A 115343-nucleotide genomic window follows, 5' to 3' on the forward strand; every position below is an offset into this window, starting at 1 on the left:
GCGACCGGGCGCGAGGCCTTCTCCGGGCCGACCCAGGCCTCCCGCATCGCCCGTGTGCTCTCGGGCCAGGCCGACCTGGACGGGATCCCCGAGAGCCTGGCCCCGGCCGTGCGCGCCTGCCTGACCGGCGACCCCGGAACCCGTCCGGACGCCCGGACCCTGCTCGACCACCTGGTCACCGGAACGGCCCTGGCCCCGCAGACACCCGCAGGGTCGGCCCCGCAGTCCGGCCCGACCCTGGTCGAAGGGGTGGACGACGGTGCCACACGTCAGCAGGATCCGGCCCGGCCGCACACCCCGTACGCGGAGGCCGTTTCCGGGGCCGGGCCGGAGCAGCAGGACCCCTCGGGCGCGCAGACCCCCGCGTCCTCCGGAACCGGGGACCAGGCGCCTCCCTACTACTTCGCCGGGCGGCGCCTGCGTACGGTGCAGGAACTCGCCGCCGCTCTGCAGGAGAACTGGTCCGACGCCGTCCGGGTCATGTCCGATGTACAGGAACGTGCCACCCTGGGCGCCTGGATCATCGACGACCTGAACGACACCCTGGTCGACCGGTCCCTGTTCCGCCGCAAGGTGACCGACGCCAACGCGGCCGTGGCCACCCTCATCGCCCAGGTGCGCCCCGACCTGCCGCCGGTCTTCCGCGGCCACGACTGCAGCATCACCGGGCTGAGCCGGCTGTTCGAGGACCCGCGTCCCCTCCTGTCCGGTGACCCGCGCAGCAACGAACTCGGCCTGCTGGCCAGACCCGAGGTCCTGCGCACCATGTCCCAGCACGAGGTTCCCGATGCGGGCGCGCTGCGCTCCCTGGCCGAGGACCTGGTCGAGGCCGAACGTATCGGTGCCCGTTTCCACCAGCAGCTCGCGCAGGGGCTCTCCGGATGGCGGGGCACGCAGAACCACGTCGACCCTGCGGTGATCCTGGTCTTCCTCCTGCACCCCGAGCGCGCCCGCAGGCCCGACCCCGGTGCCCGGCCCGGCGTCAGCGAGTGGATCGAGATCCTGTGGGCACGGGTGGAACGCTCGGAAGGGGCCGCGCGCGCCGGACACGCCGCCGCGGTCTACGGGGCACTGGAGACCGTGAGTGTCCTGGCCCACCAGCGTGAACAGTGGGTCTCCCAGCACCGGACGGTGGCCGAGCAGCAGCAGACGTTGGCCGTGCAGGGCGACTCCGACGAGGGGTTCCGCCGTGGCAAGATCCTCCTCTACTGGTCGACCGGGATCTGCTTCTTCCTGGCGATGGTGACCTCGGAGGTCGCCGGCATGATCTTCCTGACCGCGGCTCTGGCGAGCGGGATCGGCGCGATCATCGTGGCGAGCACCCACACACAGCGGTTCGGCTCCTCCCACGAACGCAAATGGCGCTCCCAACGCGCTGCCCAGTTGCCCCGGGTTAGGACCAGCCTGGACAGCGGGCTGCAGAACATCGAACGCGATCTGGCCGAGGCGCGGCGTATCTGCTCCAGCGGCTGACCTCAGCTGTTGTCGACCCACGCCCGGGCGCGGGCCTCCGGTCGGTGCAGGTCCAGGTGATGGTCCTCCTGAGCGGCCCACGCGGCACGGTGGGGTGCGTACAGCTGAGCGTCCCCGCGCTCGTCCAGGCGCCGGGCGCGCTCGGCCTCCGGGGCGTGCACCCACACCAGCAGGTCCACCAGGGCGGGCGCGCCCCCGGAGCCGGTGCCCTCCACGACGAGGACCCCGCACCGGGACACCGCCTCGGGCAGGTGTGAGGGGTCGGCCGAGCGCTGCCCGCGTTCCCAGTCCCAGCGGTGCCAGACCGGGGCCTCGCCGCGGGCCAGCGGGGCCAGCACGCGGGTGCGCAGGAGCCGGCTCCCCTCGGCGAGTCCGTCCCAGCCGGCGTAGAGGTCCTCCATGGTCAACACGTGCACCGCCTCGCCCCGCGCCGCCAAGGCCTCGCCCAGGTGTGCGGCGACGGTGCTCTTGCCCGCCCCGGACCGGCCCTCGACCGCCACGACGCGAGCCCCTCCACCGCCGGGCAGCGCTGTGACCACGGTCTCGGCCCACCCGGGCACACCGGTGCCCGTCCGTACTTCACTCATCTCCCGAAGGGTAAGGCAGGGGCCGTTTCTCACCTTCCTTCACGCCTTGTAACATTCTCGGGCGCAAGGCGTACAACACGAACGAGCGACCGGACGAGGGGCTGCGTGGTGACCGAGGCCGACACGACCCCGGGATCGCAATCGGCGCTGCGCCAGGCCAACGAACGCCGCGTCGTGGACACCCTGCGCAGCCGGGGCACCTGCACCCAGGCCGAACTCGCCCGGGCCACGGGCCTGTCCGCGGCCAGCGTGTCCAACATCGTGCGCGGTCTGCGCACCTCGGGCACGGTCGCGGTACGCGCCACCTCCTCCAACGGCCGCCGGGCCCGCGCCGTCACCCTGCTGCGTTCCCCCGGCACGGTCGTGGCCGTCGATTTCACCTCCGAGCGTCTGCGTGTGGCCGTGGCCGACCACGAGGGCGGCCTCCTCGAACGCGAGGCCATCGACTACGACGTGGCCGCGGATCCTGCACGCGCGGTGCGCCGGGCCGCCTGGCTCACCGAGACGGTGCTCTTCCGCGGCCGTGTCGACCTGGCATCGGTCTCCTCGGTGGTGGCCTCCGTGCCCGCTCCCCTCGACCCGGGGACCGGGACCGTCGGGGCGGTCTCGTGCATACCGCGTTGGACGGGCTTCCGCCCGGCCGAGGCCTTGCAGGAGCGTCTGGGGCGACCGGTGCGCGTCGAGAACGACGCCAATCTGGCGGCCGTGGCCGAACGTCGACGCGGGGCCGCGCGTGGTGCGGGCACCGTCATACACCTGCTCCTGGACGAAGGGGTCGGTGCCGGTCTCGTGCTGGACGGCCGGCTGCTGCGCGGAGCCGACGGCACGGCCGGGGAGATCGGGCACATCGGCCTGGACCCGCGCGGCCAGGTCTGCCGGTGCGGCAACCGAGGCTGCCTGGAGACCTTCGTGGGCATCTCCTATCTGTTGGCGATGGTGCCCCACGGCAGTGATCTGGCCCGGGACGGACAGGTCGAGCTGCCCCGGTTGGTGGCGGCCGCGCACGGGGGTGATCCCTCCAGCCGCCGTATCGTCTCCGAGGCCGGGACCGCGCTGGGGCAGGGCACGGCCGTCGTCGCGAACCTGTTCAACCCCGACCGTGTCGTGGTCGGCGGTCCACTGGCCGCCGCCGGGGACCTGCTCCTGGACCCCATGCTGAGGGCGATGGAGCTGGGCACCCTGGGCAGCGCTCTGGAGCGGGTGGACGTGGTGACCGGTGAACTGGGTGAGTTCGCGGCTCTGTACGGTGCACTCCTCGTGGCCGCCGAGAGCCCCGTCTGACCGAGGGGACGGCAACGGGGGGAGCGCCCTACGGCCTGACCAGCCCTCCTTTTCCTTCACTGCTTGAATGCAATATCTGTGATCTTTCAGTTATGCGTTCAGGAGTTGACGGCAAGCCCGAGGCGCGGTTTGACTGCACTGCACCGAACACGGTGCCGCAGATCACCCACCCCTCCGCACGAGAAGGGCTCCGTCGTTGAACACACGACGCTCATCCCACAGACGCATGCCAGGCAGCGGCCTCGCCGCCGTGACCGCCGCCCTCGCCCTGGTCACGGCCACCGGATGCCAAAGCATCACCTCCGGGGGAGGGGAGGAGGAGGGGGAGGTCCACTCCGTGGAGGAGGGTTTCCACGTCGGTCTCCTCCTGCCCGACCTGTTCACCGCCCGCTACGAGGCCTTCGACTACCCCTACTTCGAAGAAGCGCTCGGGGAACAGTGCCCGAACTGCGAGTTCTCCTACGCCAACGCCGACGGTGAGGTCGACGAACAGCAGACCCAGGCCCAGGCCATGCTCACGGACGGCATCGACGTCCTCGTCCTGGACGCGGTCGACGCCGAGGCCGCGGCCGGCACCGTCAACGAGGCCTCCTCCCAGGGGGTGCCCGTGCTGGCCTACGACCGCCTCGCCGAGGGCGGTGTCGACGCCTACGTCTCCTTCGACAACCACCGTGTCGGCCAGGTCCAGGGCGAGTCCCTCCTGGCCGCCATCGAGGAGGAAGGCACCACCGGCGAGGGCCAGATCGTCATGGTCAACGGCTCACCCACCGACCCCAACGCCGCGGATTTCAAGGCCGGCGCCCACGAGGTCCTCGACGGCCAGATCGAGATCGGTCAGGAGTACGACACCCCCGACTGGTCCCCCGAAGAGGCCACCACCCAGATGGAGGGCGCCATCACCTCCCTGGGCGCCGACGAGATCACCGGGGTCCTGGCCGCCAACGACGGAATGGCCTCCGGTGTCATCGCCGCCCTCCAGAGCGCCGGTGTGGCCACCGAGGACCTGCCGCCCGTCACCGGACAGGACGCCGAACTCGCCGGAATCCAGCGCATCGTCGCCGGCGAGCAGTACATGACCGTCTACAAGGAGATCCGTCCCCAGGCGGAACTGGCCGCCCAGGTCACCGTGGACCTGGCCACCGGCTCCGACATCGAGCCCGGTGAGCACTCCCTCGCCCAGCTCGAGGACGGCAGCGGTGAGGAGATCGACTCGGTGCTGCTCGAACCGGTCGCCCTGACCATCGACAACATCGACGACACCGTGGTCTCCGACGGCTTCTACACCGTCGAGGAGATCTGCGAGGGCGAGTACGCCGACACCGACTACTGCCAGGAAGCCCTCTGAGCCGGGCCCCGACGGCACCCTCCGCCCGGGCACCCGCCCCTGCACGCCCGCGGCGGGCGCCCGGGCCGGCGTGAGGACAAGGAAGAGACCACCCCATGAGCACACCCGTCCTGGAACTGTCCGGGATCTCCAAGACCTTCGGGGCCGTGCGCGCCCTCGACGAGGTCGACCTCCACGTCCAGCAGGGCGAGGTCGTCGCCCTGCTCGGCGACAACGGAGCGGGCAAATCCACCCTCGTCAAGGTCATCTCCGGCGCACACACCGCTGATACCGGCGGCGCCGTCGTCTGGGACGGCAGGACCGTCGAGATCACCACCCCCGCCGACGCCCAACGCCTCGGCATCGCCACGATCTACCAGGACCTCGCCCTGTGCGACAACCTCGACATCGTGGCCAACCTCTTCCTCGGTAACGAACACCTGCACTTTCCCGGCACCCTCGACGAGGTCGAGATGGAACGGCGTGCTTGGGAACTGCTGCGCTCGCTGTCGGTCGACATCCCCGACCTGCGTGTGCCCGTGGCCTCCCTGTCCGGTGGCCAGCGCCAGATCGTCGCCATCGCCCGAGCCCTGCTCGGAGAGCCGCGAGTGGTCATGCTCGACGAACCCACCGCCGCGCTCGGTGTCGCCCAGACCGCCCAGGTCCTCGACCTCATCGAGCAACTGCGCGACCAGGGCCTGGGCGTGATCCTCATCAGCCACAACATGGCCGACGTGCGGGCCGTGGCCGACCGGGCCGCCGTCCTGCGCCTGGGCCGCAACGCGGGCGACTTCCCCATCGCCGGGACCAGCTACGAGGAGATCGTCGCCGCCATCACCGGTGCGGCCGACAACCCCGTCACGCGCCGCGACGGCCGGCAGACCGCCGGGGCGGAGGAGAGCCGATGAGTCGAAACACCCCGGTCACCGACCCGCCCGCGCCCTCGGAAGGGGACACCGGCCGCCGCGACCCCCGCCTCCTGGACACAGCAGCCACGCCCGGCGGCTGGTGGAGGGCGGCCAAACGCAAGGTCCGCGCCGGCGAACTGGGTGCCGCCCCCGTGGTCATCGGGCTCCTGCTCATCGCACTCGTCTTCCAACTCCTCAACGACCGGTTCCTGTCTCCACAGAATCTGTCCAATCTCACCGTGCAGATCGCCGCCATCGGCCTCATGACCACCGGCGTCATCGTGGTGCTGCTGCTGGGCGAGATCGATCTGTCCATCGGATCGGTCGCCGGGCTCTCGGCGGCGGTCCTGGCCGTCACGGTCATGCGGCACGGATGGCCCGAGTGGGCCGGCATCGCCGCGGCCCTGGGAACGGGCCTGCTCGTGGGGCTCTTCCACGGTTTCGTCTTCGCCAAGATCGGGGTCCCGGCCTTCGTGGTCACCCTGGCCGGGCTCCTGGGGTGGCAAGGCCTCCACCTGTGGGCCATGAGCCCCGACGGAACCATCAACACCCGCTCCGAGGGGCTCATCGCGTCCCTGACCCAGACCTACTTCGTGCCGTGGATCGGCTGGGCCGTGGTCCTGCTCGTCCTGGCCCTGCACCTGGCCTCCACACTGACCAGTGAACACAGACGCCGCGCCGCGGGGCTGCCCCACCGTTCCCTGGCCGAGACCGTGCTGCGTACCGCACTGCTGGCCGTGCCCCTGGCCGCGGGTGCGTGGATCCTCAACCAGCACAACGGCTTGCCCCTGGCCTTCCTCGTCTTCGTCGGCGCCGTCGTCACCCTCGACCTCGTCCTGCGCAAGACCCGGTACGGGCGGATGATCTACGCGGTCGGCGGCAACGCCGAGGCCGCGCGCCGGGCCGGCATCAACACCGTCCTCATCCGGATCTCGGTCTTCGGTATCGCCTCGACCCTGGCCGCCCTGGGCGGGGTCATGCTCGTCTCACGCAACATCGCCGCCAGCACGACCACCGGAGGCGGTCAGGAACTGATGATGGCGATCGCCGCAGCGGTCATCGGGGGCACCAGCCTCTTCGGCGGACGCGGCAACGCCTACTCGGCGCTCCTGGGCGGGCTCGTCCTGGGCGCCATCACCTCCGGTCTGCTCCTGCTGCCCAACGTCGACACCTCGGTCCGGTTCATGATCACCGCCGCGGTCCTGCTCGTCGCCGTCATCATGGACGCCGCCTCGCGCCGGGGCCGCAAGACCCATGCCAGGGGAGGGGGCTGACCACCCCCCGCCCTCTCCCCCCCGGGGCCTGTTCGCTGGGCGAGGGTACCCGCCGAACAGGCCCTGGCCCCCGGTCGCGTCCTCCCGCGCGGCCGGGGGCCACCCGTGCCAGGACGTGGATGCCCGCCCGTGCGAGCCCGGGTCCCGCATCCAACGGTCCGGCCCCGTCCGTTCCGGCCGGACCCGGGCGGCGGGCCGAACGGGCCCCCGGGTAGGTTGGGCGTCCTCATGCTCTCCGACCTCCTCAGACCCGTCCCCGGAAGCCTGCTCGCCCCGGCCGACCCATGGGTGCTGCTGACCGTCGCCGGCGTGGCCGTCCTGACCGGGGCGGTCGTACAGAGCTCCGTCGGTCTCGGACTCGGCCTCGTCGCCGCCCCGGTCATCTCCTTCCTCGACCCCTCGCTCATGCCGGGGGCGATGCTCATCACCGTGGTGCTCCTGCCGGCGCTCACCCTGGTCCAGGAGTGGCGGCACGTGGACTGGCGCGGGATCGCCTGGGGCGTGCCCGCCCGCCTCCCGGGGACCGTGTTGGGCGTGCTGGTCGTGGCCGTGCTGGAACCGCGCACCCTGGCCGCCGTGGTCGGTGTGATGGTCCTGGCCGCGGTGGTGCTCACCGTGTGGTCCTTCCGGGTGCGCATCATCCCGGCCTCGATCGTGACCGCGGGTGTTCTCTCGGGGTTCGCCGGGACCGCCACCTCCATCGGCGGTCCACCCATGGCGCTGCTGTACCAGTACGAGGCCCCGCCGCGGGTACGTGCCACCCTGGCCGCGTTCTTCCTCGCCGGTTCGACCATCTCCCTGGGCGCGCTCACCCTCGGAGGGCAGATGGAGACCCGGGTCGTCGTGGCCGGGATCGCGGCGGTCCCGCTGGTCGCGGTCGGGTTCGTGCTGGGCAACGTCCTGCGCGGCCACGTGTCGCCCCGGGTGCTGCGCCTGGGCATGCTCGGCGTGGTGACCCTCTCGTCCGCGGGCCTGCTCGTTCAAGCCGCCCTCGGATAGCCTCTGCAAGTGCGTTCCAGAGGCGGCGCGGCCCCAGGAGCGAGTAATGTACGCGAAAACCCGTGAACGGGTGGCGGGTAACACCCGGGGGCTCACGCCCATAGGATCGGGTATGTATACCTGCTGGCAGCCATGTGCGGGCCACCTCCCGGGCCCCCGATGGCAAAGGCAACGGACACGCTGGACGAGGGGACTGACGAGACAGTGGCACTGTTCGAGTCGATACACAATCCGGATGCGCTCAAGAGGCTGCCCGCCGACCAGCTGCCCGAACTGGCTCGGGGCATCCGTGACTTCCTCGTGGATTCCTGCTCCCAGACCGGAGGCCACCTGGGCCCCAGCCTGGGCGTGGTCGAACTGACCGTCGCACTCCACCGGGTCTTCGACTCCCCCCGGGACCCCATCCTCTTCGACACGGGCCACCAGGCCTACGTGCACAAGATGCTCACCGGCCGGCACGACTTCTCCGCACTGAAGGCCGAGGGCGGGCTGTCGGGTTACCCCTCCCGTGAGGAGTCCGAGCACGACTTCATCGAGAACTCCCACGCCTCCACCGTCCTGTCCTACGCGGACGGCATGGCCAAGGCCAACGAGGTCCAGGGCGAGCGCGAGCGCACCGTGGTGGCCGTCATCGGCGACGGCGCGCTGACCGGCGGCATGGCCTGGGAGGCCCTCAACAACATCGCCGAGCGCAAGGACCGCCGCCTGGTCATCGTGGTCAACGACAACGGCCGCTCCTACTCGCCCACCCGCGGCGGCCTCGCCGAGCACCTGTCCTCACTGCGCATGGCCCCCGGCTACGAGCAGGCCCTCGGTCTGGCCAAGAGCACCCTCAACCGCACCCCGGTGGTCGGCCAGCCCCTCTACGAGGCCCTGCACGGCCTCAAGAAGGGCGTCAAGGACGCCATCCAGCCACAGATCATGTTCGAGGACCTGGGCCTGAAGTACCTGGGCCCCATCGACGGCCACGACGAGCCCTCCGTGGAGAAGGCGCTGCGCCAGGCCCGCGACTTCGGCGGACCGGTGATCGTGCACTGCCTCACCCAGAAGGGCAAGGGGTACGCACCCGCCGAGAACCACGACGAGGACCAGTTCCACGCGCCCGGCCCCTTCGACGTCACCACCGGGAAGGCCAAGCCCGGGCCCAAGGCCGAGAAGTGGACCGGGGTCTTCGCCGAGACCATGGTCGAGCTCGGCCGCGAGCGCGAGGACATCGTCGGCATGACCGCGGCGATGCTCCACCCCACCGGTCTCGACAAGTTCGCCGAGGCCTACCCCGACCGCATCTTCGACGTGGGTATCGCCGAGCAGCACGCGGCCACCTCCGCCACCGGTATGGCCATGAAGGGCCTGCACCCGGTCGTGGCCGTCTACGCCACCTTCCTCAACCGCTGTTTCGACCAGGTGCTCATGGACGCCGCCCTGCACCGCCAGGGCGTCACCTTCTGCCTGGACCGTGCCGGGATCACCGGCACCGACGGCGCCAGCCACAACGGCATGTGGGACATGTCGATCCTCCAGGTCGTGCCGGGCCTGCGCATGGCAGCGCCCCGTGACGCCGAGCGCCTGCGCACGCAGCTGCGCGAGGCCGTGCAGGTCGACGACGCCCCCACCGTCGTGCGCTACCCCAAGGGCGCGGTCGCCGAGGAACTGACCGCCGTGGGCGAGCTCGGTTCCATGGACCTTCTGCGCCGTGCCGAGGACTCCGGCCACGACAAGGACCTGCTCATCGTCGGAGTGGGAACCATGTCCCAGGTCGCCGTCGAGGTCGCCGACCGCATGGCCGACCAGGGCATCGGTGTCACCGTGGTCGATCCCCTGTGGGTCAAGCCCTTGGACGGGGCCCTGGCCGCCGGGGCCGCCGAGCACAGCCTCGTCGCGGTCGTGGAGGACAACGGCCGCACCGGTGCCGTCGGTGACGCCGTCTCCCGTCTGCTGCGCGACCACGAGGTGGACGTGCCGGTGCGCACCTTCGGTATCGAGCAGGAGTTCCTCACCCACGCCAAGCGCGAGCGGATCCTGGAACAGCAGGGGCTGACACCGCAGGAGCTGTCCCGCAAGCTCACCGAGACGGTCTCCCGCCTGGCCGAGGGCGAACCGGCCACCGAGCCCGCCTGACCTCCGGCTCGACATTCTCTTCGACGGCAGTGCCGGGGCCGGCCCCGGCACTGCCATCATGAGGAGATGAGCTATCTCATACCCGAGACCCAGAACACCGGCCCCGCACCGTTGAGAGTGGCCGTGGTCGGGTCGGGCCCGGCCGGCATCTACGCCGCCGACGCCCTGACCCGGCAACAGCGCGTTCCCGTGGCGGTCGATGTCCTGGACCGTCTGCCCACCCCCTACGGGCTCGTGCGCTACGGGGTCGCCCCGGACCACACCAAGATCAAGGGTGTGGCGCGTGCTCTGCGCGAGGTACTGGAACACCCCGACGTGCGTTTCGTCGGCGGTGTGGAGTTCGGCCGCGACATCACCCGCCAGGACCTGGAACGCTCCTACCACGCCGTGGTCTACGCGACCGGGGCGAGCGTGGACCGCCGGATGCACGTGCCCGGCGAGGAGCTTCCCGGCAGTGTCGCCGCCACCGATTTCGTCAACTGGTACTGCGGGCACCCCGACAGCGAGCTCGAGCGTTTCGTCCTGGACGCCGAGGAGGTCGCGATCGTGGGCGCGGGCAACGTCGCCCTGGACGTGGCCCGTGTCCTCGCCAAGACCGCCGACGAACTGAGCCACACCGACATCCCCCAGCCTGTGCTGGACGTGCTCGCCGCCAGCAAGGTGCGCACCGTGCACCTGTTGGCGCGCCGCGGGCCCCTGCAAGCCAAGTTCACCGCACCGGAACTGCGCGACCTGCTCGGCCTGCCCGGCGCCGACGTCGTCGTCGATCCCGCCCAGGTCGACATCGACCTCACCGCCGTGGGTGGGGGAGAGGCCGAGACGGCGCAGGTCTCCCGTGCCGCACGCACCAACCTCAAGCTCCTGCGGGAGCACTCCGGCCGACCGGTGGGGGAGGCGCCGCGGTCGGTCCGGCTGCACTTCTGGTCGCGCCCGGTGGAGGTGCTGGGGCAGGACGGCCGTGTGCGCGCGGTCCGTGTCGAACACACCCGCCTGGACGAGGAGGGCCGTGTGCGGGGCACCGGTGAGACCACCGAGCTGCCCGTCGGTATGGTCCTGCGCTCGGTCGGTTACGCCGGTACGCCCCTGCCTCAAGTGCCCTTCGACGAGCAAGCCATGACCGTGCCCGAGGAGGCCGGGCGGGTCCTGGACCCCGAGGGGCGGCCCGTGCCGGGCGCCTATGTGGCCGGATGGCTCAAGCGCGGGGCGACGGGGGTCATCGGCACCAACAAGTCCGACGCCGCCGCTACCGTGCGCACGCTGCTGGAGGACGCCCCGGCCCTCCGCGAGGCCGCTGGCGAGCTCGTTGCGCTGGAGAAGGTCCTGGACGAGCGCGGCCTGTCCTACAGCGGATACGAGGACTGGCTCCGTATCGACGCCGCCGAGGCCCGCCAAGGCGAGGAACTGGACCGGGGCGAGCGGGTGAAGCTGCACGGCTGGGAGGCCTACCGTAGGGTGCTCGGAGAGTAGCGCCATGGCGACGTTTGGTGGTTGTCCGTTTGCGCGGAGGTGTCCAAGCCTTCGCCGGTGGGACACCGGGCCTCCCTAACGTGGTGCCGCACGTCCAAGTATCCCCCGATCCTCCGAGGAGCAGTGTTGGCAGAGCACACTTGGGCACACCCTGTACCGATCACCGCCGCGGCCCTGGCCTTGGGCCTGGCCACCGCCACCGCGTCGCCCGCTCTGGCCGAAGGCCCCCAGGCGCAGGGGTTCGGCCCCGACAACGTCATCGTCCTCATCGGCGACGGTATGGGCTACGAACAGATCGACGCCGCCGGCCTCTACCGCGACGGGACCTCCTACAACCAGTTCGCCCTCGACCCGGAGACCGGTGAGGTGGAGCGCGAACCCGCCGAGGCCTCCAACGTCTACGAGGAGTTCGACGTCCAGCTCTCGGCGGCCACCTACCCCGAGGGCGGCAGCTATGATCCCGCGAGCGCCTGGTCCGACTTCGACTACGTCAACGACGGCTACACCGACTCCGCGGCTGCAGGCACCGCCCTGGCCACCGGGGTGCACACCGACAACGGGGTCATCGGCCTCGACCCCGACCTGATGCCGGTGCGCAACCTCACCGAACGCGCCCAGGAGACCGGGCGCGCCAGCGGTGTGGTCAGCAGTGTGCCGTTCAGCCACGCCACACCGGCCGCGTTCGTCGCCCACAACGAGGACCGCAACGCCTACGGCCAGATCGCGCGCGAGATGCTCACCGAACACGAGCTGGACGTCGTCATGGGGGCCGGCCATCCCCACTACGACGAGGACGGCCGTCTCCTGGACGAGCCCGCCTACGGCTACGTGGACGAGGGCACCTACGAGTCCGCTGCCGCGGGAGAGACCGGGTTCACCTTCGTCGAGGAGGCCGACGACTTCGCCGACCTCGCCGGGACCTCCACCCCGCCCGAGCGTGTTTTCGGGCTCGCCCAGGCCGCCGACACCCTGCAGTACGACCGCAGCGGACCCGACCTGGACGGGGACGGCGCACCGGTCGAGGGTGCCATGCCCTATGACGCCCCGCTCAACGGGAACGTGCCCACCCTGGCGGAGATGGCCTCCGGCGCACTCAACGTGCTCGGCGACGCTTCCGACGAGGGCCTGTTCCTCATGGTCGAGGGCGGCGCCATCGACTGGGCCGGCCACGACAACAGCATGAACCGGCTCATCGAGGAACAGATCGAGTTCGACGAGGCCGTCGACGCGGTCGTGGACTGGGTCGAGGCCGAGAGCAGCTGGCAGGAGACCCTCGTGGTGGTCACCGCCGACCACGAGACCGGATACCTGGCCGGTCCTGGAGCGGGCGAGGGCTGGACGCCCCTGACCGGTGAGGCCGGCGAGCTGCCCGACCACTCCTGGCACAGCGGCAATCACACCAACATGCTGGTTCCCGTCTACGCTCAGGGACCCGGTGCGAGCCGGATCCAGCACCACGCACACTTCGAGGACCCGGTCCAGGGCGCCTACCTGGAGCACACCGACATCGCCAACGCGGTCTTCGACTTCTGGGGCCGCGGCTGAGCGCCGGCCGACCGTGGAACCGGGCCCGGGAGCTGTTGCGGCGGTTCCCGGGCCCGGCTCGTGCGTGCTGCCGGATCAGGTCACGCGGCGCTGTTCGGCGTCGTAGGTGTTGCAGCCGGCCACGGTTTCCTCGCCCCAGCCCTGTTCGAGCCAGAAGGCACGGTTGGTGGCGCGCCCGTGGGTCTCCAGGTCACCGCCGCTGTTGAAGTGCTCGTTGACGGTCTGCAGGTCGGCGGGGCCCACCTCGGCGATGCTGTTCAGCGCCACCCCGGCCATGCATTCGGCCTGTAGTTCGGTGCGGCGCAGGGTGTCCAGCTCCTCGGTCTCGTCCTCGGCGTTGCGGCGCAGGTCGTGGCTGACGGGCAGGATCCCGGTCGCGTACTGCACGTGGTGGCCGTACTCGTGCCCCATCAGGGCCAGCCACACCATCTCCTGGTCGGAGTCGGGCACGTGCCGGCCCAGCTCGCGCACGTTGGGCAGCACCACGGTGACGCGGTTGTGGTCGATCTCGTAGAAGGCCAGAGTGGAGCCCTCGTCGTTGCCGCTGTCGGGGGACTCGGTGGAGACCTCGAACTCCACGGCCTCGGGGTGCAGTCCGAGTTCCTCCATGGTCGGTGCCCAGACCGTGTCCAGGCAGGCCCCGGCCTCTGCGGAGAACTCCAGCCACGAGGGGTCGGAGGAGATGTCCAGGGAGGGCAGGTCGCAGTCCACCACCGCGGGCATGGGGACCTCGTAGAGCGGGTGCTCGGCCGGGTCGACCTCCATGGGTGCGGGCCGGTCCAGGAGGCCGTCGTCGTAGTGGGTGGACAGATCGGTGCCCGGGGCAGGGGCGGGGTCCCCGCTCGGCTCGGAGACGACCATGATCACACTCGCGGCCAGGGCGGTCAGCGCGACGGCCCCGGCGGTGAAGGCGCCGACGAGTACCCCGGGGTTCTGCTTGCCCGGGGACTGCTGCGGCGGGGGCCGCAGCCATCCGTGGTCGTGGGGCACCTGCGGGTGCCATCCGGGGGGAAAGGAGCCCTCCGGCCCTGGGTGAGGCCCGCCGTGGGTCTGCCGGCCCCAGCCCTGGGCGGGCGGCGGGGGCCCCTGCGGTGGGGGAGAGGGGGCAGGTCCCTGAGGTTCTCCCGCGGGCGGGGGGAGATAGGGGCCCTGGATGCCGGGATCGGAGTAGGAGGCCGGTGGGACGTGGAAGGGCGGATGGCGGGGGTCGGGTCCGGGTCGATCGTCCACGGTCCGTCCTCGCCATCGTGCCAACGCGTTCCGGGGGCCCTGGTCCGCGGACGAAAACGTCAAGTGCCGCAGACCCCTACTATCCACCCCAACCGGGCATCACGATGGTAGCGGATCGACACGGTGCGATCCGCCGACGGTCGGCTCTACCTCTCGAACGGGCGGTACTCGACCCCGAGCCGGGACAGCAAGCTGCGCAGCTCCGACTCGAACAGCGGCTCCATGTCCGCCATGGCGAAGTTCAGGTGCTGGAAGATCTCCATGCACACCACCCCGTACAGCCGCACCCAGCACGAGCTCAGCACCATCACCGCGCCCAGTGACACGTGCGGGGTGGACAGCCCCACCGTGTCGGCGAAGGCGCGCAGTTCGCGGGCCAGGTCCGCGGGGACCTCCTCCTCGGAGGGCACCTCGAAACGTTCTTCGGACAGCAGCCGATCGAAGAGTGTGAAGAATGTGGCGCCGAACCTGCGCGCGGCCTCCAGGGCCTCGCCGATGTCGGTTCCGGGGTCGAGCTGGTTGCGCGGGCCGAACATGGTCGAGAACTCCGCGCGGTGCTCCAGTGCCCAGCCGCGGAAGGCGCGCAGCGAGGTGAGGATGCGCTGGTCGGTGTCGTGCTCGGGGACGCTGGCGTCGGCGGCGGCCACGGTGTCGGCGAGATCGTCGTACATCTGCGCGGTGATCAGGACCAGCAGCGCGTCGATGCCCGAGACGTAGCGGTACAGCCCCGGCGCGGTCATCCCCATCTCGCGGGCGATCGCACGCAGCGAGACCCCCTGGGGGCCGTACTCGACGAGGTGGCGCCGGGCGATCTCCTTGATCTCGAGGAGTGTGGCTTCGCGCACACGTTCGCGTCGGCTCAGTCCGGCCCCGGGGCGCTCGATCTGCGGTTTCGCCATGTGTGCAGGTCCATCTCGTCTCATGCGCCGGGGGCAGGGCGCTCTCGGTCGTTTCGTCGGCGTTGACATAGTAACGCCCAGAAGCTTTAGTGAACGCCGTTAGCAAACGCTGTTCACGGACATGACGACTGTTCGCTTAAGGGGCGACCCATGCCAGCACGAACCGGGCTGTTCGGCCGCATCGGACGCGGAGCCCACCGGGGCCGGCGGTGGGTCCTGGCACTGACCGGACTGTTCACCGCCTTCTCCCTCGTATGGGGACTCGGGGTGTTCTCCGACGTCAGCGACAGCGGTTTCGAGGACCCGGGGTCGGAGTCCTCCGAGGCCATGGACATCCTGCAGGAGGAGCTCGGCCACGCCGACATCGACGTCATCGCGGTCTTCCGCAGCGCCGAGATGGAGGTCGACAACCCCAGCTTCGCGGCGGCGATGGAGAGGGTGGCCGACGATCTTCCCGAGGACGTCGTCGCCGACTACGACATCTACCTCGACGAGGAACTGTCCGAACTCGAACGCGGCATGCTCGTGTCCGAGGACATGCAGGCCACCTACCTGCCCATCACCCTCAGCGGTGAGACGCACCAGGAGCGCCTGGACCAGTTCGAGGACGCCGAGGCCGCACTGGAGGCCGGCCCGCTGGAGACCGAGCTGGGCGGACCCGTCGCGGTCGAGCACGAGCTCTCCGACACCGCCGAGAGCGACATCGTCCGGGCCGAACTCATCACACTCCCGCTGTTGCTCCTCCTGCTGGTCCTCATCTTCGGCGGGCTCGTCGCCGGTCTGGTGCCCCTGGTGGTCGGCGGCCTGGCGATCCTGGGATCCCTGACCGTGCTACGTGCTCTGACCCACGTCACCGAGGTGTCGGTCTTCGCGATCAACGTGGCCACCCTCCTGGGACTGGGGCTGGCGATCGACTACGGCCTGTTCATGGTCAGCCGCTTCCGCGAGGAGCTCGGCAAGGGACGCGCGGTGCCCGTCGCGATCGGCCGCACCGTCGACACCGCCGGGCGCACCGTCGCCTTTTCCGGAGTCACGGTCGGCATCGCCTTCGCAGGGCTGTTGTTCTTTCCCCAACCGATCCTGCAGTCCATCGGGTGGGGCGGAATCGCCGTCGTCGTCTTCGACCTCGTCGCGGCCCTGGTGTTCCTGCCCGCGCTCATGTCGGTGGTGGGCCACCGCATCGACCGCCTCGGAATGCCCCTGCCCGGACGCACCGTCACCGGCAGGATCGACGAGAACAAAGGCACTTGGGCGCGGCTGGCCCGAACCGTCATGCGCGGGCCGGCCGTCTCCCTCGTCGCCGTGATCTGCGTGCTCATCACCTTCAGCTCCGGCCTGCTCTCGGCCGACCTGGGCTCGACCGACCAGCGTTACCTGCCGGCCGACGCCGAGTCGCGGGCGGGCACCGAGGCCATGGGTGAGGAGTTCCCCGCCGGACAGGTCGGCCGTATCCACGTGGCCGTGGCCGGCGAACCCTCCGAGGGGGCCGTCGAGGACTACGTCGACCGCCTGGACGAGCTCCCCGCGGCCATGCGTGCCACCGTGGAACGCACCGGCGAGGCCATCACCCACATCGAGGTCGCCTATCAGGGCCACACCGACGACCCGGAGGTCAGCGGGCTGGTCGACGACGTACGTGCCGAGCCCGGCCCCGAGGGGGCCGAGGAGGTCCTGGTCGGCGGTGTGGCAGCCCAACAGCTCGACAACCTCGACGCGATCGTCGACAGCGCCCCGATCACCGTCGCCTTCATCATCGGCGCCACCCTGGTACTGCTCTTCCTCGCCTTCGGCTCCGTCGTGCTGCCGGTCAAGGCGATCCTCATGGGCGCCCTTTCCCTGGGTGCGTCGCTGGGTGTGGTGATCTGGGGGTTCCAGGAAGGCAACTTCGCCGGTCTGCTCGGCTTCGACGCGGTGGGCACGATCGACCCGACCTACCTGGTCCTGATCATGATCGTCTCGTTCGGTCTGGCCATGGACTACGAGCTGTTCCTGCTCAGCAGGGTGCGCGAGGAGTATCTGCGCAGCGGCGACAACGCCCGTTCGGTCCAGCTCGGCCTGCAGCGCACCGGCAAGATCATCACCAGCGCGGCGATCCTGCTCGGCGTGGTGCTGCTGGCCATGGGCACCTCGAGCCTGCTCTTCCTCAAGATCATCGGTGTCGGTCTGGCCCTGGCCGTTCTGGTGGACGCCACCCTGGTGCGGGCGGTCATGGTCCCGGCGACCATGCGCCTGCTCGGCAACCTCAACTGGTGGCTGCCCCGCCCCCTGCGGTGGCTGCACGACCGGATCGGGATCTCCGAGGGCGGCGACGAGGACGAGGACGCCTCGGATCCCGTGGACCGGAAGGCGGGCCGGGAGAAGGCGCCGGCGAACGCCTGACGCCGCTCTCACGGACGTTGACGGGCCCCGGCGGGCATGTCCGCCGGGCCCTCACGTGCCCTCGGGGCGGTCAGCCCCTGAAGAGTTCCTCGGAGCTGTCGGGGACCAACGCCGCGTAGATCTGGTGTTTTGGTGTGATGGCCCCGGCGCGGCCGTACGGATCGTGCGCGACTGCTGCCGGAGCGTCGTCATTGCTGGTCCGGGCCGGTGGGTGTGTTCCGGTGAGGCGTACCGGTCACAGGGGTACCTCCCACCACATGAATACCTCTGTGACCAATAAGGGAGCCGGGTTCCTCCCGGTTTCGGGTTTCGTCGTGGCGCTGGCCGTGGCCGTGGCGGTCTCCGGGTGCGCCGGGGGCGAGGGCTCCGAGGACGGGACCTACCCCGGTACCGAACCGAACGTCCCTCCCGAGGAGGAGTACGAGCCGGAGGAGATCGCGCACATCCGGGCCGAGCTCGGCCAGGACCAGGAGGGCTCCGAGCTCTTCGACGAGAACGCCGTGGGCGAGGAACCGGTGGCCGAACTGTGGATCACGGACGAGGGCGCGGACGTGACCTCCTACGAACTGGAGGTCTCCGGGTTCGCCGAGAACGACTCCTACCTCGCCACCGTCCATGTCGATGCATGCGGTTCCGGCCCCGAGGCCTCCGGGGACCTGTACGAGGGCGAGGAGGACACCGAAGAGGCACCCGAGGGCGAGCTCGAGGAGGGCTCCGTGATGATCCGGACGGGCACCGACGCCGACGGCAGCGGGCGCGGGCAGATCCAGCTCGACGACGAGCCGGACGGGGAAGACCTCGGCTCGCTCCTGATCTCCACCGACCCCACCGCAGGGTCCGAGGAACCCGCCCCGCAGGACGGTGAACCCGTCGCCTGCTTGGACTTGGACCTCTGAGCGCACGGCCGCCGACAGGCCGCAACACACCGGAAGAGGGCCCGGCCCCCGAAGGGGTACCGGGCCCGTGGTGGTCTCAGGGGACCGCCGGAGCGGCTCCTAGAGCGCCTGGGGCGCGCCCTGGTGGAAGGGCTTGCCGTTGACGGCCTCGGACACGCCGACCTTGTCCAGGTACGGCGTGATGCCGCCGGTGTGGAAGGGCCAGCCGGCGCCCGTGAGCAGGCACAGGTCGATGTCGGCGGCCTCGGCGACCACACCCTCGTCGAGCATGATCCGGATCTCCTCGGCCAACGCACGCAGGGCGCGGTCCAGGATCTCCTGCTCCTCGGAGGGCTTGTCGCCGCCGCTGAGCAGCTCCTTGACCTCCGGGTCGATGGTCAGGTCCGGGGCGAAGATCTCGCCCTTGCCCGCCTCGACGATCTTGCCCAGCTCCGGGGAGACCGCGAAGCGCTCGGGGAAGGCCGCATTCAGCGTCTGGGACACGTGCAGGGCGACCGCGGGTCCCACGAGCTGCAGCAGCATCAGTGGGGACATCGGCAGCCCCAGCGGGGCCACCGCGCGGTCGGCCGCCTCCGGGGCGGGGGCCCCNAACAGCGTGAGCAGGCGGTTGACGACGAAGGCCGGGGCGTCCTTGCACAGCACCGCGGTCTTCTTGAGCTTCTTGGCTGCGGCGAAGGCCGTCGCCAGGGCTTCGTCGTCGGTCTTCTCGCCGCGCACGATCTCCAGCAGCGGCAGGACCGCGACCGGGTTGAAGAAGTGGAAGCCCACGACACGCTCGGGGTGCTTCAGCTTCGAGGCCATCTCGGTGACCGAAAGCGAGGAGGTGTTGGTCGCCAGGATCGCGTCGGGGGAGACCACGGCCTCGACCTCGGAGAAGACCTGCTGCTTGATCTCCATCTTCTCGAAGACGGCTTCGATGACGAAGTCGGCGTCGGAGAAGGCGTCCTTGCTCAGCGAACCGGTGACCAGGGCCTTGAGGTGGTTGGCCTTGTCCTGGTTGATGCGGCCCTTGCCCAGCAGCTTGTCGACCTCGCCGTGGACGTAGGACACGCCCTTGTCCAGGCTCTTCTGGTCCAGGTCGTTGAGCACGACCGGCACGTTCAGGCGGCGGGCGAACAGCAGCGCGAGCTGGCCGGCCATCAGGCCGGCGCCGACCACACCGACCTTGGTGATCTTGCGGGCCAGGGACTTGTCGGGGGCACCGGCCGGACGCTTGGCGCGCTTCTGCACCAGGTCGAAGGCGTACAGGCCTGCCTTGAGCTCCTCGCTCATGATGAGGTCGGCCAGGGCCTGGTCCTCGGCGGCGAAACCCTCGTCACGGCTGCGGGTCCTGGCCTCGGCGACCAGCTCGACCGCGCGGGCCGGGGCCGGGGCGGCGCCGTGGAGCTTGCCCTCGACGCTGAAACGGGCCATGTTGACCGCGTTGTCCCAGGCCTCGCCCTTGTCGACCTCGGGGCGCTCGACCGTGACGTCGCCCTTGAGGACCTTGGCCGCCCAGCGCAGCGACTCCTCGACGAAGTCGGCGGGCTCGAAGATCTCGTCGGCGATGCCCAGCTCGTGGACCTTGGGGCCCTTGATGACCTTGTTCTGGGCGAGCGGGTTCTCGATGATCAGCTCGAGGGCCTTCTCGGCGCCGATCAGGTTGGGCAGCAGGTAGGTGCCGCCCCAGCCGGGAACCAGACCCAGGAAGGCCTCGGGCAGGGACACGGCCGGCACACCGGAGGAGATGGTCCGGTAGGTGCAGTGCAGCGCCACCTCGAGGCCGCCGCCCATGGCAGCGCCGTTGACCAGTGCGAACGTGGGGACGTCCAGCTCGCCGAGTTTACGGAAGACGTCGTGGCCCAGCTTGCCGATGGCCATCGCCTGCTCGTGCGTTCGGATCCTGGGCACACCGGTCAGGTCCGCGCCCACGGCGAAGATGAACGGCTTGCCGGTGATCGCCACGGCGACGATGTCGGTGCGCGCCTTGGCCGCCTCGATGGCCTCGTCGAGGCTGAGGAGGCCGCCGGGGCCGAAGGTGTTCGGCTTGTTGTGGTCGTGCCCGTTGTCCAGCGTGATCAGGACGGCGGTGCCGGCGCCGTAGGGGAGCTGGATGTCACGGGAGTTCGCCTTGGTGACGACCTCGTCGCTGAAGAGCTCCTGTGCTTGCTCGATCGCGGTGCTCACTTGCCCCCCTCGTAGTTGGTGTTCTCCCACAGGATGGTCCCGCCCATGCCCATGCCGACGCACATCGTGGTCAGGCCGTAACGGACATCGGGGCGCTGCTCGAACTGGCGCGCGAGCTGCATCATCAGGCGCACACCGGAGGAGGCCAGCGGGTGGCCGAGGGCGATGGCTCCGCCCCAGGGGTTGACGCGTGCGTCGTCGTCGGCGATACCGAAGTGCTCCAGGAAGGCCAGGACCTGGACGGCGAAGGCCTCGTTGATCTCGATGAGGCCGACGTCGTCGATGGAGATGCCCTGGCGGGCGAAGAGCTTCTCGGTGGCGGGGACGGGGCCCACACCCATGACCTCGGGCTCCACACCGGCGAAGGAGAAGTCGACCAGGCGCATCCTGCCCTTCAGGCCCATCTCCTCGGCGACGTCCTCGGCGGCCATGATGGCGCCGGTGGCGCCGTCGTTGAGGCCGGCGGCGTTGCCGGGGGTCACGTTGCCGTGCGCGCGGAAGGGCGTCTTGAGGCCGGCGAGGGACTCCATGGTGGTGCCCGGCCGGGGCGGCTCGTCCTCGGTGGCCAGGCCGTAGCCCTCTTCGATGGAGCGGACCAGGACCTCGACCAGGTCGGGCTGGAGGTTGCCGTCGGCGTAGGCCTTGGCGACCTTCTCCTGGCTGCGCACCGCATAGGCGTCGGCGCGCTCCTTGGTGATGCTCGGGAACCGGTCGTGCAGGTTCTCGGCGGTGTTGCCCATGACCAGCGCGTCGGTGTCGACGAGCTTCTCCGAGAGGAAACGCGGGTTCGGGTCCACGCCCTCACCCATGGGGTGGCGGCCCATGTGCTCGACGCCGCCCGCGATCGCGACGTCGTAGGCACCGAAGGAGATGCCCGCGCCGGAAGTGGTCACGGCGGTGAGCGCGCCGGCGCACATGCGGTCGATCGCGTAGCCGGGCACGCTGCGCGGCAGGCCGGCGAGGATCGCCGCGGTGCGCCCGATGGTCAGGCCCTGGTCGCCGATCTGGGTGGTGGCGGCGATGGCGACCTCGTCGACGCGTTCCGGGGGCAGGCCCGGGTTGCGTCGCATCAATTCGCGGATGACGCGGACGATCAGGTCGTCGGCGCGCGTCTCTGCGTAGAGGCCCTTGCCGGACTTGCCGAACGGTGTACGGACCCCGTCGACAAAAACGACATCGCGAGCAGTTCGCGGCACGGTGGCCCCTCCTTCTTCCAAAGGGGTGGGTGGACTGTCGAAACCATGCTACTGGCCAGTAACAAAATGCGCGAGTACGAGTGTGTGGTCCCGCTCACAATATTGTCGCCGCTGGTACGTCCGCCTGCGGCACCCGCGGCCGGCGTTCGCGCGTCGGTTCGTCCCCGACCCGGCCCGGACACACAGAACGGGCACGCCCCGAGGGGGACGTGCCCGTCCGAACGCCGTGTGGGTCGGGGCCGCTCACAGGAGCGCGTCGGCCTCCCTGCGCCGCCCCGCGGCGCTGTAGGCACCGGCGAGATCGCGGCGCAGGCGCAGCATCAGCCGGCGCACTTCTGGGTCGCCCGAGGAGTTCAGCGCGGCGCGGTAGGCCCCGCTCAGCGTCTCCACGGCTTCGTTCGCGCGCCCGGCCTGCGTGTAGCAGCGGCCGAGCCGGTGGTGCACGGTCAGGGTCTCCAGGTGGCCCTTGCCCAGGCGGCGCCGCCGTCCGGCCAGGACCATCCGCAGCTGCGTGGTCGCTTCGTCGTAACGGCCCGACATGTTCAGCGCCGCGCTCAGGCCCAGTCGTAGTTCCTCGCGCGCGACGGTGCCGGCCACGTCCTCCACCGCACGCTCGTAGTGGGCCACGGCCGCGTCCAGGCGGCCGCTGCGGCGGTAGCACACGGCCAGGCGCGTGCGGGCCTCCACGGTGTCCTCGTCGGCGGAACCGAACTGGGACTCGCGCTCGCGCAGGAGCATCTCCCAGTGCTGGGCCGCATCGGCCGGGCGGCCCGCGTCCTCCAGCGCCCAGGCGAGGTTCTCGCGGATGATCTCGGCGCGGGGATGCTCGTCACCGTAGACCGAGACCGCCTCGTCCAAGGCCAGTTCGAACTGCTGCACCGCCGCCTGGCGCCGCCCCATCTGCGCGTACTTGGTCGCCAGGTTGTTGCGCGCGGTGATGGTGTCGGGGTGCTCGGTCCCGTGCAGCTCCACGAGCGAACGCAGGGTCCGCTCCAGTGCGGCCGCCCGCATCCCCGCCGTGGGCACCGAGGGGCCCCGGTCCTCGTCGGCCTCCGGGGCCGGGTCGACGGGCGCGGGGGGCCCGACAGGGGCCGGTACCGGCAGGCCGCTGGGCTTCTCGGCCCCACGTTCCTCGCGAGAGGGTTCGGCGGTATGGACCGACTGCTTCTCGGCTTCAGCCGTCAGGCCGGTCACGCGCAGCAGGGCACGCCAGAACGACAAGCAGACTCACCACATTTCCCTCATAGCGACGAGCGGCCCCGGGCCGCCCTCGTCCGTCCTCCAAGCCCGCCGATCAGGTTCAGGAGGCCTGATCGATGAGGGCACGTTTCTATAACTTAAACGGACACGCGGCTACGGACCAGACGTCACGGGGCTTTTGTGGGTGGTGAGTTCGGTCACTTCTGGGTTGGCTAGGACAAAACGGGGGTAACGGTCAACCTTTTCCGGCCTTCGCCAGCGCCGTCGCCAACGGTCGAGCGGTCAGCCCGATCTGCCACTCGCGGGCCCCGCGCGAACGCAGGAACTCCCCCACAGCCCCGGGTTCGACCTCCTCCGGAGGGGTCCACGACAAGCGGCGCACGGTGTCGGGCAGCAGCAGGTTCTCCGTCGGCATCACGACGTCCTCGGCGATCTGCGCGATCGTGGCGCGGGCCGACTCCAGACGGCGCGCCGCCTCGGGGGAGCGGTCCGCCCAGCGGTTGACCGGGGGCGGCCCGTCACCCGGGCCGTTGGGGCGGGGAAGCTCGGACTGCTCCATGTCGCGTGCCCGGTTGACCGCTTTGATCCACGTCGGGACGTACCGCCGCGCGAGCTTGATGCCGAACTGGCGGATCTTGGTCAGCTCGGCCGAGGTGCGCGGCATCGTCGAGGCCGCCTCCACGATCGCCGCGTCGGGCAGCACCCGTCCGGGGGAGATGTCGCGCTCCTGTGCGATCCGGTCCCGCTCGTACCAGAGCTCGCGCACCGCCGCCAGGGAACGCTGATTGCGCACCCGGTGGATGCCCGACGTCCGCCGCCACGGATCGCGGCGCGGCTCTTTGGGCGGGGCGTTCAGCACCGAGGCGAACTCCTCCAGGGCCCAGGAGAGCTTGCCGGACTCCTCCAGCTCCGCCTCCAGCCGGTCGCGCAGATCGACGAGGATCTCCACGTCCAGCGCGGCATAACGCAACCAGTCCTCGGGGAGTGGGCGTTGGGACCAGTCGACCGCGGAGTGCTCCTTGGCCAGCCGCACGTTCAGCAACCGCTCCACCATCGAGCCCAGACCGACCCGGTGATAACCCAGGAGACGGCCGGCCAGCTCGGTGTCGAAGAGGCGCTCTGGGTACAGGTGCACCTCGGTCAGGCAGGGAAGGTCCTGGTGCGCGGCGTGCAACACCATCTCGGTTCCCTCCAGGGCGGAGCTGAGTCCGCTCAGGTCGGCACAGGCGATCGGGTCGATCAGCACCGACCCCGACCCCTCGCGCCGCAGCTGGACCAGGTAGGCGCGCTGTCCGTACCTGTAACCCGAGGCCCGCTCGGCGTCCACGGCCACGGGACCGCTTCCCGAACTCAGCGCCGCGACCACGTCCGACAGGGCGTCGGGGTCGGCGGTGACCTCGGGCAGGCCCTCGCGTGGTTCCCGCAGGAGAGGCGCCCTCTCCTCGTCGTCACTTTCCGGTTCGCGGGATTCTGTCTTGGGGTTCAACGCGTTCGCCACACCTCTACGGTATGTGCTGTGGCCACCGGACGCTGATCCCGACCGCTCCCGTGGCCACAGCCTCAGGGCCGCGAACGCTGTCTGCTGATGTCTGCCACGTCCAGCGGGGGCAGACCCGCAGCCGAGGCCAACAACGCCAACCACGCGTTGACGTGACTCGTCAGATCGTCGGTCTCGGGGGTCCACGAGGCGCGCAACTCCACCTCGGTGGAGGCCCCCTCGTCGGCTTTGGTTCCGAACCCCTCTGTGGTGGCGCGGGTCACTGTCCCGCTCAGTGTGTGGTGAGTGGCGCCCTGGGCCTCCAGGGCGTCGGTCAGCCAGCTCCACGCGACCGGCCCCAACAGGGGATCGGTGGCGATCTCCGACTCCAGTTCGGAGTTGACCTGGCAGACCACACGGAAGGGTCCGGGCCAGTCCCGGGTGTTCTCGGGGTCGTACAGGAGGATCAGCCGGCCCCAGGCGACCTCCTCACCCCGAACCTCCACTGCGGCCGAGGACGCGGCGGGGGGNGGGCGGGTGAGGAGGGGTTCGCGGAGGGCCTCGACCGCTCGCCGGAACGTCTCAGGCGCGTTCTCGGCGCTACCGACATCGGGCATTGTGGAAACGTCTGCCTTCGTCTTGTGGTGATCACGGATCAACGGATGTGCACGGGACGTGCCCAGTCTCGCCGCCGTCGGCACGGTGTTGGACACGGCTCCGACCGTGGCACGAGTCACGGCCGCGGAAACGTAATCGGCCCGGCGTGTCGGTGTTTTGTGATGATCTCGGTACCGGGCCGCTGCCTGCCGTCCCACTGCTCCGGCGATCCGGGTGAGAGCGCCGGGAACGGCATGGCACGATCAGAGGATGACGCTCCAAGACTCTCCATTCCTTCGTGCTTGCCGGCGCCTCCCGGTGTCCCGTACACCGGTGTGGTTCATGCGCCAGGCCGGGCGTTCCCTGCCCGAGTACCGCCGTACCCGCGCCGACGTCCCCATGCTGGAAGCGTGCGCGCGCCCCGACATGATCACCGAGATCACGATGCAGCCGGTGCGCCGGTACGGTGTCGACGCCGCGATCTTCTTCAGCGACATCGTCGTCCCGCTCAAGGCCATCGGCATCGACCTCGACATCAAGCCCGGGGTCGGCCCCGTGGTCGCCGAACCGATCCGCGACGCCGACGGGATCAAGCGCCTGCGTGAGATCGAGCCCGACGACATCCCCTTCATCCGGGAGGCCGTGGGACAACTCACCGGTGAGCTCGGCGACACCCCGCTCATCGGGTTCGCCGGCGCTCCCTTCACGCTGGCCTCCTACCTCATCGAGGGCGGGCCGTCGAAGAACCACGAACACACCAAGGCGCTCATGTACGGCGAGCCCGAGCTCTGGGACGAGCTCATGCGCCGCCTGGCGAGCATCACGGTCGGGTTCCTGCGCACCCAGATCGAGGCCGGCGCCAGCGCCGTGCAGCTCTTCGACTCCTGGGTCGGCGCCCTGAGCGCCGAGGACTACCGGGCCTCCGTGCTGCCCTACTCCTCGTGGATCTTCAACCGGCTCAGCGAGTACGAGGTCCCGCGCATCCACTTCGGTGTGGGCACCGGCGAGCTCCTGGGCATGCTCGGCGAGGCCGGCGCAGACGTCGTGGGCGCCGACTGGAGGATCCCGGTGGACCAGGCCGCCGAGCGCGTGGGCCCGGGCAAGGCCGTCCAGGGCAACCTGGACCCGGCCACCGTGTTCGCGCCCTGGGAGGTCGTGGCCGAACGCACCCGCGACATCCTCGCGCGCGGGCGCGCCGCCGAGGGCCACATCTTCAACCTCGGCCACGGCGTGCTGCCCAGCACCGACCCGGACCAGCTCCAGCGGCTGACGGAGTTCGTGCACGAGCAGTCCGTTTCCTGAGCGGGCACCGAGCGTCGGGGCGCCGGGCTCTGTCCGGCACCCTCGACGCGTTCCCGGTGCCGCGGGCCCGACGGGCTCAGCAGGTTCCGGAGTTCCCGCCCCCGCCGGCCGAGGCCCCGCCCCCGTCACCGTGGTCACCGGGCTCGTCCACGGCGGACCGCTCCGCGCCGTGGCCCGAAGCCGGAGCCGGTGTGTCCGTGGCACCGTCGCCGGCGTCCCCGGAACGGCGCCGGGAGCGGCTCGCGGTCATCAGCTCGCGCCTGTCGCGGCGCCGTGCCCGCCACCGCATCCACGGCCACGCGCCGATCGCGGCCACGACGAGCACGAACGGCAGGAGCCAGCCCACGGCCGACGCCACGGCCCGGCCCACCGTGAGCAGGGCTTCCCCTCCTGAACGCAGGCTCTCCAGGAACCCGGGCAACTCCTCGCGCTCGATGTCCTCCTCGGGCGCGTTGGGCGGCAGCAGGGTCAGTTCCACCGCCGAGTAGGCGGTGTTGTTCTCCAGGGCCTCCAGCCGCGCCTGGAACGCCTCCAGGTCCTCCTGCCGCTCCTGGATCTGCGACTCCACCTCCAGCATCTCCTCCACGCTTTCGGCCTCGTCGAGGTAGCCGCGCAGGGTCTCCAGGGAACGCTCGGTCGACTCGGTACGGCCCTCCACATCGGCGACCTCCTCGGTGACGTCCTCCACCGAGCGCTCCAGACTGGACCTGTCACCCATGCCGGTCAGCTCCGCCAACGCCGCTTCGTACCCCTCGCTGGGCACGCGCAGGGTCATCGAGGCCCGCGCCGCCCCGCCGGTGGGGGCCTCATAGGACTCACGGGACACGTAACCGTCGGCCTCGGCGGTCAGCTCCTTGGCACGCTCACCCGCTTCGTCCAGGTCCTCCACCCGCAGTGTCAGCTCGGCGCGGTGCACCAGGTCGCGCTCGTCGACCTCGACGTCCCCGCCGACGGGTGAGCTCCCCTCCCCGCCGCCGGTCTCCCCGCCGGCTTCTTCCTCGGCCTCGCCGTCCCTGCTCTGCTCCGGTGCGGCCCCGTTCGCCGACGTGTCCTCCGGGGCCCCGCCGGAGTGGTCGGACTGGGTCGCTCCGCACGCGGTGAGCACCAGGGCCACCAGGAACACCGCGAGCAGACCGAGGGGGGTGCGCAGAGATGCTGAATCCATGCACGGTCGGACGGGCCTCCGGTCGCCTTCGTTCCGAGAATGTGGTAACGACCGCGCAACGGTCCTGTGCGGCATCTCGCGGACCGTCGAAGGACCGTACCCGGATGTGTCCGAGTACCCTTCCCGGTATGCACGGGGCCCGCGAGAATGGTGTTTGAACAGGGCCGCTGTGCTGCACCGGACGAGGCAGCCGGACCACTGTGACCCACGGCATCTGAGAAACTGGAGACATGGCTGAAGTACCGCACGTCGTCGTGGTCGGAGGAGGGGTCTCAGGACTCACGGCCGCGCACCGCCTCCGCGGCCACGGAGCCGCCGTCACCGTGCTCGAGGCCGCGCAACGCGCCGGGGGCAAACTCCATGCCTCACCTGTGGCCGGGGCCCGCGTCGACGCCGGTGCCGAGGCCGTCCTGGCCCGTCGGCCCGAGGCCGTCGACCTGTTCGAGGAGCTCGGTCTGGGCGACCGTGTCGTCCACCCCGGCCAGGGTTCGGCCTCCCTCTACAGCCGGGGTCGCCGCCGTCCCCTGCCCAAGGGACAGCTCATGGGGGTGCCCGGAGACCTGCGTGCCCTCGCCGCCGGCGGCGTGCTCTCCTGGGGCGGGGTCCTGCGCGCCGGGTTCGACCTGGTCCGCCCGCGCACCCCCGCGCACGGCGACGTCTCGGTGGCCGACCACATCGGTACCCGTATGGGGCACCAAGTCGTGGACCGCCTCGTCGAACCGCTCCTGGGCGGGGTCTACGCGGGCCGCGCCGATCAGCTCTCCCTGGACTCCACCCTCCCCCAGATCGCACCCATGGCCCGCACCGAACGCTCCCTGATGCTCGGTGTGCGCGCCAGCCTCGCCGGTCGTGGCAAGGCCCCCACCAAACCGGGCCCGGTCTTCGCGTCCCTGCGCGGCGGGGTCGCCGGACTCGTGGAGACGCTGGCCGAACGGCAGGGCGAGCACCTGCGCACCGGCACTCGCGCACATTCCCTGGAACGCCGCCCCCAGGGCTGGCGCGTGCACCTGGAGGGCGCTGCCCCCCTCGACTGCGACGCGGTCCTACTGGCCTGCCCTGCCCCCGAGGCGGCCCGGCTGCTGCAGGACCAGGTGCCCGGGGCCGCCTCCGACCTGGACGGCATCGATTACGCCTCCATGGCGCTGGTGACCTTCGCCCTGCCTGCGTCGGCCTTCCCCGAACCACCCACCGGGACCGGGTTCCTGGTCCCCTCCGGCGAGGGCCTGACCATCAAGGCCGCCACCTTCTCCTCCAACAAGTGGCCCTGGCTCGCCGAGGAGGTCGCCGAGGCCAACCCCGGCGAGGACCTCGTGGTGCTGCGCTGCTCCATCGGGCGGTTCGGTGAGCACACCGTCCTGGAGCGCTCCGACGACGAACTCGCCGCCGCCGCGCTGGCCGACCTGGCCCGCGTGACCGGTGTGTCCGGAACCCCGGTCCAGGTCCGTGTCACGCGCTGGGAGAACGGACTTCCCCAGTACTCGGTCGGCCACGCCGACCGCATCGACCGTGTCCGCGGAGCCGTGGGCCGCCATCCCGGTCTGGGTGTGTGCGGCGCCGCCTACGAAGGTGTGGGGGTGCCCGCCTGCATCGCCGACGCCGGACGCGAGGCCCGCCGCCTCGCCGAGGGCCTGACCGCCCTCCCGAACACCACCGACGCAACGAATCAGCAAGGAGCCAACCCGTGACGGGCCAGCAGAACGAAGCACTCGCCGACGACGGCACCGACCTCAACGCCCTCATCCGGTACACGATGTGGTCGGTCTTCAAGGTCGACCTGCCCGAGGGCACCGACCGCACCGCCGCCGCGGACGAACTCCAGGCCTTGCTCGACAAGGCTGCCGAGAGCGGTGTCACCACCCGCGGTACCTACGACGTCCAGGGTCTGCGCGCCGACGCCGACCTGATGTTCTGGTGGATCGGCGACGACCCGCGCCAGGTCCAGGACACCTACACCGCCTTCCGCCGCACCGAGGTCGGGCGTGCCTCGGCCCCGGTGTGGTCGGTCATGGGCCTGCACCGGCCCGCCGAGTTCAACCGCGGCCACGTGCCGGCCTTCATGTCCGGCGAGGAGCCCAGGGACACCATCTGCGTGTATCCGTTCGTGCGCTCCTACGAGTGGTACCTGCTGCCCGACGAGGAGCGCCGCGGGATGCTCGCCGAGCACGGCCGCATGGCCGTCGGCTACGCGGACGTGCGCGCCAACACCGTCTCCTCCTTCGGCCTCAACGACTACGAGTGGCTGCTGGCCTTCGAGGCCGACGAGCTGTACCGCACCGTCGACCTCATGCGGCACCTGCGCGGTGCCGAGGCCCGCCTGCACACCCGCGAGGAGGTCCCCTTCTACACCGGTTTCCGCAAGCCGGTCACCGAGATCGTGGAGTCCCTGGCCTGACCCCGGCCACGGCCTGCCCCCGGTTTCCGGTGCCCCTGCGTGCACCGGAGCCGCACGCGGAGAGCTCCCGCACGCGGACCGCGTGCGGGAGCTCTCCGGTGCGTTCGTGGGCGGTCAGCCGGCGTTGGCCCGCCGCACCGCCAGCACGTAGAAGGGGATGGTCACGATGAACAGCAGCACCAGGGCGCTCATGAGGTAGATGAGCACGTCGCCGGCGGGCACGCCCAGGGCCCAGGCCGCCAGCAGCGCCACGGCCGCCCCGATGGTGCCCAGGACCGCGTAGATGCGCTTGCCCCGCGGTTTGGGGTACTCCATGCGGCTCACCATGAGCCAGGAGATCAGCAGCACCGCGGCCAGCCCCCCGTAGACCGGAGGGTCCAGGAGCACCACCGTCACGATCGCCATCGCGCCGAAGGGCGAGGGCAGACCGGTGAAGTAGTCCGTGCCCGGAGCCTGGCAGGAGAAGCGCGCCAGACGCACGATCGCGGCGGCCAGGACCGCGCTGCCCGCCAGTACCGGGAGCACGTTCATGCCGCCGGAGAGCACGCCCCAGGTGACCACGAAGAAGGCCGGGGCGAACCCGAAACTGATGACGTCGGCGAGGTTGTCCAGCTCCGCGCCCATGCCGCTGCCCCCGAAACGGCGGGCGATACGGCCGTCGAGCACGTCCAGGGCGGAGGCGAAGAGCAGCAGCGCACCGGCGGTGGCCACGGCGGTGCGGGGCAGGGAGCCCTCGGCGCCGGCGGCCATGTGTCCGGCCTGGGCCATGGCCAGTGCCCACACGGCGAGGAACCCGCACAGGGCGTTGCCGAGCGTGAGATAGTCGGCCACCCCCAGACGCAACCGGGGCGCGTCATCGGCCTCGGAAGGGATGGGCGCCTCGGCCTCCAGCGTGTGCTCAGCCGGCGTCAAGGCGTGTTTCTCCGGCCCGGACCTTCTGGCCGACCTCCACCGCCGGGGTGAGACCGGACGGGAAGTAGATGTCGACCCGGGACCCGAACCGGATGAGGCCGATCCTCTCGCCTTGCTCGACCTTCTGCCCCGCAGCGAGATACGGGACGATACGCCGGACCATCGCGCCGGCGATTTGGACGACCGTGATCTCACCGATCTCGGTTTCAAGGGTCCAGATGACGCGTTCATTACGCTCGCTGTCCTTGTCGAATGCTGGACGGAAGCCCCCGGGGCGGTGTTCGACGCCGGTGATGACACCGGCCAGCGGCGCACGGTTGACGTGCACGTTGAGGGGGTTCATGAACACCGCGAGGCGGGGGCGGCCGTCGGGCTGGGGGNGAAGAACCAGGTCATCCCGGCGGCCAGGGCGATGACGGGTGTGGCCGCCAGCGCCCGTGCCCGGGAACCGCGGGCGGCCAGCCCGGCCGCGGTGGCCGCGCCCACGGCGGGCAGCAGCCAGGGGGCCGACCCCTGGGCCATGCCCAGGCGCGGTCGGGCCGGGGGCCGGTGGGCGGGGTCGGGTGAGTCGTCGGTCATCGAGCGCTTTCGTCGCGGGTGGGTCTGGTTGCCCGCACATCGGTTACCGCTGTGGGGGACGGGCCCCGGGGTCTCCGGGGCCTCTGGTGCGCGGACAACCCGGGTGGTCCACCCCATTCCGCGCGGCGCTCCTCGGTCCGGCGGGGGCCGGCCTCGGTGCACTGGTGGCGATTGTCCCTGATCCCGGGGGAACGGTCGGGCCCCGACGGGGCCGGCCTACCATCCCACTACGTGCGGGCAGGGCCGGGCTCAGGCTGGTAAGCCTACTGCCTCGGCTCCAGGGACAGTGCGACCGAGTTGATGCAGTACCGGGCGTCGGTGGGCGTGGCGTACCCCTCACCGTAGAAGACGTGGCCCAGGTGGGAGTCACAGGTGGCGCACCGGACCTCGGTGCGGACCATACCCATGGAACGGTCCTCGTGCAGGACGACCGCCTCGCTCTCGGCCGGGTCGAAGAAGCTGGGCCATCCGCAATGGGACTCGAACTTCTCGTCCGAGCGGAACAGCTCGGTGCCGCATCCCCGGCAGCGGTAGACGCCCTCGCTCTTGGTGTCGACGTAGGCGCCGCTCCAGGGGCGTTCGGTCGCCGACCTGCGCAGGACCTCGAACTCCTCCGGGGCGAGGTGCTCCCGCCACTCCTCGTCGGTCTTGGGCAGCCGTGGTCCCCCGTTGCCGTCGGCCGGGGTCCGATCCGCTGAATCAGCCATGGACCCGACGCTACCCGGGATCGTGCGCGAATGCTGCCACGACCTTCGATGGCGCAAATCGGAGTTAAGTACCACAGAGGAAGATAAAACGGCCTTAGATGCTACATAAACCTAACTTCACCCTTGACCACGTTCAGTCCCCAAAGCGACGGGTAGGTGCAAGGCAAGGGTCAGTGTTCAGTGGATCACTGAGGCAGGTGGCATGGCTGCAACAGTTCAACAATCACTAGGAGTGACAAAACAGCCGCTGCGCGTAGGAAGAGTCCGCTACGGACTGTGGCTGCTCGAAGAAGCTGCCGCGGGCGCGCGCAGCCGGGTCCGCGCCGTCGTCGACGGCACGGCCACCGCGGGACGGGAACTGCGATGGGCGGCAGAACTCAGTGCCCGGGCCACGACCGCCCATATCGACCATGTACGCCCCGAACCCCTCGGCGACCGCAGACTCCTCGGGCTGATGGCGGCCATCGCCGTCGCGGCCCTGGGCGTCTCGTTCGTCCTGGGTGTCGGGGTGGCCCAGTGGTTGATGACCGCGGAGAACAGCATGGTCTTCGCGGCGGCCGGATCCCTGGCGATCGGGCTCGCGGTCCTGTCGCTGGCGTTCCTGGTGTTCGCCTCCAGACGGAGACGGCGCCCGTGATCCCGGCGGTGTCCGTGAAGGCGGCGCCCGGGGGACGGGGAGTACCGACCGGTACTACCCGCCCCCGGGCGCCGCCGTGTCGCGGATGCCGGGCCACGGACGGCCGGGGCCGGCGGTTCGGGCCGTTCAGGCCTCGAAGTCGTACTGCAGGACGTAGGCCGAACCGTCCATCGTGATCTGATTGAACTCCACCGGACGGTTGCCGGCGGTCAACGCCGTGCGGGCCACCTCCAGGACCGGGGTCCCCGCCGCCAGGTGCAGTTGCCCGTTCTCCTCCGGGGTGGGCATCCGCACCCGGATCTCCTCGGTGAAGTGCGCCGGCGCCAGATCCAGCTCCGACAGGCGGGCGTAGATCCCGCCCGGACCACTGTCGTGCGAGCGGATGCTGCGCGCCGCGGGATGATCGGCGCGCTCGGTCAGCAAGGACAGGGAAAGGAAGGACACCGCCGTCTGCACCGGCCGATCCTCCACGAGGTAGCGCCGGGAACGCCGCAGGACACCCGCGCCCTCCTCCAGGTCCAGTACGCGCGCCACGTGCTCCCTGGCAGCGGCCTCCTCCACCCGCAGGCCGTCGACCCGGTAGGCCCGGTCGGCGCCGTCGGTCTGCCAGATCGCCCGACCTTTGCCCCACAGCTCCTTCGACAGGCGCCGGGACCCGTGTCTTCGCACGGGACGGAACAGGCGTACGTAGATGCCCGACCCGCGGACGGCCACGGCCAGGCCCTCGTTGGTCAGGACGGAGAGTGCTTGGCGCGCCGTGGCCCTGGCGACGCCGTGCCTCTCCATGATCGTGTTCTCCCCGGGGAGACGGTCGCCGTCGGAGTACTGTCCGGAGCGGATCAGGGCGCGCATCTCCTCGGCTATCTCACGGTAGACCGGAGGGGACCCGTTTTCGGACGTCGGCACTACGTTCATCCTCTCGGCCGGGGGGCCAAGCCGATAAGCCCCGTCAACACTGATGTGTGCAGTCGCGGTGTTGTCCATCAAGGCACACATCGGGTATGTCCGGTTGCGGGGCCGTTCATGCGTCGTTGTGGGGTGGCCGAAACCGACCGGTTACAGGGCCCTCACGCCCGTCCCGTCAATTCCGCAGGTAACGCGCGAAGAGGTTGCCGTCGGATTCCAGCAGGTGCGCCAGGCGAACGGGTGTGCTCCGCGCCGCTCCGTGCTCGGGCGCCCCCGGCGTCCCGGGGCCGCCGGCCACCACACGGGGCGGTCCCGACCCGAGGAGGAACGGGCTCGTCGTCAGGCACAGCTCGTCCAACAGCCCCGCCGCCACGAACTCGGCCAACAGGTGCGGTCCGCCCTCGGTCAGCACCCGGTACAGGCCCCGCTCGGCCAACGCCTCGACCACGTGGACCGGCGTCACCGACGCGCCCTCGACCACCACCACGTCGGCGTGCTCGGCCGCCCACGCGCGCCGGGCGGCCGGGGCCCGGTCCGTGGTCAGTACCAGCGTGCGCGCGTCCTCGGGCGCTTCCGTCAGCAGCGCCTCGGGCACGTCCATCGACCGTGAGACCACCGCCACCCGCGGGCTCGCGGGACGGCCCGCCCGCAGGTGCTCCCAGGCCGGTCGCGGCCGCACCGGACCGTAGTTCTCCACACGGGCGGTGTGCGCGCCCACCACCACGACGTCGCACAACCCCCGCAAGATGCCCAGCAGGCGCCGGTCGGCCGGGCAGGACAGGTCCCGGCTGCTGCCGGTGGTACCCACCGCTGCGCCGTCGGCACTGGCGACCATGTTCGCCCGGACCCACGGCCGGTCCAGCCCCACCGGATACGCATAGGCCCCGGCCGGGTCCACCCCCCTCGCCCCGGGCTCGGGCAGGAGTTCACGGAAGGAGATCGCTGCGGGCGCCGACGCGCCGGTGCTGTTGGCCATGGTCACCCAGGTTAGGCCCCGGGCCGGGTACGGCGGGGAGGGGGACGGGCGGTCCCCTCCCCGCCGTGGCCGGGTCAGCTGCCGCGGTGCGAGACCCGCCGCAGCAGCACCAGGGCCCGGTCGATGACCCGTACCGGGCCCGACGCCGACACGTGGGGGCGCCCCGCCACGTCCGGCTCGGCGGTGTCCAACACCGTCTCCCACGCTTCGCCGTACTCGTCGCCCGGCAGAGTGAAGTCGACCGCTTCCGCTCCGCTGTTGAACAGCATGAGGAACGAGTGGCCCCGGATACGCCGTCCGCGCCGGTCCGGTTCGGAGATCGCGTCGCCGTTGAGGAAGGCCCCCAGAGCCTGGCCCGCGTGGTCCCAGTCCCCGCCCGCCATCGGTTTGCCGTCCGGGCGCAGCCAGGCGATGTCGGGCAGGTCGTCCTCCCCGGTGGCACTTCCCTCCACCGGACTGCCCCGGAAGAAGCGGCGGCGGCGGAAGACCGGGTGCTCGCGCCGCAGTCGGGAGAGCTCACGCACGTACCCCAACAGGTCGTCGGCGGGCCCGCCCCCATCTGACCCGAGGCCCGACCAGTCCACCCACGCGATCTCGTTGTCCTGGCAGTAGGCGTTGTTGTTGCCGCCCTGGGTGCGGCCGATCTCGTCGCCGTGCGAGAGCATCACCACGCCCTGGGACAGGAAGAGTGTGGTCAGGTGGTTGCGGACCTGGCGCCTGCGCAGCGCCAGCACCGCCCGGTCGCGGGTGGGTCCCTCCACCCCGTGGTTCCAGGAACGGTTGTCGTCGGTGCCGTCCCTGTTCTCCTCCCCGTTGGCCTCGTTGTGTTTGTGGTCGTAGGAGACCAGGTCGGCCAGGGTGAACCCGTCGTGGCACGTGATGAAGTTGATCGAGGCCATCGGGCGGCGGCCGTCGTCCTGGTACAGGTCGCTGGAGCCGGCCAGGCGCGAGGCCATCTCCCCCACGACCGCGTGCCCCCGCCAGTAGTCGCGCACCGTGTCCCGGTACTTGCCGTTCCATTCGGTCCACAGCGGGGGGAAGTTGCCGACCTGGTACCCGCCCGGGCCCACGTCCCACGGTTCGGCGATGAGCTTGACCTGGGAGATGACCGGGTCCTGCTGGACGATGTCGAAGAAGGTGCTCAACCGGTCCACGTCGTGGAACTCCCGGGCCAGTGCCGAGGCCAGGTCGAAACGGAACCCGTCCACGTGCATCTCCAGGACCCAGTAGCGCAGGGAGTCCATGATGAGCTGCAACGAGTGCGGGTGGCGTACGTTCAGGCTGTTGCCGCACCCCGTGTAGTCCAGGTAGTAGCGCTGGTCCTCGTCGGCGACCCGGTAGTAGCTCAGGTTGTCGATGCCCCGCAGCGACAGGGTGGGACCCATGTGGTCGCCCTCGGCGGTGTGGTTGTAGACCACGTCCAGGAGGACCTCGATGCCGGCCTCGTGCAGTGACCGGACCATCGCCTTGAACTCCTGGACCTGCTGGCCTCGTGAACCCAGTGCCGCGTAACCGCTGTGCGGGGCCAGGAAGGACAGTGTGTTGTAACCCCAGTAATTGGTCAGGCCGCGCGCCACCATCGCGTGCTCGGGGACGAAATGGTGCACCGGCATCAGCTCCACTGCGGTGACCCCCAGGGAAGTGAGGTAGTCGATCACCGCCGGGTGGGCCAGACCCGAATAGGTGCCCCTCTGGTGTTCGGGAACGCTCGGATGTTGCATCGTCAGGCCGCGCAGGTGCGTCTCGTAGATCACCGTCTGGTGGTACGGGGTGCGCGGTCGGGACTCGTTGCCCCAATCGAAGAACGGGCTGACCACCACACATTTGGGAATGTACGGGGCGCTGTCGGCGGTGTTCTTGCGGTCGGGGTCGGAGAAATGGTAGCTGAAAAGTGATTCGTGCCAGGTCAGGTGGCCGTTCAGTGCTTTCGCGTAAGGGTCGGTCAGTAGTTTGTTCGGGTTGCAGCGCAGGCCGTGTTCGGGTGCGTAGGGGCCGTGCACCCGGTATCCGTACTGCTGCCCCGGGCCGACCCCCGGCAGGTACCCGTGCCAGACAAAACCGTCGTACTCGGTCAAGGGGACACGGGTCTCGCGCCCCGCGTCGTCGAACAGGCACAGATCCACCCGTTCGGCGGCCTCGGAGAAGAGTGAGAAATTGGTGCCGGTACCGTCATAGGTCGCACCCAGCGGATAGGAGTTGCCGGGCCAGACTTCCACCATAGGCGTCGTCAGTCTCTTGGGTCTCGGAGCCCTAGCGGGCATGGTCAAGTGGACGACTGGTTCCTTCCGCTCCCTAAGCCGAAGTATGCCGACCTGGCGCGATGATCATTTTTCGACCGCCCCGCAGCGGAGTTTTCCACGCTGATTGTCAGTATAAAGAACAAGCGGAGGGGCGTTGGCTCACAAGAGAAATAAACCAGGGCATCGGGTGCAAAAAGGCCGGGCGTCGGCCCCGGAACGGTCTCGACGGCCCGGCCCGAAATCAACGGACCGATCGCGGTATCAACCGCCCGGCCGCACCCGGTCCAGGATCAGCTCCGTGTCGACCTCCGTCGGCAGGGTGCCGAACACCCGGCCCGAGCCCCCGCCCAGACGCGAGACCGTGAAGGCCTCCGCCACCGGCGTCGGCGCGTACCGCAGCAGTACCGAGGCCTGCAGCGTCACCGCCATCAGCTCCACGATCGACCGCGCCCGGTACTCGGCTTCGGCCAGGTCGCCCAGGCCCCGCTCCAGCTGCTTGACCGCGGTGTCGTAGTGGTCGTCCACGCCCCGGGCCGTGGCCAGCTCACCCATGAACGCCTCCACGGACTCCGGGCTGCGCCCCATGGCCCGCAGAACGTCCAGGGCGGCCACATTGCCCGAACCCTCCCAGATGGAGTTGAGGGGCGAGTCCCGGAACAGCCGCGGCATCCCCGACTCCTCCACGTACCCGTTGCCACCCAGGCACTCCAACGCCTCGGCCGCGTGCGCCGGCTGGCGCTTGGTCACCCAGAACTTGCCCACGGCCACCCCCAGGCGCCGGAAGGCCGTCTCCGCCTCGTCGCCGCGTACCGAGCGGTCCACCGACCCGGCCAGACGGGTCATCAACGCCGTGGCCGCCTCCGACTCCAACGCCAGGTCGGCCAGTACGTTGCGCATCAACGGCTGCTCCACCAGGCGTTTGCCGAAGCTCTGCCGGTGCTCCGCGTGGTGCAGCGCGTACGTGACCGCCGCGCGCATCCCGCCCGCCGAACCGATCACACAGTCCAACCGGGTGCAGTTGACCATCTCGATGATGGTGCGCACCCCCCGGCCCGGCTCGCCCACCATGTGCCCGACCGCGCCGTCGTACTCCAGTTCCGCCGACGCGTTGGACCGGTTGCCGAGCTTGTCCTTCAACCGCTGGATGTGGAGCGTGTTGCGGCTGCCGTCGGGCAGCACCCGCGGCACCAGGAAACAGCTCAGCCCCTCCGGTGCCTGCGCCAACGTCAGGAAGACATCGCTCATCGGCGCCGACGTGAACCACTTGTGCCCGGTGAGGCGGTGGAAACCCTCCGACGTCGGTACCGCCCGTGTGGTGTTGGCGCGTACGTCCGAGCCGCCCTGCTTCTCCGTCATCGACATGCCCGCGATGAGCCCCCGCTTGCCATCGGGGGCCCGCAAGCCGAAGTCGTACTCGCGCGCACTCAACAGCGGCTCGTAGCGCGCGGCCAACTCGGGGGAGTGGCGCAGGGCCGGCACCGCCGCATAGGTCATCGAGATCGGGCACCCGTGGCCGGCCTCCGGCTGGGACCACAGGTAGAACTTGGCCGCACGCGCCACGTGCGCGCCCGGACGCCCGTCCGCCCACGGGGCCGCGTGCATCCCGTACCCGACGGCCTGATCCATGAGCACGTGGTAGGCGGGCTGGTACTCCACCTCGTCCACGCGGTGCCCGTAGCGGTCGTGGGTGTGCAGCACCGGCGTGTAGGTGTTGGCCGACTCGCCCCAGGAACGCACCCGCTCCGAGCCCGCGGCCTCGCCCACCTCCCGGACCTCGTTCTCGGCCCACCCGGCCCCTTCGCGGCGCAACCCTTCGACGAGCGCGGGGTCCTCGGCGGCCGAGTAGTCGCCGAGCGGTGCGGCCTGATTGAACACCTCGTGGGTCGGGGGCATCGCGGTTACCGCCCTTCTTGGTTCTGCATACGGACGTGCGGGGAGAAAGTGCCGGAATCCTATCCCCGTGGACCGGGCCGCGGGGAGAGCGGCCCGTAACGTCCGCGAAACGGTCCGTCGAGGTGGGGAGCGTTCCGCCGCCCCTCAAGGCCAGAGGAGTCCGCGTTCCCAGGCGCTGTCCGCGTCCGGGCGCTCGTACCGCAACCGCACGTGCCGCCGGTCCGGGTCGCCCTGCCAGAACTCGACCTCGTGCGGGACCACCGCGTACAGGCCCCAGTCGTCCGGGGCCAGGTCCGGGGCGTGTTCGAGGCGTTCACGCGAGGCGCCGGCCGCCCGGTCGATCTCGGCGAGCTCGTCCAACGGTTCGCTCTGGCGCCCGTGCAGCCCCGCCACCCGCGACTCCAGCGGGCGCCTGCGGAAGTCCTCCGCGCTCGCCTCGGCGCCCGCGTGCTCGGCCACACCACGCACGCGCACCTGGCGGCCCTGTTCCTTCCAGTGGAAGGTCAGCGCCGCCCCCTGGTTCCGCGCCAGTTCCCGGCCCTTGCGGGAGGTCGTCGTCGTGGCGAACCACCAGCCGCGGGCGGAGAGGTCCTTCATGATGACCACCCGCGCCGACGGGACCCCGCGCCCGTCCGCGGTGGCGACCACCATCGCGTGCGGCTCGGGGACCCCCGCTTCCACGGCGCCGGCGAACCAGGAACGGAAGAGGTCGAGCGGGTCCTCGGGCGCGGTGTCCGGGTCGAACGGGGGAGTCCCGGCGGCGAACACCGGAAGGCCCCGCAGGAGGTCGCGGATGCTGTCGTCGTTGGTCATAGGACCATTGTCCACCGCGTTCCCGAAGCACACGGGAACTCAGACCATGGAACAGCGGGCGGCTACGGCGCGCCTTAGCGCTCCATCGTCGGCCCAGCGAACCCGGGGCGACTCCGCTGCGCGGAGAACCGAATCACAAGTCGTCGTAGAAACCGCCGCGAGGAGCCACCTTGAGAACCAGGACGATGAGCACTCCGTCGTCGATCCTGTAGCGGATACGGTGATCGCCGACACGGATACGCCAAATCCCGGAGCATCCCTTGAGCTGGACGCACCCGCTCGGCCGAGGATCGTCTGCGAGCATCTCGATCGCTCGACGGATACGTTTTCTGTTCGAACCATCCAGGTTCTTGATGCCTTTGAGCGCTGTGCGGGTGTACTCGAGCTCGTATTTGCGGCTCACTCGTCGTTCTCCCACACTTCGTCGTGGGTGAAGACCGGCTCTCGCCCCGCCTTGACCTCATCCCAGATCCGCGCAGCCTCGGCGTCCTCATGTTCCTCGAGGAGACGTTCGTAATGTTCGACCCATCTCGCGGGCACCAGCACGTACCCACTGAGGTCGTGGCCGACTCCGGGACCGTTCTCGGGTTCGATGGGCATCGCGCTCATGATGTGTTCTCCCCATTGATCTCGGCCCGCCTCATGTGCGTGGGCATCACCCATTGCACTCTAAGCCAGGATCGTGCGGGACCGCGGGGTCATCAAGCCGTCGGTTCGGGGACGAGGCGGCTCAGATCACGGAACGACGGTCGACGGCGGTGACGTTGGCAACACACCGTGCAAAGCGGGACCGGAAATCCCTTCACGAGCGCTTCGTGAACACCCGTGGCAACGCGGTGGCCAACGGGCCTGTGGTGCGCCACGGGGGTGTTCTGGGGCTCTGGGGGCTCCAGGCCGCCCGCATCAGAGGGAACGTGCCACCCGGAACCCCAGGTCGTCGATGCGCAGTGTCGGGTGACTCTTGCGCCGCGAGGAAGCCCGGCAACCCCAGTGGTGGTCGTTCCACCCGCCGCCGCGGAAGACCCGGTACGGGCCGTACACGCGCGGGTCGTAGAGGTCCCAGCACCACTCCCACACGTTCCCGATCATGTCGTGCAGGCCCCACGCGTTCGGTTCCCGGCAACCCACCTGGTGGGGCCGACCGCCGGAGTTCTTCCGGCACCACGCGATCGTGTCCAGGTCGCCGTACCTGACGCCGGTGCTCCCGGCCCGGCAGGCGTGCTCCCACTCGGCCTCGGTGGGCAGCCGGTACCCGTCGGCACCAGGGTCGCCCCGTAGGTCGGCGCCGTCGGGATCCCCACCGCCGGGTGTGCCTGCAGGCCGACCGCGTGCCCGTTCGTCGCCCGGGCCGGCACCGGACGTGCCGTAGCAGGGGATCAGGCCGTGGGCCAGGGACAGCAGGTCGCAGAAGTGCAGGGCGTCGAACCACGACACCTCAGTCACCGGCTCTCTGCCCCCGGCACCCTGTGCCTCCACCCGCCGGCCCGTGACCGCCCGGTACAGGCCCTGTGTCACGGGCACGGCCGCCAGGACGAAGGCCTGGACCTCCACCTCCCGCGTGCTCCAACTCCCACGATCGTGCAGGACCACGTGTTCCGCGGGCACCTCCACCATCCGCGGAAAAGGCACCCGTTCCGCCCCGCTCGCCCGGCTCATGCTGTCGTGTACCGGGCGGCCACGGCGGCGTCGTAGCGGTCCAGAACCACCCGGGCGATCTCGGGGACGTCGCCGAGCGCGTCCGCGACGAACGATGCTCCGGCCTCGCTCGCCTGCCGCCGCACCCGGTCGGAGAAGAACCCGGGGGCGAGCAGGTATCCCGAGACCGCCACCCGCTCGGCACCCCGGCCGCGCACCGCGGCCACGGCCTCCGCTGGCGTGGGAGAGGCGGCGGAGGCGAAGGCCGGCACCACCTCGCGCCAGGGGCCGCGGGCGGCCAGATCCCGGGCCATCGCCTCGATGGTCGCGTTGGCCCCGGGGTCGCTGGAGCCCGCCGAGGCCAGCACCAGGGCCGTGTCGGGCGCCGGCGACGCCCCGGCCTCGGACAGGCGCCGCTCCACCGCCCCCAACAGCAAAGGGTCCGGTCCCAGGGTGTCGGCGTAGTGCACCCGGGCGCTCAGGCCCCGCTCGCGTGCCCCGGCCAGTACCCCGGGCAGGTCCACCTTGCTGTGGAAGGCCGCGGTCAGCAGTGTCGGCAGCACCACGGCCTCCCCGACACCTTCGGCGTCGAGCGCGGCCAGCGCGTCCTCGGTGCCGGGGGAGACGTGGTCCAGGTAGGAGACGCGTACGTCCAGACCGGGCCGCAGCGCCCGCACCCGGCCGAAGAGCGCGGCCACCGCCCGGGCCGAACGCGGGTCCCTGCTGCCGTGCGCGACGGCCAGCAGCGTCGGAGTGCTCATCGTCGTGTCGGGCGCCCCGACGGCCGGGGCGCCCTGCTCCTTCCTCGTCACCGCTGTCAACCCTGCGCCGGTCGCTGGTGCGACCGGCCGCTCAGACGTGGATGCCGCACTCGGTCTTGCCCGTGCCGGCCCACCGGCCGCTGCGCGGGTCCTCGCCGGGCGCCACCCGCCGCGTGCAGGGCTCGCACCCGATCGAGGGGAATCCGTCGTCCTGCAGCGGGTTGACCAGCACACCGTGCTCGGCCATGTAGGTGTCCACGTCCTCCTGCGTCCAGCGGGCGATCGGGTTGACCTTGGTCATCCGCCGCTTGGGGTCCCACTGCACGACCGGGGTGTCGCGGCGGGGCACCCNTCCAGCGCCCGTTGCAAGGGCTCGACCTTGCGCAGGTGGCAGCAGATCTCCGGGTTGCGCCCGAACAGGCGCGGGCCCAGGGCGGCGTCCTGCTCGGGCACCGTGCGCCGAGGCTCCACGGTCACCAGGTTGATGTCGTAGACGGAGTCCACGGCGTCGCGGGTGCCGATGGTCTCAGCGAAGTGGTACCCGGTGTCGAGGAAGATGACGTCGATGCCGGGTACCTGCCGGGAGGCCAGGTCCACCATGAGCGCGTCGGCCATGGAGGAGGTCATGCACAGGCTCTCGCCGAAGGTCTCCGCGGCCCAGGAGATGATCTCCTGGGCGGAGGCCTCCTCCAGCTCACGGGCGGCCCGTTCGGCGTGCTCGGAGCCGCCCACGGGGGTGTGCGTGTTCATGCGTCGCCTTCCGTCGCTCGGGAGGGGGAACCGTTGAACGAGGCCGAACGCAGGCCCACGTAGGTCACCCGGAACACCCGGGCGCAGGACAGGCAGGACCACGGGTAACCCTGGCCCTTGACGCCTGCTCCCTCCTCCGGGAGCAGGTCCTCGTCACCGCAGTAGGGGCAGTAGTGGGGCGCGGCCCTCTCGGCCATGGCGCACCTCATTCTTTCGGAGCGGTCGGTGCGGGCGGCGCCGCGCGGTGGCGCCGCCCGCTCGGTCGGCCTACTTGAGGTCCTCGTCCTCGGCGCGGGCGGCCCAGGCGGCGAAGGTCTCCCCTTCCTCCTTCTGGGCCCGGAACCGGCGCAGCACCCGCTCGATGTAGTCGGGCAGCTCGTCGGCGGTGCTCTTCAGTCCGCGGACCTTCTTGCCGAAACTGGGGCTCAACCCCATGCCGCCGCCCAGGTGGATCTGGTATCCCTCCACCTGTTCGCCGCGCTCGTCCATGACGAGCTGGCCCTTCAACCCGATGTCGGCGACCTGGATGCGGGCGCAGGAGTTCGGGCACCCGTTGAGGTTGATGCTCACCGGTTCGTCGAAGTCCGGCAGGCGCTTCTCGAGTTCGTCGATGAGGGCGGCGCCCCGGTCCTTGGTCTCGACGATGGCGAGCTTGCAGAACTCGATGCCGGTGCAGGCCATGGTCTGGCGGCGGAAGACACTGGGGTTGACCTCGTAGCCCTCCGCCTCCAGGTCGGCCGTGATCGCGTCGGTGCGGTCCCCGTCGATGTCGAGGATCACGAGCTTCTGATCAACCGTGGTGCGGATCCGGTCCGACCCGTGGGCCTCGGCGATCTCGGCCACGCGCACCAGCGAACTCCCGGTGACACGGCCGACCTTCGGGGCGAAACCGACGTAGTAGTTGCCGTCGCGCTGGGGATGCACACCGACGTGGTCGCGTCGTACGCCCTCGTCCAGCTCGGGGCCGGGCCCGTCCGGGAGGCCGTAGCCGAGGTATTCCTCCTCCAGCACCTCGCGGAACTTCTCCGGGCCCCACTCCTTGATGAGGAACTTGATGCGGGCGCGGGTGCGCAGGCGGCGGTAACCGTAGTCGCGGAAGACCGCGGCCACCCCGGCCCAGACCTCGCTGACCTGGTCGGGGCGCACGAACGTGCCCAGGCGCGCGGCGAACATGGGATTGGTGGAGAGCCCGCCGCCCACGAACAGGTCGTAGCCCGCCTCACCGTTCTCGTCACGCACCCCGACGAAGGCGACGTCGTTGATCTCGTGGTTGACGCAGTGCACGGAGCAGCCTGCGATGGAGGTCTTGAACTTGCGCGGCAGGTTCGAGTACAGGGGGCTGCCGATGTGGTCGTCGTGGACCTGCTGGACCTGCGGGCTCGCGTCGATGATCTCGTCCTCGGCCACACCGGCCAGAGGGCAGCCGAGGACCACACGGGGGGTGTCACCGCAGGCCTCGGTCGTGGACAGCCCGACCGACTCGAGCTTCTCCCAGATCGCGGGCACGTCCTCCACCCGGATCCAGTGGTACTGGACGTTCTGCCGGTCGGTGATGTCGGCGGTGTCGCGTGCGTAGTCGCGGGAGATCTCGGCGACGGCCCGCAGCTGGGCGGCGGAGAGCCGGCCGCCGTCGATGCGCACACGCATCATGAAGTAGCGGTCGTCGAGCTCCTCGGGTGAGAGGACGGCCGTCTTGCCGCCGTCGATGCCGGGGGCGCGCTGGGTGTAGAGGCCGAACCAGCGGAAGCGGCCACGCAGGTCGGCGGGGTCGATCGAGTCGAACCCGGCCTTGGAGTAGACGTTGATGATGCGATCGCGGACGTTGAGCCCGTCGTCGTTCTTCTTGTTCTCTTCGTTCTTGTTGAGCGGCTCGCGGTAACCGAGGGCCCACTGGCCATCGCCGCGGCGTCGCGTCTTGGCAGGGGCCGAACCGGTCTGCGCGGAAGAGGGAGGCATCGCGGGTGTCTCCGAATGCGGTCGCGGGGAGCTCACGGCCTGTGCGCCCGCACCACCGACCCGTATCTGTGAGCGCACGCCGTCGTGCGGGTCGATACGGGGGAGAACCACGGTGCGTGGGTGTTGAAGAAGAGCAGGCGCCGGGAGGCCGCGCGCACCCCTGTGTCATGGGTGCGTCACACAGTGCGGCGAAATCAACCGACGCTGCGACAGATGGCACTGCGGACCCGCAGGAAGTCCACGTGGCGGCGCACGCAGAGCATGGGGTCCAGAGCAGCGATCATGCTTGTGAGAATGGCACGGGGCCAGAGCCTTTGTCCAGACGCGGCGGTCGCTCTTCGTGGGTGAGCCACGTCACCGTGGCGTGCCGGGTGGCCGGACCCGCAGGTCCGCGGCGGGTTACCGTTTCTCTGTGGAGGGATTCTGGGAAGGCCTGTGGCGCTGGTGGTTCCGATGGCAACGCCGGCACCCGCGACCCTACGGCGCGGGGCTGCTCATTGTGCGCACGATCCGGTCGATGGCCCGAAACCGTTCCATCGGGCTGGCGGCCGAGTCGGCCTTCTTCACCCTGATCTCCTTGCCGGCCCTGATGCTGTGCCTGGTGGGTGCGATCGCCTCCCTGTCCACGGTCGTGGGCCGGGACACCGTCGAGGAGATCCGGGTGTGGATCCTGGACCTGACTGCGCGGGCCCTGCCCCCGGAAACGGTCAGTGAGGTCGTCGATCCCCTGGTCGAGGACTTCCTCGGCGGTTTCCAGGGCGGATTGCTGTCGGTGACCTTCCTGGTCTCGCTCTGGTCGGGCTCGCGTGCGATGAACGTCTTCATCCGCTCCATCACGATCTCCTACGGCCTCGACGAGCTCCGCGGCTGGCTGAGTCAGCGCCTGCTGGCGTTCGTGGCCTACCTGGGCGGGCTGTTCTTCGCACTGTTGGTGCTGCCGGCGCTGGTGGCCGGCCCCGACCTGATCCAGGAGCTTCTGCCCCTCACCGCCGGGCACCTGCGTCTGTTCTACTGGCCGACGGTGGCGCTGTTGGCCACGACGGCGGTCACCTTCCTGTACCTGCTCAGCGTCCCGGTGCGCACACCGCTGATCCGCCACCTGCCCGGGGCACTGCTGGCCACGTGTGTGCTCGTCCTCGGATCGGTGGCCCTGCGTGCCTACCTGGACGCCTCTTTCGGCCAGGTGAACATCTACGGGTCCTTGTCCGCGCCCATCGCGATCCTGGCATGGTTGTTCGTCATGGCGATCGCGATCCTGGCCGGTTCCAGCCTCAACGCCGAGATCGATGCGATGTGGCCCACGGTGCGCACCGCCGCGGCCCGGGCCGAAATCGCCAATCGGGGCTTCGAGCGGGCCGACCGCCTGGCCCGTCGCAGGGAGCAGGCGGTCATCGATGCTTTCGGAGAGCACCGGGAGTCCTGATCTCGAGGGGCCGGCGCGAGGCGAAGGGTCACCGGCAGGGCCACGGGGGCACTCGATGGCCGAAACCGGCCATTTTGGTTGCGAACCAATTGCGGTCCGTGAGTGTCCGCACCAGTGCCGGCGCCACCGGGAGACACCCCCTCCACTCGGAGGCACAGGCATCTCCCCTGGTCAAGCAAGAGGATGGCCGAAAACCGTGCGGACATTTCATGATCGCTGTCCGATTCCCGGGTTCGTGGAGTGCCTGAGAGCCTGGGCCCGACGTCAGTATGATCGCCTGCAGTGTCGCCTACGTGTGCCGTTCCGGGCCATCGCCGTGTGGTGGTCCCCTGCTTGCCGACCACGCAGTGACGCAGACCGACGATCCCCGTCACCCGCAACACGAACAGGTCCATGTTCCCCATGCCTTCGGAGGCACCATGAGCCGGGCGTCCCGTCCGGGGCAGCCCCGGCCCACCGCCGTCATCGTCATCGCACCCGACGAACGCAGCGCCGAGATCCACATCGACGGACACCGCCAGGTCGTCACCGGCCAGGTGCCCAAGGACACCCGGCGCGCGGCACTGGACACCGCAACCGAGTACGCGGCCAGGATCGGCCTGTCGGTGCTCATCGACGCGCGCGACGCGAACGGCTACTGGAGACTGGTGGCAGCCCCCGACGGTGTGGTGCAGTCCGCCGACACTCCCGAGGAGGAGCCGCCTCTGCCCCCGCCTCCCGGGACCGACCCGGCCGACGGGCGAGCCGGGCGCGGCATGGTCATCATCGGTGCCGCTGCGGTCGCCCTCGCCCTCGTGGCCGGCGTCGGGTTCGCCAGCTGGCGCCTGCTGCCCGAGGAGAGCACCGCCTCGACCGGGGGCTCCGACGACGCCGCGCTGGAACACCCCGCCCCTGCCGGGTTCGCCGACACCGTCGTCTTCGACCACGCGCTGGCCCCCGGCACTCGGCCCGGCGTGAGCCGCGACGGTGAGCAGATCGCGTTCGTGGACCCCGAGGAGCGGCTCAACCTCCTCTCGGCCGACGGCACCCGGGAGTGGGCCGCAGACCTGCCCGTGGGCGGGGCCGAGGCCATCGGAGCCCCCCGGTTCGTGCTCTACGACGGCGGCCCGGCGGTGGTCCTGGAGACCTCCGAGGAACTGCTGTTCTGGCCCACCGGCGGCGGGGCCCCCGACAGCGTGGAGCTGAGTTCGGAGTCCTCACCCCAGTACGTGGGCGGCTCGGTGCTGGTGCGTTCCGACGACGAACGCCATCTGGCCTCCGGCGGCGAACTCGTCGAGATCGAGATCCCCGAGGGCGGCGGCGCCATGCTCTCCGACGGCGACCGTGTCCTGGTCGCCGTGGCCAACGGGCCGTGGAGCTGGGTCGACCCGGCGGGTGGGACCGAGGAGGTCGACCCCCGGCGGCCGGACGAGGCCGGCGAGATGCTCGGTATCGTCACCGCCCTGCGCGAGTACGTCATCATCCGTTGGGAGTCCCTCCGCGGCGACGGCGAGTATTTGGCCTTCCACGACAGTGGGACCGGGGAGCCGGTCGGTGGAGCAGAGATCGCCGAGGACGGCCTCGAGGACGCCGAGCACCGTTCCGGTCCGATCGGTACCGAGGTACTGGCCTACGGTCCCGCCGTCGTCGACCCGGAGAACGGCGAGTCGACCGTCGTGGACGGGTTCGAGCCGACCGTCTCGGCCGGTTCCCGGGTCTACGGCGAACTGGACGGTTCCACCGTCGCGGTCGGTACCGACGGCGAACCGGCCGAACTCGACGAAGGCGCCCAGATCCCCTCGGGGCTGCTGGGCGAGAACGCCGTCGTGGTCCATGACGACCACCTCTATGCCATTCCCCCGCAATGATTCACCCCGATGAGAAAGAAAGGAGTGGGATGTCTCCGAAGAAGCGCGTGTTGACCGTGACGGCGGCAGGCCTGTTCATGGCGGGTTTCTCCGTCAGCCCGGCCTTCGCCGACGTGGTTGACGAGAACGCCCCCGAGGCCCCCGAGATCGCCCCCGAAACCCCCGTGGTGCCGGAGGAGTCCCAGGAGCCGCAGGAGAGCGTCCTGCCGGACATTCCGGTCTCCGAGGACCCCATTGCTCTCCCGGCCGTGGAGATCGATCCGCTCTTCCCGCAGGACAACGGTGGAGACGGTGACGACGGTGACGAGGGTGAGACCCCGCCGCCGGACGACGGTGACGAGGGTGAGACCCCGCCGCCGGACCCCGAGCCGGAGCCGGAGCCGGAGCCCGAGCCGGAGCCGGAGCCGGAGCCCGAGCCGGAGCCCGAGCCGGAGCCCGAGCCGGAGCCGGAGCCGGAGCCCGAGCCGGAGCCGGAGCCGGAGCCGGAGCCCGAGCCGGGGCCCGGTGACGGCGAAGAGCCGCCCGGTGACGACATCCAGGTCCCCAGTGCCCCCGGGGCGCCCGAGGCTCCGGCCGAGGGCACCACCGGCGGTGGGGACACCGGCGGTGGGAACACCGGCGGTGCCGACGACGAGGGCGGCGAGGAGCTCGCTGCCACCGGCGTCGACATGCAGGGCTTCGTTCTCGGCGGTGCGGTCGTGACGGGTATCGGTGCGCTGGCCCTGTGGGCCGGCTCCCGCCGCCCGGCGCCCGTGGAGTAACACCCCACGGTGTCCGTGTGCCTCTCGGCGCACGGCGCCACACGGGCCCCCGGCCGTTCGCGGCCGGGGGCCCGTCCCGTGTCCGGCCCCGAGCGGGCCGGGGTCAGCCGCGCGGTCGCAGGGCCCCCGCCAACAGGAACGCCCCGGCCCCGGCCGCCGAGATCAGCCAGAGAGCCTGGCCCAGGCTCGCTGCATCGGCGAACATCCCCACGGCGGGCGGGAAGGCGAGGAAACCCACGCGTCCCAACCAGCCCACGACGGTGACCCCGTCCCCGGCCCGCACCCCCGGCACGTTCCCGGCGGCCGCCAGGGTCAGGGGGAAGAGCGTCGCGACCCCCAGGCCCATCACTCCGAACCCCAGGACCGCGGCGACGGGGTGTGACAGCGTCAGGGCCAGGCCCATTCCGACCGCGGCCAACAGACCGCCGGCACGCCCCACGGCCACGGTCCCGAACCGGTCGGTGACCCGGTCGCCGAGCAGGCGTCCGACCGTCATCATCGCCTGGCAGGCCACGAACGGCAGCGCCGCGACGAATAGCGATGCCGACAGTTCCGAGGTCAGGTAGACCGCGCCCCAGGAGGCGGCCGAGTCCTCGATCCCGCTCGCGAACATCAGCAGCAGCCCCAGAGCGGCCAGCACGGCCAGGGTGCGCCCGCCCGGAAGTGCCCCGCGTCCGCCGTTGCCCTCGGTTCCCTCGGCCCGTTCGCTGTCCTCGGGGCCCGGCAGCAGCATCCGGCTCACCACCAGGCTGACCACGACCAGGACGGCGGCGACCCCGCCCAGGTGCATCAGGATCGGTGTCCCCGCACCCGCCATCGCCGCGCCCAGCAGCCCGCCACCGACCGCGGCCAGGCTCCACACGGCGTGGAAGGTGTTGATGATGCTGCGGCGGTACCGCAACTGCACGCGCAGCCCGTGGGCGTTCTGGGCCGAGTCGGTCCAGGCGTCGGCGCACCCGAGGAAGAACAGGGTGGCGGCCAGCATCCACCACTCCTGGGCCAGCGCCACCAACGGAAGCGCCCCCACCGAGAGCAGGCTCCCGCCCACCGCCGTGCGTCCGCTGCCGAACCAGTGGATCAACGGCCCGGCCAGCATCCCGGTCAGGATCGCCCCCGTGGGCATCGCGGCGATCGCCAGCCCCAGGTCCGTGTTGCTCAGCTCCAAGCGGTCCTTGAGCACGGGTAGCCAGGGGACGACGTTGGTGTAGGTGAAGCCGTTGACGAAGAAGAGGGAGGAGACCGCCAGGCGGGCCCGGCGCGCCTCCGGGGGAGCGGGTGTTCGGGTGGGCGAGAGGGACAAGCTGAGTCTCCAGTGGCGTGTGTCTGTGCGCGGGATCGTAGCCGGTCCCATGACCGGACGCCATGGGTTTGATCGATCGTCTTCGGGGGAGTTTCGGGGGGCCAGGCGGGGAAGGAAGTCACATCACACGCTCAGTGAGCCGACTGCCCAGCCCCACCACGGGCCCCCTGCCCCGGCCCGCCCGAGATCCAGCCGACCCCTGCGGCACACGCCCCTGCCCGCCGTCCCCTCGCCGGAACCGCCCCCGCGGTCTCCGGTCGCAACGGGAAGGTCCCATGATCAACACGAGCGCGCTGCGAGAGACCCCTACTCTCGTCGGCAAGAGCGTGCGCCTGGTCCCTCTCTCGCCCGAGCACGCCGAGGACTACTTCGCTTCCGGTCTCGACGCCGAGATCCGCCGCCTCACGGGGACCCACCGCCACCGCAGCTACGCCCAGGCCCAGACCTGGTGCGCGAGCCGGAGCCAGGACGAGGAGAGGCTCGACCTGGCCATCACCTCGGCCCTGGACGGCCGCTACATCGGTGACCTCTCCCTCTACGAGGTCGAACCCGAGAACGAGACCGCGGGGTACCGCATCGCGCTCTCGGCCCTGGAGTTCACCGGACGCGGTCTGGGGCGCGAGGCCACCGAACTGGTCCTGGAACACGCCTTCGAACGGATCGGGCTGCACCGCGTCTGGCTGCACGTGTACGCCTTCAACATGCGTGCGATCGCGGTCTACCGCTCCTGCGGTTTCGTCGTGGAGGGACGCCTGCGTGACGCACTGCTGTGGAAGGGACGCCGCCACGACTCCCTCCTCATGGGGGTCCTGCGCCATACCGTCTTGCTCGGGCGGGACCCCGGTTCTCTCTCCGAGCCGGGGTTGTGAACGCGCTTTGCGGGGGTATGCCCGTAGGACTTTTCCAGCGGCCATCGAGCGCCGACGCGAGGAGCGGCGCCCCGCCCGTGCGCAGGCGCCGGAGGTGGATATGAACCCGGTACCCGTCTCGCTGCCCTTCACCGATCGGACCGAGGCCGGCCGCCGTCTGGCCGAACGGGTGCGTCCCCTGGCCGTGGACGACCCCGTCGTGTTGGCCCTGCCCAGGGGCGGGGTCCCGGTCGGTGCCGAACTCGCACACGAACTCGGCCTCGACCTCGACGTGCTCATGGTGCGCAAGATCGGCCTGCCCGGTCGGCCCGAGGCCGGCGTGGGGGCCGTCGCCGAGGACGGACACGTCTTCTACGACGACCGCGCTCTGGCCCGTATGCACGTGCCCCGGCAGGCCCTGGAACGCACGGTCGAGGACGAACGAGCCGAGCTGGCCCGCCGGACCACCCTCTACCGGGGCGAGCGCCCCCTGCCCTCGGTGGCCGGTCGCGACTGTGTGGTCGTCGACGACGGTGTGGCCACCGGCGGAACGGCGCGCGCGGCCCTGCGCATGTTGCGGGCCCAGGCCCCGTCCCGATTGATCCTGGCCGTCCCGGTGGCCTCGCCCGAGGCCGTGGAGGTCCTGGGGCCGGAGGTCGACGAACTGGTCGTGCTGAGCGTTCCGGACAACTTCCGTGCGGTGGGGGACTGGTACCGCGAATTCGGTCAGCTCTCGGACGGCCATGTCACCGCGGTCCTGAGCGAGCACGTCCGTGTGCGCGGCGCTCAGGAATCGGTGCGCGGTGTGCGGGTGCGGGCCGGACAGGTCTACCTGGACGGTGAACTCACCGTGCCGACGCCGTTGCGCGGTGCGGTGGTCATGGCTCTGGGGGAGGAAGGAAGTACCGATCCGCGGTGGAAGGCGGTGGCGGTGCTCCTGCGCCGGGCCGGCTACGCGACGCTGTCCTTGGACCTGTCGACCGGCCAGGAGCGGACGGAGGGCGGGGCCGAGGAGGGGCCGATGAGTGAACGGCTCAGTGCCGCGGTGACCTGGTTGCGCCACTCCACCGACACTGCCGAGGGCCCCTTGGGGGTGCTGGGTTCGGGCACGGCCGCGCCGGTCGCGCTGTTCACCGCGGCCGAACGTGCCGGGGACGTGGGAGCGGTCGTGGTGCACGGCGGGCGCATCGACCGCGCCGAGGACAGCCTGGGCGGGGTGCGTGCTCCCGTGCTGGTGTTGTTGGAGAGCCGCGACTCCTTCGTGCGGGAGATCGGGGAGTGGGCGCGGGGCCGGTTGGGCGGTCCCAGCGACCTCACCGTTCTCGCGGGTACCGAAGAGCTGCTGCGCGGTGCGTGGGACTGGCGGCGGGTGGCCGCGGAGGCGGTGGCCTGGTTCGAGCGCCATCTGGCGTGAGGGATCCGGACGTGAAAGAACCCGCGGCGCCGCCGACGTAGGTTCGTCGGGGGCGCCGCGGGTTCATTCGGGGCCGGGGCCACCGGGGAGCTCTGTGTCTGCCGACGACGAGTCAGGCAGCGTTGGCGCGGCGCATGCGGCGGCGGCGCTCGGAAGCGCGCTCGTCCTCATTGAGGCCGCCCCAGGTTCCGTACTTCTCCGGACGCGAGATCGCATAGTCCAGGCAGTCGGTCCGAACCGGGCAGGCCGCGCAGATCTCCTTGGCCTTGCGCTCTCGGATCTCCCGCTCGGGCTGGCGTTCGCCGTCGGGTCCGAAGAAGAGCACAAGGTCCTCGCCCCGGCACGCGGCGGCATCCTGCCACCCCCAGCTCGGGCGGGGGCGCAGTGCGGCCTGCCGACGTACCTGAGACATGCTTGAACCACCTCTACTGAAATCACTAGTAAGCTGTCGAAAAAGCTTCAGTCACCAAAAAAGTTCGTCATGCGACGCGAGCTCACTCCGCACGACGCAAACGCCGAGCGATACGAACGATGTTCCCCGGTGTGGTTGAGACCACGAGAAGCACAGGCCTGACCGGCAGTGAATCCGAAGGGCGGAGTGCTCTCACGCGAAGGCGGCGGAGGCGGTGACAGGCCTCCGTCCGAGCCGGTACGTAATCATGCCATCCCCACTCCCGCTCGTGCACGGGGGGTAGGGAAATTACTCACACAACCGTTACCGAAACCTGACGCCTTGCAGTTGATCTCTGGCCGTTTGTCCGAGTTCGTCCTTTATCGCGGGAGTGAGTCCCTCACGAAGGACACCGCACATCGTATGGTGCGATGTCCCGGCTGCCTAGGGGCCCCTGCTGATGCGCCGATCACATTACGGTCCCAATGCTTGGTCAAGTTTGGGTATGGCCGTATGTCCTCACGCAGGGCAGCCGGTGTCGAGGGTGTGCTGGAGCGCTCGTGAGCCGCGGCCCCTAGGGGAAGGGCCAGGGGCGCGGCCCGGAACAGGTCGTGGCACCGTCGCGTCACAGACGGTAGAAACACACGAGTGCGGCATGCTCCGGATTCCCCTGCCGCACGCATCCACTCCCAGTGCGGGGACCCGAACAAGGAGACAAGACACCGTGGCCCTCTTGCGGCTCATCCTCAACATCATCTGGATCTTCGTCGCCGGCTTCTGGCTGGCGGTCGGATACGTCGTCGCCGGCCTCATCTGCTGCGTGCTCATCGTGACGATCCCTTTCGGCGTCGCGTCCTTCCGCATGGCCAGCTACGCCATCTGGCCCTTCGGACGCGACCTCGTCCGCCGGGAGAGCGCCGGCGGTGTCAGCACGGTCGGCAACATCATCTGGGTGATCGTCGCCGGCTGGTGGCTGACCATCGGCCACATCGCCACCGCCCTGGGGCTGGCGGTCACCATCATCGGCATCCCCATGGCCTGGGCCTCGCTCAAGATGATCCCGGTCGCCCTCGCTCCCTTCGGCAACGAGATCGTCAGTTCCGGCAGCCCCCGGGAACCCTGGCAGTTCTGAGGCCGTTGGCCCTGGGGCCGGATCGGGCAGAACCGGACCTGAACTCCACGCATCCCCCTCCACAACACACGTCGCCGTTCCCTCCGGCGGCCCCCGCGTGACAGAGCAGAGAATGGAGTCCATGTGCAAGCCCAGCGGCCGGGAGTGTGGGCGCTCCTGAAGAAGTGGTTGGAGGCTCGCCGGATCAGAGCTGAGCGCCGGAAGCAGTTGGATGCCGAGGAGGCCGCTTCCGCTCAGGAGGAGACCAAGACGGCGGCCGAGGCCGCGGAGGAAGGCGACGACGTCGGCGCGGAGGACCTGCTCCGGAGCATCAGCGACGCCTCCTGGCGTGTGCTGATCATCGGTGTGGTCATCGGTCTGCTGCTGTACGGGCTCGCCTACATCTGGGTCGTCACCCTTCCGGTGATCATCGCGGTCTTCATCACCGCACTGCTGATGCCTCTCGTGCTCTTCCTGCGCCGGAAGGGGCTCGGCCGCGGACCGTCGACGACCCTGGCCATGGTCACCGGACTGGTGGTCCTCAGCGGGGTCGTCTCTCTGATCGTCACCCCCGCCATGCAGGGCTTCGGCGGACTCGTCGCCAGTGTCTCCAGTGCCGTCAACGAACTCCGTGACCTCCAAGTACCGTTCGGCCTGGACCCGGGGCTGTTCACCGAACTGGTCGACCAGGCCTGGGAGCAGATCCAGAGCACGGTCAGCGAGAACCAGAGCCAGCTGGTGAGCGGGGCGCTCACGGCGGGCTCGGCCGTGGTCCAGGTGCTCATCGGTCTCATCCTGGCCATCGTGCTGACCGTCTACTTCCTGCACGCCGGCGACAAGTTGATGGACTGGTTCACCACGCTGCTGCCCCCCAAGTCCCGTCCGGGCCTGCGCCACGCGAGCAGGGTCGCCTACGACGTGATGGGCCGGTACGTGCGCGGTGTGGCGATGGTCGGCGTCTTCGACGCCTTCTTCATCGGCATCGTGTTGCTCATCGTCCTGGAGCCGAGCCTGGCCATCCCGCTGATCGTGCTGACCTTCATCGGTGCGTTCCTGCCGGTGATCGGTGCCTTCGCCACGGGCATCCTCGCCGCGCTGGTGACGTTCGTCGCCGAGGGGTGGATCGCCGCACTGGTCGTCACCATCGGTGTCATCGTGGTGCAGCAGTTGGAGAGCAACTTGTTCGCGCCCCGTATCTACGGGCAGGCGTTGGAACTGCCTTCCGCGGTCGTGCTGTTGGCCATCTCCATCGGTGCCATCGTCGGCAACATCCCCGGGATGTTCCTGGCGACCCCGATCGCGGCGGTCGTCGCGGCGCTCCTGAGGAACCGGCCCTCCAGCAGGACCGACCCACACGAGGAGGTCGAGGCCGCCGGGGAAAGCAGCCCCGGTGCGAGGGCCGCGGCCCGGACCGCCTCGGCCGAGCGCGGGCCGGAGGAGAACTGAAGCGGGCCCCGGCGCGACGTACGTAGGGAATGAGCCGGTCCCCGCACTCGTTGGCCGCAGGTGCGGGGGCCGGGCCATGGACGAAAACCCCAGGTCCTGTTCGGTGGACACCTTCCGCCGCGAGCGGCGCAGCAGGTGATCGGGTGCCTGCCGAGCAGACCCAGACAAGGCCTCGGCCTTCTGCGGTTAGGCTGGGCGGGTTGCCCAGATCCCGCCCTTTCCGGGGCCGCGCTCGGGCCACCGCACACGTATCCGTCACCCCACCGCCGAGGAAGCTCCACCCATGTTGATCGCCACCGACCTCGAACTGCGCGTCGGACCCCGCCTCCTCCTGGAGCCGACCTCTTTCCGGGTCGCTGCCGGGGACAAGATCGGGCTGGTGGGGCGCAACGGCGCGGGCAAGACCACCATGACCCGCATCCTGGCGGGGGAAGGACAGCCCACCGACGGCACCGTCACTTCTTCCGGAAGTATCGGCTACCTGCCCCAGGACCCGCGTACCGGTGACCTCGACGTGCTCGCCCGCGACCGCATCCTCTCCGCCCGCGGTATCGACGAGGCGTTCCGCGGTCTGCGCGAGGCCGAGAAGAAGATGGCCAGCGACCACGAGAAGACCCGTAACAAGGGCGTGCGCCAGTACGCCCGCTGGGACGAGCGCCTCCATGTGCTGGGCGGCTACGCCGCCGAGTCCGAGGCCGCCGCGATCGCTTCGAGCCTGGGGTTGCCCGACAAGGTCCTCGGCCAATCCTTGCGCACCCTCTCCGGCGGTCAGCGCCGCCGTATCGAGCTCGCCCGCATCCTGTTCAGCGACGCCGACACCCTGCTGCTGGACGAGCCCACCAACCACCTGGACGCCGACTCCATCGCTTGGCTGCGCGACTTCCTCAAGAGCCACCAGGGCGGCCTCATCGTCATCAGCCACGACGTCGAACTCGTCGAGGACGTGGTCAACCGCGTCTTCTACCTGGACGCGAACCGCTCCACCATCGACATCTACAACATGGGCTGGAGGCAGTACCAGACCCAGCGCGAGGCCGACGAGAAGCGCCGCCGCCGCGAGCTCTCCAACGCCGAGAAGCAGGCCGACACCCTGCGCAAACAGGCCGACAAGTTCCGGGCCAAGGCCAGCAAGGCCCGCGCAGCCCAGCAGATGATCAGCCGGGCCGACAAGCTCATGGACGGCGTCCAAGGCGTGCGCAAGGGCGACAAGGTCGCCAAACTGCGTTTCCCCGACCCCGCGCCCAGCGGACGCACGCCGCTCTCCGCCGAAGGGCTGTCCAAGTCCTACGGGTCCCTGGAGATCTTCACCGGCGTGGACCTGGCCATCGACCGGGGCAGCCGGGTGGTCATCCTCGGTCTCAACGGCGCGGGCAAGACGACCCTGCTGCGCCTGCTCGGCAGCATCGAGCAACCCGACACCGGCCAGATCCTGCCGGGCCACGGGCTCAAACTCGGCTACTACGCCCAGGAGCACGAGACCCTCGACGTCAACCTCAGCGTGCTCGAGAACATGATGAGCGCCGCGCCCGATCTGCCCGACGTGGAGGCCCGGCGCACACTCGGATCGTTCCTGTTCACCGGCGATGACGTCGACAAGCCCGCGGGGGTGCTCTCGGGCGGTGAGAAGACGCGTCTGGCCCTGGCCACGCTCGTGGTCTCCAGCGCCAACGTGCTGCTGCTCGACGAGCCCACCAACAACCTCGACCCGGCCAGCCGGGAGGAGATCCTCGGCGCGCTGCGCAGCTACAAGGGCGCGATCGTCCTGGTCACCCACGACGAGGGCGCGGTCGAGGCGCTCCAGCCGGAGCGGGTCATCATGCTGCCCGACGGCGTCGAGGACATGTGGACCTCCGAGTTCACCGATCTCATCGCCCTGGCCTGAGGCGTTCCCTGCACTAGGGTGGTGCTCTCCGGCAGAAGGGGTGAGGGTCCGTGGGTGAGGCTCCCAGAAGGGGTGCGCCGGTCTCGGCCGAGGGCGACGACGAACTGGCCGCCGAGCTCAGGCGCCGCTACGACGCGGGTGAGAGCATCCGTTCGCTGTGCGCCGCCACCGGCCGTTCCTACGGGTACGTGCGCCGGCGTCTGAAGGAGTCCGGGGCCGCGCTGCGCGGCCGCGGCGGCGACACCCGCACCGCCTGACCACAGGGCCGGGTGCGCCGCCCCGCTCCAAGTTACTGGGGAGTATTGTCGTGGCTCTCGACCGAAACGACGGAGGAACCATGGCACAGGACCCCAACGCGCACGAGACCCTGCCCACCGAGGAGGAACTCGGCCGGGCCGGGCTCGAACTCACCGTCGACGGGCGCGTGGCCCACCTGACCATCAGCCGCCCCGAGCGGCGCAACGCCATGACCGGGCGCACCTGGACCACGATGGCGCGCATCGGCAGCGCCCTGCCCGAGGACGTGCGTGTGGTGGTCCTGTCCGGTAGGGGCGACACCTTCTCCGCCGGGATCGACCTCAACATGTTCACCCCCGAGGGTGTGGACGGCGAGCGCTCGATCGTGGCCGGTCTGGCCGACGGCTCGGCCGACGAGGAGGACCTGGATTCCTACATCGCCGAACTGCAGGCCGGCTTCACCTGGCTGCGCCGCCCCGACCTCGTCACCGTCGCCGCCGTGCGCGGCCACGCCATCGGTGCCGGGTTCCAGCTCGCTCTCTCCTGCGACCTGCGCATCCTCGCCGACGACGCCAAGTTCTGCATGAAGGAGACCGCCTTGGGCTTGGTGCCCGACCTGACCGGCACCAAGCCGCTGGTCGACATCGTCGGCGTGCACCGTGCCACCGAGATCTGCCTGACCGCCCGCCGGGTCGAGGCCGAGGAGGCCGGCGAACTCGGCCTGGCCACCCTCGTCGTGCCCGCCGACGAGCTCGACGGGGCGGTCTCCGACGCCGTCACCGCGCTCCTGGAACTCGACCCCGGCGCAGCCGCCGCCACCAAGGGGCTCCTGCAGGCGGCCCCCGGGCACGGCCTCGAGGAGCAGGCGGCCGCCGAGCGCCGTGCCCAGATCGGCCGGCTCACCGTCCTCGCCCAGGGCATGGCCGACTGACCCCGAAAGGGCAGGGCCGACCGGCCCCGAAAAGGCTCGGGGCGGGCGAGGAGACCCGTATCACCGGGAAAGAGGCCCGTCCCGTCCCCGTTCCCGAGGGATCTCTAGTAAGCTGCCGAAGGCGGTCGATCGAAAGTCGTGCGCATCCGAGCGCGCCAGGCCGTCCAGACGCGGAAAGAGGCGTCGCCGATGATTTCGGCGCCGCGCTTGTCACCCGAGTGAGCGCAGAGCCCTGTGATGAACGGGGTCCGTTTCCGCGTTCGATTCAGGCGCGTTTGTGTGATTTCTTCGCTGAGGCCGTTCGGCCTGCGCGAAGCCTTCCTCGAAACGCCGCCACACTATGAGGAAGGTAAACGTCACTTGACGGACACTGCCGTAGAGCCTGCCTTCGACAACCTCGGTCTTCCTGACGAGATCGTCGGCGCGCTGGCCAAGAACGGTGTGACCACCCCGTTCCCGATCCAGGCCGCCACCATCCCCGATGCCATCGAGGGGACCGACGTCCTCGGCTGCGGCCGCACCGGATCGGGCAAGACCCTGGCCTTCGGCCTGCCGGTCCTGATGCGCACTGCCGAGCGCCGTGCCGCCAGCACCCGTCCCCGGGCGCTGATCCTGGTTCCCACCCGCGAGCTCGCCCACCAGGGCCGCGACGCCCTCCGTGAGTACGCCCGTGTGCTCGGCGTGCGTGTGGGCGACGTCGTCGGAGGCAGCTCCTACACCCGCCAGATCAACGAGCTGCGCCGTGGTGTCGAGGTCCTCGTCGCCACCCCCGGCCGCCTCACCGACCTCATCGAGCAGGGCGCCTGCGACCTGAGCGACGTGGAGATCTCGGTCCTGGACGAGGCCGACCAGATGTGCGACATGGGATTCATGCCGCAGGTCAGCGAGCTCTTGGACCAGGTCCGCCCCGACGGCCAGACGCTGCTGTTCTCCGCCACGCTCGACGGTGACGTCGACAAGCTGGTGCGCAAGTACATGAACAACCCGCGCACCCACTCGGTCGACCCGCCCGTCTCGCAGGTCACGACCATGGAGCACCACCTGCTCAAGGTCCTGCCGCGTGACAAGAACAAGATCGTCTCGCAGATCGCCGCGCGTGAGGGCCGCACCCTCCTGTTCGTGCGTTCCAAGCACCGTGCCGACAGCATCAGCGAGCAGCTCGTCCAGCTCGGTGTTCCGTGCGCCTCCCTGCACGGCGGCAAGACCCAGAGCGTGCGCACCCGCACCCTCGCCAAGTTCCGCGAGGGTCGCATCCAGACGTTGGTCGCCACCGACGTCGCCGCCCGCGGCATCCACGTCGACGGCATCGACATGGTCGTCAACGTCGACCTGCCCACCGGACACAAGGACTACCTGCACCGCGGCGGCCGCACCGCCCGCGCCGGTTCTTCCGGTTCGGTGGTCTCCCTGGTCCAGCCCAACCAGCGCCGTATGGCCCGCCGCCTCATCAACGATGCCGGCGTCGAGGCCAAGCAGCACCTGGTCAACCCGGGCGATGACCTGCTCAGCAGCGTGACCGGGGCCCAGGAGCCCTCCGGTGAGCCCTGGATCGAGCCGCCCGAGCCCGAGCGCCCCCGTCGCGGTCGCGGCCGTGGCGGTCCGCGCCGGAGCGGCGGCTACCGCGGTGGTGGCGGCGGCGGTGGCTACCGCGGCGGCAAGCGCGGTGGCCCCCGGGGCGACCGCGAGGGCGGCCCCCGGGGCGGTTATCGGGAAGACCGCCGTGAGGGCGGATACCGGGGCGACCGCGACGGCGGCCCCCGCAACGAGGGCGGCCCGCGTGGCGAGCGCCGCGGCGGATACCGGGGCGACCGCAGGAACGACCGTCGCGGGGACAACCGCGGTGGATACCGCGGTGACCGCCGCGACTCCGCACCGCAGCACTAGGCGGAGCTCAGAAGTAGCACCGAAGGGGCCCGTTCCCGGCAAAGAGCCGGGGGCGGGCCCCTTCGGCCTTTCCCAGTGGTGTTTTGCGCTCCTTTACCGCGCATTCGCGTGTTCGAGCCCGAGTCACGGGATCCGGGCGTGGACAGTTGCGGGAAACCCCGATTCCCGCATTCGGGACCGGCACGCCACCTGAAGGGGAAAGCGTGAACGTCCTCAGCGACCTGCTCGTGGGCCTGAACGACCTGTTCTGGAGCTTCCTGGTCATCCCGCTCCTGGTCGTTCTGGCCCTCTACTTCACTGTGCGCAGCGGTTTCGTCCAACTCCGGCTGCTTCCGGAGATGTTCCGTGTCCTGCGCGGCAGCCCGGGGGTGGCCCCCGACGGAGGGCGGGAGATCTCCTCCTTCCAGGCCTTCGCCATCTCGGCCGCCTCCCGTGTGGGTACCGGCAACATCGTCGGTGTCTCCCTGGCCATCATCCTGGGCGGGCCCGGCGCGGTGTTCTGGATGTGGCTCATGGCCGCAGTGCTGGGCGCCGCCGCGTTCGTGGAGTCCACCCTCGCCCAGCTCTACAAGGTGCGTACCCATACCGGTTTCCGCGGCGGCCCGGCCTACTACATCCTCTACGGATTCGGTCGTCGATGGGTGGGTGTGCTCTTCGCCGTCCTGATCACCCTCACCTTCGGCATCGTCTTCAGCTCCGTGCAGGCCAACAGTGTGGCCCGGGCGATCACCAGCTCCGTGGAGGAGAGCGGTGGTACCGGAGGCCTGTGGATCGACGCGCTCGTGGGACTCGTGCTGGCCCTGCTGACCGCCGCCGTCGTCTTCGGCGGCGTGCGCCGCATCGCCACGGTCGCCCAGGGGCTGGTACCCCTCATGGCGATCCTCTACCTCCTGCTCGGGTTGGCCGTGGTCGCCCTCAACATCGATCAGGTCCCGCGGGTGCTGGGCGACATCTTCGGCCACGCGTTCGGAGTCCGAGAGCTCGCCGCCGGCGGCGTGGGCACCGCGATCGTGCAGGGTATGCGCCGCGGCATGTTCTCCAACGAGGGAGGTCTGGGTTCGGCCCCCAACGCCGCCGCAACCGCCTCGGTCTCCCACCCGGCCAAGCAGGGCCTGGTGCAGTCCCTCGGGGTCTACTTCGACACCTGGCTGATCTGTTCGATCACCGCGTTCATCGTGCTCATCAACGGTTCGGTCTACGACCCGGGCGCCAACCAGGGCGTCGCGGTCGTACAGGAGGGGCTGGAGGACTCCTTGGGCGGTTGGTCCCTGCACGCGCTGACCGTGATCATGTTCCTGCTGGCATGGACCTCGGTCCTGGGCAACTACTACTACGGTGAGTCCAACCTGCAGTTCCTCGATTCCGAGCGCCGTCACATGAGCTATTTCAGGTACGCGGTCCTGGCCTCGGTCTTCATCGGCTGCGTGGCCCCGCTGACCGTGGTCTGGAGCATGGCCGACCTCTCCATGGGTGTGATGGCCGCCCTCAACCTGATCGCGCTGGCCCTGCTGTCGCCGATCGCCTTCCGGCTGCTGGCCGACTACAGCCGGCAACTGAGGTACGGGCTCGACCCGCAGTTCACCCTCGCCAAGATGCCGGACCTGGAGAACGTCACCGCATGGGGGCCGGCCCACGGCCACCTGCCCGAGGACGTCGACCGGACCGAGGGCCCGGCCCCCTCCGACCCGGCCTCCGAGACCGATGGGCGCACCTGGCGTGTCTCCGGTGTCGAGGTCGAGCGCGGGGAGGACGGTGCCGAGGGGTCCTCCGCCGGCGGCACCGAGGACGACCGGAGCCAGAGCCCCGACGACGGGGAGGGCGAGGCCCCCGGGAGCCGCTGACGGTGCCCACGGTCGGGGCCGTGCGGGGCGCAAGCGAAAACCGTTTTCGGTAAGATGCGTGGAGTTCCCGTACGATCCCCACGGAGACCCGCTGTGCCCGAACGGACGTCAGACGACGCCACCCCCAGTGCCGCCCTGGGCGACCGCATCGCCCAAGGCTGGAGCGACCGAGACGAACTGCCCCCGGCGGACTGGGGGCGCCGTACCAGCAGTCGCAGAACCGGCACCGTCTGGTTGTTCGCGCTCCTGATCACCGCGATGGCCGTGGCCCATGCCTGGCTCACCGACGAGCTCACCCACCAGGCCTTCCTCACGTGGGCCACCGTCTTCACCGCGATCGCCTTCCAGGCCCTACCGTTCCTGGTTTTCGGAGTGGCCCTGTCGGCCGCGCTCACCGCTTTCGTGCCGGCCTCGGCCTATCGCAGGTTCATCCCGCAGAACGCCACCCGGGCCGTCCCCGTCGCCGGCGCCTCCGGTGCCCTGCTGCCCGGATGCGAGTGCGCCTCCGTGCCCATCGCCGGCAGCCTCATCAAACGCGGCGTCGCCCCCGCGGCGGCGCTGACCTTCCTGCTGGCCGCGCCCTCCATCAACCCCATCGTCATGATCGCCACCGCCGTGGCCTTCGCGGGGCAACCCGAGATGGTGCTGGCCCGATTCGTGGCCGGGCTGGTGGCCTCGGTGGTCATCGGCTGGATCTGGGTGAAGTTCGGCCGCGCCGACTGGCTGCGCCTGCCCACCCCCACCCACGCACCCGGTACCTCCCGCGGCCGGGTCTTTCGCGAGTCGATGCTGCACGACATCATGCACGCCGGCGGTTACCTCGTCGTGGGGGCTCTGGCCGCGGCCACCCTCAACGTCATGGTGCCGCGCTCGTGGCTCCTGACCGTGGCCGAGGCGCCCGTCATCTCGGTACTGGTCCTGGCGGTACTGGCGATCCTGCTGTCGATCTGCTCGGAGGCCGATGCCTTCGTCGCGGTCAGCCTCACCGACTTCTCTCCCACGGCCAAGCTCGCCTTCATGGTCATCGGCCCCATCGTCGATCTCAAGCTCATCGCCATGCAGGCCGGTGTCTTCGGGTGGCGTTTCGTGGTCCGTTTCGCCCCGCTCTGCCTCGTCGTCGGCCTGGCAAGTACGTTCCTGGTCGGAGGTCTCCTGCTGTGAACCGCATCGCCCAAGGGCTCACCCTCGTCCTGCTCGGTACGGCCGCCCTCACCGCGACGGTGCCCACCGACCTCTACCTCAACTGGGTCAAGGCCGGTTTCGGCCCCTTCCTCATCGGCGCGGGCGCAGTCACCGTGTTCCTCGGTGTCCTGGTCGTCGTCGCCGAACTGCGCGGCGAGAGCCAGGCACCGGACCCCGGTGACGCCACCCGCGCCCACGTCGGCGACGGAGTCCAGGAGGGGACGGAACACCACACCAGCGCCCGCGACCACGACCGTGCGGTGGCCGCCGAGTACGGTGACGGCGGACACGGCCACGACCATTCCCGCGCGCCCAAGGTCGCCTGGCTCCTCCTGCTGCCGGTCATGGCCGTCTTCGTCATCGCCCCGCCCGCGCTGGGTTCCTACACCGTGGAGTCCACCGACGGTTCCTCCGGCCCTCCGCCCGAGGAAGCAGGCTCGGGGGGCTTCGAGGACGCATTGGCCGAGGCCGGCCCCGGAGAGACCGCGTCGATGGCGGTGCAGGCGTTCGTCATGCGGGCCTGGATCGACGAGGACCGGGAGATGGCCGACCGGGACATCGAGCTCACCGGGTTCGCCGTCCCCGAGGAGGAGGGCGAGGGCTGGTACCTGGCCCGCTTGCAGATGGCCTGCTGCGCCGCCGACGCCGTGGTCAACCGGGTCGAGGTCGTCGACGACGGGCCCGTCCCCGAGGCCGACACCTGGTGGACCGTACGCGGTACCTGGGACGAGCCCGAGGGCGAGCTCTCCGAGGTCGGCGAGCACCGGTTCCTGGCAGAGGAGCTCGAGGAGGTCGCCGACCCTCCTGACCCCTACGAGTGATCCCCGTGGCGGGCCGTCCGCCGTGCACGGCCCGCCACACCGCGGTACATTCGCCGCAACACCGTCGCTCTGAGTGACAATGGGCGAGTGTCACAGGGGAGCGAGCGTATCGGACGGGTACTGGAGCGGCTGCGCCCACGCTCGATCCGCGCGCGTGTCACCGCCGGCTCCGTGCTGACGTTCGCCCTGTTCACGCTGGTCCTTCTGGTGTTCGGTTCGGTGGTGATCCGCGACCTGGACCGGCTCCAGAGCACCGGACGTGTCGATGCCGCCGCCCGCGAGGCGGCCGAGCGTATCGCTACTCAGCGTTACTCTGGGGCGATTCCGGTCAGTGAGTCGACCGTGCGCCTGCAGATCGTGGAACGCAGCAGCGGTGAGGTGCTCGCCGCCAGCGACACCCTGCGCGGCCTGCCGCCGCTCACCGAGGACGCTCCCACCGAGGACTCCACCGGTGACTCCGAGGATCCCCGCCTCTCCGAGACCGTGTGCACCGAGACCGCCGGAGGGCGGGAGAGCGATTGTTTCCTCGTCGTCGGATACGCCGTCGACGACTCGGTCTACGGCGACGTCACCGTCCTGGCCGCCTCGCGCACCACCGGGTTCCTGTCCACCCACGTCCTCGAGTTCGTGCTCATCGGGGGCGCTCTCGTCCTGACCGTCGGTACCGGCGCCGTGCTCTGGTACGGGGTGGGCCGCGCCCTGCGCCCGGTGCGCAACATCAGTTCGGGGTTGGAACACATCAGCGCCGGCGACCTGTACCGCAGGCTCCCCGTGCCCGACAGCGACGACGAGATCGCCGAGCTGGCCCGCACCGCCAACGAGAGCCTGGAGCGGTTGGAGGCCTCCGTCACCCGCCAGCGCCGTTTCGTCTCCGACGCCTCCCACGAACTGCGCAGCCCCATCACCGGCATGCGTACCAAACTCGAGGTGGAGCTCTCCGACCCCGAACCCGATGCACGCGCCCGCGAACGCCTGCTCACCGGCCTGCTCTCGGACACCGAACGCCTCGAGAACATCGTCTTCGACCTGCTCGAACTGGCCAGGGTGGAGACCGGAGCACCAGCGGCGCGCAAGCGTGTGGACCTCACCGAGCTGGTCGCCACCGAGTTCTCCGACCACCGCCGGTACCCGGGGCTTCGTACCCATACCTCCGAGCCCGTCCACGTCGAGGCCAACCGCCTGCGCATCGTGCGGGTGCTCACCAACCTGGTCACCAACGCCGAACGCCACGCGCAGGGCCGTATCGATCTCTATGTCGGCCATGAGGGAGACAGCGCGGTGGTGGAGGTGCACGACGACGGATCCGGCGTGCCCGAGCAGGACCGCGAGCGTGTCTTCGAGCGTTTCGCCCGCTTGGCCGAGTCCAAGGAGCGCGACCCCGGCGGAAGCGGACTGGGGTTGCCCATCTCCCGAGAGATCGTGCAGGTCCACGGTGGCACCCTCACGGCCGGCCACAGCGACCTGCTGGGCGGTGCGCTCTTCACCGTCCGCCTGCCCCTGGCCCCGCCGGAGAGCGAAGGATGAGCGGTGCGGAACCGTCCCTCCACGGGCCGGTGCCGCCCTGGCCATCGGCCTGAAGAAGGCGGCCCTCTTCGGCCGGAACGCCGCTGAGAACCGCGGACTCGGTCCGGTGGGACGTCCGTGCTCCCGGTACGCACACGGCGTCCGGCGCGGATACCGCACCCGCCGGACGCCGTGTACGTGGCCTGGTCGGCCGGGTCAGTTGAACAGCTCGACGTCCTCGGGACCGGGGCGGTCCATCTCGAAGTCCTCGATCTCGCCGCCGTCGCTGTCGGTGATCATCGGTTCCTGGAGCACCTCGAGCTTCCCGCCCGCATTGTGCTGGGCGACCATGACACCGGCGTAACCGCTGTGGTCGTTCTCGGTGGCCATGAACGGCACCAGTCCCGGGCCCGTCCACTCCTGGGACTCCAGGGTCCGGACGAGCTCCTCGCGGCCCAGGTCGGGTCCGACCTCCATGAGTACCTGGGCGAACAGGACGGCCTGGACCATGCCGTAGACCGTGGTGTCGGCGAACAGGGTGCCGGAGTTGTACTCGTCGTGGATCTCCTGGAAGAACTCGATCCACGGGTCGTCGGTCTGGCCGGCCATCGGCAGGAACGAGGTGATGATGAGGTCGTCGAGGAAGGCCTCGGGCGGGACCTCCTCGGCCGGGGTGCCCTCGGCGTTCTCCTCGATGAGCTCGGTGATCACCTCGACGTCGCCACCCCACGACGGGGACACCCACTGGGGTTCGTACCCGATGGAGGCGGCCTCGGTGATGGCCAGCGCGAGGTAGGAGGGCATGCACGAGCACACCGCGACGTCGGCGCCGCTGCTCTCGAGCTCGGAGACCTGTCCGGCCAGCTCCGGGACGCCGGGGTCGTAGGACTCGTAGGCCACGATCTCGTCGATGAGGTACTGCTCCATGCCGGCGTGCGTGGAGGGGCCCACGTCGTCGTTCTGGTAGAGCAGCCCGACGTCGTCCCCGGAGTAGTTCTCCGCCAGGTACTGGGCCTGGATCTTGGACTCCCTGGTGTAGTCCACCTGGAAACCGTAGCTGTAGGGGTAGACCGAGGGCTGGTCCCATTGCAGGGTGCCGGAGGAGACGAACAGGTCGGGAACGCCCTGATTGTTGAGGTCGTCGATGACGGCCTCGTGCGTGGGGGTGCCCAGACCGCCGAGCATCGCGAAGATCTCGTGCTCCTCCAGGAGGGCGTCGGTGGCCTCCATGGTCTGGGCGGGATCGAAGGAGTCGTCCTGGACCTGGTAGTCGATGCGGCGGCCGTGGATGCCGCCGTTCTCGTTGATGTAGTCGAAGACGGCGCGTGCGCCGGTGGAAACGTTGCGGAACCCGGGAGAGGCCGGCCCGGTCAACGGCTGGTGGGTTCCGATGACCACGGCGTCGTCGGTGACGCCCTGGGTGTCGGTCTCGCTCTCCGCGCCCCCGTCGCCCAAGCCACAACCCGTGGCGACGAGTGCGACGGCCAGAGCGGGGGCGAAGAGTCTCAGTGGTCGCATGGTGTTGTCCTGAACTCGATCGTGCCTTCTCGATGGGGCGAGCGGGGCCCTGGTGAGGAGGAAGTTACATAGCTCGGGAGCGGACGACGGGGGGAAACTCCGACCCTCCACTATGCTACTGAAGAGTAAAGCACCGGGAACATCTCCGGCTCCACCACTGGTGGAAGTGGTGGTCACGGAACGTCACAGACGCAGGTCACCGGAGCTCCGGGGGCGTGAAATGGACCTTACTGTCCAGTAGGTAATGTCTGGGTCAAAGGGGGCCGGTTCTGTCCGCCGGCGCCTCGGCCGCCGGAGGGCCCCGACGGCGGATCGGCGGCCTCGGCCGGGAGCGGGTGCCCAGGATTTCGCCCGCGATCCGCCTCGTGTGCGCCCGGCCCGCGGTTCAGGGGAGGGGTGGGATAAGGTGCCGTCCGTCACCATAATGATTGGACGTCCTATTAAAAGGACGGGTACGGCGCGACGTTGGAGAGCACCATGGCGGTCGAACGCGAACTGCACACACCCGAGGCACGGCAACTGCTGGAACTGACCCGTGAACTCGTCGACAAGGAGCTCGCCCCGCGCGCCGCACACGACGAGGAACACGGCGCTTTCCCCCGCGAGGTCTTCACGACCCTGGGCGGGGCCGGGCTCCTCGGCCTGCCTTACCCTTCCGAGTACGGCGGGGGAGACCAGCCCTACGAGGTCTACCTGCAGGTCGTGGAGGAGCTCGCCCGCGGATGGCTCGCCGTGGGCCTGGGCGTGAGCGTGCACAGCCTCTCCGCCTACCCCGTCGCCGAGTTCGGCACCGACGAACAGCGCGCCGCCCTGCTGCCCGACATGCTCGAAGGGCACACCCTGGGTGCCTACTGCCTGTCGGAATCCACCTCCGGATCCGACGCCGCGGCCCTCACCACCCGTGCCGAACACACCGGTGACGGTTACCTCGTCAACGGCGCCAAGGCCTGGATCACCCACGGCGGCCGCGCCGACCACTACACCCTCTTCGCCCGCACCGGCGCCCCCGACTCCGGCGGAAAGGGCATCAGCTGCCTGCACGTGCCCGCGGACACCCCCGGGCTCGGCTCGGCTCCCCCCGAACGCAAGATGGGCATGAGCTCCTCACCGACCGCCGGGATGCTCTTCGACGACGTGCACCTGCCCGCCGACGCCTTGATCGGTGAGGAGGACAGCGGGTTCGGCATCGCCCTGTCCGCACTCGACTCCGGCCGCCTGGGTATCGCCGCCTGCGCCGTCGGCCTCGCCCAGGCCGCTCTGGACACCGCCGTGTCCTACTCCCGGGAGCGCCGCCAGTTCGGCCGGCCCATCGGCGACTTCCAGGGCCTGGGCTTCACCCTCGCCGACATGGCCACCCAGGTCGCCGCCTCCCGCGAGCTCTACCTGTCGGCCGCCCGGCTACGCGATGCCGGGCGCCCCTTCGGCGAGCGCGCCGCGATGGCCAAACTCATGGCCACCGACACCGCCATGCGCGTGGCCACCGACGCCGTCCAGGTCCTGGGCGGATACGGCTACACCCGCGACTTCCCGGTCGAGCGTTACATGCGCGAAGCCAAGGTCCTGCAGATCGTCGAAGGCACCAACCAGGTCCAGCGCATGGTCATCGGCCGCCACCTCGCCGAGCGCGCTTAGAGAGTTCTCAGGACCGCACGGCCAGGAGCTCGCTCACCGTCTCCTGCGCCGTGCGCACCCGCAGGTCCACGGGCCGGTCGGTCAGGACCGCCACCGCCGACCGGTAACCGGCCTCGGGCTCCAGGTCCGACAGCCACACCGGGCCCGGGGCGCCGTTACCCTCCCAGGCCAGGAACCGTGCCTCGCCGTCGGGCGGACTGACCGTCACCCGGCGCAGGCCTCCCGACAGGCCCAGCCCCGTGGCCTTGAGCAGGGCCTCCTTGCGCGCCCAGTACCCGTAGAACGCTCCCGTGCGCTGCGGTTCGTCCAGCACCGACCACACCCGGTGCTCGTCGTCGGCCAGGGTGTACCCCGCCAGCCCGTCCAGGTCGCGGGCCGGAGCCACCCGCTCCACGTCCACGCCCACCGGGGCGCCGTCGGTCACAGCCAGGGCCACCCATTCGCCCGAATGGCTCACCGAGAACTCCCACCCCTGCGCCGCGCCGATCGGATGGGGTTTGCCGTGCGGGCTCTTGTCGCGCGCGGCGCCCGCGCGCTCCTTCTCCTCACAAGAAGGGCAGTACAGGTCGAAAGCGATGAACTCGGGAGGACAACCCGAGAGTTGCGCCAGACTCAACCGTGCCATCGCACGGCCCAACAGGTGCCGGTCGCGGTCGGCCTGGAGCCGGAACCGTTCGTTGCGGGTGCGTTCGCCCTCGTCCAGCAGGCGCACCAACCGGCTGCTCGCCGCTGAGGTGTGCGCCCACCAGACCGTGGCCGTCAGTGGTGTGGGGGTGGCATCGGGGCTCATGCCTCAATTGTGCACCGGAGCCGGCCCGTGTACGGAGGCGTGGGCCCAGCGCGAACAGGGAATTCGGTCGTTGAACAGGCCGGCCCGCCCCTGGACGCGCCCGCGGGGGCCGCTGCGGCGCTGCGCAGGGCCCGTACTCTGGGAAGGGAGCGGGCTCGGGCACACAGGCCCCTGCCCGGCCACGACGAGAACGGGGAGCACGACACGTGGTCGAGGAGAACCGACCGGCCTTCGCCGCCGAGCGCCGTGACCGCATCCTCGAACTCGTCCGCGCCACCGGCACCATCTCCCTGCGCGGCCTGGCCGCCGAGGTGCACGCCTCCGAGGTCACCGTGCGCCGCGACGTGCGCGCCCTGGAGGCCGAAGGCCTCGTCGACCGGCGTCGCGGCGGTGTGGCCCTGCCCGGCCGCATGGGCCACGAACAGAGCTACTCCGGCAGGAGCACCCGGTGCGCCGCCGAGAAGGCCGCCATCGCCGCGGCGGCCGCCCGCCTGATCCGCCCGGGCGAGGCCCTCACCCTCGGCCCCGGAAGCACCACGGAGGCCCTGGCCCGCGAACTGTTCCAGCACACCGAACTCACCGTCGTCACCAACTCCCTGCGTGTGGCCGATGTCCTGGCCACCGCCTCCGGGGTCCGTGTGATCATGACCGGCGGCACCCTGCACGGCCCCATCCGCGCACTCGTGGGCGCCGAGGCCCAGACCACCCTCGCCGCCCTCCGGGTCAACAGGGCCTTCCTGTCCGGCAACGGCGTCAGCGCCGAACGCGGTCTGAGCACCCCCGACCCGGCCGTGGCCGCCGTCGACCGCGCCCTGTCGGACTGTGCCGAGGAGACCGTCGTGCTCGCCGACCACACCAAGATCGGCGCCGAGACCATGGTCCCCACCGTCGTTCCCGAGGAGATCGCCCACCTGGTCACCGACAACGGCGCCGACCCCGAGGTGCTCATGACCCTGGAGGACACCGGCGCCCTGGTCCACGTGGCCGTCGCGCTCGGAGAACGCGGCCATTGACCACTGCGGGATCCGTCGCGGGCCCGGCGGGGAAGGAACGCGTAACCTACAGGTCGCCCCACTTGTGCGGCGGACACCGCGCGCGTGATGCCGGCCCTCCCGTCCGGGTCCGCCGAACGCGCCCATGTGCCCCACCGACCACGTCGTCCACCAGGCAGGAGCCGCAGCGCATGCCCGCACAGCCGACGCCCCAGGAGCAGCCCCCGATGCATGTCACGCCCGAACCGGTGGCCCTCCCCGAACCCTGGTCCTCCTCCCGTGTCGCCGTCGTCGTGCCCACCTACGAGGAGGCCGAGAACCTGCCGCGCCTCGTCGCCCAGCTCACCGCCCTGGACCTTCCCCAGCTGATGATCGTCGTGGTCGACGACAACTCACCCGACGGCACCGGCGAGATCGCCGACAAACTCGCCGTCGACCACGGCGGCTCCGAACACGGGCGCATCTCGGTCGTGCACCGCACCCACAAGGACGGCCTGGGCCGCGCCTACGTCGAAGGCATGAGCCACGCCCTGGACCGCGGCGCCGAGTACGTCGTCCAGATGGACGCCGACCTGAGCCACCCCGTCGGTTACGTGCCCCAGCTCCTGGGCGCTCTGCACTCCACCAACGCCGACGTGGTCATCGGCAGCCGCTACGTGCCCGGCGGCAGCCTCTCCGAGCAGTGGGGCCTGCGCCGCCGCCTGCTCAGCGGATGGGCCAACACCTACGTCAAGTCCGTCCTGTCCATGCCGGTACGCGACGTCACCGCCGGGTTCAAGATCTGGCGGTCCTCGGCGCTGCGGGTGCTCGACCTGCCCAGCATCGAGAGCACCGGTTACGCCTTCCAGGTCGAGATGCACTACCGCGCCTACCGCCGCGGCCAGAAGCTCGTCGAGATCCCCATCCACTTCGAGGACCGCGTCGAGGGCCGGAGCAAACTCGACGCCGGGGTGGCCCTGGAGGCCGCGCTGCGTCCCCTGCGCCTGCGCCGCGCCGAGAACGCCCGCCACTGAGGTCCTGCCGCCGCGTCCTGTGTCCCGGGCGGCCGATCCGGGCACCGGACCTAGTGAGGGGAGGGGTGACAGTGACTGAAGAGCCCTATGACGTGGACACCGACATGGGTGATGATCCCGAACTGAGCAAGGCCGTGGCCAGGGAACGCAGACTCGAACCCGACCACGACATCCAGGAGTACGACTTCGAGGACCCCGAGACCCCGGGTACCGACAGCCCCGGACCCCGGGGGATCGACGAGGGGGTGCGGTCCGAACGCAGCGACCTCCTTCCGCGCGAGAGCTGGGGAGGAGAGACCCGCAGCGCGGAACAGGAGGCCCTGCACGAGGTCGACGACGGCTCCGCGTCCGAGGAGGACGAAGGGGCGGCCGTCCGTGAGGACCGCGCCGACCGGCCCTACGAACACCCGGCCGACACTCCGCACGGGCAACGGGGGGGCGAAGGCGACCGAACAGCCGGCATGTCCGATTACGTTCCGGACGCCGAGGACCCGAAGGACACAGGGGCCCCGGACACCTGAGGCCTTCGTCGGTGCCCTTCCACGTGCCGCCGGAACCGCTCGCGGGCCTTCGCGCGCGGCGGTCCCGGCGGCACGCCCCGTTCAACGGCGCTGGTCGCCGCCGCCCTCGACCCCGGCGCTCGACCCCGGGCACGAGCGCATCGGCGGCCCCGACACCCCGCAGAACCGAGACGGAGTCTCCCCGAGACGCGGCTCCGCCACGGGAGCCTCCTCCTCCGGGAACCCGCCGCGCTCGGCCGTCTCCCGCGCCTCGGGCATACGCCCGCGGGGCAGGACCACCGCACACAGCGAGGCCACCACCGCCAGGCCCGCCAGGATGAGCATCGCCGGACCGAACCCCTGCGCCAGCGCGTCCGTGCCCGCCTGACCGCCCGAACCGGCCCCGATCCCCGCCAGCGACGGCACCGCGGCCACGCCGATCATCTGCGCACCCCGCGCGAACGTGTTGTTGACGCCCGAGGCCAGCCCCGCGTGCCGCACGGGCGCCGCCGCCAGCACCGTGGCCGTCAACGGCGCCACCGTCGCCGACATGCCCAGTGCCACCAGCAGCACCCCGGGGAAGACGTCCACCAGGTAACCCGGGTCGGCCGGCATCCGGGACAGGTACACGAGCCCGGCCGCCAACAGCAGGGGACCGCCGATCAACTGGGGGCGCGGGCCGATCTTGGCGGCCAGGCCGCCCGAGCGCGCCGACAGCAGCAACATGAGGACCGTCAACGGCAACGAGGCCGCCCCGGCAGCGATCGGCGAGTACCCGCCGACCTCCTGCAGGTGGATCACGAGGAGGAACAACAGAGTGCCCAGCGCCGCGTAGATCATGACCGTGGCGGCGTTGGTGGCGCTGAAAGGCACCGAACGGAAAATGCCCAGCGGCAGCATCGGCGCACGCTTGCGGGCCTCCACCACCAGGAACACGATGAGGGCGAGCGCACCCGCGCCTGCGCCCACGAGCACTGCCGGGGTCGCGCCCACCGAACCCCATTGGATGAGGGCGTAGGTGATGCCGCCCAAGGCCAGCACACCCACCAGCGCCCCGCTGTAGTCCAGGCTGCGCGGCGCCGACGGGTCACGGGACTCGGGGACCTTGAACCAGGCGATCGCCAGCACCAGTACCGCCAGCGGAAGGTTGATGAGGAAGATGAGCCGCCAGTCGCCGATCTGCACCAGCCAGCCGCCGACGAACGGTCCCACGGCCGAGGCCACACCCGTCAGTCCCGACCACGCGCCGATCGCCCGCGCCCGGTCGTCCTCGTGGAAGCTCGCCTGCAGGATCGCCAGACTGCCCGGGGTGAGCAGGGCGCCGCCCACACCCTGGGCCACGCGGCCGGCCACCAGCAGTTCCAGGGTCGGGGCCGCCGAACACAGCGCCGAGGCCAGGGCGAAGAGCACCACGCCCGCCATGAACACCCGCACCCGGCCGAACAGATCGGCCAGGGCGCCGCTGAGCAGGATCAACGCCGAGAGGGTGATCATGTACCCGTTGACGACCCACTGCTGACCGGCCAACCCGGCCCCGAAGTCTTCCTCGATGGCGGGCAGGGCCACGGTCACCACGGTCGAGTCCAGGAACGCCATCCCCGAACCGAGCACGGTCGCTGCCAGCAGCCACCGCGCCGCCGGTGTCCCCCAGGAGACCCCGGCCGAGGGGGCCGGGGTCGAAGCCGAAGCACTCACATGTTCCACCCCCGAACCACAGTACGGCGCCGGTCCCCGCCCGAGGGCGAGGACCGGCGCCGTGTTCGCTCAGCTCTATGAGGTTTTGGCCGCTATTCGCCGGCCAGGGCCCCGGTGATCGAGGTCCGGGCCGCACGCCGCGCCGGCATGAGCGAGGCCAGCAGACCCGCCACGACCGCGACAGCCACGAACAACCCGATCTGGGCGAAGGGCACGGCCAGAATCATGTTCGGCAGGGCCGAGGCAGCGGCCGCCCATCCGAACACCACACCCAGCGTGATGCCGATGAACCCACCGATCAGGCACAGCAGCACCGCCTCCACGCTCAGCATCCGCTGCAGCTGGGCCCGGGACAGCCCCAGTGCCCGCAGCAGCGCCGACTCGCGGGTGCGCTCCAGCACCGACAGTGCCATCGTGTTGGAGATGCCGAACACCGCGATGAGGATCGCCAGGGCCAGCATCGCCGCGATCGTGTAGAAGGCGATGTCGAGCATGTCGGAGAACTGGTTCTTGGTCTCCGCCATCGACGTGACCTGCACGGTCGGGTGTTCCTCGACGGCGTCGTTGACCGCTGTGCGCAGCTCCGAGGGGTCGGCGTCCTGTGTACCCCGTACGAAGACCATGTCGTCGCCGGTCTGCTCGGGGAAGGTCTGCTCGAAGTCCTGGGGGTCCAGGACCACCCCGGAGAGCTGGCCCATGTCCTCGGCGACCGCGGCGACCTCCAGCTCACGGTCGCCGTCCTCGGTGGGCAGCGTGTACGTGTCGCCGGCCGTGTGCCCTTCGGCATAGCTCTCCGAGAGAGCCACCCGCCCCGGGCCCATGTCCTCCAGGTCGCCGCTGACCAGGTCGGAGCTCATGTCGGTGGCCAGGTCGGCACCGATGTAGGTGTTCACCATCAGGTGCACGTCCTGGTCATCGATGTACTCGGTGCGCTGGCTCATGATCTGCTCCACCACCGGTGACGACGACAGCGCCGACTGCACACCCTCGGGAACCGTCTCGGTGTCCGGCATGCCGTCGTCAGCGTCCTCGCCGTCCCCGTCCTCGGCCGGTTCCCCACCGGTCGGCTCGTCCATGGCGAACTGCGAACTGATCTGGTAGTCGACCGGGAACTGCTCCTCGAACATGTTGTTCATGGTCGTCTCGAGCGAGGAGCTGACCACCGAGTACCCGGTGATGAGGGTGGCGCCCACGGTCAGGGCGATCATCGCCGTCGCCGCACGCCGCGGGTTGCGTGTGGAGTTGTCCACCGCCAGCCTGCTCGCCACCCCGATACGGCGCAGCACCAGACCGGCCACGTGCACGATCCCGCGCACCAGCAGCGGGCCGAGCACGACCACACCCACGAACGCGATCAGGGCCGCGCTGGTGACGATCACCGGAACGGTCTCGGAAGTATCGAGCTCAAAGGTCAGCGCTACCATCAGCGCGGAGACGGCGAAGGCGGCCAGCCCGACCGCGGTGCGCAGCCACCCGGTGCGCTTGTCCAAGCCCCCGGAGGTGGCGCTGGTGCGCAGGGCCGCCAGCGGGCTCACCCGCATGGCCCGCAGGGCCGGAACCAGGGCGGACAGCACCGTCACGACGGTGCCGACCAACAGTCCGGAGAGCACGGCGGTCGGGGTGACCACCAGAGCGATCGAATCACTCGTGTTGCCCACCAGGCCGCCGCCGAACTGCGCCCCCAGTGTGCCGATGCCGATCCCGGCCAACACACCCAGGACGGAGGAGACCAGGCCCACGACACTCGACTCGGCCAGCACCGAACCGAAGACCTGGCCGCGCTTGGCGCCCACGCAGCGCAGCAGCGCCATCTCGCGCTGGCGCTGGGCGATGACGATGGCGAAAGTGTTGTAGATGACGATCGCGGCCACGAACATCGCGATGAAGGCGAACAGCAGCAGGGCGGTACGCAACATCTCGGTGTCGGCGCCGGAGCTCTCGGCCATGTCCAGCCCGAACTCCTCACCGGTCTGCACCTCGGTGCTCCCGGCCAGGACAGCGGAGACCGCGTCGGCGACCTCCTGGTCGGTGTGGCCCTCGGCGGCGATCGCGTTGACCTCCACGTAACCGGTCGCTCCGGTCATCTCCTCGGCCGTGTCCCGGTCCATGACCATCGCTCCGCCGAAGGAGTAGGCCTGGTCGATGCCGAGCTCGACCAGGCCGGTCACGGTGAAGTCGCGCTCTTCCTGGTCGGGGTCGAGCACGGTTACGGTGTCGCCGACCTCGAAACCGGTCTCGGTGGCGGTGGAGGTGGCCAGCGCGATCTCGTTCCCACCCGAGGGCAGGGTCCCCTCCGAGGCGGAGAAACGGCTGGTCTCACCCAGTGACATCGCGGCCGGCGGGGTCATCCCGTAGGCGCGGCCATCGGAGTCCAGCAGCACGGCCTGGCCCTCGACCCGGCCGTCGGCCTCGGCGACCTCGGGCAGGTCCTGGATGCGCTCCAGATCCTGCTCGCCCAGGACCGCCGGCGGCTGCGGCCCGGCCTGGGGATCCACCTCGGGCTCCTCGGGCGTGGCGATCGCGTCGACGCTGGTGGCCGACCCCATCACCGAGGACTCGTAGTCGGCTTCCAAGGTGTCGGCGAAGACCATCGTGCCGGACACGAACATCACGCCGAGCAGGATCGCCAGGGCGGTGGTGACGTAGCGGGACGTGTGCAGCCGTAGTCCCGCGAGTGTGGTGCGCAGCATCGGTTCAGGCCTCTTCCAGCTTCAGCAGCCGGGCCGAGACCAGCTCGGCGGTCGGCTCGGTGACCTCGTCCACGAGCGAGCCGTCGCGCAGGAACACCACACGGTCGGCGTAGGAGGCCGCCACGGGGTCGTGCGTGACCATGACGATCGTCTGGTTCAGGTCGTGCGCGGAATCCCGGAGGAAATGCAGCACCTCCGCGCCCGAGCGTGAGTCCAGGTTCCCGGTCGGTTCGTCGGCGTAGACGACCTCGGGGGCGTTGAGCAGGGCCCGGGCCACGGCCACACGCTGCTGCTGGCCGCCGGAGAGTTTGGACGGCAGGTGGTCGAGGCGGTCGCGCAGCCCCACCACGTCCACGATGTGGTCGTAGCGCTCCTGGTCGACCTTGCGGCGGGCGATCTGCGAGGGCAGCAGGATGTTCTGCTCAGCGGTGAGCATCGGCAGCAGGTTGAACGATTGGAAGATGAAACCGATGCGGTCGCGCCGCAGCAGGGTCAGGTCCCGGTCGCGCAGCCCGGTGATCGCGGTCCGGCCCAGGTGAACGGTGCCGGAGGTGGCGGTGTCGAGCCCGGCCAGGCAGTGCATGAGTGTGGACTTGCCCGACCCCGAAGGGCCCATGATCGCGGTGAAGGCGCCGCGGTGGAAGTCCACGTCCACCCCGGCCAGGGCGTGCACCTGGTTCGCGCCGGTCTCGTAGGTCTTGACGAGTCCCCGCGCGACCACGACCGGTGGTGACTGCGGCTGGGCCTGAGGGCGGACGGAGGATTCGGACACGGGTGACTCCTGCTCTGATGACGGGTGGGTCTGAGGGCGCCGCGGGAAACCCAGGGAAGAGTTTCCCCGACGGCACGTTCCACGTTAGGAAAGCCCGACCCCGTGCCACATCCGTCGCGGGAGCCATTCCGGGAGCGGCGAAAGAGCGACCCGGCAACGAAGTTCGCGTCCCCTTGGTGGGGGAGCACCCCCGACGAAAGTCGGTGGCCGGCCGCCGCCGACCACGCCCCGGCCCTCGGTGTAGCCGCATGAACTGCATAAATACTGGGTCGTCCGAAAGGAGGTGGTGCCCCCTGAGGGCCGGACGAGCCCATCGGAGGCGATCATAGAATTCCCACCATGACACTCCGGAGACAGGTGAGGGCCTGGCTGACCGCCCCGGCCCGGCGCGTGTGGCAGTGGTGGTGGAACCGCCGGGAGCGCCTGGCCGACTGGCTCTTCGCTCTCGTCCCGCTGCCCTTCGTGCTGTTCTTCCAGGTCATTGTCTCCATGGGGGCGATGGTGGGGCTCGTGGGAGGTCACCTGGTCTACCCGGAGACCGGTCAGCCGCGCTGGGAGGCCCCGGAGATCTTCATCGGGCTGGGGCTCTACGCTCTTCCCGGACTCATCGCACTGGCCCTGATGTTCGTGCGCCGCAGCCGTCCCCAACTGGTCCTGGGGTTCTCCGGTCTGCTCCTGCTCCTGTGCGGGAACTTCTTCCCGGCCGGTATCGCCCTGTACAGCTATGCGTCCCACTTCACCGGCCGCCGGGTCCTGGCCGGGTGGTTCGGCCTGCACACGCTCGTGCTCGTGGCGGCCTACTGGGATTTCCCCCCGGTGACGCACGTGTTCACCTGGGGCATGTTCCTGGTGGTGCCCACCCTCCTGGGCCTGTGGGTGGGCACCCGGCGCCAGCTCGTGGAACGCCTCCAGGAACGCGCAGCCCGCCTGGAACGCGAACAGCACCTCATGGCCGAGCGGGCCATCGGCGCCGAACGCACCCGCATCGCCCGCGAGATGCACGACGTCGTCGCCCACCGCGTCAGCCTCATGGTCCTGCACGCCGGGGGACTGGAGGTCTCGGCCCAGGAGAAGGGCTCGGTGGAGACCGCGGGTGTGATCCGCACCACCGGACGCGAGGCCCTGTCCGAGCTGCGCGGGATCCTCGGCGTCCTGCGCGACGAGGAGACCGACATCGCCCCGACCACCCCCCAGCCCGTCCTGGCCGATCTCGACCGCCTGCTGGAGGAGTGGAGCGGCGCCGGCATGGACCTGCACCGCCACGAGACCGGTGATCAGGAGACCCCCGTGCCCGGGCCGGCCCAGCGCACCGCCTACCGGGTGGTCCAGGAGGGTCTGACCAACGTCGCCAAACACGCCGTCGGCGCGACGGTGACCGTGAACCTGTACCACGGCACCGACCGCCTCGAGATCGAGGTCGCCAACACCCCGGCCCCGGCACCGGCGACGTTCAGCCCACCGCCCCGCAGCGGCTACGGTCTGTCCGGGTTGCGTGAACGCATCACCCTGGCCGGTGGATCCCTCTCGGCCGGCCCCTGCCCCGACGGCGGGTGGCGGATACGCGCTATCGTTCCCACGGACCGGACCGACACCGAGGAAGGGGACCCGCACGGTGATCCGCGCGCTCCTGGTCGATGACGAACTCCTGGTCAGGTCCGGGCTGCGGATGATCCTGGACTCGGCCCCCGACATGGAGGTCGTGGGGGAGGGCAGCGACGGCGACGAGGCCGTGGCCCTGACCCGCGACCTCGAACCGGACGTGGTCCTGCTCGACATCCGTATGCCCGGCTCCGACGGCATCACCGCCGCCGGCAACCTGGCCGCTCTGCCGAACCCGCCGCGGGTGGTGCTGTTGACCACCTTCGACCTGGACGAGTACGTGCACGCCGCACTGCGCGCCGGGGCGGTCGGATTCCTGCTCAAGGACACCCCGCCCCGCGACCTGGTCGAAGCGGTGCGCACCGTCCACGAGGGCCACGCGATGCTCTCGCCCAGTGTCACCAAACGCATGCTGGAACGGTTCACCGCGCCCGCGCCCGCCGACTCGGCCGCCGGCAGGGTCGAGGCCCAACGCCGGTTGTCTGTGCTCAGCGGCCGTGAGAAGTCGGTCCTGGTCGCGGTCGCCGAGGGCAGCTCCAACGCCGAGGCCGGGCGGTCCCTGGGTATGCGCGAGGCCACAGTGAAGGCCCACGTGAGCCGGATCCTGTCCAAGCTCGAGGTGTCGAACCGGGTGCAGGCGGCGATCCTCGCGCACGACGCCGGTTGGGCCTGAACCAGGCGAGGGCCTTCCCACGCAGCGCCGCACAAGCGTGGCGTGCCTCACGCCGGCCCCCTGACGTGCCCGAACACCCGTGTTCCCGGCCATGGCGGTGCTGCGGTCCTTCGGGACCCGGTTGGGGCTACCGGCGAGTAGCTCGGTACGCTGCAGGGCGATCCGAACCCCCGAACCCACGTCGCGCCGCCGAAACCGGGCCGCGACAGAATGAGGTGCCCAACTATGTCTCGCTCGGTACTGGTCACCGGCGGTAACCGCGGAATCGGCCTGGCCATCGCCCGCGAGCTCGCCGAGGCCGGCGACAACGTCGCCGTCACCCACCGCTCCGGGGAACCGCCCGAGGGCCTGTTCGGTGTGCGCTGCGACATCACCGACACCGCTCAGGTGGATGCCGCCTTCAAGGAGGTCGAGGAGCACCAGGGCCCCGTCGAAGTGCTTGTGGCCAACGCCGGCATGAACAAGGACCAGCTCCTCGCCCTCATGAGCGAGGACGACTTCTCCTCGGTCCTGGACACCAACCTCACCGGCTCCTTCCGTGTCGCCAAGCGTGCCGTGCGCGGCATGATGCGCAAGCGCTCCGGCCGCATCGTCCTCATCTCCTCGGTCGTGGGCCTGCTCGGCTCCGGCGGCCAGGCCAACTACGCCGCCTCCAAGGCCGGCCTGGTCGGCTTCGCCCGCTCCCTCGCCCGTGAGCTCGGCTCGCGCGACATCACCGTCAACGTCGTCGCGCCCGGGTTCGTCACCACCGACATGACCGACGCCCTGCCCGAGGACCGGCAGAACGAGATCAAGAAGAACGTGCCCCTCGGCCGCTTCGGCGCCCCCGAGGACATCGCACGCACCGTCGGTTTCCTCGCCGGCCCCGGCGGCGCCTACATCACCGGCGCGGTCATCCCCGTCGACGGCGGCCTCGGGATGGGCCACTGAGGCTCCGACCGGCCCCCTCCACACAGCCAAGACCAGAACAGGACGGATCACCCGACACCATGGGAATCCTCGACGGTAAGCGCATCCTCGTCACCGGGGTGCTCACCGACTCCTCCATCGCCTTCCACGTCGCCCGCATGGCTCAGGAACAGGGCGCCACGGTCGTCCTGACCGGCTTCGGCCGCATGAGCCTGGTCGAGCGCGTCGCCAAGCGCCTGCCCGAGACACCCCCCGTCCTGGAACTCGACGTCACCGACGACGCCCAGCTCGACGACCTGGCCGAGCGGGTCAGCGCCCACGTCGACGGCATCGACGGGATCGTGCACTCCATCGGATTCACCCCGCAGGAGGCCCTGGGCGGCAACTTCCTCAACACCCAGTGGCAGGACGTGGCCACGGCCATGCACATCTCCACGTTCTCGCTCAAGTCCCTGACCACCGCCCTGACGCCGCTGATGAAGGACGGCGGCTCGGTGGTGGCCCTGGACTTCGACAACAGCGTGACCTACCCGGTCTACGACTGGATGGGAGTGGCCAAGTCCGCCCTGGCCTCCACGGCCCGGTACCTGGCCCGCTACGTCGGCGAGCAGGACATCCGCGTCAACCTCGTCTCCGCCGGCCCGCTCAACACCATGGCCGCCCGCAGCATCTCCGGGTTCGAGCAGCTCTCCGAGCGCTGGCCCGAGCGCGCCCCGCTGGGCTGGGACGTCGATGACCCCACACCCGCGGCCAAGGCCGTCGTCGCGCTGCTGTCCGACTGGTTCCCCGCCACCACCGGTGAGACCGTCCACGTCGACGGAGGTTTCCACTCCACCGGCGCCTAGGTCTACTGACCACGGAGGTCGAGTGCAGCCCGGGCTTGGTCTTGTCGAGGTGTCCCGAGGTTTGCGGGCCTGGATCGGGGCTTTGCGGATTGGTTCGGGGTGGGTGGTGTTCGTCGGAGCGTCGAGCGTAGCCCGGCCGGGGCTTTCCGCAACCCGCTTCGGCGCCATCCCCACACACCTTTCCCTGGGTGGGGATGGTGGCGGCCTTGTACGGGGTCGGTGTGGGGCGCCTCGGGTGTGCGGTCCGCCCCTTGATGCCGGGCCGGCCCGCTCTCGCCGCCGAACACCCACCGGCCGCAGCCCTCATCCGACCGAAGAAGTGGGGGCCCAAAAGCCAAACCCCCTCGGGTGGCGGCATTGCGACCACCGCTTGCGGCGTGGGCATGGTGGCTCACTCCTGCGTAAGGCACAGGCCTGGCCCCGGCACTCCCGGTGACGGCATTGAGGCCGGGGGTGACGGGCGTGTGCGCGGACCGGGAAGGCCCTGCTGTCCGGGATCTTGCTACCAGAGCCGGGGGCGGCGGTCGGTCGAAGTCGGCTCCAGAGCCACTGCCGAGGGCGACAACCTCTGATCTTGCGACCAGTGCCAGGCTCGGCCACCAGGCCGGCCCCGGGGCCACCCTCGAGTGTTGGCAGTGCGGGTGAGGGCACTACCGGCCGGTGTCGGCACTCTCCAGAGCACTACCAATGGGGTTGGCGGGGACGAGCCCCCGCTTCGCAGTCATTTTCGACGCCGGGGATGACTGTAAAGCGGGGGCTCCCCCGTCTACATCGCCGAACACACACCCGAGCGCCCCCGACCGAGACAGCGACCCCAGCCAGGGGTGCCATGGGGCAGGGCCCCCGGGAGGCTCTCTTCCCGGGGGTGAGGGGTGGTGGTGCTAGCCGCCCACCGGATCCGGCGGGCCCGGCGGAGCCTTGCTTCCCGGCAGGGGCGGGTCTTTGGCTCCCGCCTTGGTCTTGTTGCGGCGGCGGGTGTTGCGGCGGTACTTCAACCGGTTATGGGTCGAACACAGGGGTTGGAGGTTGGCGGCGCTGGTGGTGCCGCCGTGGGAGAACTCGGTGATGTGGTCGGCCTCGCACCGCGAGACCGGCACATCACACCCGCCCTTCCACGCGCAGGTGGAGTGCTTCGCGAACGCCAACGTGCGCAAATAGCCCGGCGCCAGGCGTTGGGCCCGGCCCAAATCGAGGGGCAGGCCGGTGCGGTCGTCGAAGACCAGGCGGCGCAGCTGCGCCTCCGGCGCCATCGCCCGCACCACCGAGGCGGCCAGGACGTTGCCGTCCTCGGTCCGCGCCGGACCACCACCACACGGGCCCGGGACCGGGGTCTGCCCCTGTCCCCCACCCTGGTCCGGGTGTTGGTCCATGAGGGTGGACAGGGGCACGGTGATGTTGATGACCGCTTTGGGACCCGGCGCCCTCTCGCAACCGTGGTGGCCGTGCGCGAACCCGGCCGCCGCCATGAGCGCGTCATAGGTACGCGCATACCGCGAAACAGGCGCGTCCCCGTCGTAGGGGGCGGTGTAGGAATCCAGCGCTGCTTGCAGGCGTTCGGCGTCGCCGGACGGGCCCCAGGCCTCGAACTGGAAAGTCCCCTCGAAGGTGCGCCGCAACCGCGCGCCCCGTTCGGCGAACGCGGCCTCTTCGTTCTTCTCCGGCCGGTCCGGGTTGAGCTCCAGCCCCAGAGCGTTGGCGGTGCGGGTCAGGGACCGCACCGACATCGCCCCGCGCTCACGCTTGGCCCCCACCAGCCCGGCCTCGATCATCGACCGGTACCGATCAGCGTCCGGGCGGGCGGCGGTGTCGCGCTTGCCCACCTCGCGCTCGACGCCCGAGGCGATGGCCGAGGCCTCGCCCAGCGTCAACGNCGTTGCGAGCAGGGCCAGCCGCTCGGCCTCGCCGGAATGGATCCCCCAGGTGTGGGTGAGGTAGGCGTCCAGGTTTTTCTGGCCGCCTTCTTCGAGTAGTTCGCCCGAGGCCTCCAACTGCGCGAGCGGGACGAGCAACCCGGCCTTGAGTGCGTCGATGCGGGCGTGCACCGCTTCGATGCGCTCCAACACCCCCGCGGCCGCACCGAAGGGGATGTCGCCCTCGAACGAGGCGATGACGTCCTGCACCGCAGCACCCAGGACGGCAACGGCCGCGTCGGGGGCCGTTCCTGTTCCGGGTGCTGCGGTGTGTTCCGTCATGCTTCCATTCTAAGAGAAACACCCCTGCGGATAACACTGCCTCCAAAGACAGAAAACCCTTACCCCGCCTTCTCGCCCTTCTCCGAATCTGCTTCGGAGTTCCCCGTGAATATTTCCCGAAAATGGCCTTGTGGACAACTCCACAGGGTCGTTTTTTCGGAGTAGAGTGAGAGGGGGTCCGAACTGCGCGCACGCTGGCTTGCCCTGGCCTCAATGCCGTCACCGGGAGTGCCGGGGCCGGTAGTTGCTTCCGCAGGGGTGAGTGGCCGCGCCCACGCCGCAAGCGGTGGTCGCAATGCCGCCACCCGAGGGGGTTGGCTTTTGGGACCTCCACTTCTTCGGTCGGATGAGGGGGCCGGCCGGTGGGTGTTCGGCGGTGAGAGCGGGCCGGCCCGGCGTCAAGGGGCGGACCGCACACCCCGAGGCGCCCCACACCGACCCCGTACAAGGCCGCCACCATTCCCACCCGGGGAAAGGTGTGTGGCGGGGCGCCGAAGCGGGTTGCGCGCAGACCCGGCCGGGCTACGCTCGACGCTCCGACGAACACCCACCCACACCACCCACAGCCCCCCGACCCATCACCCACCCGAACCAGTCCATGAGTTGTCCGACCCCGACCCCAGGCCAGAAACCGACCTTGCCCGACCGGGCTCGTCCACACGCCGGGGGCACAGGTGCTCCGCCCTGGCATGTCCGGTATTCCTGGGGGTAACCAACACCGAGAGGGCGGGAACCATGGATCTGGGACTGTCAGGCGCGAAGGTACTGGTCACCGGGGCCAGCCGAGGGATCGGTCGGGCCATGGCCCAGACCTTCGCCGAGGAGGGCGCCGACCTGGCACTGTGTGCACGAGGCGAGCGGGCTCTGGACACCGAGGCCGAACGACTCACCGAGACTGCGGGGGCGCGGGTCTTCACCAGGGCTTTGGACGTGACCGACCACGATGCCCTGCCCGTCTTCGTGGAGGACGCTGCCCGTGCCCTCGGCGGGTTGGACGTGCTCGTCTCCAACGTCTCCGGCGGTGGCGCGCCCACACCGGATCAGTGGCAGCGCGGCTTCGACGCCGACCTCATGCCGTTCGTGCGCCTGGCCGAGGCGGCCGAGCCCCACCTCAAGCGGTCCGGCCAGGGAGCGGTGGTGCTCATCTCCACCACCTCGGCCCTGCACACCACGCCTCCGGCCGGGCCTCGCTCCTACGGCGCGGTCAAGGCTGCCCTCAACCACCACGCCGCCTCCCTGGCCCGTGCGTGGGCGCCCGACGGCGTGCGGGTCAACACCGTCTCGCCCGGGCCGGTCGAGTTCCCCGGGGGCGGCTGGGCCCGGCGCAAGGAGAACGACCCGGAGTTCTACGAGTCCATCCGCGAGCGCATCCCCTACGGGCGTCTGGGACGCCCCGAGGAGATCGCCCGCGCGGCCGCTTTCCTGAGCAGCCCCGCGGCCACGTTCGTGACTGGACAGAACCTGACCGTGGACGGCGGTTTCCTCGACCGCATCGCCTGATCCGGCGTCCCCGTCGCTCGGCCGGCGACCGCATGGCCCGGCCCGTCCTGCGCCGTCCTGCCCCGGCCATCCGGCCGGGGCACCGGTGTGTGGTGGCCAACCGTGCGGCGGGTGCTCAGCCTTCGCGCAGCACCGAAACCAGGCGCGTGGTGCGCTCCAGGGCGGCGTTCTCCCGTACCCCCGACTCCAGGGAGCCCCCGGTGGCGTCGACCAGGGACACGTGCCGGGTCGCGCGGGTCAGGGCGGTGTAGACCTGTGGACGCGAGACGGGGACGTCCGGTGGCAGGACCACGGCCACCGCCGGCCACAGTCCCCCGTGGGCCGCGGCCACCGGCACCGCCCACGCGTGGCGCAGCGAGGCCGGGTCCGAGACCGTGGTGCGGGTGCCGTCGGCCAGCTCGACCACGGCGCCGCCGTCGGTGAACTCGCGCAGGTGTCCCTGGTCGCCGGAGGCGGTCATCACCCGGTCGTCCGCGTCGAACCCCCGGCCGGGGTTGAGGCGTTCCTTGAACGCGGCGTTGAGCGCTTTGGCGCCCGCGGGCCCCTCCTCCCGCGCGGTGACGACCTGGGTGTGCTCCGGGGCGATCTCCAACGCACGCGGGATCGAGTCGGTGATGAGCTGAAGGGCCCGGTGCGCGGCCTCCTCGGCCGAGGAGGCGCTGACGCGCACCACTTCGCGCCCGGGTGCGGCCACGTCGGGGACCTCGCCGGCGGCCACCCCCGCGGCCAGCTCTGTCAGCGGGGTCCCGGGACCCTCGCCGAGCTGGACGACGTGCGCGGTCCGTGAAGTGGCGACGTCGATCGCGACCTGTCCCGGCGAGGCCGAGGGCGCCTGGTGCGGGTCTGCGGACAACACCAGGTGGGCACCGTCGGCGCAGGAGGAGGCCAGCTCGGCGGCGCGGGCCACCCCCACCGACATCGCCTCGGTCAGGACCACCAGACCGCTCTCGAGCGGGGCCTGGCCCAACAGGGCGGTCAGTGACACCACCCGGACCGGCGGATCCGGCACCAGCTCCGCCACGGCCTCGTGCAGGGCGGCCGCGGCCTGGGCGGTCGGTGCGGCCACCGCGAGGCCCACCTGGCTGTCCTCGGCGATCATGTGCAGGCACAGCACCGCCCGGGCCAGTTCCGGCAGGGAGGAGGGCCCCTGGCGCAGCACCGTCACCGGACGCAGCGTCACCGTGATGAGGGCGTCGCGGGTGGCGTCGGTGAGGGTGAACCCGTACTTGTCGGCGGCGGCCTCCACGGTCTCCCCGGCGGTGGCGGAGTCCATGATCGGTTCGTTGCCGCCGATGAGCCGCACCAGCTGCTCGCCCAGGCGCTGCTCGGAACGGCCCACGTCCGGGAGCGCGTAGTGGCGCTCGGGGTCGGGCAGTTCGGGGACCCCGCCCTCGGTCGGGTCGAAGTCGTCGTCGGTGTCGTCGGTGCTCTCGAAGAGCACGATGTCCTCACGTTCCTCGGCAGCGGTCACCGCCGCAGACGGGTCGGGTACCCCGAGCCCGCCCACCATGGTGATCAACCGCTTGTCCTCCACCGCCGTGTGCCCGCGCGCGGCCGCCCGCCGCAGCACGTGTGCGGTCAGCGCTGCCAAACGTCGGGGATCGTCGGGGCGGGCCTGCTCGCCCAGGTGGCGGCGGGCGCAGTAGTCGGCCTGCTCGATGCTCACCTGGGGCAGGCGCAGCAGGAGCCAGGGATCCGCGTCGAGGCCGACGGCGGCGTGCGGGCCGAGCGCGGAGAGCAGGCGCGGGGCCAGGGTGGGCGGGGCACCCATGCGGTCAAGGACGGCACTGACCTGTTCGACAGCCTCGGACACCGGTTCCCCTCGTCGTGTGGTGGGCGGACTCCGGTGAGCTTATCGCTCCCCGGCAACAGGCCTGCCGCCCTCACCGGGACTGCCCTCACCGGGACCGCTCGTGGTCGGGGCGACCTCGCGCACGGCGGCGCACGGGTCGGTCCCGGGGGAGCGCCGTTGGACGGCCTCGGCGGCCTGCGCGGCCGCGTCCCGGAACAGGTCCTGCGTGGGCCGGTCGACACCGGCCAGCAGCTGCTGCTCCTCCTCGGCGACCCGGGCGCGGGCCTCTTCCAGGACCTCTCGGCCCCGGCCGGTCACACACACCCGGCGGACCCTCCGGTCGCGCGGGTCGACCTCACGCCGCACGAGCCCGTCCTCTTCCAGGTCGTCGAGGAGGTAGGTCATGACGCTGCGGTCGATGAGCAGGCGCTCGGCCAGTGAGGCCTGGGTCGGTGCCTCGTGTTCGGCGACGTCGGTGAGCACGTGGTATCCGCGGCTTCCGTGTCGCACGTCGGACAGGCGGCCTTCCACACGTTCGTGCCAGTGGCGCAGGAGGACCGCCAATGACCAGCCCAAATCGCTCTCGTGAGGGCCGTCCGGGGTGGTAGGAGTCATGAGGCCACGGTAGCAGGAACAGGTGGTACCACAGATAAGTTGTAAGAATTATCGTTTACCACGCCAACGATTGAGGGAGTGTCATGACCGACTACGGTCACCCCCTGCAGTTCGGCACCTTCCTGACGCCCGCGGCCGAGGACCCCGACCGCACCGTGCGCCTGGCCGAAACCACCGAGGAGGCCGGCCTCGATCTGGCCACCTTCCAGGACCACCCGTACAACCCCGATTTCCTGGACACCTGGACCTTGCTGTCCTGGGTGGCGGCCCGCACCTCCCGCCTCCGTGTGGCCGGCAACGTGCTCAACCTGCCGTTGCGGCCCCCGGCAATGCTCGCTCAGGCCGCCGCGAGCCTGGACCGTCTCTCCTCAGGCCGTTTCGAGCTCGGTCTCGGCGCGGGTGCCATGTGGGACGCCATCGCCGGCATGGGGAGCGAGCGACTCACCCCCGGCCAGGCCGTCGACTCCCTCGGCGAGGCCATCGACCTCATCCGCCAGGTCTGGGACACCGACACCGACGCTCCCGTGCGCGTGGAGGGCACCCACCACCGCGTGGCGGGCATGCACCGGGGCCCCGAGCCCGCCCACCGCATCGGCATCCACGTCGGCGCATACAAACCCCGCATGCTGCGCCTGGTCGGCACCAAGGCCGAGGGATGGCTGCCCAGCACGGGATACATGCAGATCGAGGACCTGGCCCCGGCCAACCGCACCATCGACGAGGCCGCCCACGAAGCAGGACGTGACCCACGTGAGATCCGGCGCGCGCTCAACCTCATGGGGACCGCCCTGACCCCGCGCAAGCACGGCTTCCTCCAGGGCCCGCCCGAACAGTGGGTCGAGGAACTGCTCCCTCTGGTACTGGAACAGGGAATCTCCACCTTCGTGCTGGGAACCGACGATTCGCGCACCATCCACATCCTGGGAGAGGAGATCGCCCCGGCCCTGCGCGAGGCCGTCGAACGCGAGCGCCGCAGCGCCGGCACCCGCACCGGGGAAGTGCGTCCGGCCGCGGTGCTCGCCGCCCGGCGCGAGGGCATCGACTACGACGGCCTGCCCGGCCCCCTGCGAGCCCGTTCCGTCGAGCCCGGTGACCGCGGCTACGAACGTGTGCGCCACACCTACATGCGCCGCGGCCGGCCCGGCCTGGTGCTGCGCCCGCGCGACGCCGACCAGGTGGTCCATGCGCTGGGCCACGCCCGGGAACAGGACGTCGAACTGCACGTGCGCAGCGGCGGCCACGGGATCAGCGGGACCTCCACCAACGACGGCGGGATCGTGCTCGACCTGTCCGCCATGAACGCCGTGGAGGTCCTGGACCCCACCACGGGACGGGTCCGGCTGGGCGCCGGGGCCCGGTGGGGCAGGGTCGCCACCGAGCTGAACGGCCACGGCCTGGCCCTGAGCTCCGGCGACCACGGCGGGGTCGGCGTCGGCGGCCTCGCCACCACCGGAGGTGTCGGTTACTTGGGGCGGTCCCACGGTCTGACCATCGACAACGTCACGGCCGCCGAGGTCGTCACCGCCGACGGCCGCGTGCGGCGTGTGGACGCCGCCGAGGACCCCGACCTCTTCTGGGCCCTGCGCGGAGCCGGCGCCAACGTCGGGGTGCTGCTCTCGGTGGAGGCCACCGCAGCCCGCCTCGGTGAGGTCGTCCTGGGCCAGTTCGTCTACGACGCCACCGACACCGCCGGGTTCCTGCGTGCCTGGGGCGAGATCACCGAGAGCGCCCCGCGCGAGGTCACCGCGTTCCTCACCATGGGCCCGCCCGGAGGGGGACGCGGGGCCACGGCCCAGGCCATGGTCGTGTACGCGGGCCAGGACACCGACGCCGCCGTGCGGTCCCTGGAACCCTTCCTGAAGGCCGGCCCGGTCCTGGACCAGCGCGCCCAGATCGCTCCCTACCCGGCGGTGCTCGTGCCGGGAGAGGGACACCACCAGGGGCACGGCCTCCCGATCTCCCGGTCGGGTCTGGTCCCCCATCTGGACGAGACCGCCTCGCAGGCCGTCGCCGACCTGCTGAACACCGGGGACGTGCAGCTCATGCAACTGCGCCAGGTCGGTGGAGCGGTCAACGACGTGCCCGCCGACGCGACCGCCTACGCCCACCGCCACCAGAACTTCTCCTTGGCGGCGATGGCCCCGCCGCGCCTGGTCGGGCGCATGGACGAACATTGGGCCCGGGTCGAACCGTATCTGGAGGGCATGTACCTGAGCTTCGACACCCGTACCGGGCCGGGCGTGCTGGAGAAGGCATTCCCCGCGCCGACCCTGGAACGGCTGCGCCGCATCAAGCACCGGTACGACCCCGAAGGCGTGTTCAACAGCAACTTCCCGGTGCCGCCGGCCGCCTGAGGGGCGGCCGGCGNCTCGCGGATCTTGGGCGGAAGCTCCACCGTCTCCACGTCCAGGATCTCCTCGAGCTGGGGCAGGGTGCGCGGTCCCACCACGGCGGCCGCCACTCCGTCCTGCTCGCGCGCCCAGCTCAGCGCTACCGCGAGAGGGGGTACCCCCAGGCCCTCGGCCGCCGTGCACACCGACTCCACGACCCGGCGGCCCGGTTCGTCCAGGTAGGGCTCCACGTAACCGGCCATGTGGGGGAAGGCCGCTCGGGAGTCCTGGGGGACCCCGCTCCGGTACTTGGCGCTGAGCACCCCGCGCCCCAGCGGCGCCCAGGCGATCAGGTGCGCGTCCGAGGCGGCCGCAGCAGGTAGCAGAGCGCGGTCGGCCTCCCGGTTGAGCAGCGAGTACTCCGAACCCGCGCTCACCATCGGTACCCGGTCCGGTCGCGCCCGCTGCCAGGTGGCCAGCGTCGCGAACTGCCAGGCCTCGACACTGCCCGCGCCCACGTAGCGGGCCTTGCCCGCGGCCACCGCCGCCTCCATCGCCGCCAGCGACTCCTCCGGCGGGGTCGCCGGGTCGAAGGCGTGCAGCTGCCACAGGTCCACGTAATCGGTCTGCAGACGACGCAGCGAAGCGTCCAAGGAGGCCAACAGGTGACGGCGGGAGGTGTCCACCGGACGGTAGCCGCCCGGGGTGTGGCCGCTCTTGGTCCCCACGACGACGTCTTCGCGAGGCACCGCCCCGCGCAGCAGGCGCCCCAGGATCCGTTCGCTCTGCCCGCCGGTGTAGATGTCCGCGGTGTCCACGAACGTGCCGCCCGCGTCGACGAACGCGGTGAGCTGCTGACCGGCCTCCTCCTCCGAGGTGTCGTTGCCCCAAGTCATCGTGCCCAGGGCGGTCCGTGAGACCCAGAGGCCTGATCTGCCCACCTGTCGCTGTTCCATGCGGCGGAGATTACCGTGTTCAACTCCCGTCGGTCTCGGGTACACCTTGCTGGTCTACCGTCGGGGTCGCTCGGCTCACCGTCTCCGGACGGCGGGAGCCCCGCGGATGTGTGCATCGACGCCGCCGCCGACCCCACTCGAAAGCCCGGAGTAGTGTCCCTGATGCTTTCGGTGACTAAAGTGGGGACGGCGGTGCCGGCCACACGGACGCGGTAGCGATGGCCCCGTGTCCCGGTCGAGCCGAGAGCCCCTGGCCGTGCTCCGGTGCCCTGCGCCGGACCCTCACGAAAGTCCGATACCTCCGTGTCCATCCTCGAGGCGGTCGTCCTCGGCCTCATCCAAGGAATCACCGAGTTCCTGCCGGTCTCCTCCAGTGCCCACCTGCGTGTGTTCGCGGCCTTCTTCAACTGGCCCGACCCGGGTGCCGCCTTCACCGCCGTAAGCCAGATCGGAACCGAGCTGGCGGTCGTCATCTACTTCCGCAGGCGGGTGTGGGCGATCATCTCCACCTGGTGCCGCTCCTTGTTCGACCGCGGCCTGCGCAGCGACATGAACGCCCGCATGGGCTGGTACATCATCCTGGCGACCATCCCCATCGGCATCCTCGGTCTGACCCTGGAAGACCACATCGAGGGCATCTTCCGCGACCTGCGCCTCATCGCCCTCAGCCTCATCGTCTTCGGTCTCATCCTGGGCGCGGTCGACCGCATGGCCCGGCGCGAACGGCAACTGGAGGACCTCACCCTGGGCCGCGGTCTCGGGTTCGGTCTCGCCCAGACCCTCGCCCTCGTCCCCGGTGTCTCCCGCTCCGGCGCCACCATCACCGGAGGCCGGCTCCTCGGCTTCACCCGCCCGGCCGCCGCCGAGTTCGCGTTCCTGCTCGCCATGCCCGCCGTGTTCGCCTCCGGGTTCTACAAGATGCTCGACATCGGCGGCAACGAGTACGCCGGCTGGGGCGCCACCCTCGTGGGCACCCTCGTCGCCCTCGTCGTCGGCTACGTCGTCATCGCCTGGCTCATGCGCTTCATCCAGACGCACAGCTTCATGCCCTTCGTCTACTACCGGGTGGCCCTGGGCGTGCTCATCCTCGTGCTCGTCCAGTTCGCCGGGCTCGCCCCGGAGGGCGGCGCCGGCGTCGGCTGAGTCCGGGGCGCGGGCGACGGTGTCGGCGGTGTCCGCCGGGCAGGGCCAGGTCCTAAGGTGGGGGTATGGCGACACCGGAAGCACAGCACGGCTCCCCGCCCGCGCCCGCGCCCGTACCCGAGGCGGTCACCCTCCTCCTGGTTCGGCACGGCATGACCGACGTCACCGGACCGAAGCTGGCCGGACGCGCCCCCGGTGTCCATCTCAACGACACCGGGCGTGTGCAGGCCACCCACCTGGCCCGGCGCCTGGAAGGGCTCACCGCCTCCGCCCTGATCTCCAGCCCGCTCGAACGCTGCCAGGAGACCGCCGATGCCGTGGCCGAACGCCTCGGTCTCCCCGTGACCACCGACGAACGTTTCATCGAGTGCGACTACGGAAGCTGGACCGGCCGCTCACTGACCGAACTGTCCGAAGAACCCCTCTGGCGAGTCGTGCAGGACCAGCCCAGCGCCGCGCGCTTTCCCGGCGGTGAAGCGCTGGCCACCGCCTCCGCCCGCGCGGTCGAGGCCGTCCGCGATTGGAACGGGCATGTGGCGGACCAGGTCTCGGAGCCCGAGGACGACACCCCGCGCGTGCCGCCCGTCTACGTCGTGTGCAGCCACGGCGACATCATCAAGGCGATCGTCGCCGACGCCCTGGGTATGCACCTGGACCTGTTCCAACGCCTGCGCGTGGACCCTTGCTCGGTCACCTCCCTCACCTACACCCGCTCCCGTCCCTTCATCAACGGCATCAACGACACTGGTGAAGCCCTGGCCGCGGGGCTGCCCACCGCCACCGAGGCCAAGGGCGAGGCCGCTGTCGGAGGGGGCTCCGGGGCCTCGGGGCGCACCGAACAGGCCTGATCATTTAGGGTCGTGTCCATGCCCGTCTTTCAGTTCAACCCGCCAGAACGGTTCGTCGCCGGAACCGTGGGCCAGCCGGGGGAGCGCACCTTCTTCCTGCAAGCCGTGGGCGAGGGGCGCGTCACCAGCGTCGCCCTCGAGAAGGCCCAGGTGGAAGCCCTGGCCTCCCGAGTCGAGGAGCTGCTGGAAGAAGTGAACCGCCGCTTCGGGGCCCAGTCCGGCGAGTTCGTACCGCCCGAGGACGAAGGGCCCCTCGAACAGCCCATCGAGGAGGACTTCCGCGTGGGCACCCTCGCCCTGGCGTGGGACGCCGAGGCCGCCCGCGTCATCATCGAGGCCCAGGAGATCGACGAGAGCGCCGGAGAGGAGCTCGGCGAGGACGAAGAGGAGGAGCTGGAGGTCTTCACCGAGGAGGGCCCCGCCCACCGCGACGTCCTGCGTGTCTACCTCACCCCGGGTGAGGCCCGTTCCTTCGCCGGCCGTGCCCTCAAGGTCGTTGCGGCCGGGCGGCCCAACTGCCCCCTGTGCGAGCGCCCGCTGGACCCGGCCGGGCACGTGTGCGTGCGCCAGAACGGGTACCGGCCCGACCGCATCGTCTGACGTGGCCGGAGAACACGACATGTCCGAGGGTCCGGCGTCCGACGCGCTCACGGGTGACGTCCGCGATGCCTTCGACGGGCTCACCCCCGACGAGGGGATGCGGCTTCTACGCGAGGGCGCCCTGTCGGTCGAGGGCCGTCTGACCGCCGCTTCCAACGCCACCCTGTACTGCACCGTCTCCGACGGCGCTCGCTCGGCCGCGTGCGTGTACAAGCCCGTGGCGGGGGAGCGGCCCCTGTGGGACTTCCCCGACGGGACCCTGGCCGGCCGCGAGGTCTCCGCCTTCGCCGTGTCCCAGGCGCTGGGCTGGTCGGTCGTGCCGCCCACCGTGCACCGCGACGGGCCGTTCGGTGAGGGAATGGTCCAGCTGTGGGTGCACGGTGACACCACGGTGGACCTGGTGGAGCTGTCGCGGAGCACCGATCATCCCGGGCTGCGGCGCATGGCTGTCCTGGACGCCGTGATCAACAACACCGACCGTAAGATCGGCCACCTGCTGCCCACCACCGGCGGCCACCTCTACGGCTGCGACCACGGTGTCTCCTTCGCGGAGGACTACAAACTGCGCACCGTCCTGTGGCAGTGGCAGGGCCTGCCGCTGACCGAAGAGGCCCTGACCGCGCTCATGGGCGTGCGGCGCCTGCTCGGCGACCCCGCGAGCGAGATCGCCGGGACCCTGGACCAGCACCTGACCGGACCCGAACGCCATGCTGTCCGCGACCGTGTCGACCTGCTCATCCAGCACGGCATTCACCCCTACCCGGCACCGGACTGGCCCGCGGTGCCCTGGCCTCCGGTGTGAGACGTCTCAACTACCGCAGGGGAGTGTTCGTATGCGTCCCCGCACCTGCACAATGGTCCCGTGAGCAACGACAGTGAGTGGAACTACCTCTTCGACATGGACGGCGTGCTCGTGCGCGAAGAGCACCTCGTCCCCGGCGCCGACGCCCTCTTGAAGGAACTGCGGGACAACGAGACCCCGTTCATGGTGTTGACCAACAACTCCATCTACACGCCGCGGGACCTGCGCGCGCGGCTGCTCAACTCGGGGCTGGACATCCCGGAGGAGGCCATCTGGACTTCCGCCCTGGCAACCGCGCAGTTCCTCCAGACCCAACGGCCCGGAGGGTCGGCCTACGTCGTCGGGGAGTCCGGGCTGACCACCGCCCTGCACGACGTCGGTTACGTCATGTCCGAACGCGATCCCGACTACGTCGTGCTCGGTGAGACCCGTACCTACAGCTTCGAGGCCATCACCCGCGCCATCCGGCTCGTGCGCAACGGGGCCCGCTTCATCGCGACCAACCCCGATCAGACCGGCCCGAGCGCCGAGGGCCCCCTCCCGGCCACCGGCGCGGTCGCGGCGCTCATCGAGAAGGCCACCGGGCGGCGCCCCTACTTCGTGGGCAAACCCAACCCGCTCATGATGCGTTCGGCGCTGCGCCGTATCGGCGCGCACTCGGAGAACACGGTCATGGTCGGCGACCGGATGGACACCGATGTGCTCAGCGGCCTGGAGGCCGGACTGCAGACGATCCTGGTGCTCTCGGGAATCTCCGGGCGGGAGACGGCCGAACAGTTCCCCTACCGGCCCACCCGTGTGCTGGAGTCGGTCAACAACCTCGTCGGCGCCACCCGGGACCCTTTCGGGACCGACTGCGTCCGGACCGAGGACTAGAACCTGTTCCGCCCGTCACGCGAGACGGGCCGGACACGAAGACGGGGGCGGCGGACCGTGGTCCGCCGCCCCCGTGAAGTCGGATCCCGCTGTCGCGAGGTGCTACTACTGGTCGGCAAGCTCCTCGACCTTGGCCGCCTCTTCGCGGCGGCGTGCGCGCAGCACCTCGAGGCGCTCGGCCAGGACCTCCTCGAGGTCCTCCATGCTCCGGCGCTCCAGCAGCATGTCCCAGTGCGTACGCACCGGCTTGACGTTCTTGGGCTCCTCGCCCTCGCCGTCCCGCCGCCGGGCGCGGTCACCGCAGAAACGGCATTCCCATTCCACGGGAACCTCTGCCTCGGTCGCGAAGGTGACCGAGAACTTGTGGCCCCGGGTGCAGTCGTAGGTGACCTCCTGCCGGGGAGCCAGGTCGGTGTTGCGGTCGTTCTCGTAGCTCGTCGCTCCGAGCCGGGTGCCGCGAAGTGCTCGCTCGGCCATCGTGTGGGTGCCCTCCAGGCGCTCGTGCTCTTTCGCGGGGGTATAACGCGTCGGTCCACGTCAAGATTCCCTGAGGACCCGAGATCGAACCACGCGTGATGCACCGGGGGACCGTGTCTCCTCCCGGTGCGTGTGCCGCCTCGGTGTCGCTGTGTGGGTGTGATGCTGGACACGGGCCGATCGTCCGTGTGCGCCCCTGTCTCTGTGCCCCCACCGTACGGCCTGCGCATTCGTGCTTCATCACCGGCCCCGAGGCGCCATCGGCGGGGCCGGGGCCGCCGCCCTGTGAAGGGTGGATGAATTCGGGGTACGGTCCGCGTGTTTTCGTGTTTGCCCCGCCCTCGTTATTCCGCCGGGTTTTTCCGGTGCGGCCGTGGCCTGCGGGGCTCCTCCCGTTGTCGCGGCCGTAGCGGTACCGGGCCTCCCTCGGGGCCAGGTCCCCGTCAACGGCTCGACCGCCGTGGCGTCCGTGCGCGATTACCACAGCCTTTCCCGGAGGCGCAATAGTCATTGTTTCCCCTCGGGAACCGGAGTAAAAAGGTCGGTATTTCCGTTATCGTCATCCACGTCGCTTGGTGGTATGTTGTGCCGCTGTGTGGCGAAAGCGGCGCCGAGGCATTCCGGTCTGCCCTTTCAGCTCCCCCCTCGTGCAGGAGGATCCCTGACCACCCTGTGTGGTCCCATCAGCAACGACGTGGCCGGACGTGGAGATGACCGACAAGATCCCCCGGGACCGTGGAGCGCCCCCGCCACGGTCCAGCGCACCCCTGTGGTTCCTGCTGCCGGTGCCCGCCCTGCTGCTCTGGGGCCAGGTGCTGTGGGTGGCACCCGAAGAGCTGCTCACCCCGGTGCTGGCCGCCGGCGGCCTCACCGTGGTCCTGCTGACCGTGTGCGCCGCGCTGCTGGCTCGATACGCCCGTACGGTGCACCACCTGCGCGGCCGAATCGACGCCATCTCGGACCAGTCCGTCTCGCTGGCCGAGCGGGACCTGCCCCGGGCCGTCACCCGCCTGCGCGAGGGCGAGAGCGCCGAGCGGGTCCTGTACGGGCTGCCCCGGGCCGAGCACCCCTCCGGGCAGGCCGTTCTCGACCTCGTCGTCTCCGAGATCTCCCACGCCGAACGGCGCCGCGCCGCGACCATCACCGCTTGTGCCACCGCTGCCGGGCGTATCCAGGCGATGACCACCACGATGCTCGCCGACCTGCGCAGCATGCAGGACAGCCACGGCGACGGCATCGCCGGCGCGGACGTCCTCGGCGACCTGATGCACCTCGACCACACCGTGGCCCAGACCGGACGCACCGCCGACAGCATCGCCGTGCTCACCGGGGCACGCTCCGGCCGCCGCTGGGGCCGGTCCATCCCTCTGGAGAGCATCGTGCGCGGCGCCATGGGCCGCATCGGCGGCTACCAGCGCGTGCGCCTGCACCACGTGCCCGCCCAGGCGCTCGCCGGCTTCGCGGCCGAGGGCATCATCCACGCCCTCGCCGAGATCCTCGACAACGCCGCCAAGTTCTCCCCGCCCACCTCAGAGGTCCACGTACACGTGGAAGAGGTCCAGGCCGGGCTGGCGGTCATGGTCGAGGACGGCGGCCTCGTCATGGGAGAGGAAGCCTTGCGCCGGGCCCGGGACACCGTCGACCGGGGGCTGGACATCGGCGCCATCTCCGGGACCCGCCTGGGACTGTCCGTGGTCGGGCTCATCGCCCGGCGCTACGACCTGTCCGTGGCTTTCCGCCCCTCCTCTCGCGGGGGCACCGCGGTCGTGCTGCTCGTGCCCCGCACCCTCATCAAACCCCTCGACGACGGGCCCGCGCGGGCGAGCGCCCCCGCGGCCGCGACACCACCCGCCCAGCAGTCGGCCCCACGGTCCCCCGGGACACGGACGGGACCGCAGCCGTCCGCGCCGCAGGTATCCGCAGCTCAGCCACCCGCGCCGCAGTCGCCGGAACAGCAGGCACCCCCGCCCCCGCCCGCACCGCAGGCGGACCCTGCCCCCGAACCGGTCGGCAACTCTGCAGCCGAGGAGACAGACACACCCCCACGCCACGCCAGCGGCCTGCCCATGCGCAGACGCGGCCGGACCCTCGCAGCCACCCAGCGGCCCGAACCCGGACCCACCATCTCCGGGCCCACCACTTCCGCCCAGGGATTCGGGGCCTTCCGCTCCGCTGTGCGAGGCCAGGAACCGACCGGAACACCGAAGGACGAATGATGGACCTCGACAAGCTCACCTGGCTCCTCGAAAGCCTCCTGGAACGCACTCCTGGAACCCGTCACGCACTGGTGCTCTCCCGGGACGGCCTCAAGCTCTGCCACAGCTCCGGCCTCGGCCGCGACAGCGCCGACCACCTCTCCGCCATCGCAGCCGGGCTCCAGAGCCTCTCGCAGAGCGCTTCGATGGAGTTCGGCAACGGCGGCGGGGGTGTACGCCAGGCCATGGCCGAGTTCTACGGCGGCCTGCTCTTCATCGTCGAGGCCGGTGCCGGCGCCCACCTGTCCGTGCTCACCTCCGAGGAGGCCGACCCCGGCCTCGTCGGACACAACATGAACGAACTCGTCGAGCAGCTGAGCGAGCACCTGACCACACCACCGCGCCAGACCACGGGGGCTCCGTGACCCGCTCCCACCGTGACGAGAGCCCTGACCGCCTCCACGTCATCACCGGAGGACGCAGCAGGGGAGCGGACGACGCGCTCGACGCCGTGACCCTCGTGGTCGCCGAGAACCTACCCGCCCCCGGGATGCAGTCCGAACACGCGGCGATCCTGCGCCTGTGCCAGTCACCCACCGCCGTGGTGGAGGTCGCGGCGCACCTGGCCCTGCCCGTCACGGTCGTGCGGATCCTGCTCACCGACCTCATCGACACCGGTCAGCTCACAGCGCGCCACCCCGTGCCCGCCCCCTCCCAGGCCCACCCTTTCGCTTCCCCGGACGTGCTGGAGAAGGTGCTCGTTGCACTCCACAACCTCTGAATTCGCCCCTCACGGCGGCAGCCTGCCCCAGACCGCCGCCCACGCGCTGAAGATCGCCGTCGTCGGTGGCTTCGGCGTCGGCAAGACCACTCTGGTGCGCTCGGTCAGCGAGATCCGGCCGCTCGACACCGAAGAGACCATGACCCGCGCCGGCGACCGCGTCGACGACCTCGGCGGGGTCGAGGACAAACACTCCACCACCGTGGCCTTCGACTTCGGCCGTATCACCCTGGACGCGACCTCCGTGCTCTACCTGTTCGGCGCCCCGGGCCAGAAACGTTTCTGGTTCCTCTGGGACCGGCTCTTCTCCGGTGCGCTCGGCGCGGTCGTCCTGGTCGACACCCGCCGCATCGAGGACTCCTGGTACGCCATCGACCGCCTCGAACAGCAAGGCACCCCCTTCATCGTCGCCCACAACGATTTCGGTGGCCAGAGCCACGACCTCGAGGACGTACGCGGGGCCCTGGACCTGGACCCCGCAGTGCCGCTGGTGCGGTGCGACGCCCGAGAGCGCGCCTCCGCCAAACAGGTTTTCATCACCCTCGCCGAGTGGGTGCGCTCCCTGGCCTCCCTGTCCCCCCTCCCTCAGGAGAGCGCTACATGAACAGCTGTCCCGTCCGTCTGCGCGGCCCCGAACACACGGTCGATCCCGCCGGGCACATCGAGGCGATGCGTGCCGAGTACGGAGCCGTCGTGCCCGTGCTCATGGACGCAGACGTGCCCGCGTGGATGGTCATCGGCTACCGGGAACTGCACCATGTGCTCAACACCCCGGCCACGTTCGCCCGCAGCTCCGCCCGCTGGAACGCCTGGGACCGGGTACCCGCCGACTGGCCTCTGCTGCCCATGGTCATCCAGATGCCCACGGTGCTCTACAGCGAAGGGGACGAACACCGGCGCCGAGCCCGGGCGATCACCGACGCCCTCGCGGCCGTGGACCCCCACGAACTGCATTCGGTCACCGTCCGGATGGCCGACCGGCTCATCGACTCCTTCTGCGGCGCCGGCGGCGTCGACCTGCGCACGGCCTACGCTGCCCGGATCCCCGCTCTCGTCCTGGCGTGGATCTTCGGGCTCGATGAGCACCGGGGCGACGAACTGGCCGCGGTCATGACCGCCATGATCGACGGCGGCCCGGACGCCATGGTCGCCCAGCGCGAGCTCCTGGCCCGAATGGCCCACCTGATCGCCGAACGGCGCGCGGCCCCCGGCCCCGACGCCGTCTCCCGGCTCCTGGCCCACCCGGCCGGTTACACCGACGAGGAACTCACCGCCGAACTCATCGTGGTCCTGGGCGGGGGGAACCAGCCCACCGCTGAGTGGATCGGCAACGCGCTGCGGCTCATGCTCACCGACGAGCGTTTCTCCGCTTCCTTCGCGGGGGCGCGCAGCAGCGTCCGGGCCGCGCTCAACGAGGTCCTGTGGGAGGACACCCCCACACAGATCCAGGCGGGGCGGTTCGCGGTCCACGACACCGAACTCGGCGGTCGCCACATCCGCCAGGGCGACATGGTGCTGCTCGGCCTCTCGGGCGCCAACCGCGATCCCGGCGTGCGCGCCGGAGTTCCCGCAGAGGGCAACAACGCGCACCTGTCCTTCTCCCACGGCGCGCACCAGTGCCCCTTCCCCGCTCAGGACATCGCCGAGACCGTCGCCGCGACCGCGGTGGAGATCCTGCTGGACCGGCTGCCCGACGTCGAGCTCGCCGTCGCCCCGCAGGAGTTGCGCTGGCGTCCCTCCCCGTGGGTGCGCGGCGTCTCCTCCCTCCCCGTCACCTTCACCCCCGGATCCCCCCGAGGAGACTATTGATGCCCTGCCCCGTCGACCATGGTTCCAGCGGAAGCATCACTCTCGACCCCTACGTCCGCGACCTGCGTACCGAGCGCGAGGACCTCCACGCGGCCGGCCCGATCACCCGCGTCGAACTGCCCGACGGGGTGACCGCCTGGGCCGTGACCCACCACCGTGTGGCCCGCGACCTGCTCACCGACCGCCGCATGGTCAAGGACGTGGCCCACTGGGACGACCTGCAGCAGGGACGCATCCCCGAGGGATGGCCGCTGCTGAGCACGATCCCCCCGACCCCGACCAACCTCCTGGGCACCGACGGCACCGAACACAAGCGCCTGCGCGAGCTCACCGCCAAGGCCTTCTCGGCCCGCAGCACCGAGCGTGTGCGTCCCCGTGTCGAGGCGATCACGGCCGAACTCCTCGACTCCCTGGAGGACCGGGCCGAGCAGGTCCTCGACCTGAAGTCGGAGTTCGCCTTCAAACTCCCCATGAACGTCATCGGTGAGCTCTACGGCGTGGACAGCGCTGAGCACGGCTACCTGCGCGACATGTACGTGAAGTTCTTCAGCTCGGTCACCTCGCCCGAGGAGTTCGTGGAGGTCTACACGACCCTGGAGCGCTACTACGACGACATGATCGTCGCCAAGCGCGCCGCCCCCGGCGACGACCTGACCACCGACCTCATCAACGCCGGCGAGAACGGAGACGCCCTCACCGACCTGGAGATCCGCGGAACCCTGCAGGTCGTGGTCGCGGCCGGACACGAGACCACCGTCAACCTCCTCTCCAACGCCGTGCGGGCCCTGCTGACCCACCCCGAGCAGTTCGACCTGGTCAAGCAGGGCGAGGTCGGCTGGGAGACCGTGGTGGAGGAGACCCTGCGCTTCGACCCGCCCACCTCCAACTTCGTCTTCCGTTTCGCCTCGGAGGACGTGGAGGCCGGGGGCGTGACCATCGAGAAGGGCCAGGCCCTGATGGTCTCCTACGGCGCGATCAGCCGTGACCGCGAGGAGCACGGCAGCGAACCCCACCCCGACACCTTCGACCTGACGCGTGAGCAGGGGCGCCACATCTCCTTCGGGTACGGGCCGCACGTGTGCCCGGGCTCCCACCTGGCGCGCATGGAGGGCCGGATCGCCCTGCCGAAACTGTTCGAGCGCTTCCCCGACATGCAGCTCGCCGTGCCCGACAGCGAGCTGGAGAACCACCCCTCCATCGTCGTCAACAGCCTCAAGGGGCTGCCGGTGCTCTTGCGGCCCTGACCCCCTCCCGCCCGGGGCCGTGCCCGGGAGCGGTCCCGGGCGGGACGCAAACCAGGCTTTGAGCGGCAAAGCCTCCCGTTGACGCGTGTCGAACTACCGTGTGCTGAGTGGAACCGGGACCCACTGGGGAGGCCGATGTTCTCCGCACGCGTATCCACCGTCGCCGCGGCCCTGGCCCTGATGGCCGCGCCCCACGGCGAGGAGCCGTCCGGGGGAGCGGAACGCCAAGAGGCCTCCCCGAGCCTGGTCCGCGACTACGTGAGCGCGCTCGCCGCCGCCTCCGACCCCGACCGCATGCGCGAGGGCCTCGACCTGACCGAGGACGGCTCCACCGCCCACGACTACCTCCGCCACTACGCCACCCTCTTCCAGGCGTGGGAGGACGAGGGAGCCCCCGTGCAGGACAGCGACGTGCAGAGCATCGCCGAGGCCCACGAACTCTGCCGCACCGAGGAACCGGCCGGCCGACCCGTGTGCGTGGTCTACGAGAACTTCACTGAGAACGACGGCCGCCTCACGGGCCTGCGCGTGAACGGCACCGACCCCGGCCCGCGCCTGTCCTCCGCCGATGACGTCACCGACGACTCCGAAGGTGTACAGGCCACCTTCCTCAGCGCCTACCGCACCGTCGACGACGACACCCTCGTCGTCACCGTCGACCTCACCACCGTCGACGAGGCCGGCCTGGACCTGGACGGCGCCACCTACGTCCCCGACGGGAGCGAGGACGGCGAACCCTCCGCCCTGTCCGCGGGCCGCCACGAACTCGACCCCGGGAGCGGCACCCTCGCCGCCTTCTACTTCCCCCGCGCCGAGCCCGGTGGTGAGCTGCGCCTGGAGGGGTGCCTGGCCGAGTGCTCGGCCGTGGTCGACCTCGACCTGCCCGTACCCGAATGACACCTACGGCCGCACGGCTCGACGAGGGCACCCGCCCCGCGCCCCGGTCAACAGGACCGCATGTGGCACCCGCCCTGCCCACAGGTCAGTGCGGGCGCTCCACCCGGCCCTCGTCCCACACCGGTTCCGCGCTCTCCTGGACCCGGCCGTCGGCCCCGAAGACCACGAACCGGTCGAAGCCCCGGGCGAACCACCGGTCGTGGGTGACCGCCAGGACCGTGCCCTCGAAGGGCTCCAGCGCGGTCTCCAACGCCTCTGCCGAGACCACGTCCAGGTTGTCGCTCGGTTCGTCGAGCAGCAGCATCGTCGACCCCGCCAGTTCCAACAGCAGGATCTGGAAACGGGCCTGCTGACCGCCCGAGAGCGTGTCGAAGGTCTGCTCGGCCGACAACGCCAACTCGTAACGGTCCAGTGCGCGGCCCGCCTCCTCACGGGGCAGCCCTTTCCTGGCCCCCTCGCCCTCGTGCAGGATCTCCAACAGTGTGCGGTCGGCGAACTCCGGGTGCTCGTGGGTCTGTGCGAACCAACCCGGGAACACGCGCGCACCCAGCCGTGCCTTGCCGGTGTGGGCGACCGGGGCGATCCGGGAGCGCTCCTCCTCCGACAGCAGCGACGTCTCCGGGAGACTGCCGCCCCCGGCCAACAGGCGCAGGAAATGCGACTTGCCCGACCCGTTCGCGCCCAGCACCGCGACCCGCTCGCCGTAGCGCACCTCCAGGTCGAAAGGGTGCATCAACCCGGTCAGCTCCAACCCCTCGCACACCAGGGCCCGCTTTCCGGTACGGCCCCCGCGCAACCGCATCCGCAGGTTCTGCTCCCGCGGGCGCTGCTGCGGCGGCCCGGCCTCCTCGAACTTGCGCAACCGGGTCGTCGCCGACTGGTACCGCGAGGCCATGTCCGAGTTGTAGGACGCCTTCTGTTTGAACATGCGCACCAGGGCCTTGAGTTTGGCGTGCTCCTCGTTCCACCGGCGGCGCAGCTCGTCCAGGCGTGCGAAACGCTCCCGACGCGCCTCGTGGTAGGTACCGAAGGCCCCGCCGTGGACCCAGGCACTGTTGCCCGCCGCGCCCAGCTCCAACGTGACGATCCGGTCCGGGACCCGGCTCAGGAGCTCACGGTCGTGGGAGACGAACAGGACGGTCTTGGGGCTGGCCCGCAACGCCTCCTCCAACCACCGCTTGCCCGGCACGTCCAGGTAGTTGTCGGGTTCGTCCAACAGCAACAGAGGAGCCGGGCCACGGAGGAGCGCCTCGATGACCAGGCGCTTCTGCTCACCACCGGAGAGCGTGCGCACCTCCCGCCACCGGCACCGGGCGTAAGGGGCACCCAGGGCCGCCGCGCAGCACTGGTCCCACACCACCTCGGCACCGTAACCGCCGGCGTCGTGGTAACCGGTGATCGCCTCGGCGTAGCGCATCTGCGTCTTCTCGTCATCGGAGCCCATCATGGCCTCCTCCGCCCGCTCCAGCTCCGCGTGCGCCCGCCGCACCGCGGCCGGGGCCACCGATACCAGCAGCTCGTGCACGGTCGTCGTGTCCCGCACGTGCCCCACGAACTGGGGCATCACCCCCAGCTCGCCGTCCACGGTCACCGCACCCGACTGCGGCGCGGCCCCACCCCGCACCAACCGCAGCAGCGTGCTCTTGCCCGCGCCGTTGGCTCCGATCAGTGCGGTCTTGGACCCCTCACCCACCCGGAAGGACACCTCGTCCAACAGCGGACGGCCGTCCGGCAGGGTGTGGCCGACCTGGTTGACGTCGATGTGGCCCACGGCTGCTGTCCCCACCCTCTGCGTGCTCCGGTGCGACCATCGCACCGCCGGGCAGGCTCGCACGCTGTTCCACCACCGGGCAAAGCCTTTTCCGCCCGCTCCCCGCCCACCCGCCGCTCGCACGGGAAGCCCGCTCAGGCCGCGTCGGAGGCTCCGGGGCGCGCCGGGGGCAGTTCGGGGACGCGCTCGCCGCGCATCCACAGCGCCAGGCCGTGACGGTCCACCAGGGCCAGGGCGGCGTCGTGGCCCGCGTCGGCCTCACGCACCGCCGCGTCGGTGAACCCCTGGGAGGCCACGAAAAGCCCCGTGAAGCCCCGGTGCGTGCCGGAGAGCGTGCCCACGAACGCCCGCACCTCGTGGGGCGGGACCGGGCGCCGCCACCGCTTGCACTGCACCACCACCGCGCGCCCGTCGGGGGCATGGGCGCGCACGTCCGCGCCGCCGTCGGAAGCGCCGCCGACCACCTCCACCCGCGTGTAGCCGTGGGTGCGCAGGAGCGAGGCCACGAACTCCTCGAACTCGGTCCCGGTCATCGTGTCGACGGCCGACAGGTCGGTGCGCTCGACCAACCGTTCCTCCCGCCGCCGGGCCAGACGCCGACGCGCCCACCACACCAGCCACACGGCCCCCACCAGGCCCAGAGCTCCGAGCGCGGCCCACAGCAGCGGCCGGTCGGCGTTGGTGCTCAACCAGGCGCCCAGCACCAACAGGCCGAAAACCACCAACGGCAACCCGTCCCGGTGCCGGCGCACGAACGCCCACACGCCCCGCTTGCGCCGCCGTCCCACTACGCTCCTCCTCACGCTCGCCGGTCCGTCGGGAGCATACTCCTGCGACGGAAAAGCCCGCATGGCGGGTGGAACGGACATGTGCCCCACCCCACCGCACCCCCTTCGCCCGAGTCGGATCCGGCCACCCCGCGACGCTGTCAGAATGGGATGGTCGCCGGCCGAGCCGGGTGGGGCGGGGGAGCGCCGCGGCCGCGACACCTTCGACGAACGTGCAACCGTGCATCCGGACAGAGACGGGGATGATCCGTGGCTGAGCGCAGGGCCCTGGACCTGGACGCGCTCGCGGTCAGCGACCGCTTCCGCCTGTTCAACTTCACCCGCCGCGACGACCACGTCACCTACCTGTGGATCCTGCGGGCCGTGGACCGCCTGCGCGAGGTCCACCAGGTGCAGGTGGGGGCCGAGGACGTGGCCGGTGCGCTGCGCGAGCTCGCCGGCTCCCGTGCCGAGGTCCCCGTCCCCGACCACGGCCTGCGCGACCGGCTGGACCAGCTCGCCGCCGACGGGATCGTGCACCGTTTCGACGACGCCTCCCGGGCCGGAAACCTGGCCAGCTACCGCAACCGCCAGTCCGTGTACCAGTTCAGCGAACTCGGGTACTGGGCCTACCAGTCCGTGGAGAGCCTGCTGGGAGCCCGGGTGGAGGACGTCAACCTCTCCCGGCTGGTCTTCTCCGACGTCCTGGAGGACCTGCGGGCGCTGGCCGAGGCCAACCGCACCGCACAGGGCGAGGACGTCTACCGGCGCCTGTCCCGCCTGGACTCGGCCATGGAGGACATGGGACGGCGCTCCGCCCAGTTCCACGTCACCCTGGGGGAGATCCTGCGCTCAACGGAGGCCTCCCCGGAGGTCTTCCTGCGCCACAAGAACGCCCTGCTCGTGCACATGTCCGACTTCATGGCCGAGCTGGACCGCTATCTGCCGCGCCTGGACACCGCCGTGCACGAGGTCGAGGCCACCGGTCTGGCCACCCTGCTCTCCCGCGCCGCCGAGGCCGACGAACGCCTGTTCATGGCACGCGAGGACCGCCTGGCGGACTGGCACCGCCGCTGGCAGGCCGTACGCGGCTGGTTCGCCTCCGACGGAACCGCACCCACCCGCGCCGCCGAACTCGGTTCCGCGACCCGCTCGGCCGTCTCCGGTGTCGTCGCCCTGCTGCGCCAGATCACCGACGCCCAACGCGGCGGCGTCAACCGCTCCACACAACTGCGCCACCTCGCCGAATGGGTCTTCGACGCCCCCGACGACGGCGCCGCGCACGCGCTCATGGGCGCGGCCTTCAACACCCGCTCGGCCCGCCACCTGGGCGTGGCCCACGAGGACGGCGAACAGATCTCGCCCAACACCACCTGGTGGGACGCCCCGGGCGTGGAAGTGTCGGTCACCCTTTTCCGCAGCGACCGCGCACCGACCACGGGTGTGCCCAAGCCGGTCCGGCGCAACCCCGGAGCCAAGGCCGCCCTGCGCGAGCAGCAGGCCGAGGCGCGTGCCGCCGAACGCCGCGCGGCCCAAGGGCTGGTCGAGGACGGCGCACACCGACGGGTCCTGGACGAGACCGACACCCGCATCCTGATGCGCCTGGTCACCAAGGCCCTGGAAGCGCGCGGCGGACCGATCAAGGGCAAGATGTCCTCCTCCGGCACCGACGGCGGCACCACCGTCCGCCTGGTGCACGATCCCCGCGGCAGCACCGTGCGCACCACCCGGGGCAGCATGCACCTGCCGGGCTTTCGACTGGAGATCCTCACCGGAAAGGGCTCATGATGGCACGCCGCCGCGGTCCCGCACGCCACGTCGACCCCGCCGACCTGGGCACCTACCAGCAGGCGGTACGCCGCGTGCTCACCTGCGACCTCATCACCGCCACCCGGCCCCGCCCCGGGACCCTCGACCAGGTGCTGCGCTGGGCCGACCACATGGCCGAGGACCTGCGTACCCTGTTCGGCCACACCCTCATCGCCACCACCGACCACGTCCGCCTGGTGCGCGAGATCGACGAACTCGACCCGACCCAGCGCCAGGTCTTCTCCCGCAAGGGCCGGCCCTTCGACCGGCGCCGGCTCGCCTACCTGTGCCTGATGCTGGCGACCTTCCAACGTTCCCAGATCGAGATCAGCCTCGGGGACCTGGTCGCCCAGTTCACCCCCGCCGCCAACGCCGTCGACGGCCTGGGATACGACCCGACCGACTCCGCGCACAAGTCCGCGCTCGTGGACGCCGCCCACTGGCTCCTGGAAAGAGGAGCCCTGCACCTGTCCGACGGTTCGCTGGAGGCCTGGGCCCGCGGCCAGGGCCAGGCCGACGCCCTCTTCGACATCGACCACGAGCTCTGCGAGATCCTCTTCCGCCCCGCTCGGCCGGTCCAGCACCTGGGCAGCGTCGCCGGGCTGCTCAGTGACCCGGTGAAGGAGGGCGCCGACCGCGAACGCGCCGCCCGCCGTGCCCGGCGCCTGCTCGTCGAACACCCCGTCGTCCACTACGCCGACCTCGACCCCGAGGTCGCCGCGGCCCTGCGCACCAAGGGACCGGCCGAGGACGTGGCCCGCATGACCGGACTGGTGGTCGAACGCCGCGCCGAGGGGGTCCTGCTGGCCGACCCCACCGGGCTCTTCACCGACCGCCCCTTCCCCGGACGCGGCGGCGCCGTCACCCGCACCGCCGGACTGCTGCTGGCCAAGATCGCCGACCTGTTCGAGACCTCGTGGGCGGCACTGACCCACATGGACGTGCCCGGCCCCGCTCAGGAGCACGCCGAACTCGTCGCGCAGGTCGATGCCGGGCTGCCCCTGCACGGCGTGGTCGGCGAACTCGCCTGGACCGGACACGAGGAACCCGCACCCGCCCCGGCCGGGCCCGCCCGCAACGCGCCCCTGGTCGAACGTGAACGCCTGGAAGGAATGGTCGCCGACCTGTTCACCGAGTTCGGCCCCGCCTCCTTCACCAACACCTGGCAACAGGACCCGCACGGCCTGCTGGACGCCGCCCTCGTCCTGCTGTGCGACCTGCGCCTGGTGCACGCCGTGCCCGGCGGGATCCTGGTCATGCCCCAGGCCCTGCGCTACCGCAACATCCAGGGCGCCCTGCCCGAACGCCCCGACACCGGGATGCTCCCCCTCGGGCCCCTCGACCAGGCGCACCCGGCCCCCGAACACGACGCAGCCGACGCGCACCAGACCGAAGGAACCACCCCATGAGCCGCAGGAGCGACCGCTTCCAACCCAGCCGCGCAGGCATCATCAACGTCTGGGACTACGTCGACGAGGAGTTCGCCTTCGCCGACGGCAGGCTCGTCCTGCGCGGGCACAACGGCTCGGGCAAGACCAAGGCGCTGGAAGTGCTGTTCCCCTTCATCCTGGACGGCTACACCGACGCCCGCCGGCTCGACCCCTTCAGCGGCCAGAACCGCACGATGAAGTCCAACCTGCTCTACCGGGGCGACGAGTCCGCTTACGGCTACGTGTGGATGGAGTTCGCCCGCGCCCCCCTCGAGGCCGGCCCCGCCCCCGAGACCGTCACCCTCGTCATCGGACTGCGCGCCCACAAGCACCGCGACGGGGTCACCCCCTCCTTCTTCGTCACCGACCGGCGCATGGGTGTGGACTTCGGACTGCTGGCCTCCGACGGGCGCCCGCTCACCGAACGCCAACTCAAGGCCGCCCTGGGCGAGCACAGCCACCACACCTCGGCCGGGGACTACCGCAAGGCCGTCGACGCCGCCCTGTTCGGCCTCGGCGACCGCTACATCCAACTCCTCGACCTGCTGTTGGCCCTGCGCCGGCCCCTGCTGGCCAAGGACCTGGACCCGGAGAAGGTCTCCGAGACCCTCACCAGCGGCCTGAGCCCCGTCGACGAGACCCTCATCGAACAGGCCGCCCGCGACTTCGCCAACCTCGCCGCCGTCCAACGGCGCTTCGACAGCGCAAGCACCGCGCACGAGTCCGCGCAGACCTTCACCGCCCAGTACGCCGACTACCTCACCACCAACGCCCGCCACCGCATCCAACGCGTCGACGGGGCCACCGAGCAGGCCGCCGAGTACGCCGGCACCGTCACCGAGGCCGCCGCCGAACACGACCGAGCCACCCTGGCCCGCGAACAGGCCCGCACCCGTGTGGAGGAACTCGACGGACGGCTCGCCGAGACCTCCGCCCGCATCAAGGCCCTCGAGGCCGACGAGGCGCTGCGCGACCACGCCGCTCTCCGCCGGCGCCGCGAGAACGCGGAGAACCAGGGCCGCCAGCTCGCCGCCCAGGCAGCGCGCATCGACAACCAGGCCCAGGAGGTCGGCCACCTGCGCACCGAGGCCGAACGGGTGGCCGAACGCATCGAACACGACCACGCCACCGCCCGCCGCCTGTCCAGCAACCTCGTCGAAGCGGCCGAACGGGCCGGCCTCGGCCACGACGCCGAAGGGCCCCTGGACACTGGCGAGGACCTGACCACCACCGCACACGCCCGCGCCGCCGCACGCCAGGACGACGTGAGCGCCGTCAGCGCGCAACTCGACGACCTGGAGGCCGCCGAGTCCGCCCGGCAGCGCGCCGAGGCCGACAGCACACGCGCCCAGGACACGCTCGAGCAACACGAACACTCCTGCGAACGCGCCCAGACCGAGCTCACCGAACTGCGCGCCACCACCGCCCAGGACGTCCGCGCCTGGCACGAGCGCTGGGAGCTGGCCGAGCGCGCCTGCCTGGACGCTCTCCTGGAATCGGTCGAGCGCTTCGGTGAACCCGGCACCCCGACCCTGGCCGAGGTCCTGAGCGAGCACGCCCACCACGACCAGCTCCAGCTCGCCGCCCGGGCACAGAGCCTGCAGACCGAGGAGGCCGAGGCCGAACGGGAACTGCGGCGCCTGCACACCGAACGCGGGGACATCGCCGCCGAACGCGACGACGCGCCCCCGGCCGACCCGCTGCGTTCGGCCCCGCGCTCCGACCGCCGGGGCGCCGCCCTGTGGGAGCTGGTGCGCTTCGCCGAGGGCCTGGACGAGAACGAGGCCGCAGGGATCGAAGGCGCCCTGCAGGCCGCCGGGCTCCTGACCGCCTGGATCCACCCCGACCCGGAACTCACCCGCGCCGCGCTCGGGGACCCCGACAGCGACGCCTACCTGCTTCCCGCCCGCACCCCGCACCAGGGCCCCACCCTGGCCGAGGTCCTGGTGCCCGAGGAACAGGACCACGTTCCGGCCGAGGCCGTCACCGCGATCCTGCGCGGCCTGCCCTACCACCGCCCGGCCGAGCGCGCCGGGAACAGCGGAGCGGAGGAGGGCCACGACACCGACACGGCCACCACCGACACCGGCGTGCTCGCCCACGGGGGCATCGACGCCCGCTCCCGCTTCGGCTCGGGCGTGCTCGCGGGCGCACACCCCAAACCCGCCGCCGAGTTCATCGGGGCCACCAACCGCGCCCACCGCCGCCGCGAACGCCTCGCCGATTGCGACACGCGCCTCGAGGAACTCACCGCACACCACGCGCACCTGCAACGCGACCTCGCACGGGTCCGGGACCAGCAGAAGGACCACGAGCGCGCCCGCACCGACCTTCCCGACCCCACCCCCGTCGCCCAGGCCGTACGCGCGGTCGAACACCGCTCCACCCTCGTGGCGTCCGCACGCACCACCGCAGAGGACCGGCGCCGGGAACTGGATGCGGCCGTGGCCCGCGTGGACGCCCGACGCCGCCGGGTGCGTACCGCGGCCGCCGAACGCGCCATGCCCTCCGACCGCCCCGGCGTGGAAGCCGTCGCCACGGCCGTGGCCGAGTTCGCCGACACCGCCAAGGCCCTGCACACCGCACGTACCGACGCCGCCGAGTACGAGCGCGACCTCACCGCGCGGCGCGAGACCGTCGGCCGCCTCACCGCCGGCCTGGAGGGAGAACAGGCCGACCTGGCCCAGCAGCGCACCGCCCACGAGGAGGAACTGGCCGAACTGGCGGCCCTGGAGGAGGCCATCGACGCCCCCGTGCGCGACCTGCTGGCCCGGCTGGAGGAGACCCGTGCCGAGCACGGCGCACTCGGCCGTGAACGCGCGAGCACCCACCGCACCGCCGAGACCGAGAACGAACACGCCATCCGCGCCGACACCAAACGCGAGCAGGGCAGGCAAGCACTGACGATGGCGCTGGGCCGGCTCCAGGACTCCGTGGAGGGGCTCGCCGAGTTCACCCAACCCGGCCTGCGCGCGGTCATGGGTGTCGAACCCGCCACGGCCTGGCCCGACCGCAGCACCTGGCCCACCCCCGAACAGGCCGCCCAGGACATCCTCACCGGAACCGCCCCCACCGTCCACGACACCCTCCCCGAAGAGGTCGCCGCCCTGCTGGAGGCCTTCACCGAGGCGCTGCGGGGGGTGCCCGAGACCAGCGAGAGCGACGTCAAGAGCGCCGCCGGGCGCATGTCCCAGGCGCTGCGCACCTTCCAGGAGGCCCTGGGCGCCGACACCGAGGGCTACCGCGTGGACCACGAGGTGGGGCCCACCGGCGTCATCACCGTCTTCGTCAACGACGAGTCCGGCCGCAGCCCCGTCTCCGCCTTCGCCCGCACCATCGCCGACCGGGTCGAGGAACAGGGCGCCCTGCTGCGCGAGGAGGAACGCCAGGTCCTGGAGGATGAGCTCCTCGGCGGGATCGCCCAGCAGATCCACGACCGGGTGCGCGGCGCCAAGGCCCTGGTGCGGGAGATGGACCGCGACACCCGGGCCCGGCCCATGTCCTCCGGGACCCGCATCGGTATCCGCTGGGCGCGCTCGGACGGGCTCAACGACCGCGAGAACCTCGCCGCCCAGCTCCTCAAACGCGACGAGGCGGGGCTGGGCCCCTCCGGCCTGGCCGAACTGCGCACGGTGTTGCGGGACCTGATCCGTGACCACCACGCCGCCCACCCCCGCGCCAGCTACAAGCAGGTGCTCGGCGCGGTCCTGGACTACCGCGAGTGGTACCGCTTCGAACTGCGCCTCGCGGTCCCGGGCCAGGAGGAGGTCAAGCTGACCAAGAACAAACACGAGCAGATGTCGGGCGGGGAGAAGTCCGCCGCCATCCACCTGCCGCTGTTCGCCGCGGCCAACGCCCTGTACTCCTCGGCCCGCGCCACCTGCCCGCGCGTGGTGGCCCTGGACGAGGCCTTCGCCGGCATCGACGACCGCTACAAACCCGAACTCATGGGTCTGACGGTCACCTTCGACCTCGACATGTTCATGACCGGCCACGACCTGTGGGTGTACTACGAGAGCGTGCCCATGGCCGCCCACTACGACATGCACCACGACAAGGGCACACACACCGTCTCGGCCATGCTCATGCTCTGGGACGGTCAGCAGACCGTCGACTCCGGCGCCGGGTTCGCCGGGAACGAGGAACTGGCCGCCGAACTCCTGGGCCTGACCCCGAGCCGGTTCGTGCCCCAGTCCACCGAGGGCACCCTCCTGGCCGAGGCCGAGGAGGCCTGAACACACCTCGGACCGGGCCCGCCGGACACACCTCGGTTCACCGTTGACCGGGCTGAGCGCGTCGGAAAACATGGCGATGAAGCCGCACGCCGACGCTCTGCTGCCGACGGGCGGGTCCGCCCCGGGGGACGGTGCGGGACCGAGCTCGGCATCGCGAGAAGGGGACCAGAGATGGCATCGAACACCGCTTCCGCGCCTCCCACGACCCCGGTCCGCACCGTGGCCCGATTCGTGTTGTCCGGGGCGCTGGTGTTCGCCGGGACGAGCCACCTCTTCTGGGGACGCAAAGCCTTCCGGGCTCAGGTCCCGGACTCGGTGCCCATGGACAAGGACGGTGTCGTCATGGCCTCGGGCGGTGTCGAGATCGTGCTCGGCACCGGGCTCGCGGTCCTGCCGCGCGACCGTGTCCGCATCGGGCGGATCATCGCGGCCTTCTTCGTCGCCGTCTTCCCCGGGAACGTCGCCCAATACCTCGGCCGAAGGGATGCGTTCGCCCTCGACACCGACCTGCGACGGCTCGTGCGCTTGTTGTTCCAACCCCTCCTGGTCGCCTGGGCCCTGTGGTCCACGGCTGTTCCGAAGCGCAAGCGTTGAACAGCAGGACCTGTCGTCGACGTCCTCCGTGCGCGTGCCTGACCGTGGTCAGCCGCGGGTGGAGGGGGCCGGCCCGCTCTTCCGGCCNACACGTTGAGCACCAGCGCCGAGGCGGTCGCCGTCACGATGCCCGAGGCCAGCAGCATCGTGATCTCCTCGGGCAGCACCTCGAAGAAGCCCGGCGAGGCGATCGAGACGATGCCCAGGCCCAGGGAGACGGCCACGATGACCATGTTGTGGTTGCCCTTGTAGTCGACCTGCCCCAAGGTCTGCACACCGGCGGCGGCCACCGACCCGAACAACACCAGGCCCGCTCCTCCCAGCACGGGGGAGGGGATCATCGCCACGACCTGGCTCAGCGCCGGGAACAGGCTCATCAGGATCAGGAACAGGCCGCTGACGGCCACCACGTAGCGGCTCTTGACCTTGTTCAGCGCGATGAGGCCGATGTTCTGGCTGAAGGTACTGGCCGGGAAGGTGTTCAGCAGTGGCCCCACCAGCGCGGTGGCGGCGTCGGCGCGCAACCCGTCGGCCATCCGGCGGCCGTCGACCTCGGTGCCCACGACCTTGCTCATCGCGAGGATGTCGGCCACACCCTCGGCCATGATCGCGATCATCACGATGCACATGGTGATGATCGCGGCGACCGGGAACTCGGGCAGCCCGAAGTGGAAGGGCTCGGCGAAGGAGACCACGGGACCCTCACCGACCGTGGAGAAGTCGACCCGGCCGAACGGGATCGCCAGGAGGGTCCCCAGCACCAGTCCGAGCAGGATCGATGCGCGGTTCCACACCCCGGGCAGGACCTTGGTCAGCACCAGGGTGATGGCGAGCGTGGCCGCGGCCAGCCCCAGGCCGGTGCCGGTGGGCACACCCGAGGGATCGTCGTCGGCGATCCACCCCACGGCCACGGGGACCAGCGTGATGCCGATGACGGTGATGACGCTGCCGGTCACCACCGGAGGGAAGAAGCGCAGCAGGGAGGAGACGAAGGGTGCCACGAGGATGCCGAAGAGCCCGGCCACCATCGAGGCGCCGAAGACCGCGGTCAGGCCGCTCTGGTCGGCGATGGCCGTCATCGCCGTCACCGGGGTGAAGGAGGCGCCGATGACCATGGGCACCCGGGCGCCGAACCGCCACACACCCAGGGTCTGCAGCAGTGTCGCCAGGCCGCTGATCAGCAGGGCGGCGCTGAGGATCAGGGTGGTCTCGGACGGGTCCAGACCCACCGCGGTGGCCATCACCAGCGGGGGAGCGATGACGCCGGCGTAGAGCGCCAGCACGTGCTGGAACCCGTACAGGGCCATCAGGTGGGCCGGTGGTCTCTCGTCCTCGGGACGTTCGGCCTCGTGTTCGCGCGGCGTGGTCCCGGCGCCACGCTCACCCCGGAGGAACTTCATCGGCGGGCCTTCCACGAACGGTGCGGTGCGCCCCCGAAGGGCGAGCGCTGGAGCACCCAAATCATCGGATGCTCCAACTCCGATACGCAAATCGAATGAACTGATTGGAGGAAAACACGGCAACGTCAGGTGTTCGGCGGGTGGCCGTTCGTGAGGGGGCGGGCGGGGGAACGGTGTGCGGATTCGCCGGAGCGGCGGTGTTTCCCGCTTCCTCGCGGAGCACTCGTGTGACCGGGGCCTCATCGATCAGGGCACCTGTGGCCGCGCGTTCCCGTGAGCGGACTCACGTCCGCGCTTCGGCAGGAGCCAGGGGCGGCACACCAGGAAGATCAAGGCGATCTCCACCGGGGCCCCCGCGTAATACATCAGCTCGGCCCCCGCCCGTGCCTGTTCGACGGGAACCCCTTCGGGAGGGAAGGCGTAGATCGTCTTGGCGAGGATGTTGTGCGCGGCGATCCCCAGAATCAGGGCCGCCGCACGCCAGGGCGGTGAGCGGCGGTGCGGAGCCGGGTCGGGCCCGCCCAGAACCGCGAAGGTGAACAAGTACCCGGCGGCCAACACGTGCGCGTGGACCAGCACGTGCAGGAGCGGATCGGTGTGTGTGGCCTCGTACAGTCCGCCCCGGTACAGGATCCACAACCCACCGATGTTGAGGACCCCCGCCACGAACGGGTCGGTCGCCACCGCCATCGGCGGCGAGGACAACAACCGGCCCAGTGCACGCCCCTTTCGGACCGGCAGGATCCGCAGGGCCAGGGTGGCCGGGGCCGCCAGGACCAGCAGGAGCGGACCCGCCATACCCAGCAGCACATGCCCGGCCATGTGGACGGTGAAATCGTGGTGGGCGCGCTCGGCCAGGGGACCGGCCAGGGCCGCGCCCACGGACAGGCAACCGCACACCCACGCCGCCGTACGCCGGGCCGGCCACGTGGTCCCTCGTCTGTGCAGTACCAGGGTCCCGGCCAGGTAGGCCGCCAGGGCAGCGCCCAGCAGCGCCGCCGTCACCCACGGGCCCGACACGAGCAGGCCCGTTCCCGGGTCGTGGTGTCCGTGCTCGTCCATGCTCAGGCCGGGGCGGGTTCGGTGCGCCGGCCCGCGCGCCGCGCGGTCACGGTCCACAGCACGAGGCCCGCCACGAGCAGGACCGCGGCGATGGCGTTCCACGCCACGTCGTAGGGCAACAGGTCCAC

Annotated in this window: 92 protein-coding genes and 4 pseudogenes (1 of these 96 running past the window's edge); 55 read left to right on the forward strand and 41 right to left on the reverse strand. The window is 70.7% G+C overall.

Going from position 1 to position 115343, the window contains the following annotated elements; all coding sequences use genetic code 11:
* Positions 1 to 1473, forward strand: a 1473-nt coding sequence (locus D473_RS27480; RefSeq protein WP_017610386.1) for a serine/threonine-protein kinase, incomplete at its 5' end; no start/stop codon positions are given.
* A 2-nt stretch (positions 1474 to 1475) separates the two neighbouring features.
* Here D473_RS27480 and D473_RS0117710 read toward each other — a convergent pair.
* Positions 1476 to 2060, reverse strand: a complete 585-nt coding sequence (locus D473_RS0117710) for a uridine kinase family protein (RefSeq protein ID WP_017610387.1) — start codon at positions 2058 to 2060, stop codon at positions 1476 to 1478.
* Positions 2061 to 2168: 108 nt separating this feature from the next.
* Here D473_RS0117710 and D473_RS0117715 point away from each other — a divergent pair, with 108 nt between their 5' ends.
* The 8 genes from D473_RS0117715 to D473_RS0117750 all read left to right on the forward strand — a co-directional run bounded on the left by D473_RS0117715 (position 2169) and on the right by D473_RS0117750 (position 12976).
* The gene (locus D473_RS0117715; protein ID WP_017610388.1) at positions 2169 to 3341 is read left to right on the forward strand and encodes an ROK family transcriptional regulator; all 1173 of its coding nucleotides are present in this window, start codon (positions 2169 to 2171) and stop codon (positions 3339 to 3341) included.
* A 226-nt stretch (positions 3342 to 3567) separates the two neighbouring features.
* Positions 3568 to 4686 carry an ABC transporter substrate-binding protein gene (locus tag D473_RS0117720; protein ID WP_017610389.1) on the forward strand — a complete coding sequence of 373 codons (1119 nt, stop codon included), beginning with the start codon at positions 3568 to 3570 and terminating at the stop codon, positions 4684 to 4686.
* Between the two features lie 95 nt (positions 4687 to 4781).
* On the forward strand, positions 4782 to 5573 hold the full coding sequence (locus D473_RS0117725; RefSeq protein ID WP_017610390.1) for an ATP-binding cassette domain-containing protein: 792 nt from the start codon (positions 4782 to 4784) through the stop codon (positions 5571 to 5573).
* On the forward strand, positions 5570 to 6847 hold the full coding sequence (locus D473_RS0117730) for a sugar ABC transporter permease (protein ID WP_017610391.1): 1278 nt from the start codon (positions 5570 to 5572) through the stop codon (positions 6845 to 6847). Before D473_RS0117725 ends, D473_RS0117730 begins: the two co-directional genes overlap by 4 nt.
* 228 nt (positions 6848 to 7075) lie before the next feature.
* Positions 7076 to 7846, forward strand: coding sequence for a sulfite exporter TauE/SafE family protein (locus tag D473_RS0117735; protein ID WP_017610392.1), 771 nt, complete (start codon positions 7076 to 7078; stop codon positions 7844 to 7846).
* Positions 7847 to 8050: 204 nt separating this feature from the next.
* Positions 8051 to 9964, forward strand: coding sequence for a 1-deoxy-D-xylulose-5-phosphate synthase (gene dxs / locus D473_RS25015; protein WP_017610393.1), 1914 nt, complete (start codon positions 8051 to 8053; stop codon positions 9962 to 9964).
* A gap of 66 nt (positions 9965 to 10030) precedes the next feature.
* Positions 10031 to 11431 (forward strand): FAD-dependent oxidoreductase, encoded by a 1401-nt coding sequence (locus D473_RS0117745; protein WP_017610394.1) that lies wholly within the window; start codon positions 10031 to 10033, stop codon positions 11429 to 11431.
* Positions 11432 to 11554: 123 nt separating this feature from the next.
* Positions 11555 to 12976 (forward strand): alkaline phosphatase, encoded by a 1422-nt coding sequence (locus tag D473_RS0117750; RefSeq protein ID WP_017610395.1) that lies wholly within the window; start codon positions 11555 to 11557, stop codon positions 12974 to 12976.
* A gap of 75 nt (positions 12977 to 13051) precedes the next feature.
* Here the strand turns inward: D473_RS0117750 and D473_RS0117755 are convergent, their stop codons facing one another.
* Together D473_RS0117755 and D473_RS0117760 are read right to left on the reverse strand one after the other, a co-directional pair.
* Positions 13052 to 13966, reverse strand: coding sequence for a neutral zinc metallopeptidase (locus tag D473_RS0117755; protein ID WP_017610396.1), 915 nt, complete (start codon positions 13964 to 13966; stop codon positions 13052 to 13054).
* Between the two features lie 386 nt (positions 13967 to 14352).
* Entirely contained in the window at positions 14353 to 15105 is a 753-nt protein-coding gene (locus D473_RS0117760; protein WP_017610397.1) for a TetR/AcrR family transcriptional regulator, read from the reverse strand.
* A gap of 150 nt (positions 15106 to 15255) precedes the next feature.
* Between D473_RS0117760 and D473_RS0117765 the strand changes: the two genes are divergently transcribed.
* Both D473_RS0117765 and D473_RS0117770 read left to right on the forward strand, forming a co-directional pair.
* Entirely contained in the window at positions 15256 to 17484 is a 2229-nt protein-coding gene (locus D473_RS0117765; RefSeq protein ID WP_017610398.1) for an MMPL family transporter, read from the forward strand.
* A gap of 269 nt (positions 17485 to 17753) precedes the next feature.
* Positions 17754 to 18380 (forward strand): hypothetical protein, encoded by a 627-nt coding sequence (locus tag D473_RS0117770; RefSeq protein ID WP_017610399.1) that lies wholly within the window; start codon positions 17754 to 17756, stop codon positions 18378 to 18380.
* Between the two features lie 99 nt (positions 18381 to 18479).
* Here the strand turns inward: D473_RS0117770 and D473_RS0117775 are convergent, their stop codons facing one another.
* From D473_RS0117775 to D473_RS0117795, 5 genes are all read right to left on the reverse strand, one after another.
* Entirely contained in the window at positions 18480 to 20546 is a 2067-nt protein-coding gene (locus tag D473_RS0117775; protein WP_017610400.1) for a 3-hydroxyacyl-CoA dehydrogenase NAD-binding domain-containing protein, read from the reverse strand.
* The gene (locus tag D473_RS0117780; RefSeq protein WP_017610401.1) at positions 20543 to 21742 is read right to left on the reverse strand and encodes a thiolase family protein; all 1200 of its coding nucleotides are present in this window, start codon (positions 21740 to 21742) and stop codon (positions 20543 to 20545) included. Before D473_RS0117780 ends, D473_RS0117775 begins: the two co-directional genes overlap by 4 nt.
* 243 nt (positions 21743 to 21985) lie before the next feature.
* On the reverse strand, positions 21986 to 22963 hold the full coding sequence (locus D473_RS0117785) for a tetratricopeptide repeat protein (RefSeq protein WP_017610402.1): 978 nt from the start codon (positions 22961 to 22963) through the stop codon (positions 21986 to 21988).
* A gap of 214 nt (positions 22964 to 23177) precedes the next feature.
* Complete coding sequence (locus tag D473_RS0117790) at positions 23178 to 24440, reverse strand: ribonuclease D (RefSeq protein WP_017610403.1); 1263 nt, start codon at positions 24438 to 24440, stop codon at positions 23178 to 23180.
* 62 nt (positions 24441 to 24502) lie between these two features.
* Complete coding sequence (locus D473_RS0117795) at positions 24503 to 25036, reverse strand: DUF3000 family protein (protein WP_017610404.1); 534 nt, start codon at positions 25034 to 25036, stop codon at positions 24503 to 24505.
* Positions 25037 to 25349: 313 nt separating this feature from the next.
* Between D473_RS0117795 and hemE the strand changes: the two genes are divergently transcribed.
* Positions 25350 to 26318 (forward strand): uroporphyrinogen decarboxylase, encoded by a 969-nt coding sequence (hemE, locus tag D473_RS0117800; RefSeq protein WP_017610405.1) that lies wholly within the window; start codon positions 25350 to 25352, stop codon positions 26316 to 26318.
* Between the two features lie 76 nt (positions 26319 to 26394).
* On the opposite strand, the gene D473_RS0117805 is transcribed toward hemE, so the two are convergent.
* Positions 26395 to 27483 (reverse strand): DUF4349 domain-containing protein, encoded by a 1089-nt coding sequence (locus D473_RS0117805; protein WP_017610406.1) that lies wholly within the window; start codon positions 27481 to 27483, stop codon positions 26395 to 26397.
* A 230-nt stretch (positions 27484 to 27713) separates the two neighbouring features.
* On the opposite strand from D473_RS0117805, the gene hemG reads away from it, so the two are divergent.
* The gene (gene hemG / locus D473_RS0117810; protein ID WP_017610407.1) at positions 27714 to 29168 is read left to right on the forward strand and encodes a protoporphyrinogen oxidase; all 1455 of its coding nucleotides are present in this window, start codon (positions 27714 to 27716) and stop codon (positions 29166 to 29168) included.
* Positions 29165 to 29875 (forward strand): hydrogen peroxide-dependent heme synthase, encoded by a 711-nt coding sequence (hemQ, locus tag D473_RS0117815; protein WP_017610408.1) that lies wholly within the window; start codon positions 29165 to 29167, stop codon positions 29873 to 29875. Before hemG ends, hemQ begins: the two co-directional genes overlap by 4 nt.
* 114 nt (positions 29876 to 29989) lie before the next feature.
* Here hemQ and D473_RS0117820 read toward each other — a convergent pair whose 3' ends face one another.
* The 3 genes and pseudogenes from D473_RS0117820 to msrB all read right to left on the reverse strand — a co-directional run bounded on the left by D473_RS0117820 (position 29990) and on the right by msrB (position 32073).
* Complete coding sequence (locus D473_RS0117820; RefSeq protein WP_017610409.1) at positions 29990 to 30787, reverse strand: CDP-alcohol phosphatidyltransferase family protein; 798 nt, start codon at positions 30785 to 30787, stop codon at positions 29990 to 29992.
* Positions 30774 to 31366 (reverse strand): annotated as a pseudogene (locus D473_RS25795) (phosphatidylserine decarboxylase). The gene D473_RS0117820 and the pseudogene D473_RS25795 overlap by 14 nt, the downstream one beginning before the upstream one ends.
* Before the next feature lie 263 nt (positions 31367 to 31629).
* The gene (msrB, locus tag D473_RS0117830) at positions 31630 to 32073 is read right to left on the reverse strand and encodes a peptide-methionine (R)-S-oxide reductase MsrB (RefSeq protein ID WP_017610410.1); all 444 of its coding nucleotides are present in this window, start codon (positions 32071 to 32073) and stop codon (positions 31630 to 31632) included.
* Between the two features lie 232 nt (positions 32074 to 32305).
* Between msrB and D473_RS0117835 the strand changes: the two genes are divergently transcribed.
* On the forward strand, positions 32306 to 32710 hold the full coding sequence (locus tag D473_RS0117835; protein ID WP_017610411.1) for a hypothetical protein: 405 nt from the start codon (positions 32306 to 32308) through the stop codon (positions 32708 to 32710).
* 126 nt (positions 32711 to 32836) lie between these two features.
* Here D473_RS0117835 and D473_RS0117840 read toward each other — a convergent pair whose 3' ends face one another.
* From D473_RS0117840 to D473_RS0117895, 12 genes and pseudogenes are all read right to left on the reverse strand, one after another.
* Positions 32837 to 33625 (reverse strand): GntR family transcriptional regulator, encoded by a 789-nt coding sequence (locus D473_RS0117840; protein ID WP_033353582.1) that lies wholly within the window; start codon positions 33623 to 33625, stop codon positions 32837 to 32839.
* A gap of 166 nt (positions 33626 to 33791) precedes the next feature.
* Positions 33792 to 34592, reverse strand: a complete 801-nt coding sequence (locus tag D473_RS0117845; RefSeq protein WP_017610413.1) for a dihydrofolate reductase family protein — start codon at positions 34590 to 34592, stop codon at positions 33792 to 33794.
* 74 nt (positions 34593 to 34666) lie between these two features.
* The gene (gene glgX / locus D473_RS0117850) at positions 34667 to 36811 is read right to left on the reverse strand and encodes a glycogen debranching protein GlgX (RefSeq protein ID WP_017610414.1); all 2145 of its coding nucleotides are present in this window, start codon (positions 36809 to 36811) and stop codon (positions 34667 to 34669) included.
* Between the two features lie 282 nt (positions 36812 to 37093).
* A complete protein-coding gene (locus D473_RS0117855; protein ID WP_017610415.1) occupies positions 37094 to 38725 on the reverse strand; it encodes an acyl-CoA dehydrogenase family protein in 1632 nt (543 codons plus the stop codon).
* Between the two features lie 144 nt (positions 38726 to 38869).
* The gene (locus D473_RS0117860) at positions 38870 to 39538 is read right to left on the reverse strand and encodes a pyridoxine/pyridoxamine 5'-phosphate oxidase (RefSeq protein WP_017610416.1); all 669 of its coding nucleotides are present in this window, start codon (positions 39536 to 39538) and stop codon (positions 38870 to 38872) included.
* A gap of 133 nt (positions 39539 to 39671) precedes the next feature.
* Entirely contained in the window at positions 39672 to 39941 is a 270-nt protein-coding gene (locus tag D473_RS0117865) for a type II toxin-antitoxin system RelE family toxin (protein WP_017610417.1), read from the reverse strand.
* Positions 39938 to 40147, reverse strand: a complete 210-nt coding sequence (locus D473_RS0117870) for a hypothetical protein (protein ID WP_017610418.1) — start codon at positions 40145 to 40147, stop codon at positions 39938 to 39940. Before D473_RS0117870 ends, D473_RS0117865 begins: the two co-directional genes overlap by 4 nt.
* 294 nt (positions 40148 to 40441) lie before the next feature.
* A complete protein-coding gene (locus tag D473_RS0117875; RefSeq protein WP_017610419.1) occupies positions 40442 to 41152 on the reverse strand; it encodes a formylglycine-generating enzyme family protein in 711 nt (236 codons plus the stop codon).
* 38 nt (positions 41153 to 41190) lie between these two features.
* Entirely contained in the window at positions 41191 to 41934 is a 744-nt protein-coding gene (locus tag D473_RS0117880; protein WP_017610420.1) for a sirohydrochlorin chelatase, read from the reverse strand.
* Between the two features lie 91 nt (positions 41935 to 42025).
* Positions 42026 to 42684, reverse strand: a pseudogene (locus D473_RS25800) (phosphoadenylyl-sulfate reductase).
* Complete coding sequence (locus tag D473_RS0117890) at positions 42681 to 42881, reverse strand: hypothetical protein (protein WP_017610421.1); 201 nt, start codon at positions 42879 to 42881, stop codon at positions 42681 to 42683. The pseudogene D473_RS25800 and the gene D473_RS0117890 overlap by 4 nt, the downstream one beginning before the upstream one ends.
* A 70-nt stretch (positions 42882 to 42951) precedes the next feature.
* Complete coding sequence (locus D473_RS0117895) at positions 42952 to 44640, reverse strand: nitrite/sulfite reductase (protein WP_017610422.1); 1689 nt, start codon at positions 44638 to 44640, stop codon at positions 42952 to 42954.
* A gap of 412 nt (positions 44641 to 45052) precedes the next feature.
* On the opposite strand from D473_RS0117895, the gene D473_RS0117900 reads away from it, so the two are divergent.
* The 3 genes from D473_RS0117900 to D473_RS27285 all read left to right on the forward strand — a co-directional run bounded on the left by D473_RS0117900 (position 45053) and on the right by D473_RS27285 (position 48671).
* Positions 45053 to 46063, forward strand: coding sequence for a YihY/virulence factor BrkB family protein (locus tag D473_RS0117900; RefSeq protein ID WP_026127065.1), 1011 nt, complete (start codon positions 45053 to 45055; stop codon positions 46061 to 46063).
* A gap of 419 nt (positions 46064 to 46482) precedes the next feature.
* The gene (locus tag D473_RS0117905; RefSeq protein WP_026127066.1) at positions 46483 to 47910 is read left to right on the forward strand and encodes a hypothetical protein; all 1428 of its coding nucleotides are present in this window, start codon (positions 46483 to 46485) and stop codon (positions 47908 to 47910) included.
* Between the two features lie 29 nt (positions 47911 to 47939).
* On the forward strand, positions 47940 to 48671 hold the full coding sequence (locus D473_RS27285) for a hypothetical protein (RefSeq protein ID WP_017610425.1): 732 nt from the start codon (positions 47940 to 47942) through the stop codon (positions 48669 to 48671).
* 103 nt (positions 48672 to 48774) lie between these two features.
* Here D473_RS27285 and D473_RS0117915 read toward each other — a convergent pair whose 3' ends face one another.
* Positions 48775 to 49971: an MFS transporter gene (locus D473_RS0117915; RefSeq protein WP_017610426.1), complete on the reverse strand. Its 1197-nt coding sequence runs from the start codon at positions 49969 to 49971 to the stop codon at positions 48775 to 48777.
* A 275-nt stretch (positions 49972 to 50246) separates the two neighbouring features.
* On the opposite strand from D473_RS0117915, the gene D473_RS0117920 reads away from it, so the two are divergent.
* Positions 50247 to 50840 carry a GNAT family N-acetyltransferase gene (locus D473_RS0117920; RefSeq protein WP_017610427.1) on the forward strand — a complete coding sequence of 198 codons (594 nt, stop codon included), beginning with the start codon at positions 50247 to 50249 and terminating at the stop codon, positions 50838 to 50840.
* Positions 50841 to 50940: 100 nt separating this feature from the next.
* Positions 50941 to 52233 (forward strand): phosphoribosyltransferase family protein, encoded by a 1293-nt coding sequence (locus D473_RS0117925; protein WP_017610428.1) that lies wholly within the window; start codon positions 50941 to 50943, stop codon positions 52231 to 52233.
* Positions 52234 to 52345: 112 nt separating this feature from the next.
* Here the strand turns inward: D473_RS0117925 and D473_RS0117930 are convergent, their stop codons facing one another.
* Positions 52346 to 52645 (reverse strand): WhiB family transcriptional regulator, encoded by a 300-nt coding sequence (locus D473_RS0117930; RefSeq protein WP_017588640.1) that lies wholly within the window; start codon positions 52643 to 52645, stop codon positions 52346 to 52348.
* A gap of 703 nt (positions 52646 to 53348) precedes the next feature.
* On the opposite strand from D473_RS0117930, the gene D473_RS0117935 reads away from it, so the two are divergent.
* The 10 genes from D473_RS0117935 to D473_RS0117980 all read left to right on the forward strand — a co-directional run bounded on the left by D473_RS0117935 (position 53349) and on the right by D473_RS0117980 (position 65483).
* Complete coding sequence (locus D473_RS0117935; protein WP_017610429.1) at positions 53349 to 53756, forward strand: YccF domain-containing protein; 408 nt, start codon at positions 53349 to 53351, stop codon at positions 53754 to 53756.
* Between the two features lie 144 nt (positions 53757 to 53900).
* Positions 53901 to 55181 carry an AI-2E family transporter gene (locus tag D473_RS25030; protein ID WP_051043122.1) on the forward strand — a complete coding sequence of 427 codons (1281 nt, stop codon included), beginning with the start codon at positions 53901 to 53903 and terminating at the stop codon, positions 55179 to 55181.
* Between the two features lie 283 nt (positions 55182 to 55464).
* Positions 55465 to 57063: an ABC-F family ATP-binding cassette domain-containing protein gene (locus D473_RS0117945; RefSeq protein ID WP_017610431.1), complete on the forward strand. Its 1599-nt coding sequence runs from the start codon at positions 55465 to 55467 to the stop codon at positions 57061 to 57063.
* 50 nt (positions 57064 to 57113) lie between these two features.
* Positions 57114 to 57320, forward strand: coding sequence for a helix-turn-helix domain-containing protein (locus D473_RS0117950; protein ID WP_017610432.1), 207 nt, complete (start codon positions 57114 to 57116; stop codon positions 57318 to 57320).
* A gap of 80 nt (positions 57321 to 57400) precedes the next feature.
* Positions 57401 to 58231, forward strand: coding sequence for an enoyl-CoA hydratase/isomerase family protein (locus tag D473_RS0117955; RefSeq protein WP_017610433.1), 831 nt, complete (start codon positions 57401 to 57403; stop codon positions 58229 to 58231).
* 360 nt (positions 58232 to 58591) lie between these two features.
* Complete coding sequence (locus D473_RS0117960) at positions 58592 to 60115, forward strand: DEAD/DEAH box helicase (RefSeq protein WP_017610434.1); 1524 nt, start codon at positions 58592 to 58594, stop codon at positions 60113 to 60115.
* A gap of 203 nt (positions 60116 to 60318) precedes the next feature.
* Positions 60319 to 61956 carry an alanine/glycine:cation symporter family protein gene (locus D473_RS0117965; protein WP_017610435.1) on the forward strand — a complete coding sequence of 546 codons (1638 nt, stop codon included), beginning with the start codon at positions 60319 to 60321 and terminating at the stop codon, positions 61954 to 61956.
* A gap of 93 nt (positions 61957 to 62049) precedes the next feature.
* Entirely contained in the window at positions 62050 to 63117 is a 1068-nt protein-coding gene (locus tag D473_RS0117970; protein WP_017610436.1) for a permease, read from the forward strand.
* Positions 63114 to 63959 carry a TIGR03943 family putative permease subunit gene (locus D473_RS0117975; RefSeq protein WP_017610437.1) on the forward strand — a complete coding sequence of 282 codons (846 nt, stop codon included), beginning with the start codon at positions 63114 to 63116 and terminating at the stop codon, positions 63957 to 63959. Before D473_RS0117970 ends, D473_RS0117975 begins: the two co-directional genes overlap by 4 nt.
* Positions 63960 to 64046: 87 nt before the next feature.
* Entirely contained in the window at positions 64047 to 65483 is a 1437-nt protein-coding gene (locus D473_RS0117980) for a sensor histidine kinase (protein WP_017610438.1), read from the forward strand.
* 195 nt (positions 65484 to 65678) lie between these two features.
* On the opposite strand, the gene D473_RS0117985 is transcribed toward D473_RS0117980, so the two are convergent.
* A complete protein-coding gene (locus D473_RS0117985; protein WP_017610439.1) occupies positions 65679 to 66980 on the reverse strand; it encodes an ABC transporter substrate-binding protein in 1302 nt (433 codons plus the stop codon).
* 477 nt (positions 66981 to 67457) lie between these two features.
* Between D473_RS0117985 and D473_RS0117990 the strand changes: the two genes are divergently transcribed.
* On the forward strand, positions 67458 to 68612 hold the full coding sequence (locus D473_RS0117990; RefSeq protein WP_017610440.1) for an acyl-CoA dehydrogenase family protein: 1155 nt from the start codon (positions 67458 to 67460) through the stop codon (positions 68610 to 68612).
* 7 nt (positions 68613 to 68619) lie between these two features.
* On the opposite strand, the gene D473_RS0117995 is transcribed toward D473_RS0117990, so the two are convergent.
* Entirely contained in the window at positions 68620 to 69402 is a 783-nt protein-coding gene (locus D473_RS0117995; protein WP_026127068.1) for a 4'-phosphopantetheinyl transferase family protein, read from the reverse strand.
* A gap of 206 nt (positions 69403 to 69608) precedes the next feature.
* On the opposite strand from D473_RS0117995, the gene D473_RS0118000 reads away from it, so the two are divergent.
* From D473_RS0118000 to D473_RS0118010, 3 genes are all read left to right on the forward strand, one after another.
* Positions 69609 to 70415: a DeoR/GlpR family DNA-binding transcription regulator gene (locus tag D473_RS0118000; RefSeq protein ID WP_017610442.1), complete on the forward strand. Its 807-nt coding sequence runs from the start codon at positions 69609 to 69611 to the stop codon at positions 70413 to 70415.
* Positions 70416 to 70585: 170 nt separating this feature from the next.
* Positions 70586 to 71407, forward strand: coding sequence for a polyprenol monophosphomannose synthase (locus D473_RS0118005; RefSeq protein WP_026127069.1), 822 nt, complete (start codon positions 70586 to 70588; stop codon positions 71405 to 71407).
* Positions 71408 to 71472: 65 nt separating this feature from the next.
* Positions 71473 to 71928 (forward strand): hypothetical protein, encoded by a 456-nt coding sequence (locus D473_RS0118010; RefSeq protein ID WP_241474817.1) that lies wholly within the window; start codon positions 71473 to 71475, stop codon positions 71926 to 71928.
* Positions 71929 to 72009: 81 nt separating this feature from the next.
* On the opposite strand, the gene D473_RS0118015 is transcribed toward D473_RS0118010, so the two are convergent.
* The 3 genes from D473_RS0118015 to D473_RS0118025 all read right to left on the reverse strand — a co-directional run bounded on the left by D473_RS0118015 (position 72010) and on the right by D473_RS0118025 (position 77064).
* The gene (locus tag D473_RS0118015; RefSeq protein WP_017610445.1) at positions 72010 to 73602 is read right to left on the reverse strand and encodes an MFS transporter; all 1593 of its coding nucleotides are present in this window, start codon (positions 73600 to 73602) and stop codon (positions 72010 to 72012) included.
* A gap of 92 nt (positions 73603 to 73694) precedes the next feature.
* Complete coding sequence (locus tag D473_RS0118020) at positions 73695 to 76292, reverse strand: ABC transporter permease (protein ID WP_017610446.1); 2598 nt, start codon at positions 76290 to 76292, stop codon at positions 73695 to 73697.
* Positions 76293 to 76296: 4 nt separating this feature from the next.
* Complete coding sequence (locus tag D473_RS0118025; RefSeq protein WP_017610447.1) at positions 76297 to 77064, reverse strand: ABC transporter ATP-binding protein; 768 nt, start codon at positions 77062 to 77064, stop codon at positions 76297 to 76299.
* Positions 77065 to 77403: 339 nt separating this feature from the next.
* On the opposite strand from D473_RS0118025, the gene D473_RS0118030 reads away from it, so the two are divergent.
* From D473_RS0118030 to fabI, 4 genes are all read left to right on the forward strand, one after another.
* Complete coding sequence (locus D473_RS0118030) at positions 77404 to 78702, forward strand: sensor histidine kinase (protein ID WP_051043124.1); 1299 nt, start codon at positions 77404 to 77406, stop codon at positions 78700 to 78702.
* Positions 78677 to 79336 (forward strand): response regulator, encoded by a 660-nt coding sequence (locus tag D473_RS0118035; protein ID WP_017610449.1) that lies wholly within the window; start codon positions 78677 to 78679, stop codon positions 79334 to 79336. The genes D473_RS0118030 and D473_RS0118035 overlap by 26 nt, the downstream gene beginning before the upstream one ends.
* A 225-nt stretch (positions 79337 to 79561) precedes the next feature.
* Positions 79562 to 80266 carry a beta-ketoacyl-ACP reductase gene (gene fabG / locus D473_RS0118040; protein ID WP_017610450.1) on the forward strand — a complete coding sequence of 235 codons (705 nt, stop codon included), beginning with the start codon at positions 79562 to 79564 and terminating at the stop codon, positions 80264 to 80266.
* A gap of 59 nt (positions 80267 to 80325) precedes the next feature.
* The gene (fabI, locus tag D473_RS0118045; RefSeq protein WP_017610451.1) at positions 80326 to 81090 is read left to right on the forward strand and encodes an enoyl-ACP reductase FabI; all 765 of its coding nucleotides are present in this window, start codon (positions 80326 to 80328) and stop codon (positions 81088 to 81090) included.
* Between the two features lie 881 nt (positions 81091 to 81971).
* Here fabI and D473_RS0118050 read toward each other — a convergent pair.
* A complete protein-coding gene (locus tag D473_RS0118050) occupies positions 81972 to 83282 on the reverse strand; it encodes an HNH endonuclease signature motif containing protein (RefSeq protein ID WP_017610452.1) in 1311 nt (436 codons plus the stop codon).
* 735 nt (positions 83283 to 84017) lie between these two features.
* Between D473_RS0118050 and D473_RS0118055 the strand changes: the two genes are divergently transcribed.
* Complete coding sequence (locus D473_RS0118055; protein ID WP_017610453.1) at positions 84018 to 84782, forward strand: SDR family NAD(P)-dependent oxidoreductase; 765 nt, start codon at positions 84018 to 84020, stop codon at positions 84780 to 84782.
* Between the two features lie 115 nt (positions 84783 to 84897).
* Here D473_RS0118055 and D473_RS0118060 read toward each other — a convergent pair whose 3' ends face one another.
* Together D473_RS0118060 and D473_RS0118065 are read right to left on the reverse strand one after the other, a co-directional pair.
* On the reverse strand, positions 84898 to 86595 hold the full coding sequence (locus D473_RS0118060; RefSeq protein ID WP_017610454.1) for a helix-hairpin-helix domain-containing protein: 1698 nt from the start codon (positions 86593 to 86595) through the stop codon (positions 84898 to 84900).
* A 39-nt stretch (positions 86596 to 86634) separates the two neighbouring features.
* Positions 86635 to 87189, reverse strand: coding sequence for a MarR family winged helix-turn-helix transcriptional regulator (locus D473_RS0118065; protein ID WP_026127071.1), 555 nt, complete (start codon positions 87187 to 87189; stop codon positions 86635 to 86637).
* Positions 87190 to 87272: 83 nt separating this feature from the next.
* On the opposite strand from D473_RS0118065, the gene D473_RS0118070 reads away from it, so the two are divergent.
* Positions 87273 to 89543, forward strand: coding sequence for an LLM class flavin-dependent oxidoreductase (locus D473_RS0118070; protein ID WP_017610456.1), 2271 nt, complete (start codon positions 87273 to 87275; stop codon positions 89541 to 89543).
* 14 nt (positions 89544 to 89557) lie between these two features.
* On the opposite strand, the pseudogene D473_RS26720 reads toward D473_RS0118070, so the two are convergent.
* Positions 89558 to 90475, reverse strand: a pseudogene (locus D473_RS26720) (aldo/keto reductase); the annotation flags it as partial.
* A gap of 303 nt (positions 90476 to 90778) precedes the next feature.
* On the opposite strand from D473_RS26720, the gene D473_RS0118080 reads away from it, so the two are divergent.
* The 5 genes from D473_RS0118080 to D473_RS0118100 all read left to right on the forward strand — a co-directional run bounded on the left by D473_RS0118080 (position 90779) and on the right by D473_RS0118100 (position 94744).
* Positions 90779 to 91618: an undecaprenyl-diphosphate phosphatase gene (locus D473_RS0118080; RefSeq protein WP_017610458.1), complete on the forward strand. Its 840-nt coding sequence runs from the start codon at positions 90779 to 90781 to the stop codon at positions 91616 to 91618.
* Positions 91619 to 91683: 65 nt separating this feature from the next.
* On the forward strand, positions 91684 to 92466 hold the full coding sequence (locus tag D473_RS0118085; RefSeq protein WP_017610459.1) for an MSMEG_4193 family putative phosphomutase: 783 nt from the start codon (positions 91684 to 91686) through the stop codon (positions 92464 to 92466).
* A gap of 18 nt (positions 92467 to 92484) precedes the next feature.
* On the forward strand, positions 92485 to 93066 hold the full coding sequence (locus D473_RS0118090; protein ID WP_026127072.1) for a DUF3090 domain-containing protein: 582 nt from the start codon (positions 92485 to 92487) through the stop codon (positions 93064 to 93066).
* 19 nt (positions 93067 to 93085) lie between these two features.
* A complete protein-coding gene (locus D473_RS0118095) occupies positions 93086 to 93868 on the forward strand; it encodes an SCO1664 family protein (RefSeq protein WP_017610461.1) in 783 nt (260 codons plus the stop codon).
* A 96-nt stretch (positions 93869 to 93964) separates the two neighbouring features.
* Entirely contained in the window at positions 93965 to 94744 is a 780-nt protein-coding gene (locus D473_RS0118100) for an HAD-IIA family hydrolase (protein WP_051043127.1), read from the forward strand.
* 105 nt (positions 94745 to 94849) lie between these two features.
* Here D473_RS0118100 and D473_RS0118105 read toward each other — a convergent pair whose 3' ends face one another.
* Positions 94850 to 95221, reverse strand: a complete 372-nt coding sequence (locus tag D473_RS0118105) for an RNA polymerase-binding protein RbpA (protein ID WP_017610463.1) — start codon at positions 95219 to 95221, stop codon at positions 94850 to 94852.
* Between the two features lie 710 nt (positions 95222 to 95931).
* Here D473_RS0118105 and D473_RS0118110 point away from each other — a divergent pair.
* From D473_RS0118110 to D473_RS0118140, 7 genes are all read left to right on the forward strand, one after another.
* Positions 95932 to 97437, forward strand: coding sequence for a sensor histidine kinase (locus D473_RS0118110; RefSeq protein WP_051043129.1), 1506 nt, complete (start codon positions 95932 to 95934; stop codon positions 97435 to 97437).
* Entirely contained in the window at positions 97437 to 97841 is a 405-nt protein-coding gene (locus D473_RS0118115) for a roadblock/LC7 domain-containing protein (protein ID WP_017610465.1), read from the forward strand. The genes D473_RS0118110 and D473_RS0118115 overlap by 1 nt, the downstream gene beginning before the upstream one ends.
* Complete coding sequence (locus tag D473_RS0118120; protein WP_017610466.1) at positions 97838 to 98197, forward strand: DUF742 domain-containing protein; 360 nt, start codon at positions 97838 to 97840, stop codon at positions 98195 to 98197. The genes D473_RS0118115 and D473_RS0118120 overlap by 4 nt, the downstream gene beginning before the upstream one ends.
* Positions 98178 to 98801 (forward strand): GTP-binding protein, encoded by a 624-nt coding sequence (locus tag D473_RS0118125; RefSeq protein ID WP_017610467.1) that lies wholly within the window; start codon positions 98178 to 98180, stop codon positions 98799 to 98801. The genes D473_RS0118120 and D473_RS0118125 overlap by 20 nt, the downstream gene beginning before the upstream one ends.
* Positions 98798 to 100006, forward strand: coding sequence for a cytochrome P450 (locus D473_RS0118130; RefSeq protein ID WP_017610468.1), 1209 nt, complete (start codon positions 98798 to 98800; stop codon positions 100004 to 100006). The genes D473_RS0118125 and D473_RS0118130 overlap by 4 nt, the downstream gene beginning before the upstream one ends.
* A complete protein-coding gene (locus tag D473_RS0118135; RefSeq protein WP_017610469.1) occupies positions 100006 to 101250 on the forward strand; it encodes a cytochrome P450 family protein in 1245 nt (414 codons plus the stop codon). Before D473_RS0118130 ends, D473_RS0118135 begins: the two co-directional genes overlap by 1 nt.
* A gap of 135 nt (positions 101251 to 101385) precedes the next feature.
* Positions 101386 to 102147 carry a hypothetical protein gene (locus D473_RS0118140; RefSeq protein WP_017610470.1) on the forward strand — a complete coding sequence of 254 codons (762 nt, stop codon included), beginning with the start codon at positions 101386 to 101388 and terminating at the stop codon, positions 102145 to 102147.
* 85 nt (positions 102148 to 102232) lie between these two features.
* Here D473_RS0118140 and D473_RS0118145 read toward each other — a convergent pair whose 3' ends face one another.
* Together D473_RS0118145 and D473_RS0118150 are read right to left on the reverse strand one after the other, a co-directional pair.
* Entirely contained in the window at positions 102233 to 103918 is a 1686-nt protein-coding gene (locus D473_RS0118145) for an ABC-F family ATP-binding cassette domain-containing protein (protein WP_017610471.1), read from the reverse strand.
* Positions 103919 to 104052: 134 nt separating this feature from the next.
* Complete coding sequence (locus tag D473_RS0118150; protein ID WP_017610472.1) at positions 104053 to 104682, reverse strand: restriction endonuclease; 630 nt, start codon at positions 104680 to 104682, stop codon at positions 104053 to 104055.
* A gap of 273 nt (positions 104683 to 104955) precedes the next feature.
* On the opposite strand from D473_RS0118150, the gene D473_RS0118155 reads away from it, so the two are divergent.
* From D473_RS0118155 to D473_RS0118165, 3 genes are read left to right on the forward strand one after another with little or no spacing between them, the layout of a single operon-like run.
* On the forward strand, positions 104956 to 106473 hold the full coding sequence (locus D473_RS0118155; protein WP_017610473.1) for a TIGR02677 family protein: 1518 nt from the start codon (positions 104956 to 104958) through the stop codon (positions 106471 to 106473).
* Positions 106473 to 107903 carry a DUF2398 family protein gene (locus tag D473_RS0118160; RefSeq protein WP_017610474.1) on the forward strand — a complete coding sequence of 477 codons (1431 nt, stop codon included), beginning with the start codon at positions 106473 to 106475 and terminating at the stop codon, positions 107901 to 107903. The genes D473_RS0118155 and D473_RS0118160 overlap by 1 nt, the downstream gene beginning before the upstream one ends.
* On the forward strand, positions 107900 to 112159 hold the full coding sequence (locus D473_RS0118165) for a TIGR02680 family protein (protein ID WP_017610475.1): 4260 nt from the start codon (positions 107900 to 107902) through the stop codon (positions 112157 to 112159). Before D473_RS0118160 ends, D473_RS0118165 begins: the two co-directional genes overlap by 4 nt.
* A 641-nt stretch (positions 112160 to 112800) precedes the next feature.
* On the opposite strand, the pseudogene D473_RS0118170 reads toward D473_RS0118165, so the two are convergent.
* The 3 genes and pseudogenes from D473_RS0118170 to D473_RS0118180 all read right to left on the reverse strand — a co-directional run.
* Positions 112801 to 114153, reverse strand: a pseudogene (locus D473_RS0118170) (nucleobase:cation symporter-2 family protein); the annotation flags it as partial.
* Positions 114154 to 114399: 246 nt separating this feature from the next.
* Entirely contained in the window at positions 114400 to 115215 is an 816-nt protein-coding gene (locus tag D473_RS0118175) for a cytochrome c oxidase assembly protein (protein WP_051043133.1), read from the reverse strand.
* A 2-nt stretch (positions 115216 to 115217) separates the two neighbouring features.
* Positions 115218 to 115343 carry the 3' portion of a DUF2243 domain-containing protein gene (locus tag D473_RS0118180; RefSeq protein ID WP_017610478.1) on the reverse strand. 363 nt of this gene lie beyond the right edge of the window, so 126 of the gene's 489 nt are visible here — the last part of the coding sequence; the start codon falls outside the window, past its right edge — the gene reads right to left on this strand; the stop codon is at positions 115218 to 115220.

This window comes from Nocardiopsis xinjiangensis YIM 90004 (assembly GCF_000341145.1).
Lineage (GTDB): Bacteria > Actinomycetota > Actinomycetes > Streptosporangiales > Streptosporangiaceae > Nocardiopsis > Nocardiopsis xinjiangensis.

Excerpts from the sequence above, each read along its gene's own strand:
- D473_RS0117710 (WP_017610387.1), bottom strand. The coding sequence starts at position 2,060 with ATGAGTGAAGTACGGACGGGCACCGGTGTGCCCGGGTGGGCCGAGACC.
- D473_RS0117720 (WP_017610389.1), top strand. The coding sequence starts at position 3,568 with ATGCCAGGCAGCGGCCTCGCCGCCGTGACCGCCGCCCTCGCCCTGGTC.
- D473_RS0117725 (WP_017610390.1), top strand. The coding sequence starts at position 4,782 with ATGAGCACACCCGTCCTGGAACTGTCCGGGATCTCCAAGACCTTCGGG.
- D473_RS0117730 (WP_017610391.1), top strand. The coding sequence starts at position 5,570 with ATGAGTCGAAACACCCCGGTCACCGACCCGCCCGCGCCCTCGGAAGGG.
- D473_RS0117735 (WP_017610392.1), top strand. The coding sequence starts at position 7,076 with ATGCTCTCCGACCTCCTCAGACCCGTCCCCGGAAGCCTGCTCGCCCCG.
- D473_RS0117745 (WP_017610394.1), top strand. The coding sequence starts at position 10,031 with ATGAGCTATCTCATACCCGAGACCCAGAACACCGGCCCCGCACCGTTG.
- D473_RS0117760 (WP_017610397.1), bottom strand. The coding sequence starts at position 15,105 with ATGGCGAAACCGCAGATCGAGCGCCCCGGGGCCGGACTGAGCCGACGC.
- D473_RS0117765 (WP_017610398.1), top strand. The coding sequence starts at position 15,256 with ATGCCAGCACGAACCGGGCTGTTCGGCCGCATCGGACGCGGAGCCCAC.
- D473_RS0117805 (WP_017610406.1), bottom strand. The coding sequence starts at position 27,483 with ATGGATTCAGCATCTCTGCGCACCCCCCTCGGTCTGCTCGCGGTGTTC.
- hemG (WP_017610407.1), top strand. The coding sequence starts at position 27,714 with ATGGCTGAAGTACCGCACGTCGTCGTGGTCGGAGGAGGGGTCTCAGGA.
- msrB (WP_017610410.1), bottom strand. The coding sequence starts at position 32,073 with ATGGCTGATTCAGCGGATCGGACCCCGGCCGACGGCAACGGGGGACCA.
- D473_RS0117840 (WP_033353582.1), bottom strand. The coding sequence starts at position 33,625 with ATGAACGTAGTGCCGACGTCCGAAAACGGGTCCCCTCCGGTCTACCGT.
- D473_RS0117845 (WP_017610413.1), bottom strand. The coding sequence starts at position 34,592 with ATGGCCAACAGCACCGGCGCGTCGGCGCCCGCAGCGATCTCCTTCCGT.
- glgX (WP_017610414.1), bottom strand. The coding sequence starts at position 36,811 with ATGGTGGAAGTCTGGCCCGGCAACTCCTATCCGCTGGGTGCGACCTAT.
- D473_RS0117855 (WP_017610415.1), bottom strand. The coding sequence starts at position 38,725 with ATGCCCCCGACCCACGAGGTGTTCAATCAGGCCGCACCGCTCGGCGAC.
- D473_RS0117860 (WP_017610416.1), bottom strand. The coding sequence starts at position 39,538 with ATGACCAACGACGACAGCATCCGCGACCTCCTGCGGGGCCTTCCGGTG.
- D473_RS0117870 (WP_017610418.1), bottom strand. The coding sequence starts at position 40,147 with ATGAGCGCGATGCCCATCGAACCCGAGAACGGTCCCGGAGTCGGCCAC.
- D473_RS0117875 (WP_017610419.1), bottom strand. The coding sequence starts at position 41,152 with ATGGTGGAGGTGCCCGCGGAACACGTGGTCCTGCACGATCGTGGGAGT.
- D473_RS0117880 (WP_017610420.1), bottom strand. The coding sequence starts at position 41,934 with ATGAGCACTCCGACGCTGCTGGCCGTCGCGCACGGCAGCAGGGACCCG.
- D473_RS0117890 (WP_017610421.1), bottom strand. The coding sequence starts at position 42,881 with ATGGCCGAGAGGGCCGCGCCCCACTACTGCCCCTACTGCGGTGACGAG.
- D473_RS0117895 (WP_017610422.1), bottom strand. The coding sequence starts at position 44,640 with ATGCCTCCCTCTTCCGCGCAGACCGGTTCGGCCCCTGCCAAGACGCGA.
- D473_RS0117905 (WP_026127066.1), top strand. The coding sequence starts at position 46,483 with ATGAGCCGGGCGTCCCGTCCGGGGCAGCCCCGGCCCACCGCCGTCATC.
- D473_RS27285 (WP_017610425.1), top strand. The coding sequence starts at position 47,940 with ATGTCTCCGAAGAAGCGCGTGTTGACCGTGACGGCGGCAGGCCTGTTC.
- D473_RS0117920 (WP_017610427.1), top strand. The coding sequence starts at position 50,247 with ATGATCAACACGAGCGCGCTGCGAGAGACCCCTACTCTCGTCGGCAAG.
- D473_RS0117925 (WP_017610428.1), top strand. The coding sequence starts at position 50,941 with ATGAACCCGGTACCCGTCTCGCTGCCCTTCACCGATCGGACCGAGGCC.
- D473_RS0117930 (WP_017588640.1), bottom strand. The coding sequence starts at position 52,645 with ATGTCTCAGGTACGTCGGCAGGCCGCACTGCGCCCCCGCCCGAGCTGG.
- D473_RS0117945 (WP_017610431.1), top strand. The coding sequence starts at position 55,465 with ATGTTGATCGCCACCGACCTCGAACTGCGCGTCGGACCCCGCCTCCTC.
- D473_RS0117955 (WP_017610433.1), top strand. The coding sequence starts at position 57,401 with ATGGCACAGGACCCCAACGCGCACGAGACCCTGCCCACCGAGGAGGAA.
- D473_RS0117985 (WP_017610439.1), bottom strand. The coding sequence starts at position 66,980 with ATGCGACCACTGAGACTCTTCGCCCCCGCTCTGGCCGTCGCACTCGTC.
- D473_RS0117990 (WP_017610440.1), top strand. The coding sequence starts at position 67,458 with ATGGCGGTCGAACGCGAACTGCACACACCCGAGGCACGGCAACTGCTG.
- D473_RS0117995 (WP_026127068.1), bottom strand. The coding sequence starts at position 69,402 with ATGAGCCCCGATGCCACCCCCACACCACTGACGGCCACGGTCTGGTGG.
- D473_RS0118005 (WP_026127069.1), top strand. The coding sequence starts at position 70,586 with ATGCCCGCACAGCCGACGCCCCAGGAGCAGCCCCCGATGCATGTCACG.
- D473_RS0118020 (WP_017610446.1), bottom strand. The coding sequence starts at position 76,292 with ATGCTGCGCACCACACTCGCGGGACTACGGCTGCACACGTCCCGCTAC.
- D473_RS0118030 (WP_051043124.1), top strand. The coding sequence starts at position 77,404 with ATGACACTCCGGAGACAGGTGAGGGCCTGGCTGACCGCCCCGGCCCGG.
- fabG (WP_017610450.1), top strand. The coding sequence starts at position 79,562 with ATGTCTCGCTCGGTACTGGTCACCGGCGGTAACCGCGGAATCGGCCTG.
- fabI (WP_017610451.1), top strand. The coding sequence starts at position 80,326 with ATGGGAATCCTCGACGGTAAGCGCATCCTCGTCACCGGGGTGCTCACC.
- D473_RS0118055 (WP_017610453.1), top strand. The coding sequence starts at position 84,018 with ATGGATCTGGGACTGTCAGGCGCGAAGGTACTGGTCACCGGGGCCAGC.
- D473_RS0118065 (WP_026127071.1), bottom strand. The coding sequence starts at position 87,189 with ATGACTCCTACCACCCCGGACGGCCCTCACGAGAGCGATTTGGGCTGG.
- D473_RS0118070 (WP_017610456.1), top strand. The coding sequence starts at position 87,273 with ATGACCGACTACGGTCACCCCCTGCAGTTCGGCACCTTCCTGACGCCC.
- D473_RS0118085 (WP_017610459.1), top strand. The coding sequence starts at position 91,684 with ATGGCGACACCGGAAGCACAGCACGGCTCCCCGCCCGCGCCCGCGCCC.
- D473_RS0118090 (WP_026127072.1), top strand. The coding sequence starts at position 92,485 with ATGCCCGTCTTTCAGTTCAACCCGCCAGAACGGTTCGTCGCCGGAACC.
- D473_RS0118095 (WP_017610461.1), top strand. The coding sequence starts at position 93,086 with ATGTCCGAGGGTCCGGCGTCCGACGCGCTCACGGGTGACGTCCGCGAT.
- D473_RS0118100 (WP_051043127.1), top strand. The coding sequence starts at position 93,965 with ATGGACGGCGTGCTCGTGCGCGAAGAGCACCTCGTCCCCGGCGCCGAC.
- D473_RS0118105 (WP_017610463.1), bottom strand. The coding sequence starts at position 95,221 with ATGGCCGAGCGAGCACTTCGCGGCACCCGGCTCGGAGCGACGAGCTAC.
- D473_RS0118110 (WP_051043129.1), top strand. The coding sequence starts at position 95,932 with ATGACCGACAAGATCCCCCGGGACCGTGGAGCGCCCCCGCCACGGTCC.
- D473_RS0118115 (WP_017610465.1), top strand. The coding sequence starts at position 97,437 with ATGGACCTCGACAAGCTCACCTGGCTCCTCGAAAGCCTCCTGGAACGC.
- D473_RS0118130 (WP_017610468.1), top strand. The coding sequence starts at position 98,798 with ATGAACAGCTGTCCCGTCCGTCTGCGCGGCCCCGAACACACGGTCGAT.
- D473_RS0118135 (WP_017610469.1), top strand. The coding sequence starts at position 100,006 with ATGCCCTGCCCCGTCGACCATGGTTCCAGCGGAAGCATCACTCTCGAC.
- D473_RS0118140 (WP_017610470.1), top strand. The coding sequence starts at position 101,386 with ATGTTCTCCGCACGCGTATCCACCGTCGCCGCGGCCCTGGCCCTGATG.
- D473_RS0118160 (WP_017610474.1), top strand. The coding sequence starts at position 106,473 with ATGGCACGCCGCCGCGGTCCCGCACGCCACGTCGACCCCGCCGACCTG.
- D473_RS0118165 (WP_017610475.1), top strand. The coding sequence starts at position 107,900 with ATGAGCCGCAGGAGCGACCGCTTCCAACCCAGCCGCGCAGGCATCATC.
- D473_RS0118175 (WP_051043133.1), bottom strand. The coding sequence starts at position 115,215 with ATGGACGAGCACGGACACCACGACCCGGGAACGGGCCTGCTCGTGTCG.